The sequence below is a fragment of the Yersinia artesiana genome (genome assembly GCF_902726545.1).
In the GTDB taxonomy this organism is placed as follows: domain Bacteria; phylum Pseudomonadota; class Gammaproteobacteria; order Enterobacterales; family Enterobacteriaceae; genus Yersinia; species Yersinia artesiana.
Map to the genome: position 1 here is coordinate 1 of NZ_CACVAD010000006.1, position 110767 is coordinate 110767.

A 110767-nucleotide genomic window follows, 5' to 3' on the forward strand; every position below is an offset into this window, starting at 1 on the left:
GATTTACTCCTCCCAAAATTACTTATATTCGGGAATATGAATGAAGACCCTGAGTATGCAGATTATCTAAAAGAGCAGGTGAATATATTACATCTTAATGATGATATCATTTTTTTGGATGAGGTTCCTCTTCAAACTTATAGAAATAAAAATAATAAATGGTGTTTAAATGAAGTTGATTTGCTCATTATTTGTCATGCTTTGTCTGGTGCTGTTTTATTTACACCAAATGTAAAAAATGTTGAAAGCGTTGGTTTAGGCCCCGCACTAGCAGCTATTTATACTATTCCCTGCGCCGTAACCGAATACTCTGCTTTTACTGAATTCTATGGCTCCGAATACCACCATATAAAAGTTGATCCCGATTTCCCCAGAGATGCGGCACAACAACTATTTGAATGGATGTGTATGCATGCTGCCGGCGAGATAGGAATAAAAATGCAGTTAGTCAGTAATAAGCTTCTTATTCAATCAAAGTTTCCTATAAATCCATGGCAAGATTTTATATATCAATTAAGGAGTGAATCACACGAATTTGACGTCAACCCATTGCTTTATAAATAAACATCATACCTAAGAGGATACATTATGAATATTACGAAGACGGCAATATCTGAAAATTCTTCAGAAATTCCTGATAAAATTGATATTCTAATATTAGGCGGAGGGATGTCAGGTTTAGAATTAGCAAAACATTTAAATAATAGAGAGATAGAAAATATTGTCATTATAGAAGCAGGGCCAGCTGATGATTGCAACCATATAAATGCAGGGGAAGAGTTTCAGCGAGCTGATGAATTTTGGAAGAATGAGGAATCAGATAAATATGCTTACCGTTCGTGGCGATCTTTAAGTGAACCACATTATTCAAAAGGAACATGCTTGCGACGCAGAGTGGGTGGCAGGTCACTCTATTGGCATGGTGTTATTTTGCCAATTGAAGCCGAAACGCTCAAATACTGGCCAGCAAAGATTGTCAGTGATCTCACCGAGAACTGGTTAGAAGGCCCATCCCTTTATACACAGGTACAGTCTGAAATCTTAGCTTGGGCAGAAAAGAACTATGATGCAGACTATTGCTTTAAATTTGCTAATTTTGAATTCAAAGTCGCCCCGCAGGCCACCCGAACACTAGGAAAAGATGAGCGTTGGGAAGCCTATTCTCCCCTATCCTATTGGAAGCAAGATAATAAACTCAGCACAACCCCACTCATTATCGCCGGGCATGAAGCTGTCGCGCTTATTATTGCAAATGGGAAATGCATCGGTGCTAAATTAAGAAATATGGCATCTAATGAGATACGCCATGTATTGGCAGATAAATGCGTACTTGCCTTAGGGACAATTGAAAATTCACGTTTAGCCACTCAAGCACTTTATGATTCGGGGATTTTGATAGAGAAAAAAATAACCGGCCTTGTTGATCATATTGTTCAAGGATTTAATGTCACTATTGAGCACGATAAAGCCTCAGATAAACTCAAAAAGTTAATTGAGAGTCATCCCGACACTATATTTTTTAGCCCTAGCTTAAGTGGTGAGCGTTTTAATTTGTTTTTTACTATCAACAAGTCAGATATTGGTATTGAATTAGAAGCATGGACAATGGGTGAACAAATCCCTTCTGCTCATACAAATATCAGCATAGCAACGAATGGGGAAACCTTGCCATTATCCATTTCGTGTGATTTGGGCTATGCAGATGATGCGCTGATTAAAAAAGAGAAGCATGAATTAGATATATTCTGGCGTGAAGTATGCCGCAATACAAAAATCCCATTTGAATGTTTAGATTTTCAAACAGAATTTATTATCCATGCCCGCACAATGGGAGATGTCCACAAGCAAATGAGATCGCCATTAAGGATCGTCAATTACAATGTCCCAATAACATGGATTAGTCCTCTGGGTACAGAAAACCATGAAGGTAGCACATTACCCTTAGGTGAAATATTAAATGATAATCATGAATTTAATCAAATTAATAATCTATTTGCTATCGGCCCTAGTACATTTCCGCGACCCGGTGCAGCCAACCCGTCATTAACGACACTCGCACTATCTCGGCGTCTCGCTTATATACTTAACTGACTTTATTGTAAATTAATAAGGATATTAATTATGCATAAACCCATTTATATTCTTGGCACTGCCCTATCCCATGATGGTTCAACCTGTCTAATGAAAGACGGAGAAATTATATTTGCAATAGAAAAAGAAAGAATATCAAGAATCAAACATGATGGTTTCAATGATAATGCCACCATTCAATACTGTTTAGACGCGGCGGGTATTGAATATAATGATCTGGCATTAATCGTAGAGCAAAATTCTCATAATCCAATCTTTAGTGAGCAATTAGAATACCGTAAAAACAGGATCTTACCTGCTATGGTACCTGTGGTGACACTTTCACATCACTTAGCCCATGCTTATAGTGCAATAGGTACATCTCCTTTTGAAGATATGGGGGTTGTGGTTATTGATGGACATGGTGGCAGCGTAGATAACTGTAATGATATTAATGGTAATGTCTACAACACGGATAATATACATTATAATAATCGTTACCGTTATTGGGAAACATGCAGTTACTACGTGTATCAAAATGGCAAAATGCTACCCATCTTTAAAGACTTCTCCCGCTGGGTTAATCGGAAGGATAGAAAAACTTATCCCGTTTCAACATGGGAAATAGAAAATTCTATTGGTGAATTTTACGAGGGCATTGCCTTATATATTTTTGGTGAACTTGACTGTGCAGGGAAGTTAATGGGTCTGGCTCCCTACGGCAGAGCAAATGCGATTGATTGGCAACCGTTCTTTTTCAATTCAGGAAAAATAATATTACTTAATGACTGGTGGACAAATATAGACCCATTGTTAAATACTGATCCAGCACATTTTCAAAATAACTTCCAATATTATGCAGACTTGGCCTATTGGGCACAAACCAAACTTGAAGAGGCTTTATTCTACCTGTTTAACTATTACTACCAACTTCATCCGATGAAGAACTTCGCTTATGCCGGAGGGGTTGCGTTAAATGCTACCGCAAATGAAAAACTCATTAATGGGTGTGATTTTGATAACTTGTATATTCAACCTGCGGCAGGTGACAATGGGCTTTCCATCGGGTGTTGTTATTATGGTTGGCTGGAAGTCCTTAAAAAAGAACGAGTCAAACATACTGGTTCACCATTTTTTGGTAAGAACTATAATGATATTAGTGTAATAACTGAGCTTGAAAAATACAGCGATAAAATTGAATACACTTACTGCGAAAATATTGAAGCCATGGCAGCCGACTCAATTGCATCTGGTCAGGTCATTGCATGGTTTCAAGGGGAGTCTGAATTCGGGCCGCGTGCGCTGGGCAACAGAAGCATTCTTGCCGATCCCCGCAGCGCACAGATGAAAGATCACATTAATACCAATGTGAAATTTCGCGAAGATTTCCGACCTTTTGCACCCGCTATTTTACATGAAAAAGTGCAGGAATATTTCCACTTAAATCATGACAGTGACTACATGTTATTTATTGCCTATGTAAAAGAACAATACAGAACTGATCTTCCTTCAATCGTCCATATTGATGGAAGTGCTCGCGTTCAAACTGTTAAAAAAGATATCAATAGAAAATTCCATAAATTGATAACTTCTTTTTTTGAACAGACTAAAATACCCCTATTACTAAATACCTCACTCAATATTAGAGGTATGCCAATAGTAGAAACACCCAAAGATGTCATTGAACTATTTTTGCATTGCGGTTTAGATGTTTTGTTTATCAATAATTATAAGGTTTCGAAGAAGTAAAATAATCAATGGTGTTTCTCGTTAAAATCGCGAGGTTTTATATGCAAGAAAATGTATTCCTCATTCACAAAAAAAATACACTAAAAATAGGTATTATCCATTTATCCACAGAAGGTATCCAAATCTTCGTTGGGGGTGTCGGCTCTTATATCAGAGGACAAATTCAGGCACTACCTGAGGTGATAGATTTTTTATCCACCCATAATATCTGCCTGGAACCACATTTTATTGAGATTGCATACAATAAATATAATGCATTTTTTGATATTGATTGCCACGCCCATTATATAGAAGAAATTCATGAGATAGGAGGAACATTCTCAACGGTACCCAACATGACGTTGGGTAACGAAACGGGGTGTTTATGGCCTTACGGTGATGCTTTTCTCGGTAACTTACAAAACTGGAAAATATCCTCTGCCGCCGCAGCAGCAAAGATTATTGATATTAGTGAGAATTACGATATTACCTTGGCATTTTGCCATGAGTTACCATTTTCGTTTACCCCTTTAATTGTCAGCTTACATACTGCTGTTGAAGGAGAAAATTTAAAGGTCATCTATGTTTCTCATGGCACAGCATTCAATCATGAAATGCCATTACCTAATCCTGACAGGCTTATGGCCGAATCATTGCCTGTTCAATGGGCGAAGATTGATCCTAATATCAAGCTAGGTACTATCAGTAATTTTCTGGCCGATCATTTAGTTTCACAATATGGTGCTGATCCTCGAACAATGATACCGGTTCCCGCTGGGGTAAATATTAACGATCCATGGTTTCGGATACGTAGTGAACAAGAGATTTGCGATACACTATCTGCTCACGGAATACCACTCGATAATCCGTTGGCTATTACGCTTGGGAGAGGTGTGCATTATAAGCGCTATGATTTGTTACTGACGGCAGCCAGTTATCTGGGTGATGATATTCATACCGTTATCGTCTGTGATCCTGTGTTGCCAGAGTTATCAGTATTAGCCAGCCAGCTTGATATACACGCTTCAGTTATAAATTCTTTTGATCGCGAACTGATGGCCTGCCTGATTCAGTGGCGTAATACGCGGGTGTGTGTTCTTTCTGCCGAAAATGAACCGAATGGATTAATTCCTATGGAGTCGCGCTGGTTAGCCAGAAAGCAGGGTGCAATATTAGTTGTCGCCGACTCAGGTGGTCTGCGAGAACAAGTTGAGCACGGTATTAATGGGTTCCTACATATTCCAGGTGACGCTATAGATTTAGCAAAAGTGATATACCATGTATGCCAATTAACAGAACGTGAAATAGCGGATATCAGGCTGGCAAGCGCCACATTAATAAAAACGCGCTATCACTGGAAAAAACAAATTCTAACGCCACTGAGTCACTTAATTCCTCAAATAGCAGCCCTGGGTTGAGACTGCTATTTCAAAGAGATTATGTGTGTTGAAGACTTATGCCGCTTACTGGAGTTTGAATACTCCAGTTGCGGTATCCAATAAGGCGCTTTGACCATTACGGCTGGCGTCAAGGCAACCCACAGCCCCGACTAACATCGGGATATCCAATTCTGTTGCCAAAATCGCGCTGTGAGAGAGGATGTGTCCTTTAGTTAAACAGATACCTTTTACTTGCTGCCGATTTAACCCAATCATTTGCGAAGGGAATAGCTCCTCTGCCAACAGTAAAATTTCACGGTCGACTGAAAGGGGAATGGGCGGCAACCCGGTCAAATGGCCCAAAGCACGATTAAGAATATCACGAATATCCAGTTCGCGGACACGCAAATAGTCATCAGCCAGTGCCTGATAGTCTGCCACCATGCTCATCAACTCATCCCGCAATGCCGATTCTGCACATACCAACTGCTGTTCTATCCGCTTATCCATCGATACATATAACTCTTCATCATCAATCAGAATGGCATGGGCATTGAAGATAGCTGCTGCCTGAGCACTAATTTGCTGCTCTGCCTGCTGTGCCAATTGCTGCAAATCAGCCACGGTGTGAGCTAAGGCCTGATGCAAACGCAATTGTTCATTAGCAATGCTCCCGGCATTAATGGTTTGCGGTACGAACACTGGAATAGCAGGTAACCACTGGAATACTGGTGCAGTGATAGCCCCACGAGGAACCATTACGCCAGTAAATCCACTATCACTGATGGTGCTTACGGACTCGCCAAAATGCTGGTGAGCCAGTTGCATAAAAGCATCCAACGCCTCACCGGCCTGTTCACCACTGGCTAACAGACGAATGGTATCGCCCTTACGTACTTGCAAAATGGCGAGCTGATTCAGGCTACGCGGATTAACGCATTGACCATTTTTTTCCAGCAACAAATCTGCGGTAAATGGCGCTAGCACTTCGACCAATTTGGCCGCTGGCCGAACATGTAACCCGTTAGGATTGCGGACGATCCAACAGACACTTTGTGCATCGGGGGCCGCCTTGATCGCCACCGCACTGTTAGCATCGGGCGCAATGTCCTCACCTAATTGCGCAGCTTTTGCCACCAATGCCCCCATAGCTTCAGCACGTACCTCCGCCAGTGAAGCACCGGATGAAGCTGCCACCACCGCGGCCAGAGTCCCTTCGACCAGTGGGGCTGCGCAGAGTTGCACATTTTGTGCCATCTCTGGGTCTAATAACTCGAGTGCTGTTTCCGCACTGAGTAATGCGCTGCCTAAATCCATCAACACCAATACGCCTGTGGGGGAGTAAACGGATTCAATGGCTTCCATCACTTTGATGGCATCCGTGCCAATAGGATGATCCACGTCGTCTACACCGGCGGCCACCGCTAACTGGCAACCCCCTTGTGTCATTTGCTGTGCCAGTTCTGCCACCCCCTGAGCCAGCAGCGCGCTATGAGAAACTACAACGAGATTGACCATCTTTTCTCCTGATAATCTTGTCGGTTAAACCACATTAGCGGCTGGCAACCTGCCATAGAGCCTGCATCATCAACATCGCTGACGTCGCCCCTGGGTCTTGATGACCAATGCTGCGCTCGCCAAGGTAACTGGCGCGGCCTTTGCGGGCCTGCATGGTGATAGTTCCCGCCAATGCCTGCTGTGCGCGTTCGACACTTTGCTGCAAAGCATCCACCAGTGGCACGCCCTGCTGGTTTGCCTGTTCAAGTTGCGCCACCACAGCCCACCAAACATCACACATGGTTTTATCGCCCGGTTCAGCTTTACCGCGCATCACCACCCCTTCAACACCATCTTTAAACATCTGGCAAACGGCTGGCAGATCAAGGCTCTGTTTGGCATTGGTACTTTGTGCGGCACGGATAAAGAAGGTGCCGAATAAGGGGCCACTGGCACCACCAACACTTGAAAGCAGAGTCATACCGGTATTTTTCAGAATAAAACCAATGTCTTTATCCGCAAAAGAGGGCAGTTTTTCGACCACTTTATTAAAACCACGATTCATATTCAGGCCGTGGTCGCCGTCCCCGATTTCGGTATCCAGCTGTGTCAGGAAATCCCGCTGTTCACTGAACACCTCAGCACAGAGCTGTAACCAACTGACAATTTGTTGTTTGGTAAGTCCCATGGTTTTCTCCTGATGCATTATTTTTTAACCAACGCAGGGGTATTGACCGGCGCATCCCACAATGACAACAGTTCATCATCAACTTTTACTAGTGTGATAGACACGCCCTGCATATCCAGTGAAGTGCAATAAGAGCCGATCAGTTTGCGCTCGACGATCAAACCGAATTCAGCGCAGCAAGCGGCCAGACGGTGCCAGACACCATACAATTCTGATAATGGTGTCGCCCCCAAATTATTGACCATAGCAATGACTCGATCACCTTTCGCCAATGGCAACTTACTTTGTTCTGTTTCGCACCAGTCGCCAGCTTGTCTGTCCCAATGACGCAGTTTGCGCTTATAGTGACCGTGTTCAATCAAGGTCTCGAACATTGCATCCACGGTGTCATTCAAAGAGGTAAATGGTCGCCGTTCAATACCCGGTTCTCCATGAATACCCACGCCGAATTCCATCTCGTTTTCGGCCAAGGTAAAGGATGGTTTGCCCGCGGCTGGCACAGTGCAAGCTCCCAGCGCGATACCAATAGAATGCCCTTGATTGTTGATTTTCTGACCGAGTGCTACGCATTCATCCAATGAATCACCACGAACCGCTGCCGCGCCGAGTAACTTTTCAACAATAACGGTATTGGCCACCCCCCGCCGCCCGGCGGTATACAAGCTGTCTTTAACAGCTACATCGTCGTCAATCACCAGTGTTGCCACTGCGGTACCCTCGGCATGCAGCAGTTCTGCCGCCGTTTCAAAATTCAGAATGTCGCCAGTGTAGTTTTTAATCAGCATCAGCACGCCCTGCCCGCCATCAATGGCTTTAGCGCATTCAAACATTTGGTCTGGCGTGGGTGAGGTGAAAATCTCACCGGGGCAAGCCCCATCCAACATGCCTTCACCGATAAACCCACAATGCATAGGCTCATGGCCACTGCCACCACCAGACATCAGCGCAACTTTTCCCTTCACCGGCGCATCTCTGCGGGTGACAAAAACGGGCTCCTGATGCAATACCAGCTCAGGATGGGCCTCTACCAGCCCCTTAATTTGTTCCTGCAATACACTCTCAACGCTGTTAATTAATTTTTTCATTTTATGCTCCGCGAACGGGAATGCCTGGGAAAGAGAGCAGCCGATGATGAGGGACATCGGCATACTCAGTCAGTTAACTTGTCTGTCGAATCACTTAATTGAGGAAAGCCTGGCCTAAACGGTCAGCCACAATAATAGCGGCATAAACACTGTCTGCTGTGACGGCAAACGGCATATTGTGAATAGTTTCACCCTCAGCACAGCTGGCCTCGGCGACCGCGCGAATTTTGCGTTCGATATCCTGTGAAACACCCATTTCGGCCAATGTGATTGGTAAACCGAGTTGTTGGCAGAATGAGAGCACGGTTTCGATCTCTTCCATGCTGCTGTTCTGTAATACCAACTGGGTCAGGGTGCCAAAAGCGACTTTTTCACCGTGGTACAGGTGATGACACTCTTCCAATACAGTGAAACCGTTATGAATGGCGTGAGCTGCTGCCAGGCCACTACTTTCAAAACCAATACCACTCAGATAAGTATTGGCTTCAATGATGCGCTCCACGGCTTCGGTAACCACCCCAGCTTCAACAGCCAGTTTGGCTTTGTAGCCCTCTGCCAACAAGGTTTCGTAACACAAACGGGCCAGAGTGACGGCGGCTAATGTCGATGCGCCGCCCGCCATGCTGATGGCCTTGGCATCAAAACAGGCCTGAGCTTCAAAGTAAGTAGAAAGCGCATCGCCCATGCCGGAGATCAGCAAACGTACCGGCGCTTTGGCAATAATCGCGGTGTCCATCAGCACGATGTCTGGGTTTTTTGGATAAATCAGATATTCGGCGAACTCACCCTGTTCGGTATAAATCACTGACAGCGCACTGGTTGGCGCATCGGTAGAAGCGATAGTCGGTACCACAATCACTGGGATATGCTGATAGTGAGCAATCGCTTTTGCTGTATCGAGGGTTTTACCGCCACCGATACCAATCACCCCATTACATTTATGTTTTTTCAGTTCAACCGTTAAGCGCTCAATTTCGTGGCGGGAACATTCACCGTTAAAACGGCTGAAATGATTTTCCAGCTCACTGTCTTGCAAGCTGGTGCCAACAGCATCCGCCGTTAGCTTCATTACAAAATCATCAGCAATAATAAAGTAGTTATTAGCCAGTAACTTAGCAAATTCGCCAATGGACTGTAGTGCATTGGCACCTTGAATATATTTAGACGGAGATTGAATGACTTTCAGCATACCTTGCTCCTATAGCGTAAGAGAGAACGTAAGAATGAATCTTTTTTTAGGGTCAATTTGATGAAACTGGAACCACTATAAGCGCAAAAAACAGGCTGAAAATCGATAATTAAAACGTTCCAAAATGAAACGGTGATCGCTTAATGGGGTTTCATAGTGAAACGAACGTGTGAAAGGTCAGGGGCAGGAAGAGAGCTAGTGCACAGAATGCTTTATTAGCAGCAAGATGAATCAGCATCATTTGTTATAAGGCAAAAAAAAAGCAGCCCCAAGAATGGAGCTGCTGAAGTTATTTCAGACACGAGACGCTCAGTTATTCACTAACTGGCTCATCATGCGCCTTTTCTTTTGGTTCCGGGTTCATACAGCTATATATCACTGGCAACACCAGTAGGGTCAGTACAGTTGCAAAGCCCAGACCAAACATAATCACCACCGCCATACTCTGGAAGAAAGCATCGCTGAGCAGCGGGGCCAGCCCCAAGACCGTGGTAAATGCGGTTAACATGATAGGGCGCAAACGCGCAGTGGAAGCATCAATAATGGCATCACGCAGTGGTTTTTCCTGCCGCTGGAGGCCAATTTCTTCCACCAGCACAATGCCGTTACGTATCAACATCCCACTCAGGCTCAATAGCCCCAGTAAGGCCATAAAACCAAATGGAATACCGGTGAGCAAGAAGCCCACGGTCACACCAATCAGTGCTAATGGCACCGTCAGCCAGATAGCCAGCGCATTACGCACAGAGCTAAACATCAAGACGGTCACCACAAACATAATCAGGAATGCTATCGGTAAGCTGATGAAAATACCTCGTTGTGCTTCTTTGGTACTTTCGTAGTCACCGCCCCATTCAAGTTCATAGCCGCGCGGCAATTGAATAGACTCAACCCCTGGTCTGATGCGCTGTAATAACTCAGCCGAGGTTTCGCCCCCTTGCTGAGTTGGATCAGTTTGCACCGTCAATGTCCGTTTGCGATCCAGCCGCATGATAAGTGGATCTTCCCACTCGGTCTCAAAACTGGTCACGACGTTATCGATCGGGATAAAGGCCTGGCGTGCCTGACTCCAGACCATCACATCATTGAGCCGTTCAGCATTGAGTCGCTCGGAATCCGGTGTGCGCAACACAATCGGCATCAGGCGCGTCCCATCGCGGTATAAGCCAACCGGCAAGCCACCAAAACTCATGCGCAAGGTGCCATCAACCTCGCGTTTATCTACACCCAGCTCGCGGCCCAGATAATCAGAGAATTGAGGTCGGATCATTTTGCTACGATCTTGCCAGTCATGCCTTGCGCCATCGGCCATCGGATCGGCAATGATCGCTTTTTCCGCCTGGGCGGCCAAAGAACGCAGCACCTCAGGATCAGGGCCAATAAAGCGGGCTTCAATCGAGCTGTTGTTTGACGGCCCGAACATGATGCGTTTTACCTGTGCATCAACTTGCGGGTATTCGTCATGCATGTAGGCTTCAATTTCATCAATCAAACCCGGTATTTGGTCTAGCTGCTCAGTTCGAACCATCACCTGCGCATAGTTAGGATAATGCCGTTGGGCGTTATAAGTCAGCATAAAGCGCATCGCGCCCTGACCGATTGTCGCCATGGTGTCAGCCACCCCTTTTTGCTGCTTGATGTACTGCTCGACCTTATCTGCCACTCCTTCGGTATAACCGATATCTGTGCCATACGGCAGCCAAATATCAACAAAGAAGATTGGTGTGTTAGACGGCGGGAAGAAGCTCTGGCGAACGTTACCAAAGCCCACGACCGATGCCACTAACATCGCCGCCAACAGAACCAAAGTGACCGCTCGGTATTGCAGTAATTTATTCAATACCACCCGATAATAGCGGAACAACCAGCCATCATAAGGTTGCTTAGCCGGTTTATCCTCATCCACCTTCGCAGGCTTTTGGTTCTGGAATGCCCACTTAGAAAATACCGGCGTCAGCGTCAGTGCGGTAATCCAGCTCAACATCAGCGAGATCAACAGCACCTGGAATAGCGATTTACAATATTCACCGGTCGCATCGTTGGACAAACCAATCGGGGCAAAGGCCAGGATGGCAATAATGGTTGCGCCTAACAACGGCATCATGGAGCGCTTCACGACATTGCCGATCGCCGTCGAGAGACTTTCGCCGCGCTGGCGGCCCACCACAACCCCTTCCACCACCACAATGGCGTTATCCACCAACATACTTAGCGCGATAATTAGCGCCCCTAGCGACACTCGCTGTAGCTCGATATTAAACAGCCACATAATGAGCAAGGTGCCAAGTACGTTCAGTGCCAGCGAGATGGCAATCACCACACCGCTGCGCACCCCCATAAAGATAAGCAGGGTGACAACAACAATCAGCAGTGCCAGTAGGAAGTTAAGGATAAAGCCGTTGACCGCCCCCTCTACTTCATGGGACTGGTCATAAAACACATTGATATGCATACCTGACGGGCGTTCACCTTCCAACTGCGCCAGTCGAGCTTTAATGGCATTGCCCACATTCACCACGTTGACGTTCGGGGCGAATGAGATCCCCAGCGCCAATGCAGGCTTACCGTTAGCACGGTAAATATTGGTCGGTGAATGACCAAAACCTTGCGTCACTGTCGCGATGTCACGTAAATACACACTTTTTGGGCTACCGGGCTGACTGACCAGTAAGTTCCCCAGCTCTTGCACACTCTGGAATTCACCGGTTGGGTGCAGGCGAATCGACTCGCTGCCAACCTGTAACTGACCAGCATCAGACACCACATTCTGACGAGCCAGCAAGTCGGATAACTGTTGTGGGGTAATACCTGCGGCGGTCATCTGGGCGCGAGAAATCTCCACCTGAACTTCTTCAGGCAAGATACCGACAATCCCTACTTTACCGACCCCCGGCACCAGTACCAGCTCACGCCGTAACTGCTCGGCAAAGTTGCGTAAATCCTGATTACTGTAGCCATCGCCGGTGAGAGAGAAGAAGAAGCCGTACACATCACCGAAGTCGTCGTTGACCATCGGCGCACTGGCCCCCGGTGGCAACCGCACACTGTTATCATTTATCTTACGCCGCAATTCATCCCAGATTTGCGGTAACTCATTCGCCCCATATTGCGCGCGAATATTGATAGTAATTTGCGATAAGCCCGCACTGGAAATGGAGGTGACGTCATCGACATAAGAGAGTTCCTGAATGGCATTCTCCAGCGGTAACGTCACTTCCTCTTCAACCTGTTGTGCCGACGCACCATCATAGCGGGTGACAACCACTGCCGTTTTGATGGTAAAGGCCGGATCTTCCAGCCTGCCTATATTGAGATAGGCAATAATACCCCCAATACCCAGCAACAGAATCGTTAACCAGATACGGGTACTATTATTGATATAGTTATCAAGCAGCTTCATTAGAGACCCCGCTCACGTACCCAAGCCCGAACAACTTGATTAGGGCGAAGCTCACCAGTGCCGGCAGCGACAATTTGCTCACCGTCGGCCAACCCAGAAGTGATTTGAATGCCGTTCGCTGTCAACTGACCCACTTGCACATTGCGTTCTTCAACGTGCATCTGACCATCATCATTCTTGATGACCCAAACACGCGCATCATTCAACTGGGCACTGTCAGGGTTAAATACCGCTTCGACGGGCACCACAATCGTCGGGTGGTCAGTACCAGACAGATTGCCGGAGTTGATTCTGACCCGACCACTGATGCCAGAAAGCAATGGCATATCTGGCGGGCGTTTCATGGTTAGAGTGACCTGGAAGGTCTGGGAAGCTGAGGTGGTTGAGGTGGTATGTTCTTTATATTCCGCAACAAATTCGCGCCCCGGCAGATGATTAAGTAATACCGTTGGCTTGTAGTTGCGGTTGCTTATGTCGAGAGTGGTAAACAGGCGTTCTGGCACACTGAAAACCACATCCAGCGTATCCAATGCGCTTAAGGTCGCCACCGCCTGACCTGGGGCCATGACCTGATGGTTTCGCGCATTAACATTGGCGATAATGCCATCGAACGGGGCGGTAATCGTGGCATCACTGAGTTCTTTTTGTGCAATTTCCAATGCTGCACGGGCAGATTCCATCTCAGCGCGGCGAACATCTAACTCAGCGCGTGAGACAGCCCTTTGACCTTGCAAGGTATTGAAACGATTAAACTGATCTCGTGCCAGGTTAAAGGTGGACTGACGATCCCTGACACGCAGAGTCAGATCAGTATCATTCAGCTTGGCAATGACCTGACCTTTTTTCACCTGCTCGCCTTCACGAACCAGTAATTGTTGCAGTTGCCCGCTACGTTTAAAGGAGAGTTGCGTTTCATCACCCGCTTGTAGCCGCGCAGGGAAATAACGCGTTCCATTTTGTCCACTGTCTTCCACGGTAAATATTTTTACCGGACGCACACTTTCCACGACTTCTGGGGGAGTTCTGTCGCAAGCAGCGAGAAGAAACGTTAATAGCAAGGTGACGACTGTTTTTATCTTCACTATAAGATCTCGTTGAGTCAGATTTTCAAAATTATTGCAGATTAGTTATTCACACTGTTGTATCTGTTTTCTGCGCCATTTTGCTGTGGCATACGACGCACCAGCTTTTTTAAAAGTGTGATTAATAATCCCCCTGTAAATATCCCTAAAAGTAGATCAGCACAATTAGCACTAAAATGGGTAGTGTTATTTGCGTGAAAAATAAAGATAACTTAACGGACAAATAGCCAATAGCGAAATAGCGCTATTCTGCTATTCACTATCAGCTATTTTTTAAGAGCAACCGCGCTATACCCTAAATAATTCGAGCCACAGGTAGGCGGCAGCTAACAATCCTGTGGCTTCAAGGCCGAAGGGGGTTCCCAAAGTCATTGGAGCCACAGGTAGGCAGCCAGCAAACGCATCCTGATGAGCTTACCCAAGTAAGTGATTCGGGTAAGTGCGCGCAGCTAACAACCCTGTGGCTTCAAGGGCGAAGGGAATTAGTAATCAACGGCATCCCGGATGATTGGACAAGTCATACAATGACCGCCGCCACGTCCGCGACCTAACTCACTGCCGACAATCTCAATCACTTCCACCCCTTCTTTACGCAGTTGGGTGTTGGTTTTGGTATTACGGTCATAAGCCAGCACCACTCCTGGTGAAAGCGCAACCATGTTATTACCGCTGTCCCACTGCTGGCGCTCGGTGTCGTAATCATTACCTTCAGTTTCAACCACCCGCAGTTTTTTCAGGTTCAATGCTCCGGCTACCGCTTCCACAAATGTGCCTTTGTCGCGGCTTAATTTAATGCCGGTTGGGCCATTATCTGGGCGCAATGAGAAGGTTTGAATCTGATTAACAATCGCCGGATAAAGGGTAACCACATCGCGGTCGCAGAAAGTGAACACAGTATCCAGATGCATGGCAGCACGCAATTTTGGCATAGCGGCAATCATCACGCGTTCAACTTGCCCTTCACTGTTTTTAAACAGTGATTGAGCCAACTGAGTAATAGCCTGATGAGAGGTGCGCTCACTCATACCGATGAGCACAGTTTTGTTACCAATTGGCATCACATCGCCACCTTCCAATGTCGCGGTTCCGTGGTGCTGTGTTGGGTCGCCCCACCACACCTTCACATTGGCGTCGCCAAAGTCTGGATGGAATTTATAGATAGCCGTGGTCAGAATGGTTTCTTCATGACGTGCTGGCCAATACAGCGGATTCAGCGTTACGCCGCCATAAATCCAGCAAGTGGTGTCGCGGGTGTAAAGTGTATTAGGTAGTGGCGGCAGCAGATATTCCGTGATGCCAACCGCCTCGCGAATCAGCTTCAACTCTTCTTTGTCACATTTGCCATCTTTATGGAGTTCAGTGGTAGATAAACCGCCAATCAGCACTTCAGCTAACAAGCGCGGCTCCAGGCTTTCCAGATAGCTGCGGGTTTCTTGCAGAATACCCAGTGACACTTCATTCGGTACAATTTGTTGATCCAGAATCCACTTTTTGGCCGCAGGAATAGCCACGGTTTCGGCCAGCAGATTATGCATTTCCACCACATCAACACCGCGTTCACGCATTTTGGTCATAAAATCAAAATGGTCGCGTTTGGCTCTTTCAACCCACAGAACATCATCAAATAATAATTCATCACAATTACTGGGGGTCAGGCGGTTATGGGCACGCCCTGGTGCGCAGACCATAACTTTGTGCAACTGGCCAACTTCAGAGTGAACACCAAATTTGGGTTTGGTGTGAGTTTTCTTAGCTTTATCTGACATAAGAACTCCAATAAATTATATGGTGATGATTCCGGTGGCAATGCTATAAATCGCAGCAACCGCAGCCACAATAAGAACGATAAACAGTATTCTTTCGTAGGTATTAAACGCTTTCTGATGCTGTTCACGTTTGGCAATCAGATACAAAATCGTACCTGGGCCGTAAATGATGGCCGACAGCAGCAAGTATTTCAGACCACCGGCATAAATCATCAGTGCGGAATAGAAAGTGGCAATAAGGGCAAAGATGAGATCTTTTCTGTGGCCGCGTGCATTGGTTTCGTAAGTTTCACCGGTCCAGGCCAGTTTTAGCCCGTAAGCCCCCACCAACAGATAAGGGATCAGGGTTAATGAGCTGGTTAACTCCAAGGCCAGTTGGAAAGCATAATCAGTAAACAGTGTCAGAATTAAGAACACTTGAATAAAGATATTGGTCAGCCATACCGCCGCTGAAGGCACCGCATTGCTGTTTTCGGTACCAAATATTTTGGGCATACTTTTACTTTTCGCCGCCGAGAACAGCACTTCTGCTGCCAACAGCGACCAGGATAAATACGCACCCAATACTGAGATAATCAGACCCACGCTGATAAAGATGGCTCCCCAGCGCCCGACTATGGCTTCCAAAACCCCGGCCATGGATGGCTGACGTAATGCCGCCAAATCAGGACGCAACAGCACACCGTAAGACAACATGGTGATTAATACCAACAAGCACAGCACACCAATAAAGCCCAGAACCGTGGCAATACCGACATGGCTACGTTCTTTGGCGTAACGCGAATACACACTCGCGCCTTCAATACCCAGGAACACAAAGACCGTCACCAACATGGTGCTACGAACTTGGGAGAAGAGAGATTCAGGTTCAACAACCGCTGGCATGACCGCCGCTGCATGACCAACATAGCCGTAGTCATTCAGATGAGATAAATCAACACCCTTAACTACATCTGGCGTGCCCCAGAAGTTCAGTGCGAACACATCACCTTTAAAGGCAAAAATCAGTACGATGACGAAGATAAAAATGGGGATTATTTTTGCGAAGGTGGCAATGGTATTAATCGCCGCCGCCTCTTTGACACCTCGCAATATCAGGATATGGAATCCCCATAGAATAACCGAGGCCACTAATACCGCTGGAATGGTATTACCGTCACCAAAGATTGGGAAGAACGCCCCTAATGTTGATTTGATCAGGACAAAGTAAGAAACGTTACCAATACAGGTACCGGCCCAAAAGCCTAATGCAGATGCAAAACCAAGATAATCACCAAATCCCTCTTTTGCGTATATGAATACACCGGAATCCAGATTAGGTTTACGCTGAGCTAATGTTTGAAAAACAAAAGCCAGCATTAACATCCCACCACCAGCGATACACCAGGCAATGAGTGCACCAAAACCACCTGTTGCCCTGCCGAACGTTGCGGGTAATGAGAATATACCGGCACCGATCATTGAGCCGACCACTAAAGAAGTTAGGGCCGGTAAAGATAATTTATTCGTAGATGAATTGGCCATGATGTTCTCAATGACGTTGGATAAATTAAGTTAAATGTAAATTCTGCCTATACCCTAAATAATTCGAGTTGCAGGAAGGCGGCAAGGGAGAGAGTCCCGATGAGCTTACATGAGTAAGTGATTCGGGTGACAAATCGGTCAGGAACCGATTTGAACGCTGTTTGCAGCGGCCTCGCAGAGGCGAGGCCCATGGACGGGCCGAGTAATAAGCGCAGCCAACGCACATGCAGCTTGAAGTATGACGAGTTTATCCCACAAACAGATTCACCTGGACCCACTTAGCGATATAAATACATAGTTATCATAGCTTCCTTTAAAACTATTGCATAATGTCCGGAAAGTAGACCAAATCTTACAATATGTAAATTGTTGCAAAAATTATCACACACATCAGAATTTTCTAATAGTGATCTAAATCATCATTTTTAATATTCAGAGGAAAACTCTCCAGTTTAATTCACTAAATAAAAGCTATTCCATTAGCATAGAAATCTGTTTTCTTTATATGTGTCATTTAGGGTAACCCCAATAGATACACGCTTTCAATTGTGTGAGAAAGAATAGAATTCACGCCATATTGCACTTGATAATCTCATGGTCTAAGCTTAATGATCACTCATTGAAAACAAAATTAAAAACACAAATAAATTCAACAGGTTAATCCGTGCAAAGTCATATGGAAAAATAGGCCATTTCTTAGAAAAATTGTCTCTTTCTTTGCATTACAGACTTTATCACAGCCTTTAAAATTACAGATAAAAACCCCAAAAATCGCCAATTTCATAGCAGATTTTTTAGTTTTTATAAAATAAAGTCATATGCCTTTCTTATAGCCACAGCCATAGTCATTCCTATCAAAAAAATCAATAAAACTGGCAATAGGATAATCATTATTTAGATTCTATTTAGGATTCATTTAAATTTCTCTTACAATTGTTACAAGGTCGTTAATTTTGAATCTTTACATTCCTACTAACTGAAATCAATGGGATCTAACGCCATGTTACATTTAATATCTGGTGATTTATTTCTAATGCATCAATCAATACAAGATAAAACGCTGCAATAACTAATTAATTTAAATAAAGAAAACACTGAGTTTTCTTAATGCTGACATTAGAAAGATTGATGTTTCATGTTGAAATATCTGACAAAGAGAAAGACTATCGCGATGAAAATAAGGTAGGAATTCACCCACACAAAAACGCATTATTCCCCTCTCTACCACAGATGACGTAAATAAAACTGGTTAATTACGTTTGTAAAACTCACATTTCATTAAACACCCCCCTATTTGAATAAACATCTTCGCGGTTTTATTAAAGAATATCTTTAATTCCAAAGTCTCTATTATCATGACCTAATTCAGGATAACAACGGTAGCACCATGAAAAACGGCCCCCATTGGGAGCCGTTGACTTCATCAGTTATCGCTGATGTTCACTCAAAATGGCCGCTACGTTGTCGTCCTATGATCCAAACGCGGCTGGGTACCTGTCACAGAATACCCCGCCAAAATAGCGACAAAAATCATAAATAGATGGCCTTCAGAAGAGTCCAGCAAGAATGAATTAAAGAAGTTACACGCCATATAGCTGGTTAATACCGCCAGCAAGACATTACGTAGCGCGGGTGTTTGCTGCCAAATAACACGGTAACAGCAGACAATCCATACCAGAAAGATAATCAAACCAACAACACCGGATTGGATAGTTTCCAACAGATATTGGTTATGTGGGTTGTTTATCTTGTAGTTGATTTCCGGGTTCTCATAATAAAAGCCGCCAGCACCGTGGCCCAGAATAGGCGCTTCCTTAATTAATCGAACCGCCTCAATGGCAAAGGCAGAACGCTGCCCCATTGACGTAGCGCATGCATCATTGACGTTATCCGCAGAGGCCGCCATGCAGACTTTAATTTCATCCACACCTTGAGTGATCCGCTGAGTCGCTTTATTGGGAATTAGCAGCAGTGCCGTAAATGCAATGGCTCCCAGCAGCACCAGGAGCCAGCGTTGGCGACTGCCTAGCGAGAAAAATAGCCATACCCCTAAGCCAACAACCAGAGCAACATACCCGGTGCGGCCCAATACCAAAAATAGGATGCTGTAACAGGCTGCTACCACCAGCAAGCCATAGCACCAGCGTTTCCAGCCCTGACTTTTGACCGCGAGCATCAGCCATAGCATAGCCGACAGAGCGAGAAAGAAGTTCTGGGTAATTTGCAATTTAAAGATAGTAGGATTGGCAGGATCAATATGACCAATAGGAATGTGCAATAATCCAACTGCCAGCGACCCTACTAATATCAGGGCGTTCGCCGCCAGAAACCCCATGCAAAACAGTTTTACCCGCTGCGGTTGGTTAATAAAGAACAGAGCCAGCGGCAGAACATAAAGAAATTTTTTATCTTTACTCACCATCTCTGGGCCATAACTGTTGTGATGAAACAATAATGACAGCGCTAACAGTGCAAACATGGCGGCGGGCAAATAGACTAATGGGTTGGTCAGCAAGGGTTTTAATGGCAGAGATTTACGGTTAATGATCAAGCTGATAAGAATTAAAACCAGCGATATATTGATAAGTGGGTTGGAGGTGGGTAAAGCGATACCTAACAGTAATGCCGCAATACTGTTGAGCATTTCACCACGCGGGTTAGCCGGGGATATGCCCGGCGTGGAAGTCGATGGAGTTATCATAATTCTCTCAGCTTAAGCTGGTTGGAAGACTCAAAATTGGCTGACACAAGCCCATTATTAGCATACTACTGGCTTTGAGTGCGCCAGGCGTCAACGGCATCTATGACATCATCTACTGGGATAGCGTTCAAATAGCGATCCGTCGTGTCGGTATCTATCTCGTTAGGGTGTGGCAATGTGCGGTAATGACCCGCCCATAACAAAGTGTGCGGAGCCTGCCATGGGTGCCATTGATTAAGGTTACTGGGGCCAAAGAGCACCACTGCGGGGGTTTGTAATGCAGCCGCCATATGCATTGCCACGGAATCCACACCAATAAATAACTTAGCGTTATCTATCAAAACCGCCAGTTCCGGCAGTGCCAAAAGGCCGGATAAATTAATAACTTTTTCGGGCTGCGCGCAACCAGCAATAATGTCAGCGATATAGTCCAGTTCAGCGTTGTCTTTACCGCCGGTTAACAGCACAGTCTCGCCCTGCTCAGTGAGGTGGTTTATCAGTTGACTGAATGATTCACTGGCCCAGGTTTTAAACTTCCAGCGCGCAGAAGGTTGAATCAGGATGTAATCCGCAATATTACGTTGCTGACACAGTTGTTTTACTCGCTCAATATCGTGCGGGCCATAAGCCATGGTGACGTCAGTGCTGATATTGGTCAGTTGTAACGGCGCGAGGATATCCAAATTATTGAGAACTGTGTGGCGTTCGGCGGCATTGGGAATATCGACCAAGGTGGAGTGGCAGTAGCGCCATAACCAGGTATCGCGTTTTGGGTAATGAAAACCGATGCTAAAACCCGGTTTTAATAAACGGCAGTAAGCGGCGGCTCGCCATTGATCAGATAAATTGAGGATCAGATCATAATGGTGCTCTTTCAATGCATTAAACAGCGCCTTTTCGCCGCTGATTTGAGCCGTTAAGCCCGCATGTTTTAGGCCACGGTCGACAATAAATGCATGATTAACCGTTTTGTTCTCCCGCAGCATATCTTGCGTTCCACCATACAACAGCACATCGATTTTGGCCTGAGGGTAGTTGGCTTTTAGTGTGTTGAGTAAAGGCGTGGTGAGGAGAACATCGCCGAAATGGCGTAATTTGATGACCAAAATGCGTTTAACATTCTCTTTCTCTCGCAGTATGTCCGGTAAATTAACGGCACTAACGCGAGCAGGAGCAGAAAGTTGCCCGGCAGGTGATTCTGTCTTATTTGATGTATTCATCATAGGATGCGCCATCATCGGCAACGAAAGAGGGGCTGTAATGCTATCCAAGTGTTTACTGCATGGCAATTCTTTATTTGATCGTGTGCGACGGGTTGACCGCACCTAGGGGCGCTCCGGCGACTTACGTCGCTACGACCCCAACGGCACGTTTCCCCGCCGTTTCACATTTGGGTTGTCTGCCCTTATCAAACAATATAACCAATTGACGTCATCGGCGCAGGCAGATTGAGTGCGGACAGCGCGCAAGAACCGGAGCATACATCAGTATGTGACGGTGATGAGCACTGCCCCGAAGCTCAAGCTGGCAAGTAAGATAGTCAATTTTAAAGACCGGGGGCTTTCCATAGAGAAGTCGTCAACCCACTGTCTACTAACGTCAACTGATCGGTATACACTGCTTGCCAGTTGGTTTTGGCCGCTTGATATAGCGCTTTATGTTCAATATTGGGCTGGTATTCTCGCTCCCAGCGCACCAGCCGCTCTCCGGTTGTATCGAGCGCTTCATATAGCCCAACGCCGACACCTGCTGCAATCGCACAACCTAAAGCGGTGGCCTCTTTCACCACCGGTACACGAACTGGAATGCCGGTTACATCCGCCAGAATCTGACTCCATAGTTTGCCTTTTGAACCGCCGCCGGCAAATACCACTGACGAGGCTTTGACACCGGAGAATTCCGCAATTTGTGCCAAATTACAGGCCGAAACAATTGCTGCGTTCTCTTCCAAAGCACGGAATAAAGTGGCTTTGTTGCATTTTTCAGGGTCGAGCGACAGGTTAATAAAGGAAGGTGCGGCGTGATACCAGGATTTAAAGCGCATAACATCAGAGAAAATAGGCATCACCCCGTAAGCACCAGCGGGCACCCGCGCCGCCATATCTTCCAGCAAACTATAAGTATCAATCCCTAACCGCTGGGCGAGTAATTTCTCTTCGGCACAGAATGCATCACGGAACCAGCGCATGGTCAGGCCGGTAAAGAAGCTGATGGATTCTGCTTGCACCATGCCGGGAATGACATGAGGGTTAATGCGTGTATTCATATTGGGATCAGTAATCGGTTTGGGTAGGTTAACCACCTGCTGCCAGAAAGTGCCCCCCAACACCGCTGTCTGCCCCGGTTGTACCACCCCTAACCCTAAGCAACCGAGTTGTACGTCACCGCCGCCCATCACTACTGGCGTTCCTGCCAACAAACCACACTCTTGTGCGGCCTCTGCCGTGACATGCCCGAGCAAAGTACCGGTTTCTTTGACTGGCGATAAGATATCAGCGCGCAGTCCGGCCATTTCCAGTAAGTTCGGCTGCCAGTTGCGCGTGGCTAAATCCAGCATTCCGGTCGTGCCCGCATTGGAGGGATCAACTGCCAGTTCGCCACTGAGCATATTCGCCAGCCAGTCGCTTATCATGGTGAGTGTCCCGGCCTGACGATAAATATCAGGGCGGTAATGCGCCAGCCACAATAATCGAGGCATCGCACTTAAAGCCAGTGTCTGACCGGAGCACTGATAGACTTCAAGCTCAAAGCCATTATTGTGCAACTCTTTCAATTCACTGACTTCACGGCTGGCGCGGGCATCCACATTAGCACAAGCCCAAATAGGTTTGCCGCTGCGGTCATAGAGCACAATCCCTTCGCGCATTGAGCAGGCCGCAACCGCGCGGATAGCACTAGCGGGCAAGTTGGCCTGATGCAATGCCTGACGGATGCATTGACAGGTCAACTTCCAGTTGGTGGTTAAATCAAACTCCATCGACCCAGGGACATCAGGTACTGGCAGATGTAGCCATTCAGCCTGTCCGGCTGCTATCTGATTGCCATTAAGATCAAATATTACCGCCCGGACACTGCCGGTGCCTGCATCCAAAGCCATCAGATATTCAGCCGATGAGAGTTGATTCATTGTTCGATCCTCAGCTTCAATGTGTTTTTATATAAATTCGTGTATAAACCTGTCCTCTACTGCCTTTTCTCGAAAAAACAAAAACTATTGGAGGTTAATGGCAAACCCAGTATCAAGCCTGGTGCGTGAAGGAGCGACTGTCCCTAGGGGCACTTCGGTCGCTTACGCGACTACGACCCCAACGGAACATTTCCCCTTCAATCGACTTTGTCAGCAATCTGACTATTGGCGTAATTGTCGCAGTCAGATTAGGTGCGCCCAGCGCGGAAAAACCGGAGCGTACACGTAGTACGTGAGGATTTTACTCGCTTCGCTCACCCTCTGGGCCGCTCTAAAGAGCGTTCAAAATGCCAGCATTTTGTGAGCACTGCGAAAGCCTAAGCTGGCAAGTAAAATAGCCAATTAAATCAGTTTGATGATTGATCTTGCCGTCAACTCATCAGTTACCAAAGCATTCACATACTGGCCTTTTAGCGCAGCTACAATGGCTTCAGATTTCTCCACCCCGCCCGCCACGCCAATCACCGTAGGAATGTTTTTCAAATCTGCCAGTGAAATACCGATTAATTCCTGGTGAATCTGCATATCTGCGGCCAGCGCGCCATCGGCCTGCATAAAGTAACCGAGGATATCGCCGACCGCGCCTTTGCGGCTGAACATCAGCTGTTCACCTTCGCTGATATAGCCGGAACGCAAAATAGTGGCTTCTTTTTGTTGATTGACTGAGCCAATCCCCACTACCGCAACATCAGCCGCACACGCCGCCAGCATCACATCGCGCACACTGTTTTCCTGGCGGAATGTTTCAGCAACTTTGGCACTGGAAGCACGCAACGGCGCAGGAATAATGCTGACCTGACAGGCCGCATCAAGCTGCCCAATCCCAGTCATATAAGAACCTACACCACCGGAGAGGGTGACCAAACGCACCTGCTGCGAGGCAATAAAGCCACTTAAATGCTGCAAAGCGCACATAGTGGTTTCACCAAAACCAACCGCCAATAGCTGCTGCGGTTGTATCAATGCCATCAATAGATGTGCTGCACCAATACCCAACCGGCTGCTGATACTAAGGTCAGCTAAAGAAGGTAAAATGCGGATATGCTTCAGGCCGAAATGCTGTTGCAGCGCATTTTCCAGCTCCAGACAACCCTCATAGCGCGAATTAATCTGTACCCGGATCACTCCAGACTGACGGCCTTTCTCCAGCAATCTGGAAACCTTCAATCTGGTCAGCCCCAGCAGTTCGCCAATATCCCCTTGTGTTAAGCCATCGTGATAATAAAACCACGCAATGCGAGCGAGCAGTTCCTCTTCACTCATGCTATTACCCGGATATTTGTATTCATCGTTGGACGACATAGGTTTTTCTTTTGTTACTGATTTTTCTTTCATCATTACCGGCTGTTCTCTTCTCACTGCTTAGCGATGCAAACCACTTATCGACTCAAATGTGTACGTCATGAATGTTAAATCTTGATTGATAACTACGCTAACAGCTTAAACCACATATTTGAACACATTTTAATTTAAATTTTTTTATTCACAGAATTGTGATCTTGATTACGCCATTAGTGGGATTATGCAGCTATCTTTTTTGAACACTTTTAATTTTAAATTATTTTTGTTCATTACGGGGATGATAATGCCGCACACTAAAGCTTCACCGCCACCGCTGCTTCAAGTGCGCGGCATCAGCAAACAGTTTTCCGGCGTAGTGGTATTGAAAAGTATCGACTTTACTCTGCAGCCGGGTCAGGTCCACGCGCTATTGGGGGGCAACGGGGCAGGCAAATCAACGCTGATGAAGATCATTGCCGGAGTGCTTCCCCCCGACAACGGCAGCATTGAGATAGATGGACAACCTTGTCTCAATCTCACCCCGGCCAAAGCCCATCAGCTAGGAATTTATCTGGTGCCGCAGGAGCCAATGCTATTTGCTAATTTGTCGGTTCAGGAAAATATTCTGTTCCGCTTGCCAAAACATCAGGCAGACAAAAAGAAGATGGCGCAGTTGCTGCAAAGTTTAGGCTGCCACTTGGATTTGGCGGTCAATGCCGGCTCGCTGGATGTCGCTGATCAACAATTAGTCGAGATCATGCGCGGCCTGATGCGTGACTCGCGAATTTTGATTCTTGATGAACCCACCGCCTCGCTAACACCAGCGGAAACCAATCGCTTATTCAGCCAAATAAAAATGTTATTACAACAAGGGGTTGGAGTGGTGTTTATCTCCCACAAACTCCCTGAAATTCGCCAACTGGCTGATTGGGTCAGTGTGATGCGCGATGGCGGAATTGCGCTGAGTGGTGCCACTCAAGAGTTCTCAACTGACACCATTATTCAGGCAATTACCCCACAAGCCAAAAACAGTGAGTTAACGGATACCCAGAAGTTATGGCTAGAGCTGCCGGGCAATCGCCGTTCTCAGGCTCGGGCGCAGTCCAATCAACCGGTGATACAAGTGTGCGACCTGAGTGGCGAGGGTTTTGCTCATATCTCTTTTGAGGTACGCGCCGGTGAAATTCTTGGGCTGGCGGGGGTGGTTGGCGCTGGCAGAACAGAATTAGCCGAAACGCTCTATGGTTTACGCCCCGCCAGCGGGGGCAAAGTCATGTTGGAAGAGAGCGACATCACCACGATGAAAACCGTCAATCGACTGGCTACCGGCCTGGTTTATCTGCCCGAAGACCGGCAGGCCTCCGGCCTCTATCTCGACGCCCCATTGAGCTGGAATGTCTGTTCACTCACTCAAGGTAACCAGGGGATATGGACTCATCCGGCACAGGAAGCCGCCATTTTAGAGCGCTATCGCCGCGCGTTAAATATCAAATTTAGTCACCTCGAACAGCCGGTTCGCACCTTATCCGGCGGTAATCAACAAAAGCTGCTGATTGCCAAGTGTCTCGAAGCCAATCCGCTATTACTGATTATTGATGAACCAACTCGTGGCGTGGATGTGTCTGCCCGCAGCGATATTTATCAATTGATCCGCAGCATCGCGGCTCAGCATGTGGCGATCATTTTTATCTCATCTGATCTGGAAGAAGTGGTGCAAATGGCGGATCGCGTGTTGGTGATGCACCAGGGGGAAATGAGTGGTGCGCTGGAAGGCAGTGCCATGAATGTCGACACCATTATGCATCTGGCCTTCGGTGAACATCATACCGACGCCCATCAGTCGGCTGAAAATGAGGGCGCATCATGTTGAAATTTATTCAGAACAATCGCGAAGGTACCGCGCTGCTGGCGATTCTCGCCTTATTTGCCCTGCTCGGCGTGATCGACCGTAACTACTTCAATTTGCAAACCTTCACCATGATCTTTAGCAGCGCGCAGATCCTGATCCTACTGGCGATCGGTGCCACCATGGTGATGCTAACCCGCAATATCGACGTCTCTGTTGGTTCGATCACCGGCTTATGTGCGGTGACGGTCGGCATGGCGCTCAATGCCGGTTTCGGGCTGGCACTGTCTTGCCTGTTTGCGTTATTGGTTGGCATGGGGGCGGGCTTCTTTAATGGCATTCTGGTGACCTGGCTGCGCATTCCGGCAATTGTCGCCACACTCGGTACGCTGGGGTTGTATCGCGGCCTGATGCTGCTACTGACCGGCGGCAAATGGATCGAAGGGTTGCCAGCGGATCTGAAAAGTTTATCAACGCCAATTCTGTTTTCTATCTCGCCCATTGGCTGGCTGATTATGTTGCTGATTGTCGCCATGGCCTTGCTGCTGGGTAAAACCGCCTTTGGCCGCAGCTTCTATGCCACCGGTGATAACTTGCAGGGCGCACGCCAACTGGGAATTCGCACTGATAGCATTCGTATTTTTGCTTTCTCCATGAATGGTGTGATGGCGGCGCTGGCCGGGATAGTCTTTGCCTCACAAATTGGTTTTATCCCCAATCAGACTGGCAGCGGCCTGGAAATGAAAGCCATTGCCGCTTGTGTGCTCGGCGGGATCAGCTTGCTTGGCGGCACCGGCACCATTATCGGCGCGATCCTCGGGGCTTATTTACTGACACAAATCGACAGTGTGCTGGTACTGCTGCGCCTACCGGCATGGTGGAATGATTTTATCGCCGGTTTGGTGTTATTGGGTGTACTGGTGTTCGATGGCCGCCTGCGTTGCGCTGTTGAGCGCAATATCCGCCAGCAAAAATATGCTCGCTTTACAGCTCGCCCGGTAGCGAGTGATAAAAAATCTGCCGCCGCCCCGTCAAAAACACCTGATAGCAAAGCGCCTAATGGCAAATCATTCACTAAGAAAGAGGTGGCGCGATGAGTATTTATAAGCGTTATGGATGGGAACTGGCTCTGGCTGCACTGTTGGTGCTGGAGATCGGGCTGTTTGGTTTATCCAACTCGCGCATGTTGGATATCAATGTGTTGCTGTTCAGCACCAGTGATTTTATCTGCATCGGCATCGTCGCCCTGCCGCTGACAATGGTGATTGTCAGTGGTGGCATCGATATCTCATTTGGTTCCACCATTGGGTTGTGTTCAATATTCCTTGGCGTGATGTTTCAGGCGGGCGTGCCGATGAGCATCGCCATCCCGCTGACCCTGCTGGTTGGCGCGCTGTGCGGGCTGATTAATGCCGGGCTAATTCTGTATACCGGCGTCAACCCACTGGTCATCACCCTCGGCACCATGTACTTGTTTGGCGGTAGTGCGCTGTTGTTATCCGGCATTTCCGGCGCAACCGGTTATGAGGGGATTGGTGGCTTCCCAACCGCTTTTACCGATTTTGCCAACCAAACCCTCTTCGGCCTGCCGGTGCCGCTGGTGATCTTTATGGTCTGCGTGTTGCTGTTCTGGTTGCTGATGCACCGCACCCACAGTGGCCGTAACGTCTTTCTTATCGGGCAAAACAGCCGGGTGGCACGATACAGCGCCCTGCCCGTCGCCCGCACCTTATGCCTTTTGTATGCCTTGACCGGCATGGCCTCCGCCATTGCCGCCGTCCTGCTGGTTTCTTACTTTGGCTCGGCACGATCTGATTTAGGGGCATCATTCCTGATGCCCGCTATCACCGCCGTGGTATTGGGAGGGGCCAATATTTATGGTGGCTCCGGCTCCATCCTCGGTACGGCTCTGGCAGTTCTACTGGTGGGTTACTTGCAACAAGGCCTGCAAATGATTGGCACACCAAATCAGATATCCAGCGCGCTGTCTGGTGCCTTACTGATTCTGGTGGTGGTCGGGCGTTCCATCAGCCTGCATCGACATTTGATTTATGAATGGCTGCAACGTCGCAGAAATACCGTGGTTTAACCTGCTCTTTTTTATAAAAAATTGCCAACACCTCTCTACCCATATCGGAGATAGCCATGAAAACACCAAGATTAAAAAAACTGGCGCTGGTTTGTGCCCTCGGATTTGCCTGTATCACTTTTAGTTCTATCAATGCCGTGCAAGCGGCGGAACGCATCGCATTTATCCCCAAATTGGTCGGGGTTGGCTTCTTCACCAGCGGCGGCAAAGGTGCCGTCGATGCCGGTAAAGAGCTGGGTGTGGATGTCACCTATGATGGCCCAACCGAGCCAAGTGTTTCCGGCCAGGTGCAGTTAATCAATAACTTCGTCAATCAGGGCTATAACGCCATTGTGGTCTCTGCGGTTTCGCCTGATGGCCTGTGCCCGGCACTGAAACGTGCCATGCAGCGGGGCGTCAAAATTCTGACCTGGGACTCTGACACCAAACCCGAATGCCGCTCGGTGTATATCAACCAGGGAACCCCGAATCAACTGGGATCAATGCTGGTCGATATGGCAGCAAATCAGGTGAAAAAAGACAAAGCCAAAGTGGCGTTCTTCTATTCCAGCCCGACGGTGACCGACCAGAACCAATGGGTGAATGAAGCGAAGAAAAAAATCCAGCAAGAGCACCCCGGCTGGGAAATTGTCACCACCCAATTTGGCTATAACGACGCCACCAAATCACTGCAAACCGCTGAAGGTATCCTGAAAGCCTATAGCGATCTTGATGCGATTATTGCCCCGGATGCCAACGCCTTGCCCGCTGCGGCACAGGCAGCGGAAAACCTCAAACGCGACAATGTGGCTATCGTCGGTTTCAGCACCCCGAATGTGATGCGCCCCTATGTTGAGCGCGGCACGGTCAAAGAGTTCGGCCTGTGGGATGTGGTTAACCAAGGCAAGATCTCGGTCTATGTCGCCAATGAAATGCTGAAAAAAGGCGACCTGAATGTCGGCGATAAAATTGATATCCCGAACATAGGTGTGGTCGAAGTCGCACCAAACAGTGTTCAGGGCTATGACCATGAAGCTAAAGGCAGCGGCATTGTGTTACTGCCACAACGGGTCATCTTCACTAAAGAAAACATCGATAAATACGATTTCTAATCTCGGCGGCCCGCCTCACTGGCGGGCTTGAACAGACCTAAGGGAGTTATGACAGATGGCTGATTTAGACGATATCAAAGACGGTAAAGATTTCGGTATTGGCGTACCCCAGCAGAATCCTGCATTTACACTTAAAGGCTGCGGTTCGCTGGATTGGGGGATGCAATCGCGGCTGGCGCGGATTTTTAACCCAAAAACCAACCGCACGGTGATGCTGGCATTTGACCACGGCTATTTTCAGGGGCCGACCACCGGTTTGGAGCGAATTGATATCAACATCGCCCCGCTGTTTGAATATGCCGATGTCTTAATGTGTACCCGTGGTATTTTGCGTAGCATCGTGCCTGCCGCCGCCAATCGCCCGGTGGTACTGCGCGCCTCTGGGGCGAACTCAATTCTGACTGATTTATCCAACGAGGCGGTGGCGGTCGCGATGGAAGATGCCCTGCGGCTCAACTCCTGCGCCGTCGCGGCCCAGGTCTATATCGGTACCGAGCACGAGCATCAATCCATTAAGAATATCATCCAGTTGGTCGATCAGGGCATTCGCTACGGCATGCCAACCATGGCGGTGACCGGTGTCGGTAAAGATATGGCGCGCGACCAGCGCTACTTCTCACTGGCGACCCGTATCGCAGCGGAAATGGGCGCTCAGGTGATCAAAACCTATTATGTCGACAGTGGCTTTGAACGTATTGCTGCCGGTTGCCCGGTACCTATCGTGATTGCTGGCGGTAAAAAGCTCCCTGAAAGGGATGCGCTGGAAATGTGCTATCAAGCCATTGATCAAGGCGCATCCGGGGTGGATATGGGCCGCAATATCTTCCAATCAGAAGCCCCGATTGCCATGCTGAAGGCGGTTCACGCCGTGGTGCATAAAAATGAGAATGCAGAAACGGCGTATAAGCTGTTTTTACATGAAAAAGGTTGAGTCAACTGGCCGTTGACTGAACGGCGATGACAAGGAGAAAGGTATGCATGTCACCCTCGTCGAAATTAATGTAAAAGAAGACAAAGTTGAGCAATTTATTGAGGTTTTCCGCGCTAATCATCAGGGTTCTATCCTGGAGCCGGGGAATTTACGCTTTGATGTCTTGCAAGATGAACTCATCCCAACACGCTTTTATATCTATGAAGCCTATGTTGATGAGGTCGCCGTCGCGGCGCATAAGAAAACGCCTCATTACCTCAAGTGCGTTGAAGCACTTGAGGGTTTAATGACCGGCCCGCGCAAGAAAACGACCTTTATTGGCCTGATGCCTTAACCAAAATGGGCAGTTGTTCCCCCACGCTGCCCTTTATTTTTCCCCGCTGAAATCCCCCCCAATAACCCTAACTTTACAGTTCAGGATGACCGAAGGTGTTGATATCAGATAACGCCTATCATAAAAATGAATATATTGAGTTATTCTTAGTGCCGAAGATAATGATTCTGGTATGACGCTCCAGTGCCGTGATACCCACCGTAAAACAGGAGTTTCTATGAATACAACTCAGCGCCTGATGCTGGCTTTCGCTTTCTCCAGTACACTGCTGGTTGGTACTGCTAGCGCAAATAGCTTATTAGACTCAGTAAAAAGCGCAGCAGATCAATACAGTAAATCAGGCGACAGCTCATCTTCACTGTCATCATTGACCGGTTTACTCAATGGCGGCGATAAAGCTCTGAGTGCCAGCACCATGACCAATGCCGCCGGTATTTTGCAGTATTGCGTGCAAAATAATGTGCTATCCGCCAACGGAACTACGGCGATTAAAGATCAATTGATGAGCAAACTGGGGATCACCAGCACTGAAAATGCCAAGAGCCAAGACTACCAGGAAGGCCTCGGTGGGTTGCTGAAAACCGGTGAAGGGAAAAGCCTGAATCTAAACGATCTGGGTAATGAACAAATTACAGAAAAGATTAAAACCAAAGCCTGCGATTTAGTGCTGAAACAGGGCCAGTCATTCTTGTTGAAATAATGGGATAAGAAATAGCAAAATTTGGCTTAAGTAATAGGCTGTATTCCATATATGGCCTATTTACTGCTTAAGAAAATATTCTGACGGTGATAGGCCATCTGCCCTTCATCAGGGAAAAATTGAACCGGTAACCGCAGTTTTCGCCCCTCATACTTAACGAAATTCTCTTCACTGATACTGCTTTTAAGTTTTTTGATCTGGGGAGATAACACCATTTCCAGATGTTCATTAAAGGTTATTAATCCCTGATCAAAAGCTCGATCATGTAAACTCGACAAACATAGGCCATTACTCGGATTAAGCCGATGCTCTGCACCGTGGCTCCAGGGGCGAATATGGCTGGCAACTAATAATATGGGTTCTTCTAAGTCGGTAATACAGCAGCGATTCTCATAAACATGCAATACGTTTTTACGAAATAGCTGCTGACCCACCCGCGCCTTAATAATAGTCGTCCTTTCTTTACCACTGAAATCTTTAATACCACTATCAAATAGCTTGGTCACGGGCATTTCTAACTGGCTCATCACCTGCTGGCATTGTCGCTCAAAATCTTCAGTATTTTCATTCATTTCTAACCACAAGGCGCGATCTGCATTAGACGCACCACTGAGCCCTTTTCGGCCCGAATCGATAATAAATGGATCCAGACTGGCGAAATTAACTAATTTCATCGCAAGTGCTGAAGGCGTTCTACCAATTAATGCGGCGTAATGAATAATATCAGGATTCCTGGAATGCAATTTGCCAAAGGGAATTTGGCTATACAGTGTAAATGCAACTAACAGTTGGTCTCGCGTCCAGTGATTTGCTGCTGCCATGCATCGCCATCCAGAATGAGTGAGTCACCTTATTGAATAGGTTAACTATGCCAGGTATAGGGGAAAAAGGGTATGGATGATGCATAAAGGATTAAGATTGATAACACTCCCCACACTTCTGGGGAGGATTTATAATATTCACAAAATTATTAATTCGCTTTTTCCGATCCTACTCGTTTTTGATTACGATTGACGGTCACTTTGAACAGCCAATATATCAAACTGGCGGCAAGCAATGAATTGATGGTAGGAATGCCCCACTCAATCACCACTCCGACAATACTGCCAGCAATGCTGGAAATAATAGCAATCCAACCAATAACTGGGGTTTGAGTTTCATCAGGCAGCTTCCCTTCTAACCGGCTCATATCAAGAATTTTGCGATGGGAGCGCAATACATAATAGTCGGTCAGCATGATACCGATAATCGGTGGCAGCACCACTCCCAGCACAGTCAGGAAATCAACAAATCTATCCAGAATACCCAGCACAGAAAGCGTGGTTCCCAGCCCACCAATAACCAACGTAGTTGAGAGATATTTCAGTTTCTTACCGGTGAGCCCTTCGACTACATTAACAATACCCAGTGATGAACAGTACAGATTGAGGTCATTGACCTTCAATGTAGAGAACACGACCACCAGCAGGCCGGTGATCCCCACAGCTTGAGACATAATACTAACAACATCTGCCGTGCCCAGTATCTTAGCAATCAGAATAGCCAAGCCGTTGACCGTACACTTCCCAACGATGATGCCAATAAATATCACACCCAGCACATGTTTATTATTTTTGGAATAACGCGTCAGGTCAGGGGTAACTAAGCTCGCCATGATGGCTCCTCCCATCACGATAGTGATACCCTCAGCGGTAGACAGAGTCTCACCAGCTTCTGGCAACTGACTGATATCAGAAAGATTATGTCCAGTTAGAATTTTAAAGGAAATATAAACCACCAGTAAGATAAATATCGGTACAGCAACTCTCGCGGCTATGCGCAGTGCCTTGAAACCAAAGGCGACCAATATTGTCAGCAGGCCACCTGATAAAATTGCAGCCAGGTTAAAGCCCAGTTTATGGCCTAAAGCAAAATCCAGGGATTTAGCGAAAATAGCATTCTGTATACCAAACCAGCCGAGCAAACTGACTGCGACGACCATCCCGACCAGCGCCGCTCCCAAGCGTCCAAAACCACACCAACGCGCCAACAAGCTGCCGGAAACCCCCTCACGCATGCCCGCGACCCCGAGGCCGTAGGTCACCACACAAAATATTATGCTGGCGACGAAAAGCGCGGTGAAAGCATCGGTTAACGTCATGGAATTACCCAGTACAGCACCGAGCATAAATTGATCCAGCGAAGTCAGCGCGCCCATATAAACGATAGCAACACTGAAAAATGACACTTTTTTATCCTGCGGTACTCGACTTAACGGATAGTCTTCTGTTTTGATCATGATCAAATGTCCCTTTGTTATTCAAATAAATTAAATCCCTTTTGTCACTAATCAAAAAACCATATAAAGATTAATTATCACAACGTAAATAGTTGCCAAACCACTCAAGCTATTAATGATTGAGTATTATACTTTCTATAAATAGGTGAAGTTATATTTAATAACGCATTAACGCTGATGTGACATAACTATACTATTAGAATATGGTTTTTATTTATATATTTAAGGTATGACACCCCTGCGGAATTAATGATTAAAATTACAGTCAGATTAACACCATTCAACTCCCCCTATTCTAATATCACCTTTACTAATCAGTTACAAGGATGGCTTTCACCCATCTCTGCCATTATATTAAGCATTTATATTTATTATTTCTTAATAAGAAAACACAAATTAAAATCATGAATATGGCATTATTATCTGGTTATATTTCATCCTGTAGATACAGTTTTCATCTCATCAATGCCAGACAGGTGTAATGCTCACTAACCCATATTAAAAAACTATTATATGCATAATGATACTTAATACGTGGCGAAACGAGAATTATTGTTCGACTCAAAGCTCACCCCTCTCAAATAGAGGAGTGAGCTGCTTGGGATAAAATTAAACCGTTTCTTCCGATTCAATTGACTGTTGATTACGACTAACAGCCACTTTGAACGCCCAGTAGATAAAGCTCGCAATAACCAGTGAGTTAATAGTCGGGATGCCCCACTCAGTAACTAGCCCAACAATACTGCCGATAATACTGGCTATAATCGCCACCCAACCAATAACAGGCGTTTGTTTTTCATCAGGTAACGTCCCTTCCTGCCGGGTTTTATCCAAAATTTTACGATGGGAGCGCAGCACATAATAATCCACCAGCATGATGCCAATAATCGGTGGGAATACCACGCCAAGTACCGTCAGGAAATCAACAAACCGGTCGAGAATTCCCAAAACAGACAGTGTGGTACCCAACACACCTATGACCAGCGTGGTTGATATATATTTGAGTTTTTTACCCGTTAACCCCTCGACCGCGTTAACAATACCGAGTGAAGAAGAGTACAAGTTAAGGTCATTGACTCTTAAGGTGGAGAACACCACCACCAGCAAACCCGCGCCCCCCGCGGCTTGAGACATTATCGTCACGACATCCGCCGTCCCAAGGGTTTTAGCAATCAATATAGCCAACCCATTGACCACAAACTCGCCTGCAACGATGGTGAAAATCGTCACACCCAGGACATGTTTGCCATTTTTGGAATAGCGCGTCAGATCAGGTGTCATCAGGCTGGCCACAATAGCGCCGCCGACCACGATAGTAATACCCGCGCTGATAGACAAGGATTCACCCGGTGGAATCAACTGGATAATTTCATTCAGATTATGGCCAGATAATGTACTAATAGAGATATAAGCTACCAGTAATATAAACATCGGTACCGCAATTCGAGCCGCAATACGCAATGCTTTAAAACCAAAAGCAACCAAGATAGTTAGCAAGCTGCCCGATAAAGCCGCTGCTAATCCGAATCCCAATTTATGGCCGAGAGCAAAATCAAGTGATTTGGCAAAAATAGCATTTTGGATACCAAACCAACCCAACAAACTGACCGCAACCACAATCCCAATCAGTACTGACCCCAAGCGGCCAAAACCACACCAGCGCGCTAGCAAGCTGCCAGAAATCCCTTCGCGCATCCCCGCTAGCCCAAGGCCGTAAGTTACCACACCAAATATAATGCTACCGATGAGAATCGCGGTAAACGCATCAGCCAGCGTCATGGAATTACCGAGTACGGCACCGAGCATAAATTGATCCAGCGCGGTCAACATACCCATATGAACAATTGCAACGCTTAAAAAAGAAACTCTCTTATCCTGTGGCACCCGACTTAATGGATAATCTTCAATTTTGATCACGATGAGCTGTACCTTGTTGTTCAGATAGCTTGTTGTTCAGATAAATTGGATCCCTTTTGCCACCAGGCGATCCGGAATGTAATTATCCAAATGCGCAAATTTGCAAAACTCCTCAAACTGTTGCAGCGTGTGGACATCAGATTTTTGATAAATTGTATATATTCTATTTTCTATCGTTTTAGTGCTGATATTATATATCTTCGCAATTTCTTTAACGGAAAGCCTTTGCAGCATTAAAAATATAACGTCAAGCTCAGCACGAGTGAACATACTGTTATTAATCTCAGTTGTCAGAATGCTGGGTTTTTGTTGGTTGATATATTTTAATGGGGATAATGTATTAAATGGTTTAGCATTCCACATCACACCAATAACTTCTTTTCTGTCGTTATAAACGGGTAGTTTCTCGCTAATATACGGAGTCAGGGTATTTTTCCCATACCAATAATGGGTTTCTATTACCGTCACCCGATCCTGCGTTTCTTCTGTCCGCTTGTCATGCTCTATCAGGTCGGGCGCAAATTCAGTCCAATTCCCGGGAAATTCATGGTCCATCTTCCCCTCAACCTCAAAATCCAAGGGTGTATTGGTGTAGAGAAAGGCAGCCTTATTCATATAGATATGGCGGGAATTCAGATCTTTAATGCCCCATGGCTCACTTAAGTGCTCCATCATGGCAATAAGGCCCTTGAAATAAGTTTCATTATTTTTATCGGGCAAATCCATGGCGACCTCGCCGACGAAGAATGGGTTAAATTTCTTTTGCCAGATAGTGTCGCGTATGCTTTTTAGCATACCCGCCTAAATTGCCATATACACGATAGCCTAATTTTTCATAAAAGCCTTTGGCCTGAAAATCGAAAGTATCAACATAAGCCATATGACATCCACGTTTCAAAGCCTCTTCTTCCGCTTTTTCCATTAACTGGCGGCCATAACCACTTTTACGATAGTCGTCACTCACCCAAAGATATTGAATTTCAAGCCCGCCCCACCAGGTTCTGGCAACCAATCCCGCAACAATTTTTCCATCGTCATCGGTCACAGTTAAGAACAGCGGATGAATATCTACCTTTTGGGTTTTATCATTGTGGGCCCACAGGCCATCAATAACATACTCTTCGTCCTGTGGGTTTGGTTGGTCTGTAACGTTTATCTTCATTTTTGGAACATGCCTTCCTATTTTAATAATTTAAATTACAATTAAATTAATTGATCACAACTGCTTGTAATATCATTTTCCTTAAAGTGTTACAAGAGTGGTTTTCACCCGTTCCAGCCATCCGGTTAAGTGTTTATAGTTATTGTGACGGAGCTAAAAAATACCAATACGATTTGTAATGTTATTAGTGTTTTTCCAGCTCTGCCTGCAAATGCTGATATCGCCTCACCAGGGCCTCATCGGGGAAATCTATCCATAATTTACGGCTCCACCCGCAGAGCAAGAGTCACTTGCCATAGGGGGAGCCGCTCATCTCTCTTCCAATCCATTAAGTTTACTACTTAATATTGAGTCGTTAGGTTGGCCTGCTTTCCGTTGATTGATATTCAGAGCTGTTAGCAATGACTCTCTCGCAACCAGATTTAAAATCATGACTTCTCGTCTTACAACTGGCGCTGCTCCAGGCTGGTATAAATCGTTTTAATTTCACCTTTTAAGCTATCGCCACGGTATACCATCGACGTATCGTACCGTTGATACTGCTCTTCTCGCGCAGCGCTGAACCAGTTAAACGATCCGACGCACAGAAGCTCCTCATCCCCAATCACAATTTTACTGTGAACGCGATTGACCAACTTCGTGGTGATGCCCATCTCATTCAACTTTTCCACAGCAGCGTTAAGATGCTGCTGTTTCTCTTTGTACTTTTCATAATCGACATGTCCGGTATTGTAGCTTCTGTCTGTCACCACCGTGATATCAATGCCGCGCGAGCGTGCCTGAAGCATCGACGTCAGAAAGCCGGTTTGTTCCAGCTTTTGCCAGGTTAACCAAGGGGAAACAATCGTAATACTCTTCCCGAGAGTACCTAAAGTTTGGTTTAGAAACGCATCATGCTGTTCCACCCCGTGTAAGGTAGATATCTGTGTTTGCGCTGCGCTTAAATCCTCGCGCTCCTGAAACTCAAACTGCAATGCATTGCTGTCTGAGGCAAACAGGTATTTTGCCAGCAATCCTCGCGGCGAAGAGCCAGGCTGGATCTCAAACAGATCCATATCACCGAAGACCAGAAAACTATCTTTGGCGCGAGAGACGGCGACGTTCAGCATGCTACTGTCGCTGTCAATAAACCCGCCATCTTCATGTTTGGAGTAGACCGGGGAAAAAAGCACGATCGCTCTTTCGGCCCCTTGCAGAGAATGTACCGTGCCGACCGTCAGCGAATCTTCATCACCACTAGAGTTAATACCAATCTTACGCAATGCCGCCTTAATGGTGCTGACCTGTGCTGAAAATGGCGTAACGACCCCCAGCACCTTATGCAATGGCTTATCGTAATGGAGTTCTATTTTCTCTTTGTGCGCTGCTAGCCAGGCGGCTATCATCTCAGCCTCAAAGGTGTTGTAACGGCTCCCGCCATTTGCCTGCATACCTTTACCATCGATATGCAGATAACCCATCGCCGGAAGAAGCGCCTCTTTTTCGATCCCACGTTTCGGTTGTAACTTGCCGTGGTAGCAAAGCGCGTTACAGTAGCCGATGATGTTATCGAAGCAGCGACGGTGCTCGTACAGGTACATTCCACGCGCTAAATCTAAGTCGTATTGATAGCGCGAATTAAACTGAGCAACCTTCATAACACTGCCCGATGCAGCACTTTTACCTGAATCACTTATCAGCGCATAGGCATCCATCAACTCTTCTTGAGTGCCGCCGGGGAGGATTTTCTCCTCCACCATATTGCCGATATCAATGCCGGGTAAACTATTCCAGATGGGTGCGATCTGCTCCGTATCGCCAATCACTAACGCTTTTTTCGCCAACGCGAAGGAGGCCGCGGCCACTTCTGGAAGCACCTGTCCCGCTTCATCGACGATCAGCAGATCGGCAAAATTATAAAAATAGCTTTTATCATATGGCTTGCCCTTGCCCGCAAATTCACTGGTTTTCATATGGTAAGGCAGCATGTAGCAGGTCATCACCACACAAGGGGTGAGCTTCATCCTGCGCTGCCAGCGGGCCTTAACGGTTTTCGCTCCGTTGCGACCTTTTTCGCCCTGAAGATCTTTGATGGCTGCCATATCCATCAGCCAGCGTCCCTCCCAGTAATGAGTTGCCAGCAGGAACGCCGGAAAGCGGATGTGCATATCAGCAAGTTCGTCGGCCCCAGCCAGGCTCAGTTCATTTTCGCCCGTATGCCCCAGTGATTGAGTCAGGTCGTGCCAACATCGGATAGCCGTACTTTCGCGCAGGGAAATATCCTGAGCAAGAGCGATTAGCTGCTGGTACCCACCTTGCTCTTTTTGCGCTTGCGCTATCAAACCGTCGATATACGCGTCAATACCTTCCGGCGCTGTCCCTTGGAACGCGGCCATTCTTGTGCCAAACGTCTCGTCCAGGAAGAGACTAATCTGATAGTGGCGCTTAGTACGAACTGCGGGGATCCAGAAAAAGAACGCATACACCATCGACTCACCCGCACGATATTGCTGCCACTGCTTTTTGCCCTGAGTTAACAGCGCAATTTCATTCGTACTGTCGAGTAATAACCTACTTTTGTCCTGAATGTATTGGTCGAGATCTTCGCTGATAGCATTACGTTCCTGCCGGATGCGATTCAGACTATGCCATGCTGTCTCGACGTGCTTAAGCTGTACGGACTGCTCGGTTATACGCTCATGCAGCAACTCCACGACGTGTTCGGACGAGCTGCAATCCGCCGATGGGAACGCCGCTCTGGCCTTTTCAAGATAAAAGACCTGCGCATCTTCAACATATTCCAGAGATTCAACACGATTGAAAAAGTCATCCGTCTGGTACTTTTTCGCCGCATCGGCCTTGCGACTCGAAGACGGGAAGTAAGCGCCATAGCTTTTCAGCTCAGGCAACCAACGCCCGGCCATTGCTCCAGTGCCAGTGGAAAAATCTTTGCCGAAGGCTTCAATGATGTTGGTCACGGCCTGATTATTGGTTGATGTGGCAATCACCACCGGTGGCTCGGTTTTATTGAGGGCAGCTCTTACCCATTCGGTAGCAATGATAGAGAGAACCAGAGTGGTTTTCCCTGTTCCCGGTGGGCCATTAACGGCAAGGATATCGCCCGGCTGCTGGGTGAGATAATGGCTCAGGGCATCGCGCTGCGCCATTGCCAGCGGGAAGTCATCTCCGGAATGCCCCAGACGCTCGCTGAGCTTTGCATTAGCGGCAAGGAGAGGTTCTACAGGAGGCATTTCCGTTGAAGCAAAGCGCGCCAGTAACGGAACCTCTTTTTTACACATCAGCAGATGCTCATACAGGGGGAGGATATGGATGCTGGCCCCGCCGGGCTGGTTCGCTTTGATAACATAGCCATACCCAGCCGGTTCGTATTGTTCGTGGGTAGCAATCCATTTTTCGGCCACGTTTTTTAAAAGATCATCTGACTCTTGAAGATATTTTTGCCACTGCTTCTGATATCTGGCATACCGCTCTGCCCGCTGCTCGTCATTTTCCTCGCGGCGTGGCTGTTCGTCATCTTCACTAAAGGTGGCTGAATTATGGGTGGTTTTGTATTTGTCATATTGCGCCATCTCGCCAATTGAGAAGGTGCCTTTGGGGAGCGGTTCGAGTAAGTCACGGGGAATGGTGGCAGGTGAAGTGGGGAATAAAAAACCTTCGCGGTTCAGGAGAGCGGAAGTCACTAACGGCGTGACAATACCTGGCGCGCCAGCCATTCGCTCTTTGCCATGCTTTAGCTGGCAGATCCAGACCTTTGGACGTAATAGCACTTCGACGATTTTAACTGCGTCGTCTTCACCTTCAAAGAAGGCGCGAACAATCTCCTCATCCAGACACCCTGTGGTTATATCTACCCACCGAGTGAATTTATCCGCATCTTTACGCTCAAATGCCCCTTTGCCTGACTCAGCATCTGCTAACGAGTTACGCCAGTATGATGCAAATCCCTGAGTATTATTGTCCATTACTCATCCCGTGATTTAAATAAAATTATTGATTTCGCTGATATAAACGCAGTATGTGGTTAAGAATCAACCACGCCCAGCCTGCTGAAAATTCAAGCTCCTTTCAACATATCAAAGACTACCCGCGCAAATCCTTTTGTTCGTGTTAGTCATGAGAATGACCAAAGAATGTGACGAATAACAGTGATTATACATAAGCCATTTTGCATCGCACGGCATTGATGTTCATTGTTTTGCAACTGAGTTTTGGCAAAAAAATTTCTTCATATGGATGCTACGTAGAGGAGTAATTTTATCTATAAAATAGGAAGCTATTTATATCTATGGTTTCAAAAAAGGCGAAGTCTCAATTACTGCTAGCTTACCCTGCCAACATCTTCACAAAGGCTGATACCACCTATATCTGGCGCATATTTTGGGGACACAAATTTTCCGAACCGAGCTGCCCCCCATTTTGCCCCCAGTGATGATGGCTGCTAATGGACGTAGAAATACCAGAATGGAGAAGTGGCAAAAATCACCAGAATGTTAGATGCTGTTTTATATAGACTTTTACGGAAGATAATGGACTTTGCTGAACGACAGGCAAAAAAAGCCACCCTGCGGTGACTTGATTTTCATATTAATGGTGCGAAGGCCGGACTCGAATTTTTCACTCAATAGACTGATATAAATGTAGTTTATAAAAAGGCATAAATAGTTATACCCGCACTTGTACCCACAAGTTAAAATCCGTACAAAAAACAGACATCAATAGTGGGTATAAAGCCATACTAGTGGAACACCAATATGGCTATCGAAGCAAGATTCAGGCAGGAAGGAAAGTTTTCTTCAGAGGCACCAAAAGTTTGGTCTCGATATCGACTTGCTCGTAGTTCTCAATAAGCGCACGGACGAGATCATCAAGCGTCCAGAGCGTCAGAGGTATCGTCGAACGGTCAGCTTCATAGCGAGCATCTTTCGTAAAGCCCCCCGTACTGACATAAAGCCCGCGATCGTCTTTATGGCGACCGCCGATAAAGCTGCGAATCTGCTGACTCCCCATTTGCTCCCTACGATGTTTTACCTCAACGATAATTCGTGGATTTTCAAAACCGAATCCATCAGGTGAAGCTATGATGTCTTTACCCCGATCGGCACCCGCAGGTGAAACCTGCGTTTTATAGCCCATACTGCGTAAAACTCCAGCAACCAGATTTTGCATCTCATCCCAATCAAGAGAGTTGATGCGATCTTTGATACCCTCAAATGCCAGCATTTCCATATCGCGAAGCGGATCAGAAACGACCTCATCTTCATCTATCACAATTGGATTCTGAGTAATAACATCTGCAGTGGGTTTCTTATCCTGCAAAAGCTCCTCTAACGCATATTCTGGAAGCTGGAAAACCGTCAACGTGGAACCCAATGTGTTTTTGGTAGCAACAGACAATCGATCGCGATCGATTTCTTGAGTATTCCATTTAACCTGCCGAGCGATCCCCATCCCCTCTTCCACCCATTCAGGATGATATTGGAAGTCTGATGTAACTTTGCCTAGCAGATAAGTACGGTTGGCTGGAGAATAGGTAATAACCCAATCACTCTTTTGGATTTCGTTCACAAAACGCCAGACCTGCGATGCTCCAGAACGGGCTGTTCCTAGCTTAGTTAAGGGGTCTGCTTCCTGGTATAAAGCGAGCAACTGGGATCGGGACAGACCTGGTTTGACCAAAGGAGCCAGCTGAGGCCAACCGATTCCCACAATTTGTTTATCGCGGAAATCGTCATAGAGTTTGCCGCCGTCACCGCGAATCATCCACATTCTGTTGCCCATACCCGTCCCTTCATGAGGAAAAGAAATTAAGCTGGATCATAAGCTTGTTCTCCGCATGCGTCAAAACCATCAACAACGACGGACCAGCATTCCCGGATTGTGTTTGCGATGATGTGCCCAGTTAAAATTACAGCTTCAATTTGCATGATATTTCGTCCATATAAGCAAAAGCACCGGCCCGCTTCAGCTGATGCTTTTGTAATAAGTAAATATATCTGGAATATGAATCAGGGAGGCTATTGCCAATATTCAACGTGTTGCGTTAATACGATTTCTTTTCAATAAACCAGTTGCCTGTCGCGCCCGCAGAATATCGACAGCCCGCAGGTATGGGGACTGTTCTTGCCAGTTGAATCCCCTGCGATCAATACGAACCAGTTCGTGCTTATCCACCAGAAAATTAACGGCATCAGCCAGCGTAATACCAGCAGTGATATGTTCCTGAATAACAGTCTCATCACTGAATGGTGTGTCGTTCAGTGTCAGGCCATAGTGCTGTTCCAGCAGGCGTGTCAGTAACATTTGCCAGACAGACACGGGCGACAGACATAGCTTCGCCGCCTGCGGAGTCGTTGCAGGTAAAGTTTTCATGTTTGCTCTTGTGAAATTAGTTAGCGTTGAGTGAGATAAACGGCGATGTATATGTAGCCGCAACTGCCAAGGGTATCGGCTTCGCAGGTAAAACCATTGTGATACAGGGTAATACAGTGGGTGTAACGGGGATTCAGTTCTCCCGTGGTCAGCATGGATTCCATCTGGCTGATAAAGTGCGGGAATATTTCATCCAGCTTCCGGCATTCGGCGTCACTGAACTTACCGATGATGCTGGCCCGGTCAGCCAAATAATGCAGCCGGTTCCCCTCCTGCACCAGACGGGCTCCCAGGTGTGGCGTGATATCCCGCTGCAGGCCCCATGTGATGTTGCTCATTGATAACCTCCTTTATTGTCAGTTCAGGGTAATACTCATCAGGCAGGCATACGGTCCGCTGCGGTCCTGGCGGCGTTCGGCATATACCGCCAGGACTCCTGTGATATCCGGAACTTCCCTGCCGGTGTAATGGCAGACGCTACCGTGCCACTGATATTTTCCGGTGCAGTAGCGAAATATTCGGGACTCAGGATGCTGGCGGTATATCGTCATTGCCCGGCGTTTACTGATAATTTTCATGTAATACCTCACAGCAGACCGTGTTCTGCGAACGAATAGATTTGCCTGCCGCCGATAATCAGATGGTCAAGGACACGGATATCTACCATCTGAAGTATCTGTACCAGCCGCTGCGTGAGGGCTTTGTCAGCATGGCTGGGCGTCGTCTCGCCGGAAGGATGGTTATGCGCCAGAATCACCGCCGCCGCATTGAAATACAGGGCTCGCTTAACCACCTCCCGGGGATGGACTTCAGTGCGGTTAATCGTGCCGGTGAAGAGCGTCTCATGGGCAATCAACTGATTCTGGTTGTCCAGATACAACACCCGGAACTCTTCCCGCTCAAGCGCGGCCATATGCAGTCGCAGCCACTCCCGGACGGCGTGGGTGGAGGTGAAGGCCACCCCGGGCTCATGCAAGTGCCGGTCCAGAACTCTGAGAGCACGCTGGATGAGACGCCGGTCCTGTGGCGTTATCTCGCCGGGTAAAAAGGAAAGCTGTTTCATTCGTTATACCTCTGGTCAGTCGATGATACGCAGAATGGCGTGGGCTTCTGGATGCTGCAGGGCATAGTCCCGCAGGCGATAATAGTGTGCGGTCATTGCGTCACATTCTGTACGACAGGCGTGATGGCTGTATTCAATCAGGCAGACCGCGATACCTGCGGCTTCCGCGCTCATTTCCGCACCATTGCCGTTCATGCTGTTGAACAGATGCCATTTATCATCACCGTCTGCATCAGGAGCCATAAACGCGCCGCCATTGCTGAGTGTGTAAAAGGACCAGATACCACCGCTGTACTCATCGCAGAAGCGCTCCATCCAGGCGAAAATACGCGGTTCCAGCGTTAGCCATTGCGGGATAGCGCCAAAGTACAGCGGCCAGAAATCGAGGCGCTGTTCGTCAGGTACTGGTGTTGCAGTGAGGTCAAATTGAGGTTCATTAGCGGACATCAATTCGCATTGAGTTTGTGTCGTCATGGATATTCTCCGTCAATAAAAACGCCAGCGACGATGGCTGGCGTATGGGAAATAAAGGACATGCAGGGATGATGGATGGGTGTAATCAGGAGAAGAATGCTCTGAGGATGCCTGACTTGCGGATATAACGGTTAAGCCCTTCACCGGCATCCGGTTCAAAGCACCACGCCCGCCAGATCATTCGACCTTCAGAGTCGCGAACTACCAGGCGGAAGTGACTGCGCTGGTCATCTTCAATAGCGATGTTTTGATACCGACGGGTAACCGCTTCGGCCTGCTGTCGGGTAAAAGGTCCCGGTGGCAGCATGTGAGATTCAGGCATTCGGTGTACCTTAAAAGCAAAAGCCCCTGACGCAGACGCGTCAGGGGCTATGGGAGTATTCAGGTATGGGGTGATTATCAGTAACCGGTTTGTACTTTATACAACCGCAGGGTTTTACTGCCCCGGACAATTTTCACATACAGGGCATTATCTTTCGTGCCTCGCACAAAACCGGCCTGCACATCACCCTTACAGTCACCACCGTCGTAAGGAATGTTGACGCCGGTCTGACGCACCAGATCAATAACCCCGAAGCTTAAGTCTTCACAGGCCGGGCCCGGCAGGTCCTGAATCAGGGCAAATTTATGGTCGTCGCTGACACTGGTCAGTGAGCACATGGAGGTGTTGATGTCGTTTCCCTGGCACCAGTACTCCTGGCCGGGATTGTCTTTATCCATCAGGCTTGCCGGAAGCTGAGCGGCACCGGCACTGAATGCGGCAAGTGACAGAATGAGGGCGGGTACAGCAGAGGTCAGTATTTTCAGCATGGTCTTCGTCCTGAATTAATCCAGCCCGCAGTTGGGCAAAATAAGAGTGGTTGATATCGGGTGTTATCAGAAGCGCCGGTAGCGAAACAGCTCTTTGCCCTGGTAAAGTGCCACCAGGTCGTCATATTCCGGCTTCTTCTGGTTGGGCTTAAAGGTCACTACCGTGCCCGGACGGCACAGGTCTTTTACGGTGAGACCGAATTTCTTGTCCGGAGTAATGGTGAATCCCTTCGACACATCGTTGCGCATGATAGTTATCCAGCCCCACAGGCCGCCTTCGCAGTCCTTAAAGGGTGCTGAACGAACTGTGACCATTCCACCCAGGCGGTCAACAGACATGGCTTCACATTTGCCGGTAACCTGACGATGCGCATCACACCAGAAAATATTCCCGTTATTGTCATTAACTACCGCAGGTAGCGTCCGGTTATAAGGCTGAGCCTGAGCCCCTGTACAAAGCAGAAGGCTGCCGGTAATACCCAGTATTTTAATCAGTATTTTCATTACGTTGGTCCTTAACAGAGAAAGTATCAGGTAGCGGTGATTCAGGCCCAGACGGTCAGGGCCAGCATCACAAGCCATACCCAGAAGTAAGCCGGTTTCTGACCGAGGGTTTTCGCCCTACGCCACAAATAGAACGGCACCAGCCAGGCCAGTTTGCCGAACATGGCGGTATCCACTCCGGCCTTACGCAGACGTCGTTCATCGAGATACCCCAGAGCGATATTGAGCAGCAGCGTGATAAACCAGTACTGCCCGCCCGAGACGGCTTCATATGCCTCGTCAAAAGACATTCCGTTCAACCCTGCCGTCCACAGCTCGAGCGCATAACCAATGAAGGGAGCAAATGCCAGCGTCCATACCACTCCGCCCGGAATGCGGCTCCCCGGCAGCGCGGGTGGTGTGGTGCTGTGGAGCAGCACCGAAGCCAGCGGGGTGGCGGAGACCGGTTGCCACTCCGTCATGCCCTGTCGCCACACCAGCGTGGCAGCGGTGAGTTCACCGCGCGCAATCAGGCCAGTGATGTCGTCTTCGGTCACATTGTCGTGACGTATGCCATTTTTTTCGTAATGCCAGGTCATAGCTTTTCCTTCTTAACAGAGGTTATTAAATCAGTGTGTTGCCCTGCTCCTCCTCAGAGGGGCCAGGAGACAGGACTTCGCGAATACAGCTGAAGTGCGGAAGAGCCCGGATAAAGCCCGCCTGTGTGGTTAACTGGCTGAGACGTTTTCGCGGGGTAAAAGTGGTGTTCAGAACTGTCACCGCATGGATAGTCGCCAGAGGATGCACGGTGATATGCCCGTTAAGTTCACCGGTGAGATACCAGCAGCCTTCGAGTGATATCAGGCGGTATGGGGCCAACCCGTCACAGCGCTCTCCCTCGGCCAACAGCAGCACCCGCTGACAGGCGGTTATGGCACTGACGAGGCGGTAGAACACCAGTGAGCTGGCCGGGGACACAGACTGTGGCGGCTGCCATACCAGACACGGCATCCCTCCTGCAGTGAGCAGCATGCCCGCCAGACGCCGGTCCAGCCCCGGAAAAATATCGGCCAGTCCTGCCCGGTGAGCAAAGGTCAGCGCATCCAGTTCGCCCTGTACTCCTCCACCGGTACTGCGCAGGCGGCATTGCCCCCGTCGATACTCAAGGTCGAGGTACATCAGCCGTTCGCGAAAATCCCGTCGCAGGGTACGGACTGACACACCAAACTCTGCAGCCAGCCGCGCCATGTTCAGCGTTTCACCGGCAACCAGGCGGCTGATTATCAGTGACAGCCTGACAGCCAGCCGGTCATGACGGCGCTCTGCCTGTGCCATCTTAAATCTCCGTAATAGTTAACTGACTGAATATGAAATGATTCTAAAGAGGGGGGCGGACAGGGTATGGACATGGAATGAACTATTTTTTATCTGCCTCCGGAAGCAGGCCCGACGCGGCACACCGTGAAATGCGGTGATAAAACACTCAATCCAATGAGGGGGAAACGGACAGGGAGTGTCCTTTGTTAACATGGAGATAACACTCTCAGGACTGAAACCCACTCAGCATCGCTTCCGCCATCACCCAGAGAGCCCGGTTGAGCTTCACATCTCCGTCGATACCACGCACGGCGCGGGTATGTGTTCGCCCGCCTTTTGCACTCCGGCCACTGAGCCCGCCCTTAATCAGGTTCTCCTGAATACGCTGGTATGTGGTCCACAGATCATTGCTCTCATCCTGCCAACGGCGTGGGGAGAGTATCTGAGGTGCTGTCACCGGCTGGTGGTCCTCACCAAAACGGTACGTCAGTGCAGCCTGTGCCAGCGCCTGTTGTGCAGGTGGCGGTAGCATCAGAGACTGCATGGCATCACGCTTCTCTTCCACGCGGTCAAAAATCCCCAGCACTTCATACGCCCCCTCAATCACCTGACTCACCACATCCCCTTTGTGCGGCACCCGCACCTCACCAAACGACTCACCGCAGACAAGTCCGTTCTGGCATACCGCACGGAATAATCCCGGCAACATCTGATACGAGCTGGTGCCATCATGGGAATTAAGCAGAATGATTTCCGGGACTTGCTTGCCGGTAATTTGCCCCTCCCGACGCAGGCGCAGCATGTGCTTTGTATGCTCACGGCGACCAGGGTCTCTCACTCGAGTCTGGCAGGCAAAGAAAGGCTGAAAGCCTTCACGCTGCAGATTTTCAAGAACGGTAATGGTTGGTATCCAGGTATACCGTGCGCTGCGTGACGCATGCTTCTCCTCGCTGAAGACACTGGGCACCACACGAAACAGCTCTTCGTGGGTTAACGGACGGTCACGACGGATAAGATTTGCTGCGCCAAAGCGCGAAGCCAGACGGGTCATAAGCAGACTCCTCATGATGGAAAATAAATACAAAAAGCCCCGCCGCAAAATCGCGGCAGGGCTCAGGAAACTACGAGTTAGAAGGGTTAATGTTCAGAAGAAGAAGTTCCAGACTGCACGAGCGACCGATACCACGATATCGCGCACAGACTGGATGACTGCCCGAACCGGGGCCGGTATCAGGGGCATGGAACTTACTGTATCCAGTACCGAGCCGACCGTTTCACCAAAATCGTCACGGGCTTTTTTATTAACGGCATCGGTACGAAGTGGAGCACTAAGCTGTACCGCTACCGGACTACTGGCCTCCCGCGGCAGGCAACGAATCATCCGTTCAACCATCATCCGCAGCCCCCACTGCAAACGTACCGACACTGCGCAGACAGGGTTTACCGGCTGGAACAACTCATGTAGCAGGCAGATTTTGCGGCTGATATTTTGTTTCTGCTCTGTAGACAGCTTTTCACCACCGCAGGTGGGTTCAACCTTGTCGGACTGACTGATAACAAACAAAACCTTATGCCGGTATGCCTCACCAATCACCTCCCGGTAAAAATGTTCATCCACCGCCAGCGCCCGGTCATCGGCCTTGATCAACCACAGCACCAGGTCGAGCCGAGGAAGTTGTTCACGGTAGAGTGCGGCATATTCAGCATCCCGTAGTTCGGACTCTCCAACGCCGGGTAGGTCCCTAATTGTCATAAAGCGTTTGCCGAGCTGCAGGCGAAACTGCAGTGGTTTTCGAGTACATGCCGCCACATCACTGATCGGTGATATATCCCCAGCAAACAGGGTATTGCACAGGCTGCTCTTTCCCGTCCCGGTTTTGCCCATAATGCCTATCACCGGCTCATAGTGAGTAAGCTGATTTATCTGCTGCAGAATGCGTTCAGAGACCCATTGGGGCAGGCCGGAAAGCGGTTGCTGCAGTGACTGCAGACCGTCAAATTGTTTCATTACTGCTCCTCTGAAAAAGAATACAAAAACGGCAGAACCTCGTGGTTCTGCCGTTAATGGGGTGTGTTCAGAGTGATGATATATATCTGTGATCTTTTTTAATTCTCCCAACTTTTCAGTTTAGCTTTTGCGTATGCATCATTGATCAGCATCTCAATCAATTCATTGATTTTCATTTCATTTTTACTGACCAGATAATCAAGTTGTCTCTTACTGCCTTTGCTAATATAGGTATTGAGAACCTTTTTGTTTGCAACACTATCTCTGAATTTTTTCTGACCCCATGCTTTTTTTGTTTTTATAATAAACAATTCACCTTCAGCATCAGATTTATTCTCAACCCATTGATCAAAGATTGAATGAACTTTCAGATTCATATTTTTTTTAAACCAATAATCCACATTACCATTAATCATTTTGTTCTTATCGAAGTAAGACATCACCCACTGATAATCTGCCTGGTATTTAGCATCATGTCTGGTTAATGAGAACCAGAACGGATTGCCAAATTTTTTCTTGATACGGAGCCAAGAATTTTTCAAACGCTCTAAGTTTGAACGGATATGGTTAAAGCTTGATACACGACATTGATAGTCGATCAAAAGAATTAACCCGTCATAATTTACGCCACCCTTATCAGAATCAAGGCTCCATTCAGGTAAAGTGATATCAAGAAGAGAGGGGGTATTATTATTTGTATATAGCTTATATTCGGCATGAATATAATTAGCAACAAATGACAACGAACGCTCACAATCAATCCACTCAAGTTCACTAAAAGGTATTAACTTACCCTCAACCTCTCGCTTACTCTTTTCAAAGAAATCCTCCGCACTCCAATATTTAACCATTTCTTTTTTATTCATATGCTTAATGCAAGACTCTTTGAAAAGAGTGGCATCATCTATTCTTTCCACTAATTCACGAGACTCATCAACATGCATTAATGCTGAGCGAAAGATATCCCAGTAAAGCCATAAATTTACTCTTTTCATCCAGAGACTGGTCACTTTTTTTCCTGCACTCATCATAACCTCAAACGTAACAACAATCGTAGAAAAAGACGTAGCACTCTACGTAGTATACTACGTTCTTTTTTGATTGTAATAAGCTTCTGTAACAGCTCTTCAAGCCTTGAATCTATTGATACTTAAGAGGTATGATATGCATCATATAAATGAGTATCCCGAAAACACTAGAAATTGACTATGTGCCTCAGATGACTGCCACGGGCAGCTTGTAGAAAACAGTAGGGAAACCGAGGAATGTTATCAGGTTAAAGAATAATTAAGGTTAATTGGTATTATAGAGAGTAGATCCCAATTGATAGACATCTAACATCCCCGCCATGGGATGATATATAGCCGTCAAAAGTGATTAAAACCTGCCTTGCAGGCATCCTTTAAGTGACAGAAAAAAAAGATGTACCAATTCCTTTGGATTAACTCAAAGGAACAGAGCAATGCAAAAACATTACCCACATTTAAAGAAAATCATCCCTAATGACTTCCTGCTGAACCTGATCAACCATCATCTTAATCAGATCCTGGCATGTCACGCCAAGATACTGGCGTTTCGAATGGATTTTGATTACCAGCGGGGTACTAATCGATTCATTCGTAACTCCTCGGTCGAAATACAGGATGACCTCAGAGAGCTTACTCAGACAATGATCAGCCTTCCTGGCGTTGTCGGTAGTTTCTGGGTACTGGAATGGACATCAGAAGGGGCAGTTAATGCCCATGCTATTTTTTATCTTAATGGCCGGGAACATCAGAAATCATTCCCATTCATTTTACAGGCAGGGGAACAGTGGCATCAAATTACCTATGGCGAGGGAAAATACCAGCGATGCAAACCAAAGGAATATCATCAGGACAACATTAACAATGTTGTTGAGTATCACAATAACGAAGCCATAAACAGTCTCAGACGTATAGCCAGTTATCTAACAAAAGAAGACCAAAAATATGGTTATTTAATTTGGGGTTGTATATGAGGTTCCTTCGCCTGCAAGGCAGGGTAGACCAAGAAAGTTTAGTTAGTTTTTTACAGCAGCACCGGTTGCTATGCCGGAGAGGGCTGCAGTAATTCTTAACCCATCTCCGGTTCCCACTTAGCTACCGGAGAATCAAATCATGACCGTTAAACCTTCCCTGCTCGAAGATCAGTTTATCGATATGGTGTTTATCACCAGCCTACTTGGGGTTAGTGATAAATGGATATACCGACTCATCAAGGAGGGGCTTTTCCCTAAACAGATAAAGCTGGGACGCAGTTCTCGCTGGCGGAAAAGTGAAGTGGAAGCCTGGCTACAGGCGAGAATCGACGAATCACACAGCTAGATACCTCTCCTTACATATCACTTTCCTGACTGGCAGACTCTTTATCCGCTCATTGCGGAGGTTTGCGGCTGCCTGTCATTCAGTATTCAGGGATAATTCACCATGAAAGAGACAAAGACGCGATATGACAGTTTGCTGGACAGCTATCAACGCTGGCTAAACGGGTTCACAAAACTAGCCATCATAAATGGCATGTGTCATCCCAATATTCAGGCCAGCCATCATCTGATGGTGGGCAGCCTGTACTTTCCCGGCGCAGGGCAGATGACTGCAGTGGTACCACAATGCCTTTACCGACTGATTTACGGAAGTCTGCAGCCAGAGCCAGTATCGGTTGTGACTGATATGCAAATCAGCCTTGAGACAAAGCAAAAAACTTTACTGCACCACCCAATGCTGGAAGGTATATTGCTTAGTGAATGTATCCGCCTGAAGCAGCGTCCACTGGCAAATAGGCTGATTAGCCTATTACAACAATTCAGTTCACCGGAGCATCGCCACAAACTGGTCTGGCTATGTTGGTACGATTTGATGATAGGTGCGACGCTGGAAGACTGGCTGGATAACCTGAAACGTAAGGCACCTGAAGATCTAGGCTTGTGGCTGGTTGGACGGCAGGAGGAAAACATATCCCTCACGCAAATGATGGATGAATATCTGCTATTTACCGGCCACTAATATCAGTTCCGATCTGTGCCGAACTGCTTTACTCCCAGGAAAAAAAGCAGAGTTTTTTCTCCGTAACTGAATCGCCACGGATTATCTAGACACTTCTGAGCCGTTGATAATATTGATTTTTATATTCCGTCGGTGGCATCCGATCACTCGAACCATACCGACGCTTACTGTTATAAAACATTTCGATGTAATCAAAAATATCGCTGCGTGCTTCTTCCCGTGTTCCGTAGATCTTTTCTTTATCCGTTCACGCTTCAGTAGCTGGAAAAAGCTTTCTGCAACTGCGCTGTCGTGACAGTTATCAAGACGGCTCATACTGCCCTCCAGACCGTACGATTTCAGGAACGACTGCCACTCATGGCTTGTGTACTGACTACCTTGATCAGAATGAACCAGCACCTGTTTTTGGGGATTACGTCGCCACACGGCCATCAAAAGTGCATTCAGAACAATACCTTTTGTCATCCGCGGTTGCATTGACCAGCCGATAACTTTGCGCGAGAACAGGCCAACAACTACGGCCAGATACAGCCAGCCTTCGTGGGTTTCGATAATGATGGGCTTTACCGTTATTATCTTCATGAAACGCTCGATAGCCTGACCTGTCGTTATGACCGAAAATACTGGCCGGGGCTCCCTGGCATCCTGCAAGTTATAGCCAGGCAGCACCCGGAAATTTGATGTCTGTCAGAAAGTGATCGGGCCATCATTAACGGGCGCGGCAAAATGCCCCCCGATTATCTCCGCGAATTATTCAGTAGCATCGAGAACGTCAGACCGGCCCATGGGGTCTGCCGAAAGAGTTTACGTTGACGGACAGTAGTTTGGCTACGCTGGCCACTGTAACGCTGGATCATAGTGAAGTGATCTCCGCAGATACGGTAAAAGTACGCCGGAGTGAATTCAGCAAAAGGGGAGAACGGGGAGCATGGTCATTTAAGTCACTGAAGGCAGTCGATATGTAGGCCACTGATATGGAAGAAGATCTTATCTGCCCTCTGACTGTTCTGCCAGGCCAACTGAAGTTAATGGCAACAGCAACCATAACGGTTACTGAATTACTAGGTGAATGCTTCTATAGTAGAATGACCTTAGGAATCACATGGAAAAGAAACGATGACGGTAGGATCGTGCTGGTTTAAATTTGATTTTCATAACCATACCCCAGCCTCAGATGACTACAGAGTACCGGATCTCCAGCCCCGGGAATGGCTGCTGGCTTACATGCGACAGCAGGTCGACTGTGTTGTCATCAGTGACCATAACAGTGGGGCCTGGATTGACGTGTTGAAAGCGGAACTGGCGAACATGTCCCGGGATGCCAGTTCCGGTGAACTGGCAGACTTCCGGCCGCTGACTCTGTTTCCGGGGGTGGAGCTCACGGCCACCGGCAACGTTCATATCCTCGCCGTGTTGCACACACAGAGCACCAGCGCCGAGGTGGAACGGCTACTGGCACAGTGCAACAACAACTGCCCTATTTCGCGTGAAACACCCAATCATGAGCTTGTTCTTCAGCTGGGACCCGCGGGCATCATCAGCAATATCCGCCGTAACCCCGAAGCGGTTTGTATCCTCGCACACATTGATGCAGCGAAAGGCGTTCTGACAAGCCTTACTAATCAGGGGGAACTGACGGCCGCTTTTCAGTCAAAGCCTCATGCAGTGGAGATCAGGCACCGGGAGGAGGAGATAACCAACGGGACTCACCGACGTCTAATTGCGGATTTGCCATGGCTCCGGGGATCAGATGCACACCACCCTGAACAAGCGGGAGTGCGCACCTGCTGGCTGAAGATGTCCGCCCCTGATTTTGACGGTCTCAGACATGCATTACTCGATCCGGAAAACTGCGTGCTGTTCGATGATAATCCACCGGAGGCACCAGCTTCACATTTGCGCAGCCTGACATTCAGGACCCGTCTTTGCCAGCCGGCGGATCAGAATGGAGCTTTCATTGAGTTTAGCCCGTTTTACAACGCGGTGATTGGTTCCCGGGGTAGTGGTAAGTCCACGCTTATCGAAAGTATCCGCCTGGCCATGCGAAAAATCGAAGGGCTGACCGTGTCTCAAAGCAACAAGCTTAACCAGTTTAGTCAGACGGGGGCGGGCATGGATGCGGATTCTTTCATCGAGTGTGTGTTCCGCAAAGAAGGCACCGATTTTAGGCTCAGTTGGCGGCCCGGCGGTCGTCATGAATTGCATATACGGAGTGATGGTGAATGGGTTCCTGACACCCACTGGTCGGCCGATCGTTTTCCCCTCTCGATCTACAGCCAGAAAATGCTCTATGAGCTGGCCTCGGACACTGGCGCATTCCTGCGCGTCTGTGATGACAGTCCGCGGGTTAACAAACGAGCGTGGAAGGAGCGCTGGGATCAGCTGGAAAGGGACTATCTGAATGAACAGCTCACACTGCGGAGCCTCAGGGCAAAGCTGGTAAGTGCAGGCACACTGCAGGGGGAATTATCCGATGCTCAACGTGCTGTCAGCCAGCTGCAGTCAAGCGCCTATTACCCGGTCTGCAACCGACTGGCCCAGGCCAAGGCCGAACTGTCTGCGGCCACCTTGCCCTTGGAGCACTATGAACAGCGAATTGCCAACCTTCAGGCTCTTGCTGCAGAAACGCAGCCGTTAACTGCAACCCTGCAGGCCCCCTCCGGTCAGCTGGCAGAATTTATGGCGCGACTGTCGTCTGTGCAACAGCAGTATGATCAGCATCTCTGTTCTCTTCTGTCAGAATGTGCAGCAACGCTTGATAGTATCAGGAGAGAACAGGCTTTCACTGCGCTCGGAACAGCTGTGAGTGACCAGGAGACTGCAGTAGAAAGCGAAGCTATTGCCCTCCGGGAGCAGGGTTTGAATCCTGATGTCCTCAATGATCTGATGGCACGCATTGAATCGCTGCAACATGAGCTGAGAAATTACGACGGGCTGGACGGCGCGATTGCAGCCTCAGTGACACGGTCTGAGCTGCTGATGACCCAGATGCGTGAGCACCGGATGACACTGACTAATAACCGCAAAGCATTTATCTCTTCCCTGTCGCTTAGCGCACTTGAAATCAAAATCCTGCCCCTGTGCGCGCCGCATGATGACATTGTATCGGGTTACCAGGCGGTTACCGGGATCAATAACTTTGCCGAACGTATCTACGACAACGATGAGGGGAGTGGGCTGCTGCACGATTTTATCAGCCAGCGTCCGTTCAGTCCGCTGCCTGCTGCAACAGAGAATAAATACAGAGCTCTGGACGAGCTGAAAGCGCTGCATCATGACATACGCCTGGAGGCTTCAGGAGCAGGTGCAGCACTGCACGGGACGTTCCGAAATCGGCTCAGAAGTCTGACTGACCAGCAGATGGATGCGCTGCAATGCTGGTATCCGGATGATGGGATCCACATTCGGTACCAGACGCCCGGAGGAGGGATGGAAGACATTTCCTCTGCCTCACCGGGACAAAAAGGGGCGAGCATGTTGCAGTTCCTGCTGTCGTATGGCACCGATCCTCTCCTGCTGGATCAACCAGAAGATGACCTGGACTGCCTGATGCTGAGCATGAGCGTGATCCCTGCCATCATGGCTAACAAAAAACGCCGCCAGCTGATTATTGTGTCACACTCTGCCCCTATCGTGGTTAACGGCGATGCAGAATACGTTATCAGTATGCAGCACGATCGGACTGGCCTGTACCCGGGGCTCTGTGGAGCACTGCAGGAAGTGCCGCTGAAGGCACTGATATGCCGGCAAATGGAAGGAGGTGAGAAAGCGTTTCGTTCGCGGTATGAACGCATTCTGAGCTGAGGGATGGAACCATCCTTACAGCAGGCGCCTAGTATTAGACGCAGAGGTCAGACCGGAATCCTCTGCGTCTATTCCCTAATCACGGTGCGACCCTCCTGTTTCCCCCCAGGCCTCTGATTTCCTCATCACCCACTCCGCCAGGACGCCTGCATATCAGTGATGTGCATTCAGCCATGCAATCAAACAGGTGTCGCTACGGGATAGTGTCCTCTCATTCAGTTGTTTCTCAATGGCTGCGACCGCTTTCTTTTCTGTGATCTCATGTAATGGATTCAGTTCTCTGAAAACCGACTCCGCGGTGAACTGGCACCGGGTAAATGCTTCCTCAGCGCTACTGATGGTCGGGTGGATCACCACAACATTAAACAACGCGTTGATGGTTGCCCGCAGATAGTGTTCAAGATTTACCGTCAGCAGATCAATATGCGGGCTGGTACCTGCGTTGTGCACAATGGTGTTTCTCAGCAGGTACAGGCGGTGGAGATGCCGGGTGACTTTCTTGGCGTGCAGCTCCAGTTTATCCGCCATCTTTTCGGGTGAAGCGCAGATCCCCGCAAGCTTCCGCACCCTGTACATAACATAGGGGTAGCGCTGCAAATCGACCTGCAGCTCCCGGGCACGGTTCGTATCTTTCAGAAAGGCGTACAGCTGGCCTAGCGGTAGCGAGGCAACTTGCTCTGCGCGTAAGGAGTGACCCGGCTCCCGCAGAATAAAACGGAGCACCTGGCGCAACGAAAACAGCTGTTTGACAATATAATCCAGTACCATACATGGAACCACAACGCTGATGACATGCTGTTCGTGTGACGGTGTGCCGGGTGCCACGCCTAAGGTTAATGATTCAAGGGCAGACCAGTAAGCGGTGAAACGGCTCTCCTGAACCTGACTTTCAATACCGTTACGGAAAAAACGAAACGCGGAACTGATTTTTTTGCGGGACACATCCGAGGTATCGGTAAACAGTCGATTCATCGCCACCATAAAGCGTGCAAATTCTTCGTCAGTTAACCGATCCGCATTCGCCTCGATTTCATTATCGAAACGTGCCACTTCGGTTTCACCCTCCTCCCGGATGATGATGAACTGCTTCTGGACGGAGATTTCCCCCTTACCCGCCATGTAGGCAATCACATCCAGGGATTCGCGAAGCATCTGCCCGGCCATATTACGCGCTGATGCGTCAGACATTGAGCAGACCGGGATGTCGACAGAGAGGGAAAAGCGGGAACGGGCATCATCAAGTGGGCGGAATACACAGCCGTTAAACTCCAGTGTCGGTCCCTGCGTGCTCAGCAGGGTATGCAGTTTCTCACTGGTAATAAACATGCGGACCGTGATATTTCTTGTCGGGGTCACAAGTTTCTGCCGGAACGAATGAAATACGGCCTGGAAACTGTCTGGTTCAGCACTCACGTTTCGGAAAATATTGATGTACAGCAGATAACACTCCGTGAGCGTCATTCCCCGTGTGAGTAGGACACTCATGATCCCGTTCGTCAGGGCGTAAATCTCCTGCGCATCGCTATTTTCAAGGGGGTGTGCCGAATACAGCTCCTGTTCAAGCATCTCAAGAGCCTCAGTGATATAACTGGCCTCGGTGATATCCGCCAGTTGTACGCAGAGGCTACAGATAAGACGAGGACGTTTTTCCACCGGGCTGCGAGTGGGGTCAACCAGCAAATCTCTGTCCAGAAGACTCACCAGTTGAGCGGGGATACCCTTAAATGCCTCTCTCTTGAAAATTTGATCGGTCTCGAGTAACTCGAGCAGTTCAGTGGCCACCCGGAGTCTTTTTTTATCGGCACTGAAACGATCTTCCATTTCATAAAGAAACAGCAGTTCGCGGATGGTGCTGAGTGGATTGCTGTATCCGACCCGGTCGGTATCCGGGCTGTTTTTATGGCAGAAGTTGGACCAGCATTCAATAAAATAGAGCTGACGCTCGGTGAGTACATCCCTGCTCAGACGTCGGTCGATACGCATAGGTCTGGAAATCTCTTGTGCAGTGAGTTATTATTCATTCATACCATATTTAAATCATCTGCCGCCATGCGGGGGATGTCACCGAAAAAAACGGCTCTCCCTTCCGTCAGTGGCTCAGTCCCGGGAAGGTTCAGGGCCTCATATTCAGAAAGCCATCCTTCGGGGTGGCTTTTTTCGTTTCAGAGATCGGTGACTGGCAACAAGGATTTAGCGGCTCTGATTTCATTAATCTCCCTGTAATATTACTCTCGTTCGACAACAAACCACAGCGAAGTGTAGAACTGCTCGATGGTCAGTCCGTCCCGTCCAGCCACTTCACAGAACAGGGCCATTGTCAGTGAAATTCCCTTCGGCAAAAATGGAACCATACCGAATCGGAATTGTCGTCCCACAGTGTCTGTTACAGGTCACTCAAACATCCCAGGAGGAAGAGTGTGCTGTTATCCCCCGACTGAACAAACGTACTGACTATTCTCTGTTACCTGGAGTTTTGCTCAGTGAATGTTACCGCCTTGGGAAAAGCAGACTGGCGGAACAATTACAGATGTTATTCCGGCTGCATACGCAACCGGGCTTTCGACAAACGCTGACACTACTCTGCTGGTGTGAACTGGTTGCAGGCCGGGATTTGGATGAATGGTATTCGCTGCACTTACCGCTCCCTGACACGCTGAAGCAATGGATGTCAGAAAAACAAAAATCATACTGGGGACTGAAAACACTAACTGAAAATTATATTCGTGCCACCAGGCCAATGTGAGGTCTGGAAAATGCGAGTACAAAAATGTTATATCGCACAGCGTAGAACCGGCGAAATTGTGCCTGCCCGCCAGGTGAATATGGCAGAAAGTGAAGAGTGGCGCTGCCACCATTGTCAGTGCCCATTGATATTCCACCACCCCACCAGAACTTCACCGTCATGGTTTGAACACGATATTCCACGGGGACAACCGGAAGCCCTTTTGCAGTGCCCCTGGTTGGCACCAGCAAGTGGGAAATCTTCCACCATAGAGAAACTTCAGCAACTCGTGGCCCAACTGCCCCCAGTCATTACAACAACCCAATGGCAATGTACGATGTGTGGCCTGTCGTATGGTGGTGAGAAACGCTGCCCTCAATGTAGAAAAGGGATATACAGTCGGGAGATACGAATTTAGTGGTACGTACCAGGCAATCATGGGATTGATTGGTACACCAGAAAGTTATTATATGGAGGCATATAACTTCGGAGTAAAAATCAATCACTTTCTATCATCTAGCCCCTGGCGCTGGTGGATTCGTAATTCATAACCCATGACGGGTTGGTAATATTAATTAACCAACTGATATATAAACAATATTATCTCAATATTACCCCCATATACGATCACTCATACACGATAGCCTTAATGGCTGGTCTTACCACCCTTTAAATCCTTAATCCCTTTAACTGCCTATTACGGGTAAGGCTTTGCCCTGCCCGTATTTCATTACCCAAGGAAAATTATATGTTTGGCAATATCTGTCTCGATAGACGGCATGCACCATTCAACACCACTTACCTGCAACGTATTCTACGCGTTATCGATAACGCGACTGCAGAACACGCACGCACAATGGCGGTGCGGGTAGACCTGCGTCTTCCTGACAATATGCTCATTAACCGACAGGGCCTGATATCTCGCTTCATTGAATCCCTCGATGCGAAGATTGCAGCGCGCTACAGAAGTAAGCTGAAGCAGGGTAAACGAACATATCCATGCCACCTTCGCGATGCCTGGGTTCGGGAGGTGGGTGAGATTAATCAGAAGTCGCATTACCACATGGTGTTGTTCGTGAATAACGATACGTTCAATGGACTGGGGAGTTACAAAGAAGACGGGACAGGCCTGGCGTCTCTGATACGGGAAGCCTGGCTGAGTGCTTTACAGCTTAGTCACCGCCTGGAGCACTGGACGCTAGCCCGCTTTCCCGATAATCCACTTTATTACCTGGATATTAACTCACCCAGTTACAGTGAGGTTTATGGTCAACTGACGTTTCGGTTAAGTTATTTTGCGAAAGAACGTACTAAAGATTACAACAGGGAGGAACGGTCTTTTGGATGCAGCCAGAGCTAATAGGCTCAATATTACAACACGATAAACATTGGTTAGGACCAAGCTCAAGCTATAGTGCACTGGCTACATCGTACTTCACCCTCACCGGCATAGTCTCATCGCTTCCAACTTGGTAAACTCTTACCCAATTTCTCACGCGACAGGCAGCGTTTCAGCACTGGTGCTTGTTACCCCCCGTCGCGTTCTCAGTATTGTTTTCACCGGACACCATATGGCTATCAAGAAGAACGAACTTTACTCATCCCTTTGGGCGAGCTGCGACGAGTTGCGTGGCGGAATGGATGCTTCACAGTACAAAGACTATGTGTTGACCCTACTGTTTATGAAGTACGTCTCTGACAAAGCTAAGGGCAACCCTTACGCGATGATTGAAGTGCCGGAAGGTGCAAGTTTTGACGATATGGTTGCTCTCAAGGGCAACAAAGAAATTGGCGAAAAAATTAATAAAACCATCAGATTACTGGCTGAAGCTAACGACCTTAAAGGTGTTATAGACATCGCTGACTTCAATGATGAAGACAAGCTGGGTAAAGGCAAGGAAATGATCGACCGTCTTTCCAAGCTGGTAGCAATCTTCGAAGGGTTGGATCTCTCTGCCAACCGTGTCGAGGGAGACGATCTGCTGGGTGATGCGTATGAATACCTGATGCGCCACTTTGCTACAGAGTCAGGTAAATCCAAGGGGCAGTTTTATACTCCTGCAGAGGTTTCACGCATTCTGGCGAAGGTGATTGGCATCAGCAAACAGACACCACAAGATGCTACCGTTTATGACCCTACCTGTGGTTCAGGATCACTATTGTTGAAAGCCAGTGATGAAGCAGGCCCCAAGGGACTGACCATTTATGGCCAAGAGATGGATTATGCGACCAGCGCACTGGCACGCATGAACATGATCCTGCATGACAACGCCACCGCTAAAATCTGGAAAGGTAACACCTTAGCCGATCCACATTGGAAGGATGGCAACGATAACCTTAAAACCTTCGACTTTGCTGTAGCTAACCCCCCTTTCTCCAACAAAAACTGGACCAGCGGGCTAGATGCTGCGAATGATACTTTTGACCGTTTTGTCTGGGGGACTCCACCCGAAAAGAACGGCGACTACGCTTTCTTGCTGCACATCATCAAGAGTCTCAAGAGCACAGGTAAAGGCGCAGTGATCCTGCCTCACGGCGTACTGTTCCGGGGCAATGCCGAAGCACGTATTCGTGAAAATCTACTCAAGCAGGGTTACATCAAAGGCCTCATTGGCCTGCCCGCTAACTTGTTCTACGGCACGGGTATCCCGGCATGCATTATTGTCATCGATAAAGAAGATGCCCAGCTCCGAGCTTTCAATACTAATGGCGAGAGTCAGCAAGGCATCTTTATGATCGATGCCAGTAAGGGCTTTATTAAAGACGGCAATAAAAATCGCCTACGCGCCCAAGACATCCATAAAATAGTCGATGCATTTAATCGTGAACAGGAAATCTCTCGCTTCAGTCGCATGGTACCGCTGTCAGAAATTGCAGCCAACGACTTCAACCTCAATATCCCTCGCTATATCGACAGCAGTGATCCTGAAGATCTACACGACCTTTCAGGCCATTTGGCTGGTGGCATTCCTGATCGCGATATTGATGCTCTCAGTGCTTACTGGAAAATTTTCCCGACTTTACGTCAGGATCTGTTCGAACCTGCCCGCCCAGGCTACAGCAATGCTCGAGTAGAAGCAGTTAAAGTGAAAAGTACTATTCTGGCGCACCCGGAATTTACCGCATTCAAAGCAGGAGCACTAATCCCTTTTGAAAAGTGGTTTGCAGGTTGTCAGCTTGAAGAAATTGCTCGCGGTGACTCGCCTAAACAGCTAATTGAAGAAATTGGCGAGCGACTTCTCTCCGCATATGCGTCTGAAGCCACTGCTGACACTCCGTTGCTCGAGAACTACGCTATATATCAGTTATTAATGGACTACTGGATGGATGTGATGCAGGACGATGTTTATGTCCTGAGCCAAGATGGCTGGCAAGCCGGCAAAGTACTACGTGAGCTGGTTGTGGAAAAAGGCGAAAAACTCAAAGAGACGCCGGATCTTGTAATTGGTAAGAAGAAGTATAAGGCTGAACTGTTGCCGCCAGCACTTTTAGTAGTTCGCTATTTTGCTTCTGAGCAGAAACAGATCGATCAACTTCAAATCGCATATGATGAAGCCGCCCAAGCACTTGAACGCTTCCTTGAAGAAAACAGCGGTGAAGATGGACTACTTGCCGATGCGATGAACGATAAAGAAAAGTTAACTGCTGCCAGCATTAAGGCTCGACTTAAAGTCGCCACTGATAGAGAAGAAAAGGTTGCACTGAAAGCAGCTCAGGCATTGTTCGAGGCCGAAACCCAAGCTAAAAAAGTGTATAAAGAAGCACAGGAAAAACTAGATCTTGCGGTCTTTGCTCATTATCCAAAACTAACAGAAAGCGACATAAAAACTCTTCTGATACAAAATAAATGGCGGGTCAGATTAGTTGGTAACTTAGAAACAGAAATTGATCGTGTCACACAGCGATTGGCGAACAGAGTTATTGAACTGGAAGAACGTTATAAGGCTACTTTGCCTGATATCACACAGCGCGCACTTGAACTGGAGGCCAAAGTTGCGTCTCATCTTAAGTCAATGGGGCTAGAATGGGCATGATCGTGAAAAAAAATGAAATGAACAATATAAAAGCGATCCCAACAGGTTATAAGCAAACTGAGGCTGGGATAATCCCAGAGGATTGGGATGTATTTCTTTTAGGGGATGTATTTGATTTCAAAAATGGACTTAATAAAGGGAAAGAATACTTTGGAGTTGGAACTCCCATAATAAACTATATGGATGTTTACATTTCTGGAGGCATCTACTCCAGTTTTGTTCAAGGAAAAGTATTAGTTACTCAGGAAGAGAAAAAAAATTACAGCGCTCGCAAAGGAGATGTGTTTTTTACTCGGACATCAGAAACTGTCGAAGAGATTGGATTATCTTCTGTTCTATTAGATGAAATTAAAGATGCTGTCTTTAGTGGATTCATTCTGCGTGGCCGACAGAAAACAGATGTTTTCGTTCATAGCTTTATGAAGTATTGTTTTCGAGCTGAGAGTTTACGGAGACAAATTAAAAACACTGCCTCCTACACAACTAGAGCACTGACTAATGGCTCAATGCTGTCTAAGGTTATTGCGCCTGCCCCTAATAAAAAAGAGCAAAGTGCGATCGGCAAGGTACTTTCTGATACCGATACACTGATTACTGCCCTCGAGCAGTTAATCACAAAAAAAAAGGCCATCAAAACCGCCACCATGCAACAACTGCTGAATGGTAGTACTCGCCTATCGCAATTTTCTAAATACTCAAATGGGAAGCTCAAGGGTTATAAAGTTAGTGAGCTAGGGAATATCCCTGAGGATTGGGCATTAGAGAGAATTGGGAGTTTACTATCCATTACAACAGGAGGTAAGAACACTCAAGACAAGATTGTAGATGGAAGCTATCCTTTTTTTGTCCGCTCTCAAACGGTGGAAAAAATTAACTCATACTCATTTGATTGTGAGGGTGTGCTAACTGCTGGAGATGGTGTTGGCACAGGAAAAATATTTCATTATATAAACGGCAAGTTTGACTTCCACCAAAGAGTTTATTTGATGTTCAACTTTTCCGATAAATTGGACGGCTACTTTTTTTATATCTTTTTCAGCAATAATTTCTATGATCGTATAATGTCGATGACAGCAAAATCTTCTGTGGATTCTGTGCGTCGAGAAATGATTGCTGACATGACTATGCTATTACCACCAAAAGCTGAACAAATCGCAATCGCCAACATCCTCTCAGATATGGATGCTGAACTCACAGCGCTAGAGCAAAAACTCGCCAAGTTCCGCGATATAAAACAAGGAATGATGCAACAGCTGCTGACCGGACGTATTCGTTTACCATTGGATCACCAGCCATGAAACATACCCTTGATAAGACAGTTCTGTCGGTCAAGGGTCTACTGAGCCTGACTGACGTATCAATTCCTACCTATCAACGTCCTTATAAATGGACGGTGAAAAATATCAGCGAACTGTTTGCGGACATAAACAGTCATCTCGATAAATCGGCCTACCGCTTGGGCTCAGTAGTGTTTCATCAAGCTGAGGGCGATGAAGAAAACAGACTTGATATCGTCGATGGCCAGCAACGAACACTGACATTAATACTGGCCGTATGGGCCCTTATCGAAACCCGGCTTGCTGGGCTGGAACGTCAGGATTTGCAAGAAATTCTAACCCAGCTAAGGCCCTCCGTTGAAGGTTTTATGGTACGGCAACGCTTTGCTAGCCAAGTGTCGGAATACAATCTGTACCAAAATTATCAGGAGCTAAAACGCAGGGTTAACCACCGAGAATTCAGCGAGCAGCATATTGATTTTCTTCTCAATCGCTGCCAGATGGTGGTCTTTGTGCTGACGGATCTGTCTGAAGCCTTTCAGTTCTTCGACTCACAAAATGCCCGTGGACGGGATCTGGATCCTCACGATCTGCTTAAAGCCTTCCATCTACGTGAATTCGCTAGCCATGAGGTAGAATTAAAAGCTGCATCCGTTGCCCATTGGGAAGGATTGCCCAGTGATGACCTAGCTAATCTTTTCGCATCCTATCTCTACAGGGTACGTCAGTGGTCGCAGGGGAATTCCGCTCGTTTCTTTGGTAAGGATGAAGTCGGCCTATTTAAAGGGATCAATATTGACCAGATTGGCCAGTTCCCTTATGTGGAATCTTTGCGCATGGCTCACCATTTTGTGGATGACTATAACAATCAGTACCAGCGCAAGATTGATGGCCAGAAAATGCGTTTCCCTTTCCATCTCGATCAGATGATTATCAATGGAAGACGCTTTTTCGAAATGGCAGAACACTACCAGCAACAGGTATCGGCAATTATCTCATGTGAGCATGCTACCAGCCACACCCAACAACCTTTAGCAATTCAGGGCATAGTCCTGAGTGAAATGGCAACACAGATACTAAGAACGTTAAATAGCTATCGAAATCGCTATCGAACAGGGGATCAATATATACGCACCATGTTTGACTGTGCTCTGATCTTTTATATCGACAAATTTGGCGGGCAGTCCTTATCTGTAGCGATTGAAAAAAGCTTTATCTGGGCCTACAGATGCCGAATTCGGCAGCAAGTGGTACAACTTGCAACCATGGACAAGTATGTGCTGGATAACAATCTGTTCCGGGTGATCAAAGAAGCCAGAGTACCTGGCGATGTGCTATCTATGCCATTACTCACAATTCGGGCTTCAGAAAATAATAATAACCGCCGTACCGGTAACCATGAGCAAGATGAGCTGGTGAGGCTGTTCAAGGAGATGAACTACTATGAGTGATGCAAAGGTAACATCCTTTACGGTCAGATCATTACTGGGCGATGCATCTCGTTATCTTATCCCCATGTACCAGCGTAACTATGCCTGGGGAGAGGGTGAAATCACTCAACTTGTGCAGGACATACTCGACTACCAGCAAAAAAGCCTGCTTAGCCCATTCCCTCAAACTTACTACATCGGTACGTTGGTCGTGTTCACTCGTCCTGATGGGCAGTCAGAGATAATCGACGGACAGCAGCGTTTCACTACCCTATCCCTTCTGGCGAACTGGTTAAAAAAACATGTTGGCTCCACGCTAGATATGAACTGGTACCAGGGCATTAACTTAGGGTTTGAGAGCAGACCCAAGTCTGGCGAAACTTTTGCTCGTCTCTGGCAAGGTGTGGAACTGCATAAACTACGAAGCAAGGAATTTAATGAAGGGCTGATCAATGGCTATGAACTTATTGGCAAGGTACTACGCGACTTGAAATTAGTTGATGAGTCATTAATTCATTTTTGTACCTATCTGTTCGACCATGTACAAATTGCCCGAATAGAAGTGCCTGCCGATACCGACCTCAATCATTTTTTTGAGGTGATGAACAACCGAGGCGAGCAACTTGAAAAACATGAGGTGGTGAAAGCGCGACTGATGGCTGTGCTCAACGAGATAACGGACCAGCAAGATCGGCAGAACAGCCTGAACACCCTCTCACGAGTTTGGGATGCTTGCTCCAACATGGGACGTTATGTCCAGTACGGTTTTACACCAGCCGAACGTCATCAATTATTTGGGCAGGAAAATTGGGGGCAATTTGTGCCTGCTGATTTTAATTCTCTAGCTGACATGCTTATCCCATCGGCTTCGGAGCTTGGCACAAGAGAGAACCAAACAAACCGCACACTGGCTGACATTATCAAGTCATCTTCAACCATAAGTGGTGATAGAGGTGAAGAAGATGAAGGTAGCTCAGAGCGTTTTAATAGTGTTATCAATTTCTCCAACTTCCTGCTCCATGTGTTGCGTGTCTGTAGCCAAACTGGAAAGGACAGAGTGGATGTTCCGCTTGATGACAAACAATTAATCGACCAGTTCGAACTTCGGTTATTAAAGCAGAATGACCCAGTTAAAGCGGTACAGAATTTCACCTTTGCACTTCTCAAATGCAAATATCTTTTTGATCAGTTCGTGATAAAACGAGAATTCGCTAAAGGTAGCGATGGGTGGAGCCTTAAGCGCCTGCGTTGGTATTCGGAAAAGAGCACCAGCTATACCAATACGTTTAATGAAGATGATGGTAGCTATGTAGAGATCAACCGACAGATCTTGATGCTGCTTTCCGCATTCCACGTTTCAACCCCTACTCTGGTTTACAAACACTGGTTGAATGGGGCTTTGTTCTATCTGTTTAATGCCCATTCCGCTGTAAGCCAGATCGAAGCAAGGGAGTATCTCGAATATCTGGAGCATCTTGCCTCCGCATTTGTCTTTCAGAACTTCCTGGCAGAAGAAACGCCAAAATCATATTTTGAGATTATCTACGGCAATGAGTCACATATCCAACCTGTTGTACTGCCAGATCAGATTCAGAAGAAGATGCGCTTTGGTACGATAGCAAACAACTTGGTATTCAATTACCTGGACTACTTACTCTGGTGTCGTGACAGAAATAAAGCTGAGATAGTCAAACGTTTTGAATTTACCTTCCGAAGTTCGGTAGAGCATTTCTATCCTCAGCACCCCATGGATGGCTACAGGACATTACCAGATACATCGTTGCATACCTTCGGCAACCTCAGTCTGATTAGCCACAGCAAAAATTCACGACTTAGCAACTTCCAGCCAAAACAAAAGCAAGAGCATTTCGAAGCGAGCCTTGAACGTAATGAAATCGATAGCCTGAAATTGCTCGCAATGATCGAGCTGATGAAGAAGAACAATCAGTGGGGCGAGGAGGAAATCGTCACTCACGAAGCGGAAATGCTGGCAGTGTTAACCGGTGCCGGTGGTATGGATAGCGTATTTAAGGAGGTGTTATGAATAATGTCGGCCAGCGTGAACGCATAACACAAAAACGTGTTATCCAACTATTCACCAAGCACTTAGGTTATCGCTATCTGGGAAACTGGCATAAACGCGAAGATAACCGCAACATCGAACCTGGCTTAGTCTCTGCCTGGCTAACAAAATGTGGCGTATCAGAAATGCTTATCGACCGTGTATTGCGACAACTTGATCGAGCCGCAAGTCTCGGTGAAGGCCGTATCCTCTATGATGCCAACAAGGAGGTCTATCGCCTGTTGCGCTACGGTGTGAAGGATAAGGAAGTTGCAGGCGAGCAGAACCAGACCATCTGGCTGGTGGACTGGAAAAATCCAGAAGTGAATGATTTTGCTATTGCTGAAGAAGTAACACACAAAGGCGAAAATAAGAAACGCCCGGATCTGGTTCTGTATGTTAACGGTATTGCACTTGGTGTGATTGAGCTGAAACGTTCTACAGTGTCAGTTTCAGAAGGTATACGCCAAAACCTCGATAACCAGCAAAAAGCATTTATCCGTAACTTCTTCACCACTATCCAATTGGTGATGGCCGGTAATGATTTAGAAGGGCTTCGCTATGGTGTAATCGAAACACCGGAGAAATATTATCTCCAATGGAAAGAAGCCGCTGAGTCCCCCCATTCCAACATGCTCGATCGTCATCTGGTCCAGATATGTAATAAACAGCGCCTGCTGGAATTGATCCATGACTTTATCGTCTTTGATGCTGGGGTGAAAAAAACCTGCCGCCATAACCAGTATTTTGGCGTCGCTGCAACGAAACCTTTTATTCAGCGCAATGAAGGCGGCATCATCTGGCATACCCAGGGCAGCGGTAAAAGTCTGACTATGGTTTGGCTGGCAAAATGGATCAGAGAAAATATCACCGATAGTAGAGTGCTGATCATAACCGACCGCACAGAGCTAGATGAACAAATCGAAAAAGTCTTCAACGGCGTGGAAGAGGAAATCCTTCGCACCCGAAGCGGAGCAGATTTGGTAACTCGCCTTAATCAAACCAAACCCTGGCTTATATGTTCGCTAGTACATAAATTCGGCCGTCACGAAGAGGATGACATAGAGGCCGACACTGACGATTTCATCGAACAAATGAAACGAAGTATTCCTGCCGATTTTAGCCCGAAGGGAAAATTGTTCGTATTTGTGGATGAGTGCCACCGAACCCAGTCCGGCAAATTGCATTCGGCAATGAAAAGCATACTTCCAGATGCGCAGTTTATCGGCTTCACTGGCACCCCACTGATGAAGAAAGACAAGAAGAAGTCAGTCGAAATCTTCGGGCCCTATATTCACACTTATAAATTCGACGAAGCAGTGAATGATGGGGTTGTGCTGGATTTACGCTACGAGGCTCGTGACATCGATCAACGAGTGAAATCTCAGAAAAAAGTCGACCAGTGGTTTGATGCCAAAACCTCTAAACTATCTCGCCTTGGTCAGCAGCAACTCAAACAGAAATGGGCTTCAATGCAGAAGCTGTTGTCGAGTCGCTCGCGACTGGAACAGATTGTGGCTGATATCCTTCTCGATTTTGAACAAAAACCACGACTCGCCAACGGTTGCGGTAATGCCATGTTGGTCTGTTCTAGTGTTTATCAGGCCTGCAAGTGCTATGAGATGTTCAGTGAGGCAGGTTTCGCCGGTAGATGTGCCATCGTCACTAGCTATCAACCGAATGTCAGTGAGATTAAAGGCGAGGAAAGTGGTGAAGGGCTGACTGAGAAACTAGCCAAGTACAACATCTATCGCAAAATGCTTGCGGAGTATTTTGAGCAGCCGGAGGCTGAGGCAGCCAAACGCGTGAGTGATTTTGAAAAAGAGGTCAAACAACGCTTTATCAAAGAACCTGGCCAGATGCGCCTATTGATAGTCGTTGATAAGTTATTGACTGGGTTTGATGCCCCCTCTGCTACTTACCTTTATATCGACAAAAAAATGGCTGACCATAACCTCTTCCAGGCGATCTGCCGGGTTAATCGACTGGATGGGGAGGACAAAGAATACGGTTATATTGTCGACTATAAAGATCTTTTCCGCTCACTGGAAAAAACAGTTCAGGACTACACCGCAGAAGCTTTTGATGGCTACGACAAAGAAGATGTAGCCGGATTACTGAAAGATCGTTTGCAACAGGCCAAAATTGATTTGGATGGCGCGCTTGACGCAGTTCGCACTCTTTGCGAACCAGTTCGGATGCCACGACATCAGCTAGATTATCAGCACTATTTCTGTGGTGAACCCGGTGCAGTAGCCGAAGAATTATCCGAGAAAGAAGCGTTACGACTAACACTTTATCAATCTGTGGCGAGGCTTATCCGCACTTTCACTGGTCTGGCAGGTGAACTGACAGATGCTGGCTATAGTGAGCAGCAGGCAGAGAAAATCCGCCTCGAAGTTGAGTTTTACTCGAAAGTTCGCGATGAAATCAAAATAGCAAGTGGCGATCTCGTGGATATGAAGCAGTTCGAGCCAGGTATGCGGCAGATGCTAGATCTTTGGGTGGATGCCGATCCTAGTGAAACGCTGATGGACTTTGAGCAGCTAGGGCTACTTGAGCTGATTATTGAACGCGGAGAAGATGCACTGGATGGACTTCCAGCCGACATGCGTGGCAATCAGGAGGCCATGGCTGAAGCGATTGAAAATAACGTTCGCAGAACCATTGTTGATGAAAATCCGGTCAACCCGAAATACTACGAAAAAATGTCGGTGTTGCTTGATGAACTGATCGCACTTCGTCGTCAACAGGCTATCTCCTATCAAGAGTATCTGGAGCACGTACGTGAACTAGCGAAGCAGGTTAAACATCCACAGTCAGATAGTAAAAGTACTTATCCAGCAAGCATTGATACTCTCGCCAAGAAAGCGTTGTATGACAACCTCGGGCAGGATGAAGTGTTAGTTATAAAGATAGATACTGCAGTACGCCACACTAAAAAGGCCGACTGGTATGGAGATCGTTTTAAAGAGCGTGAGATCAGCTTCGCTATCGCGGAAGAAATTAAAGGTTATGCAGTGACGGTCGCAGATGTGATGAAACTGGTGAAGACGCAGAAGGAGTATCGCTAATGCCTTTGGTTACCATTGGTGAGCTAACTCTGGATTTACAGCGTAAAAAAATTAAAAACCTGCATATCAGCGTACTGCCTCCGGATGGCCGAGTAAGGGTATCGGCCCCCGTCTCACTGTCAGACACCGCTATTAGGATGGCTGTAGTAAGAAGGCTGGTATGGATCCGACAGCAGCAAGCACAATTTCAGGCTCAGCCCCGCCAAAGTGAACGAGAGATGTGCAGTGGCGAGACCCACTACCTCTGGGGAAAGGGATATCGGCTGGATGTAGTTTTGGTAGATAAGTCCGCTGAGGTGAAACTTCAGGGCGGTTGGATACGCATGAAGGTACCTCCACATTACGACACAGCCCAACGGGAAGCCGTTCTCAACCAATGGTATCGTAGCATTTTGAAACAAAGACTGCCTAAGTTAATGGCAAAATGGCAGCCCGAGATGAAGGTTGAAGCGAGCTTTGTTGGTATCAAGCGAATGAAGACTAAGTGGGGTAGCTGCAACCCTCAGTCTGCGCGTGTCTGGATCAATCTCGAACTGGTTAAAAAGCCTCCTGAATGCCTTGAATTCATTGTGGTCCACGAACTCGTTCATCTTCATGAACGTAAGCACAATGAGCGTTTTATCGGCCTGATGAACATGTACCTACCGAACTGGCGAGAACACAGAGCAAAGTTGAATAAGATGCCCTTGGCTTATAATCATTGGGGGTATTGAAGTTTAATCAGAAAGTGGTTGATACTATTGCATCAACCATTTCCATCAATTATCAATAAAATATTTCATTTCATTTTCTAATTCATGCAATGTTGATAGTAGTTCTTCACGTTGTTGACGTAAGCTCTTAAGATCGACAGGAGCAAACTCTTCATGCTTCTTAACATATCGAGATATGTTTAAGTTATAATCGTTTTGACGAATTTCATCTAGATAAGCCACATGCGAAAAGCTATCAACACTCATCCTTTCAAAGTAGCATTTTGATATTTTCCCAATAATTTCGCTTGTAATTAAATTACGCCCTTTTACAGGTTTAGCCAAATCAGATGCGTCAATAAATATGACATTGGAGTTCTTTCTATCTTTCCTAAAGATCAAAATGACAGTTGGTATCCCTGTCCCAGGAAGAAGTCTATCTGGTAGACCGATTACCGCATCCAATAACCCTTCATCAACTAAATTTTTCCTTATGATCTCTTCTTGACCTCCACGGAATAATACTCCGTGAGAAACTAGTATGGCCATTCTCCCAGTTGCACTCTTAAGTGTTGAAACCATGTGCAAAATAAATGCATAATCACCCTTATTCTGAGGTGGGAAACCTAAATTAAAACGACCATAACTATCACGTACTAAATCATCATAATTCCAACCGCTAATATTTAACGGAGGGTTAGAAGCAACCACATCAAACTTCATCAACCTATTATCGGAATCTAGAAAATGTGGATTAGATATAATATCACCCCATTCTACTCTGCTATTCATCTCGTTATGCAGAAGCATATTAATTTTAGCCAAGATCCAACTAGATCTATTAAACTCCTGGCCGAACAATATATAATCATTGCTTCCATAGGAGTTTTCTATTTTTTCTCCTAAGGTAATTAAAAGAGAACCTGAACCGCAAATGGGGTCACAAATTTTATCTCCTAGTTTAGGCTGTAGTAATTCTGCAATTAACCATGAAACACCTTCTGGAGTATAAAACTCTGAATTTCGGCCATTAGAATCAGATGAAAATTTTTCAAAAAGATAACTACAAGCAACTTTTATCTTGTTAAAACCATCTTACCTATAACTAAAATCCATTTCAGGACGCGCAAAAATAGTGAGTAAATCATTAAGCATCCTATCTCTTTCTGATCTTTCACCAAAATTAACTGACGCGAACTGCATAGACTCGAATAAATAACTACCTCTACTTTTACAGACCGAGTCAATAGCCTGATCAATTAGTCTCAACGAGTCATCAATTCTCTCACCGATATATCCACCATGTTTATTAGCCTCATGATATATATGATAAAAATCAGAACCTTCTGGAACTCGAGAGACAATTCCCAGCAACTCAGAATAGCTTCCAGGAATAGAATTTTCCGCGAAGCTATTCTTCATATCAGAAATATATTTAAGCAATAAAATTGAAAATATATAATCTTGATAAGCAGATAAGTCAACTTTCTTTCTTAACAAATCACAAGCCTGCCAAAGTGATTTACGGAGTGCCATCATTTCACTCATTTTCTAACCCCTCGTTATTAATGATACTTTCACATATACCATCAAAGAGCACATCGCCATTCTGTATTAGTAAATTATAAATGATTTTTTGTTTAATCCAATTTCTATTAATAAAACCAATCTTATCTTGCTCTTTCAAAGCTGGGAGTTTAACAGTCATTTTAGAAATTGTTTTTGAACTAATTTTACTAATACTAGTACCTTCACTCAAACTACGAATATATTTACTTCCAGAAGTAGAGTTTATATACCAATGTAAATAATGTGGTAGTATTATATTTTCATTACATCTAATCACTGCTAACTGATTGGACGTAATAATTGGCTTATCTGGATTCCCTTCGATAATTCCAGCTGAAAACACAGGCCCCCGCAGACGTAATAAAATATCATTAGGGAAAAGATAATGTTTCTCGGGATTACCTTCTGGGATAACAGAGGTTAAACCACCAAGATCTAGAATGCCATCAAGTCCAATATCTTTCGTCTGAATAAGATAACAAGAGCCTTGCTCACCAGCATCTTGTATCGCCGATTTAAAGGGCATCCCTAAGCGGATCTCTGCAACACTCTCTAATGTAACAATTTTATGCATAATTAAGTTAGGGAGATTACTCTCCCTTTTCTCCAGTAGTTTTAAGCACAATTGAGTGTTTCCAATTCACATCCCCCATACGTACGTCGAAATCCATCCGCAATGAAGAAATGGATAACGCGTGTATCAGCATGACGATACACACCACGCCTCCCCTCTTACTCATTGACTTTTTACGCAGGGGTTGATATTTTTTCTCATTCATTTTCTTAGAGCCTCTCATAGCGGTTTTGAGCAGAATGTTAAGAGTAAATAGCAGCGGGAACTGTTATTTACTCACTCTCTCACTTTGTAGTAGCCATCTACTACAAAGTGAAAAGACTACAGCAGCCTATACGCTTACAAAGCAATAGTAGGGCCGTACTATTTTTATGTAATGATTGAACATAGTGCTCCACCGAACTGCTAACCTTATGAGAGGTATCACTTTTTAACGAAAAACAAAGCTACCTTGATTATTTATTTTTTCTTTCCAAAATCAAACGAGCTAACCCCTTTCACCCGATTAGCATCCAGATAATCCGCCCACCACTGCAGCATTAGCCTGCGCTCCCCTAGGTGCTCGGCCTTATGAATGTAAGCCGCCCGCACAGAGTTACGTTCCTGGTGACTCATCTGCCGCTCTACCGCATCTCTTGACCACAACCCCGACTCAATTAATGAACTACATGCCATTGTTCTGAAACCATGACCACACACTTCAACCTTCGTATCGTAGCCCATGACTCGTAGTGATTTATTAACTGTGTTTTCACTCATCGGCTTACGCGGATCGTGATCACCAACGAAGATCAACTCACGGTTTCCACTCATGCTTTTGATCTTTTCCAAAATGGTGAGAGCTTGACGCGACAAGGGAACAAGATGAGGCGTACGCATCTTTGAACCACGCTGAGAATGTTTAACGCCTTCCAGTGGTTCACGCTCTCCCGGAATCGTCCACATAGCGGTTTCAAAATCCACTTCTGACCAGCGCGCAAAACGCAGTTCGCTTGAACGAATGAAAACTAACAGCGTGAGTTCCACAGCCAGCCGAGTTAATGGTCTTCCAGTATATGTATCAATACGATGAAGCAATTCAGGAATACGACTGAGATCTAGCGCAGCGCGATGCTGCCGTTTAGCAGTAGCTATCGCTCCAGCAATATCTTGTGCGGGGTTGTAATCGATTAAACCGTTCTGTACCGCAAAGCGCATTATTGCCGTTGTTCGCTGTTGAAGACGCGCAGCTACTTCAAGACGTCCTGACTTCTCCACAGCTTTAATTGGAACCAGTAAATCGCGAGTACCAATATCTACTATATTTCGCTTCCCTACTGCGGCAAATAAATTGTCTTCCAGACTTTTCAACACTCTAGCACTGTGCGATGGAGACCACTTCTGATTGCTGGCGTGCCAGTCTCTAGCTACCACTTCAAAAGTTATCGCTTCTTGTTCCTGCTCTACCTGAACGGCTTTCTTGTTCTCACTAGGATCTACACCGTTAGCTAGATGCTTACGGGCTTCGTCGCGCCGTGCCCGGGCATCCGCCAACGACACTTCAGGGTATTTCCCCAGCGCCAGCATCTTCTCTTTACCACCGAAGCGATAACGTAGCCGCCAGTATTTGGATCCGTTAGGGTGAACCAGCAAAACCATGCCGTCACCATCGGTAAGCTTATAGGCTTTTTCTTCAGGCTTGGCCGTACGAACCTTCACATCACTCAGAGCCATGTTGAGTATCCTTTCAAGGGTTCTGCGTGGGTACAAACATTATCGAACCGGGATATACCCGCAATTGTACCCACATCAGTAAGTTGATGTAGATTGAATCAGGTTGACTTATGTTGAGTGAAAAAGCGAGAAGAGCCTTGCGGGGACTGGATTTTAGGCATAAAAAAAGACCTCAGTTGAGGTCTATTTACATACTGTTGGTGCCGAAGGCCGGAATCGAACCGGCATGCCTCGCGGCGGTTGATTTTGAATCAACTGCGTCTACCGATTTCGCCACTTCGGCACTGAAGTAGTATGCGGAGAACGAGGTGAATTATACCTACCCGAACTCCGCATGCAACTGTTATCCCACCAAGTTTAGTCTAAGTGTTGAAAAAACCGCCATCAACGCCGTTTTAGCAGCAAATAAACACTGATTAGGAGGAAAAGTATACTTGGTAACAGCGCGCCGATGACCGGTGGGATGTTGTAAACCAAGCTAAGCGGGCCAAAAATCTGATCCAACACGTAGAAAACAAAACCAAAGAAGATACCGGTAACTACCCGAACCCCCATTGGTACACTGCGTAATGGGCCAAAAATGAATGACAACGCCATTAACATCATTACGGCAACTGAGAATGGTGCAAATATCTTACCCCACATATTCAGTTCATACCGGCTCGACTCCTGCCCACTCTGCCGCAGGTATTTGCTGTAGTCGTGCAACCCGCTAATAGAGAGCGAATCTGGGTTCATGGCAACCACCCCCAACTTCTCTGGTGTTAAGTTGGTCTTCCATTCACCGGTTAGTGTCTGCGAGCCAGTCACCTTATTTGGATTGCTTAAATCAGACTCATCAACCTGCGATAAACGCCACAGGTTGTCTTCAAAAGTTGCGGTGGCAGCATAACGAACCGAGAGTAAGCGATCTTGTTGATCAAAATGATAAATATTCACCCCGGTCAGTTCTTTATCACCCGAAACACGCTGGATATAAATAAAGTCAGAGCCGTCTTTTGCCCATAACCCAGATTGCGTTGATAACAATGAACCGCCATACATTTGCTGCGCACGGAAGTTACGCGCCATCTGCTCGCCTTGCGGCGCAACCCACTCACCGATGGCCATGGTCAGCAACACCAGCGGAATAGCTGTCTTCATCACCGAGGCGGCAATTTGCATGCGGGTAAAGCCCGAAGCCTGCATCACCACCAGCTCACTACGGGTAGCCAATGTACCCAACCCCAGCAATGCACCTAACAGTGCTGCCATCGGGAAGAAGATCTCGATATCTTTCGGGATACTGAGCAAGGTGTACATGCCAGCGGATACCGCAGAGTAATCGCCCTGCCCGACTTTACGTAACTGATCGACAAACTTGATAATGCCGGACAACGATACCAGCATGAATAACGTCATCAGGATAGTATTGAGGATAGTCCGTCCGATATAACGGTCTAATACACCAAACATCAGGCTGCACCTCTCAATCGAGCACGTAACTTACGAGCCGGCAGGCCATCCCACAGGTTCAATATCACCGCAAGAGCCAGATAAGCGCCATTTACTGTCCACATCCAGATCAAGGGGTCTAACTTGCCGCTACTGGCGTTAGAACGCAGAGAGCTTTGTAACAGGAAGAAGATTAAATACAGTAACATAGCAGGCAACATACTCAATACGCGGCCCTGACGTGGGTTGATCACACTGAGTGGCACCACCAGCAACGCCATGATGATAACCGACACAATCAGCGTTAGACGCCAATGAAACTCGGCGCGGGCATCAGGCTCGTTTGAGTGCCACAATTGTTTCATGGTCATCTGCTCTGCCACATTATTGTTTTGCTGTACTTCCTGATGACCAATAATGGCCTGATAATCGACAAAATCAGTAATACGGAAATCGCGCAATAAGGCCGTGCCTTCGTAGCGGGTACCTTTATTTAAGATAACCACTTGTGAACCATCAGGCCGTTCGGTCATGTGACCGCTGTCAGCAACAACAACAGAAGGACGCTGATTACCGTTTGGCCGCAATTGTGCCAGAAATACACGGTTAAACTCTTTGCCCGTCACATTACCGATAAATAAGGCTGAATTACCATCGGTTGAAGATTTAAACTGCCCGCCGGCCAAGGCAGCCAGACTCGGGTTGGCTCTGGCGTCATTCAGCACTTCATCTTGATGTTTAGAAGACCAGGGGCCAAGCCAAATAGTGTTGACTGCCGCCAGCGCAGAAGTGACCAACGCCAGGATCAATGCAGCCATAATCAAGGATTTCTTGCCCATGCCGCAGGCATGCATCACGGTGATTTCACTCTCCGTGTACAATTTACCTAGCGTCATCAATAAGCCAAGGAATAAGCTTAACGGCAAGATAAGTTGTGCCATTTCCGGCACACCGAGCCCTAAAAGGGATAAAACCAGGTTTGTCGGGATTTCACCATCGACCGCAGCGCCTAATATCCGTACTAACTTCTGACTAAAGAAGATTAATAGCAGGATGAACAGAATCGCAATTTGGCTCTTAAGTGTTTCCCGTACCAGATATCTAATGATGATCACGCTAATACGCCTGTGAAAACTTGTCTTTTTGCAGGAAAATCGATAGTTTCATCGTTAATCCGCCATTTATTCTCATCATATGGCAACCTTCACAGCTAAAATAGTATTACAGCATCTAGCGTTTAGGTGTCCTATAGGAACATGCTTATAGTCGCCAAAACAAAACAACTTATGCCGTTAAGGTTAACACACGTCGTTAACACAACGGAGAGAGATCGTTGCGGAGCGCTACATTCTAGCGGTAGCTCCCGCCTTTGTCTTTAAGATTCAGGAGAGTGCATGGAGTTCAGTGTAAAGAGCGGCAGCCCGGAAAAACAGCGCAGTGCCTGTATTGTAGTCGGCGTTTTCGAACCTCGTCGTCTATCTCCCATTGCCGAACAACTCGACAAAATTAGTGATGGCTACATCAGCGCTTTATTGCGCCGTGGTGAACTTGAAGGCAAAGTCGGGCAGACGCTGTTACTGCACCATGTGCCGAATATTCTCTCCGAGCGCATCTTGTTAATTGGCTGTGGCAAAGAGCGTGAGCTTGATGAGCGCCAGTACAAGCAAGTGATCCAGAAGACCATCAATACCCTTAATGACACCGGATCAATGGAAGCCGTTTGTTTCCTGACCGAGCTACATGTTAAAGGCCGCAATACTTACTGGAAAGTGCGCCAGGCAGTAGAAACAGCGAAAGAGACGCTTTATACCTTCGATCAGCTTAAAAGTAATAAAACCGAGCCGCGTCGCCCATTACGCAAGATGGTATTCAATGTACCAACTCGCCGCGAACTGACCAGCGGTGAGCGCGCCATTCAGCACGGTCTGGCGGTAGCATCCGGCATTAAAGCGGCGAAAGACTTGGGCAATATGCCGCCAAATATTTGTAATGCCGCCTATCTGGCTTCGCAAGCACGCCAGTTAGCCGATGCATTCAGCACCAATATCATCACTCGCGTGATTGGTGAGCAGCAAATGAAAGAGTTGGGCATGCACTCCTATCTTGCTGTAGGCCATGGTTCGCAGAATGAATCATTGATGTCGGTGATAGAATATAAGGGTAATCCAAACCCGGACGCTAAGCCAATTGTGCTGGTGGGCAAAGGCTTGACCTTCGATTCTGGCGGTATTTCCATCAAACCTGCCGAAGGCATGGATGAGATGAAATACGACATGTGTGGCGCTGCAACTGTCTATGGCGTCATGCGTGTAGTGGCCGAACTGCAATTGCCATTGAATGTGATTGGTGTATTGGCGGGCTGTGAAAATATGCCAGGTGGTCGTGCTTATCGCCCAGGCGATATCCTCACCACCATGTCTGGTCAGACAGTTGAAGTGCTCAATACCGATGCCGAAGGCCGTCTGGTGCTGTGCGATGCATTGACCTATGTTGAGCGTTTCGAGCCAGAAGTGGTGATTGATATCGCGACCCTGACAGGGGCCTGTGTTGTGGCATTAGGCCATCACATCACCGGTTTGATGTCGAATCACAATCCATTGGCTCACGAGCTTATCGGGGCATCCGAACAAGCGGGTGACCGTGCATGGCGCTTGCCACTGGGTGATGAGTTCTATGAGCAACTGGATTCCAATTTTGCCGACATGGCAAATATTGGTGGTCGTGCGGGCGGTGCGATTACCGCCGGTTGCTTCCTGTCACGTTTTACTCGCAAATACAGCTGGGCGCATTTGGATATCGCGGGTACGGCATGGCGTTCAGGTAAGAACAAAGGCGCCACTGGCCGTCCAGTCGCGTTGTTATCCCAGTTCCTGCTTAACCGCGCAGGGTTAAACGGCGACGATTAATCGTTTTGATGTATTCCATTTGATATACACCCAAAGTAATTGAAGTTGCAGGTAGGCAGCCAGCGAACTCATCCCGATGAGCTTACGCCAGTAAGTGATTCGGGTGAGTGAACGCAGTGAACACCCCTGCAGCTTCAAGTACGAAGGGTGAGAGAATTTATGAAAAACGCCACTTTTTATCTGCTCGAACACGACACGCCCGCTGGTGAGCTGCGTGCTCATGAGGCGTTGGCCTGCGAAATTGCGGCTGAGCGTTGGCGGGCAGGCAAACGGGTACTGATCGCCTGTGAAAGTCAGGAGCAGGCCCAGCGGCTGGATGAAGCGCTATGGCAACGGGCACCTGAGCAATTTGTTCCCCATAATTTGGCGGGTGAAGGGCCAAAGTATGGCGCACCAGTCGAACTGGCATGGCCGGAACGACGTGGAAATTCCCCCCGCGACCTGCTTATCAGCCTGCTACCAGAGTTCGCAGGTTTTGCCACCGCTTTCCATGAAGTGGTAGACTTCGTTCCTTACGAAGAAAATTTGAAACAGTTGGCGCGCGACCGATATAAGTCTTATCGCAGCGTCGGCTTCCACTTGACCACGGCAACGCCGCCAACTAATTGAACTAAAAAAGAAAATGGAAAACACACCTTCTAATATCGACAAAACTGAGCCGTCCCTCGATAAAACATACAGCCCGCAGGAAATCGAACAGCCGCTGTATGAACACTGGGAAAAACAGGGTTATTTCAAGCCGAACGGCGATACCAGTAAAGAAAGCTACTGCATCATGATCCCGCCGCCGAACGTCACCGGCAGCCTGCACATGGGCCATGCGTTCCAACAAACCATCATGGATACCTTGATTCGTTATCAACGTATGCAGGGCAAAAATACCTTGTGGCAAGCCGGGACTGACCATGCCGGTATCGCGACCCAAATGGTGGTCGAGCGCAAGATCGCCGCAGAAGAAGGCAAAACTCGCCACGATTACGGCCGTGACGCATTTATCGATAAAATCTGGCAATGGAAAGGCGAATCTGGCGGCACCATTACTCGCCAAATGCGCCGTCTGGGTAACTCCGTGGATTGGGAACGTGAGCGTTTCACCATGGACGATGGCCTGTCCAATGCGGTTAAAGAAGTGTTTGTACGTCTGCACAAAGAAGACTTAATTTACCGTGGCAAGCGCCTGGTGAACTGGGATCCAAAACTGCGCACTGCTATCTCTGATCTGGAAGTCGAAAACCGCGAATCGAAAGGCTCCATGTGGCATCTGCGTTATCCGCTGGCCGATGGTGCTAAAACTGCGGATGGCAAAGACTATCTGGTAGTCGCCACCACGCGTCCGGAAACTGTATTGGGTGATACCGGCGTGGCAGTCAACCCGGAAGATCCGCGTTATAAAGATCTGATCGGCAAAGAAGTGATCCTGCCGCTGGTTGGTCGCCGTATTCCGATCCTCGGTGACGAGCATGCCGACATGGAAAAAGGCACCGGTTGTGTGAAAATCACGCCAGCGCACGATTTTAATGACTATGAAGTTGGTAAACGCCACGCCCTGCCGATGATCAACATTCTGACTTTCGACGGTGATATCCGTGCCGAAGCGGAAGTATTTGATACCAATGGCGAAGCGACTGATGCGTGCAGCGGTGCCATTCCAGAACAGTTCCAAGGTTTGGAGCGTTTTGCTGCCCGTAAAGCTGTAGTGGCTGAATTCGATAAACTTGGCCTGCTGGAAGAAGTCAAAGCCCACGACCTGACTGTGCCTTATGGCGACCGTGGCGGCGTGGTTATTGAGCCGATGTTAACCGACCAATGGTATGTTCGCACCGCTCCGCTGGCTAAAGTGGCAATCGAAGCTGTCGAAAACGGCGAGATCCAATTCGTACCGAAGCAGTACGAAAATATGTATTACTCGTGGATGCGCGATATCCAAGACTGGTGTATCTCCCGTCAGTTGTGGTGGGGCCACCGCATTCCAGCCTGGTATGACGAGCAAGGTAAAGTGTATGTGGGCCGTGATGAGGCTGAAGTACGCCGTGAAAACAACCTGGGCGCTGATGTTGTATTGCGCCAGGATGAAGACGTGCTGGATACCTGGTTCTCCTCTGGCCTGTGGACTTTCTCCACTCTGGGCTGGCCTGAGCAAACCGAAGCACTGAAAACCTTCCACCCGACCAGTGTTGTGGTCAGTGGCTTTGATATTATTTTCTTCTGGATTGCCCGCATGATCATGCTGACCATGCACTTTATGAAAGATGAAAATGGTAAGCCGCAAGTGCCATTTAAAACCGTCTACATGACCGGTCTTATCCGTGATGACGAAGGGCAGAAAATGTCCAAGTCGAAAGGTAACGTCATTGACCCACTGGATATGGTTGATGGTATCTCGCTGGAAGAATTGCTGGAAAAACGTACTGGCAACATGATGCAGCCGCAGCTGGCGGAGAAAATCCGCAAGCGTACCGAGAAGCAGTTCCCGAACGGTATTGAGCCGCACGGCACAGATGCTCTGCGCTTTACGTTGGCAGCTCTGGCCTCTACCGGCCGTGATATCAACTGGGACATGAAGCGCCTGGAAGGATATCGCAACTTCTGTAATAAGCTGTGGAACGCCAGCCGTTTCGTGCTGATGAACACCGAAGGGCAAGATTGCGGGCAGAATGGCGGCGAAATGGTGCTGTCACTGGCTGACCGCTGGATTCTGGCTGAATTCAATCAGACTATCAAAGCCTACCGCGAAGCGATGGACACTTACCGCTTCGATTTGGCCGCTAATATTCTGTATGAGTTTACCTGGAACCAGTTCTGTGACTGGTATCTGGAACTGGCCAAGCCGGTGATGAACAGCGGTTCTGAAGCGGAACTGCGTGGGACGCGTCATACGCTGATTGAAGTTCTGGAAGCCCTGCTGCGTCTGGCACACCCTATCATTCCTTACATCACAGAAACCATCTGGCAGCGAGTCAAAACCCTGAAAGGTATTACTGCGGACACCATTATGTTGCAGCCTTTCCCGGAATATGATGCCAGTCAGGTTGATGAGAAAGCACTGAGTGATCTGGAATGGATCAAGCAAACCATTATTGCGGTGCGTAATATCCGTGCAGAAATGAACATCGCACCGGGTAAACCACTGGAAGTGATGCTGCGTGGAGCCAATGCTGAAGCTCAGCGCCGCGTACTGGAAAACCAGAGTTTCATCCAGTCACTGGCGCGGTTGTCCTCTCTCACCCTGTTACCTGAAGGTGATAAAGGCCCGGTATCTGTGACTAAATTGGTCGAAGGTGCGGAAGTGCTGATCCCGATGGCTGGCCTGATTGATAAAGCCACCGAACTGGAAAGGCTGGCAAAAGAAGTGGCCAAGCTGGAAGCTGAAATTGAGCGTATCGAAGGCAAGTTGAGTAATGAAGGTTTTGTGGCGCGCGCGCCAGAAGCCGTGGTTGCCAAAGAGCGCGAAAGAATGGCAACCTGTGCTGAAGCCAAGCAGAAGTTAATTGAGCAACAGGCGACTATCGCCGCACTGTAATTAACCTGAGATTCAGCAGCAAAATAGAAACAGCGGGCTATTTAGGTAGCCGCTGTTTTTTTATCATTGCAGCCTGACATCATTCAGTGGTATTACAGATTATTACTAAGTTATTACCTTTAGGTTTAAAGAGTATGACCACAGCCACACCTATCCGCCTGCTGGTACGCCCCATCACCGTAGCAGACAACCTCGCTATCGCTAATGTCATTCGGGAAGTTTCGGCTGAGTTCGGCCTGACTGCCGATAAAGGCTATACCGTGTCTGATCCCAATTTGGATCACTTATATGAGCTGTACAGCCAGCCACGTAGCGCTTACTGGGTGATTGAAGTCGACGGAAATATTGCAGGCGGCGGCGGCGTGGCACCTTTGTCGGGTGGTGAAGCCTCTCTGTGTGAATTGCAGAAAATGTATTTCCTGCCGATATTGCGCGGTAAAGGGTTGGCTAAGCAGTTGGCGTTACAAGCGCTGGAGTTTGCCCGTCAACAGGGCTTCAACCGCTGTTATCTGGAAACCACGGCCAGTTTGACCAGTGCCGTAGGTTTATATGAAAGATTAGGTTTTGAGCATATCAATGGCCCGATGGGAAATACCGGTCATGTGGATTGCGAAGTGACTATGCTGAAAACATTATGATTATTCAGAGTGCATTGCATCCTGAGGTTATTGACAGCACTTTTATAGTACTGTGAGTGAAGGGTTGACCGCACCTCGGGGCACTCTGGTCGCTGACGCGACTACGACCCCAACGGCACGTTTCCCTTCATCTGACTTTGTCTGCAGTCTGAGGGCGCATCAAGCGCCCTGATAGTATTAGCGAACAATCTACAGCTTCAAGTATGAAGGGGATATTAGTGGCGCTTACCGTCGTCGTCTTCATCGATCAACTCTTCGTCGTCGAACTCGCCGTCTTCATCATCTTCTGCGTTAGGATCTTCATAGTAAGTGCCCCAACCGTCATAATTCACGCCACATTTTTCAGCCAGTGCAATCAGCTGTTCAACCTGCGCATCAATAATTTCAGCATTCAGCGCAACTTCGCTGATCACATCGCAGCACATCACCACTGAGCCATCTTCGACTTCCAGCTCTTCAGCATCTGTCACTTCATAACCCAGCTTGAATGCTTCAACGGCAGCCTTTTCCAGCACTTCGAATTTCTCGGCGGAAAGGTGGTGTTCAATGGTGTAGAGCGCATCCGGATCGCTGCCATCATCCAGAAGTTCTTCGATGATCAGGCGGGTCTCGTCACGTTGTTCGTCCAGCATTTCGCGGTTTGCCATGCCTTTATCCTCAGTCAATGGGCTTAGTATGACGCTATTTTCCCACACCCACGCTGTTGCCTCCACTACAAACGAGAAAGATTTATTGATTGGGGTTGTAATTGAATATTTATACGTATAAATTGAATTTAAATTCAATTGGACTATTCGGGATGCAAAAGATGAACACCATGAGTCAGTTCTATAAACGTCACTTTCTAAGGTTACTGGATTTTACCCCCGCCGAGATTACAGCCCTGCTAGAGTTGGCGGCTGATTTGAAACAAGCCAAGAAATCCGGCTGTGAGCAACAAAAATTGGCAGGTAAGAATATCGCGCTCATCTTCGAAAAAGACTCGACCCGTACTCGATGCTCTTTCGAAGTTGCCGCATATGATCAAGGTGCGCGGGTGACCTATCTCGGCCCAGGCGGGAGCCAAATAGGGCATAAAGAATCAATTAAAGATACCGCCAGAGTATTAGGTCGGATGTATGACGGTATTCAATATCGTGGTCACGGCCAAAAGGTGGTTGAAGCATTGGCTGAATTTGCCGGCGTGCCGGTATGGAATGGCCTGACCAATGAATTCCATCCAACCCAGTTACTGGCCGATTTACTGACTATGCAGGAACACTTGCCGGGCAAACCATTGAGTGAAATGAAATTTGCCTATCTTGGTGATGCACGTAACAACATGGGGAATACCCTGTTAGAAGCGGCCGCTTTGGTAGGGATGGATTTACGCCTGGTTGCGCCAAAAGCCTGCTGGCCGGAGGCCGAATTAGTCGCCACTTGTCAGACCCAGGCCAAAAAGACCGGCGGTAAAATCACCTTGACCGAAGATATTGCCGAAGGGGTAAAAGGGGCTGATTTCTTGTATACCGATGTGTGGGTTTCAATGGGTGAACCGAAAGAGGTCTGGCAAGAGCGGGTTGCATTGCTCAAGCCCTATCAGGTCAATATGGATGTGGTGAAATTGACCGGCAACCCACAGGTTAAATTCCTGCATTGCTTGCCCGCGTTCCACGACGACCAAACTACCGTCGGCAAACAAATGGCGGAACTTTATGACTTACCGGGGGGCATGGAAGTGACCGACGAAGTATTTGAATCGGCTCACAGCATTGTGTTTGATCAGGCCGAAAACCGCCTGCACACCATCAAAGCCGTGATGGTTGCCACTCTGGGAATAGCATAGCAACAAAGGCCGACCATCTGATGTGTCGGCTTTTAATTATTTTTACACCTAATCAATAAGCGTTATTGGCGCAGGCAGATTGAGTGCGGACAGCGCGCAGCCAACGGAGCATACACGGAGTATGTGACGGCGGCGAGCACTGCCCGAAGCTCAAGCTGGCAAGTGAAATAGCTTATTTTACCGCCAACTTCACAACGGCTTTTCGTACATTAGCCGGTTCGCCCACCGCACATAATGGTTTATGCACTTCTCCTGGGTAGAACACCACGAAATCACCGGTTTGCATGACAAACTGCTTCTCATCAACTCCTGCCGGTAAGAACGCAATATCTTTGTCTGCCAACCAGTCGGTATCAGGTTTGCCAGCAGGTAAGTTACTGAAAGTCATCCCCTCAACACCCGCCAGGACTATCTGAATATCCAGATACTTAGCGTGATATTCCGCGCGGCGGTTTTCCAGATAGTCAGTGCTGTCATTGGAAATCAATACGAACAAGTTATTGCCATCAATATCATGCTTACCCAATGGCGTTTCTGCTGTGATGTGACTTTTCACATATTCAATAGCTTCTTTTAATTGCGCCGGCAGATAAGGCAATAATTCCAAATGATGGATGTTTCCGGTGATCATGGTTTTCCCTTCATATAAGTAAAATGAAATGACGTTCCATTATAACCATTTCATTCTATCTTTAGTGGGAAGTCTCTAACATTTATTTATGCCGAAACAGCCTGTGGTGTTGCTTACATGGGTTTCTACCACCAGAATTAAATCGCCGCAGAATCATTACATTTTTACAATATTTCTTTATCACTAATTGTTATAACAAATAACTGTTGAGACTTTGACCACAGACGGCAAAGCTATTATCGTGAGAAACTGCGATGAAATAGTCGAAAAAACAATAATTTCCTATTGGTGTTACCGCACCCGCTATATTTTAAAAACACGATGGTTTAATCCATTTCAGGGAGTCTCAATGAAAGCTAAAATTCTGTCACTGTTGGTTTTTACAGCACTATCTGGCAGTGCACTGGCAGCAACGCCGCCAGATACTCTGGTTGTGGTGCAATCCCTGGATGATATCGTTAGCCTTGATCCGGCTGAAAGTAATGAGCTATCCAGTATTCAGACCGTCCCAAGTCTTTATCAGCGACTGGTGCAAGCCGATCGTGATAACCCGGCAAAAATAGAACCCGTTCTTGCACAAAGCTGGCAAGGCGATGCCGCGGCAAAAACCCTGACAGTAAAATTACGTCCGCAGGCAGTATTTGCCTCCGGTAATCCGGTGCAAGCTGATGACGTGATTTATTCCTTTAATCGCGCAGTCAAAATGAACCGTTCACCGGCCTTTATACTGAATGTCTTGGGCTGGGATGCGAGTAATATCGATCAGCATTTGAAGAAGATTGATAACAATACTGTGCAACTGAGCTGGAGTGCAGATGTCAGCCCCGCGGTTGCACTGAATATTTTATCAACCCCCATTGCCTCAATTGTTGATAAAAAAGCGGTGACCGCTAATGTGAAAGATGACGACTATGGTAATGCCTGGTTGAAAATGCATTCAGCCGGTAGTGGCCCATTCAAAATGCGTGTTTATCAGCCGCATCAGGCCATTGTACTGGATGCCAATCCGACATCACCTGGCGATAAGCCTCTGATTAAAAATATCATTATTAAAAACGTTCCCGATCCAAGTGCTCGCCGTCTGTTGATCCAGCAAGGTGATGCTGATATCGCGCGTGAGTTAGGGCCAGACCAAACTGCGGCGCTGAAAACCCAGGCGGGTATTCAGGTTGTCGAAATCCCGTCTGCCGAACAAAACTATCTGGTCTTTAATACGGCCAATCAGGCCAATCCGCTGTTGAGCAAACCTGAATTCTGGCAAGCCGCCCGCTATTTGGTTGATTATCAGGGAATTACCAAAGATTTGCTGAAAGGCCAGTATTTTGTACACCAAAGTTTCTTGCCAGTGGGTTTACCGGGTGCGCTGGAAAGCAATCCGTTTACCTTTGATCCTGCTAAAGCCAAAGAAATTCTGACCAAAGCCGGTATTAAAGACGCCACGCTGACTCTGGATGTGGAGAACAAACCGCCATTTATTACGATTGCCCAGTCGTTGCAAGCCAGCTTTGCCCAGGGTGGCGTGAAATTGGTGTTATTGCCAGCCGCTGGTAGCCAGGTGTATGGCCGCGTGCGCGCCAAACAGCATCAGTCAGCTATCCGTCTGTGGATCCCGGACTACTTCGATGCACACTCAAATGCCAGCGCCTTTGCCTATAATGACGGTAAGAGCAGCACTGTTGCCGGGTTAAACGGCTGGGTTATTCCTGAGCTGAATAAACAAACATTGGCAGCAGTCGCCGAGGCTGATCCAGCCAAGCGCACCGCGCTCTACACTCAGTTACAAGAAGAGCTGCAAAAGAACTCGCCTTATATCTTTATTGATCAAGCCAAAGCACAAGTTGTGCTACGAGATAATGTAAAAGGCTATCAACAAGGTCTGAATGCAGATATGGTCTATTATGACCGCGTCAGCAAGTAGTGCTGGCTTATCAATAAAGTCTTATGAAATATAAGTAGGTTGCTAGTCGATGTCTGTCGCACTAAATCAAACGCCGGGAACCCTATCCCGGCGTCGTCTTTGGGGGTTTTTACAGGGATTATTCACCCTGGCCCTGACCTTATTCGGTCTACTGGTTATCACCTTTTTCCTGTCGGCGCTGTCGCCGGTGGACAGGGTGCTGCAAATCGTGGGCGACCACGCCAGTGAGGCCACTTATCAGCAAGTTAAACAACAACTTGGGTTGGATAAACCTTTACCAGTTCAGTTCTGGCATTATCTGGAGCGGCTGGCGCATGGGGATCTGGGTGTCGCCAGCGCCAGCGGTCAGCCGGTATTACAAGATCTACTGACCGTTTTCCCTGCCTCATTGGAACTGGCAACATTATCGCTCGTGATTGGTGCAGCACTGGGGGTTATCCTCGGCTTACTGTGCGCGCGCTGGGCGGGTAGCAAACTGGATGCCACCATCCGCTTTATCACCTTGCTGGGGAATTCGGTCCCTATCTTCTGGCTTGGCTTGCTGATGCTATTGCTATTTTATGCCCGCCTGCAATGGAGCCCCGGCCCTGGCCGTCTCGATGATATTTATCAATATACCGTGGAAGCGACAACCGGTTTTGCCCTGATCGATACCTGGCGCTCAGATGATGCTGGTGCCTTTGGCAATGCCATCGCTCATTTGATCTTACCGGTCTCCCTGCTCTCTTATTACGCGCTTGCCAGCATTACTCGCCTGACACGTTCAGCTTGCCTGAGTGAACTGAATAAAGAGTACATCACGCTGGCAAGAGCCAAAGGCGCGGGTGAGATGCGGATTTTATTGACGCATGTGCTGCCGAATATCCGTGGCACCTTGCTGACAGTGATTGCTCTGGCCTATACCAGCATGTTGGAAGGCGCGGTGCTCACCGAGACCGTTTTTGCCTGGCCGGGCATTGGCCGTTATCTGACCAGCGCGCTGTTTGCCGGCGACACCACGGCCATTATGGGCGGAACACTGTTGCTCGGTATGTGCTTTATTTTGATTAACAATGTGACGGATCTGCTGGTCCGCTTGCTGGATCCGAGAACGCGCTGATATGTCGATACCGATAACAAAAATCTGCCACACGCTAAAGCGTTCGCCATCCACCAGCATTGGGCTATTGATTCTCTCCTCACTGGTGTTTATCGCGATTTTCGCCCCATGGCTGGCACCATTTGATCCCAACTGGCAAAACGCGGCCGACCGGTTGCTACCTCCGGGCGCAGTTCACTGGCTGGGAACTGACAGTTATGGCCGCGATATGCTGTCGCGCCTGATTTACGGCACGCGCCCTACCTTGGGGCTGGTGCTGCTGGTTACCGTCATAACCTTGCCGCTCGGCTTGCTGGTCGGGGTACTTTCCGGTTATTACGGCGGCTGGCTCGAACGTATTCTGATGCGCGTTACCGATGTGGTGATGTCGATGCCACGGCTGATTCTGGCTTTTGCTTTTGTTGCCATGCTTGGCCCCGGATTAATTAACGGCGCGCTGGCATTGGCCCTGACCACTTGGCCGGCCTATGCCCGTCAGGCCAGAGCTGAGATTCAGTTATTGCGTAAAAGTGATTATCTGGCCGCCGCTGAAATGATGGGAATCAAAGGGTTGCGGTTACTGTGGGGGCATATTCTCCCGATGTGCCTCCCTTCTGCGGTGGTGCGTCTGGCATTGGATTTAGCCGGTATTATTCTGGCTGCGGCAGGTCTTGGCTTCCTCGGGTTAGGGGCGCGCCCACCCATGTCAGAATGGGGTTCCATGGTCGCGGATGGCATGCAGGTTATCTTTGACCAATGGTGGATTGCCGCTATTCCGGGCTGCGCTATCTTACTGAGCAGTATGGCATTTAATCTGTTAGGCGATGGCCTGCGCGATATTTTGGACCCTCACCATGACTGATAAAATTTTTGCCGTCGACAATCTCTGTGTCGATTTCCAGCAGCTGCGAGTGGTGGATAATATTTCATTCCATCTCGGCCGTGAACGGGTTGCACTGGTGGGTGAGTCCGGTTCGGGCAAATCCATTACCGCCAGAGCATTGATGGGATTAGTTCGTGCGCCGGGCAAAGTCAGTGCTAAAAAGCTCAGTTATTATGCTGATAACATCGATCAACAGGGCAATTCAGGTCAGGTTATCGAACACGACCTATTGCAGTTGAAACCGAAACAATGGGGCGCATTACGTGGCAGCGAAATTGCTATGGTGCTGCAAGATCCGCGCTATGCACTGAATCCGGTACGAACCGTGGGGAAACAAATTGAAGAATCCCTGCTGCTACATAATACGCTTTCCCGCGCGGATACCCGCGAGCGGGTATTGAATGCGTTAGCCTCGGTCGGGCTCAATGAAAGTGCCTGGCACAGTTACCCCGGCCAACTTTCTGGCGGTATGGGCCAACGAGCCATGTTAGCTATCGCTTTAGTGAATAACCCACGGGTATTAATTGCCGATGAGCCAACCTCCGCATTGGACGCCAAATTGCGTAATCAAATACTGGAGTTGATTGTCGAACAGACTGAGCAGCGCAATATGAGTTTGTTGTTGATCAGCCACGATCTGCCGTTAGTCGCCGAGCATTGCCATCGCGTGTTGGTGATGTATCAGGGGAAACTAGTGGATCAAGGCGCGGCGGCTGACCTGCCCCATTCGACTCATCCTTATACCCATACTTTATGGGCTTGCCGCCCGAATGCCAGTACCTATGGCACTGATCTGCCGGTATTAGATCGCAGCGCTGATTTCTCAGGAGGTTCCCGTGGCACTGATTGAAGTCAAAAATCTACGCGTCAGCTTTGCCCAAAAGAATCAGCTAAAAACAGCGGTTGAGTCGGTCAGTTTTGCGGTTGAAGCAGGTGAAACATTCAGCCTGATTGGGGCATCTGGCTGCGGTAAATCTACCGTATTGCGTACCTTGGCCGGTTTACAGCGGGAGTGGCAAGGCGAGATAACCTTGCTGGGCCAACCATTGCAACCGGGGCAACGTTTCATCGGCCAATTGCGTAAAGATGTGCAGATGGTATTCCAGGATCCTTATGCGTCACTGCATCCACAGCATAATATTCAGCGCACACTGGGTGAGCCGCTAAAGATTCACGGTGAGCAAAACATCCAACAACGTATTGACCAGGCTTTAGAACAAGTGGGCTTGCCGGCATCGGCGGCACAGCGCTATCCGCATCAATTTTCCGGTGGTCAGCGCCAGCGCATTGCCATTGCTCGCGCCCTGCTATTGCGACCAAAACTGCTGCTGTTGGATGAACCGACCTCAGCATTAGATATGTCAGTGCAAGCGGAAATCCTCAATCTACTCAATCATTTGAAACGCGAACACGGTATGACCTATTTGTTGGTCAGCCATGACAGTGATGTGGTGGCACATATGTCCGAGCGCGCAGCCATGATGGAGAGTGGGAAAATTGTGAGAGAGTTTACGCGGCGGGATCTTGAGTTAGCGGAACATTTTATGGGGTAGCACTTTATAGGACAACAAAAGCCGTTCAGTACCCGGCAAAATCGAGTACTGAATGCTATCGAAACATGAGGTAGCGGTAGAGAAGCCGTTCCAAATCTTGTTTCATACTGACAAAAGCCAGTATTTCCACAGTTTGGCCATCATAGTCATAGATGACGCGGTACTCACTGTCGGGATCCAGCCGCTCACACAATTGCACACCGCTATCTGATAACATTGAGTTAAAACGATAGCGGACCGGATCTTCACTGATCGCTGTTATTGATGATATCAATAAATTATCAACGAACTCCCAGCCTTAACCGGCCCCATAGTAGCGCTTTTAAAGGATTCGATATCCTGAAGAACCCATTCTGCTGCTGGTGATATAATTATTTGGGATATTCCTAACCTCAATATTATTACTTGCGTGCAGCGCGCAGCTTCCTTAACGTGTCTTCCGCCGACATGCCTTGCTGGTTTTTAATATCCTGCTTAGCCAGCATAACCAGCTTCAGCAGAGCATTTGATTGGCGCTCAAGATTACGTTCTTTAATCTCCGCCTCCCTTTCTGCTGCGGGTTGGACAAACAGCTCAGCGACACCATTTTTTGTGACGAAAACGCCGCCGTCAAAAAGTTCGGGAGAACCTAGCCCTTCTCGCGCCGCTTTTTGGGATATAGTCGTTGCCATATAAGTTGCTCCTTCAATGATCTTTCATACTCTAAGCAAACTATTACCCGCGCAGTTAAATATCAAATTTATACTAAATTTGTACACGCATAATCATATCAACGAAAAACCTTTAATCATCTATACCTCTGCCAATTTACCTCCGATGGTGAGCGTTTGGGTCGATTTTTTACAGGAACATTTCCGCCCAATGAGGCGCTAACTAATCCTATTTAGTGCAAAAAAAAGTGGCATAAAAATGTCCATTTTGTGATGCACTGAACAAGGAATAAACCTAAAGCTGATTTCCTTGTTCTAGGTCAATTATGTTGACTGTCACTTCTGTCATTACCCATATATAGTGTCTATAGGAATTAACACACCTATATGTAGTAGTTATCCACAAAACCATCCACATCCCCTCGCAGCCCTTATGTGCTGCGGTTTGTCTTGTGGATAAGATTGTTTTGGGGCTAATCCTACGCGGCAGGATACAGGAGCGACATTGTGAAAACAGTAGTGATTAAACGGGACGGTTGTCAGGTACCTTTTGATGAGGTGCGAATCAAGGAAGCTGTCGAGCGCGCAGCGCTGGCGGTTGGCGTGGTAGACGCAGATTATTGTGCAACTGTTGCCCGTGTGGTCGCTCAGACGATGGAGAACCAGCCGAAAGTTGATATCCGCGATATCCAAACTGCGGTAGAAAACCAACTGATGGCCGGTCAATACAAGCAGCTCGCCCGAGCCTATATCGAGTATCGCCATGACCGGGATATCTCGCGTGAACTGCGTGGTCGCCTGAATCAGGAAATCCGGGGTTTGGTCGAGCAAAGTAACAAAGCGCTGCTGAACGAAAATGCGAATAAAGACAGCAAAGTCATCCCGACTCAGCGTGATTTGCTAGCCGGTATTGTCGCGAAACACTATGCCAAACAACATATTTTGCCGCGAGACGTGGTTTTGGCTCATGAACGTGGTGAAATTCACTATCACGACCTGGATTACGCGCCATTTTTCCCGATGTTCAACTGTATGTTGATTGATCTCAAGGGGATGCTGACCCAAGGTTTTAAAATGGGTAACGCAGAAATAGAGCCGCCAAAATCCATTTCTACCGCTACCGCAGTGACTGCGCAGATTATCGCGCAGGTAGCCAGCCATATCTATGGTGGCACAACCATTAACCGCATCGATGAAATTCTGGCACCGTTTGTCACCGAAAGTTTTAATAAACACAAGCGAGTCGCAGAAGAGTGGCAGATTCCAGATGCTGACGGTTATGCCCGGTCACGCACCGAAAAAGAGTGTTATGACGCTTTCCAATCGCTGGAATATGAAGTGAATACCCTGCATACCGCCAATGGTCAAACACCGTTTGTTACCTTCGGCTTCGGGTTGGGTGCCAGTTGGGAGTCGCGCATGATTCAGCAGGCGATTCTGCGTAATCGCATCGCCGGTTTGGGCAAAAATCGTAAAACCGCCGTGTTCCCAAAACTGGTGTTTGCTATCCGCGATGGCCTGAACCATAAATTTGGCGACCCCAACTACGATATCAAACAGTTGGCGCTGGAGTGTGCTACCAAGCGCATGTACCCAGATATTCTCAATTATGATCAAGTGGTTAAAGTAACTGGCTCCTTCAAAACACCAATGGGCTGCCGCAGCTTCCTTGGCGTTTATGAAGAAAATGGCGAACAGATCCACGATGGCCGTAACAATTTGGGGGTTATCAGCCTCAACCTGCCGCGTATTGCATTGGAAGCTCAAGGCGATGAAGAGAAATTCTGGCGATTACTGGATGAGCGCCTGCTGCTAGCCAAGAAAGCCTTGATGACTCGCATTGCCCGACTCGAAGGGATCAAAGCCCGCGTGGCACCAATCCTATATATGGAAGGGGCCTGCGGTGTGCGCTTGCAAGCGGATGACAATATCGCCGAAATCTTCAAAAATGGCCGCGCATCAATCTCACTGGGCTTTATTGGTATTCATGAAACGCTTAATGCTCTGTTTGGCAATCAATCCCATGTATTTGATGACGAAAAGTTACGTGCAAAAGGCGTGGCTATCGTCGAGCGCATGAGACAAGCCACGGATAGCTGGAAAGAAGAAACGGGTTACGCTTTTAGCTTATACAGTACGCCGAGCGAAAACCTGTGTGACCGCTTCTGCCGCCTGGATACCGCCGAATTTGGTGTAGTAGAAGGTGTCACCGACAAAGGTTATTACACCAACAGCTTCCATCTGGATGTTGAAAAGAAAGTTAATCCGTACGACAAACTGGACTTCGAAGCGCCTTACCCACCATTGGCTAACGGCGGTTTTATCTGTTACGGCGAATACCCTAACTTGCAGCACAACCTCAGAGCGCTGGAAGATGTCTGGGATTACAGCTACAGCCGGGTGCCATATTACGGTACCAACACGCCAATTGATGAATGCTACGAGTGCGGTTTTACCGGCGAATTCTCCTGTACCAGCAAGGGCTTCACCTGCCCGAAATGTGGTAATCATGAGCCATCAAAAGTGTCAGTCACCCGTCGGGTATGTGGCTATTTGGGTAGCCCGGATGCACGGCCATTTAACGCCGGCAAACAAGAAGAAGTGAAGCGCCGCGTTAAGCATTTGGCAAACGGACAACTGGGCTAACCCACTAAAGACAAAGGCCCAAAGTAATTGGAGTTGCAGGTAGGCAGCAAGCGAACTTATCCCGATGAGCTTACTGATGTAAGTGATTCGGGTAAGTGAACGTAGCGAACACCCCTGCGACTTCAAGTACGAGGGAGGCACTGATTATGAATTATCATCAATATTATAGCGTCGATGTTATAAATGGCCCCGGCACTCGCTGTACGCTGTTCGTCTCTGGCTGCGTACACGAATGTGTGGGTTGTTATAACAAAAGCACCTGGCGACTGAATTCGGGTAAGCCATTTACCCAAGAAATAGAAGATAAAATCATCGCGGATCTGAACGATTCCCGTATCCGCCGGCAAGGGTTATCCCTCTCTGGCGGTGATCCGCTGCATCCACAAAATCTGTCCGCCATTCTGCAACTGGTCAAACGCGTACGCCAGGAGTGCGACGGTAAAGATATTTGGCTCTGGACTGGCTATACAATGGCTGAACTGACCGCCGACCAACATCAAGTGGTTGATTTAATCAATGTGCTGGTCGATGGCAAATTCGTCCAAGATCTAAAAGATCCGTCACTTCTTTGGCGCGGCAGCGGTAATCAGGTTATCCATTTTCTGCGCTAATTTATTTTAGCCATTCTGCGCACTCTTCAGAGCCAGAATGGCAGTTACTCCCCTTAAATTCCCTCACTTCTGAAAAACGGTTTATCACGCCGCAAGATTTCATCGTTCCGCCATCTCAGCTTAACCCTACTGTCATTAAAAACCGCCAACATAGTGGGTGAGAAAACTTACTGGTTATCACCATGACAATCCACCACCTGCTTATCCGTATTGCTCCTGATATTTCATTGTGGATGGCCGTCAGACGTGATGATGCACTCAGAGGGTATATCTGCCATGCACTTATCTAGACCACCGACCAGTTATCCCACCCGCTATCAACAAATTGCGGCCCAGTTAGAACAGGAACTACGCGGTGCGTATCGCTGCGGGGATTATCTGCCGTCCGAGCAGCAGTTAGCCGAACGTTATCAGGTCAATCGCCATACCCTGCGTCGGGCCGTCGATGAGTTGGTCGAGCGCGGCTGGCTGCAACGTCGGCAAGGTATCGGCATTCTGGTGTTAATGCGCCCTTATGACTATCCGCTGCATGCCAATGCGCGCTTTAGCCAAAACTTATTAGATCAGGGTAGTGACCCCACCAGTGAGCGCTTACTCGCCGTCTTACGCCCGAGCATTGAGCATGTCGCTAAAGCGCTGTCATTGGATGAAGGGACGACAGTGATCCATTTACGCACCCTGCGGCGAGTCAATGGTGTACCGGTCTGCGTTATCGATCACTACCTGCCGGATTTGAGTTGGTGGCCCGCGTTGCAGCAGTTTAACTCCGGCTCACTGCATCAATTCATCAGCCAACATCTGCAACAGCCTTTAAGCCGTAGCCAAACCCGCATTAGCGCACGCCGTGCTCAGGCCAAAGAGAGCCGTTTGCTTGAGATTGCCACCCATGCGCCGCTGCTCTGTGTGCGCACCTTGAATATCCGTGTTGATAACCAGCAGGTGGCGGAGTACTCCGTCAGCCTGACGCGCGCCGACATGATTGAACTGACCATGGAGCACTAAATGGAAAGTATCTCGAACACCCGGCAGGGCTGGATGTCAGTGTTGGCCCACAGTCAACCGGCGCAATTGCTGGCACATTGGCAACCCTTGAATTTGGCACCGCAGTATCAGGTGATCCGTGCACCAGAGATTGGTTTGAGCCAATTACAGGCGCGAATGGGCAGCACTGGCCAGCGGTTTATTTTGGGTGATATGACCCTCACCCGCGCGGTAATCAGGCTCAACGATAGCGCCGATATCTATGGTTACAGCTACATTGCCGGGCGCAATAAACCTCATGCAGAACTCTGCGCGCTATTAGATGCGTTATTACAACTTTCCAGCATAAATGGAAAACCAGCCGGTCTGAGTGAGTTGCTGCTGAAAACCGTCATACATCCGCTGGCGGCCATACAGCAGGAGCGGCGGGAATTGCGCGCCCGCGCGATCGCCACCAGTAAAGTGGATTTCTTCACCCTGGTGCGAGGAGAAGACTAATGAGCCTGTTAAACCATTTTGACCAGCCGGTTGATGATGCTCAGCACGCTTTTCGCCGTATTCTCAAGGCATTAAGCGAACCGGGAGTTGTCGTTTCACTGCCCCATGGCAGCGGCTGGCAGCCATTAAATCCCGCCACTACCAGCATCCTGCTGACCCTGGTTGATCAGGAAACGCCGCTCTACCTGGATGAACCGCTCAACCATGATGCCGTACAACAGAATATACGTTTTCATTGTGGAGCGCCGCTGACAACCAGTATCAAAAATTCACTTTTTTCTTTATTCGACAATGAGATAAAAGAAGAACTTTTGATTAACTGCCCGACGGGTAATGAACTGTCGCCAGAGCACTCCACCACCGTTATTCTTCAGGCCACAAGTCTGCACCATGGTGTGCCTCTGCGCTTGCGCGGGCCGGGCATTGAGCACCACCGCACCGTGGCTCCGCAATTGCCCTCTACGGTGTTGAATTACCTGCTTAACCGCCCTGCCGCATTCCCTGCCGGCCTCGATTTTCTGTTGACCTGCGGTGAGAACCTAATGGCTATCCCACGAACCACCCATGTGGAGGTGTGCTGATGTACGTTGCAGTCAAAGGGGGCGAAAAAGCCATTGCGGCAGCCCATCAATTACTCGAACACCAGCGCCGTGGTGATACACAGATCCCGGCTATCGATTGCGAACAGATTGAGCAACAGCTAGGTCTGGCGGTAGATCGAGTGATGACTGAAGGCGGTATCTATGATCGCGAACTGGCTGCATTGGCAATCAAGCAAGCCAGCGGTGATCTGGTCGAAGCGATTTTCCTGCTACGCGCCTACCGCACCACATTACCGCGTCTGGCGGTCAGCCAACCGTTAGCAACTGGCAATATGCGGCTGGAGCGGCGCATCTCCGCCATTTACAAAGATTTGCCCGGCGGGCAAGTGCTTGGCCCTACCTACGATTACACCCACCGGCTACTGGATTTCACCCTGCTGGCCTCGGGTGAAGCGCCACCCGCGCTTAATCGCCGGGAAATATCGCCAGAAGCTGAAAACAATTGCGCTCATGTGTTTGATTTATTAGCACAACAGCAATTAGCGAAAGTTGAGCAGGATGACGGCACCCCGCCGGAAGATATCACCCGCAACCCGCCGGTTTACCCCTGTAATCGCTCAGCCCGGCTGCAACAACTGGTGCGCGGTGATGAAGGCTTTCTGCTGGCGCTGGGCTATTCCACCCAGCGCGGCTATGGTCGAACTCATCCATTCGCCGCCGAGATCCGCACCGGCGAGCTGACCATTTCAATTGAGCCGGAAGAACTGGGATTTGCGATTGATATCGGTGAGATCTTACTCACCGAATGCGAAATGGTGAATGGTTTTGTCAGCCCGGCAGCAGAACCCCCACATTTCACCCGCGGTTATGGTTTGGTGTTTGGTCGTGGTGAGCGCAAAGCCATGTCGATGGCCTTGATGGATCGCGCCTTACAAAGCCGGGAATACGATGAAAATGTCGCCAGTCCGGCGCAAGATGAAGAGTTTGTGTTATCCCACTCCGATAATGTCGAAGCCGCCGGTTTTGTCTCTCATCTCAAATTGCCTCATTACGTTGATTTTCAAGCGGAACTGGAGTTACTCAAGCGCCTGCGCCGTGAGCATTCAGCCACAGAACAGCAGGAGCCGCGCCATGACTGAAGTTCTCACCGGTTACAACCTGGGTTATCTGGACGAGCAAACCAAAAGAACCTTGCGCCGCGCATTACTGAAAGCCGTGGCTATCCCCGGTTATCAGGTGCCATTCGGCGGCCGTGAGATGCCGATGCCTTATGGCTGGGGCACCGGTGGCATTCAGTTAACCGCCTGTCTGATTGGCCGTTACGATGTGCTGAAAGTGATCGACCAGGGAGCCGATGACACCACTAATGCGGTGTCGATCCGCCGCTTCTTCCAACGAGTCAGCGGAGTGGCGACTACCGAAAAAACCACTGACGCTACCTTAATCCAGACCCGGCACCGCATCCCAGAAACACCGCTGACGGAGGATCAGATCCTTATCTATCAGGTACCGATCCCGGAGCCGCTGCGCTTTATTGAACCGCGTGAAACCGAGACGCGCAAAATGCATGCGCTGGAGGAATACGGCGTAATGCAAGTCAAGCTATATGAAGATATCGCCCGCTACGGCCATATCGCGACCACCTATGCCTATCCGGTAAAAGTGAATGATCGCTATGTGATGGATCCGTCGCCAATTCCGAAATTTGATAATCCCAAAATGCACATGATGCCCGCGCTGCAACTGTTTGGGGCCGGCCGTGAAAAACGCCTGTATGCCCTGCCACCTTTTACCAAAGTGGAAAGTCTGGACTTCGACGATCACCCCTTTAGCGTGCAGCAATGGGATGAACCTTGTGCTTTGTGCGGCTCGCGCCACAGTTATCTCGATGAGGTGGTAATGGACGATAAGGGCAGCCGGATGTTTGTTTGTTCGGATACTGATTTTTGCCAGCAGCAACTGGCTCAGGCCGCCCCACAAGAGGTGAATATTCAATGATCGTTGAACAGGTTATTTCAAAAACCGCTGCTGTTCACCCGCTGTTGTCGGTGGAGAATCTTACCCATTTGTATGCGCCGGGTAAGGGGTTCAGTGATGTCTCTTTCCAACTGTATCCCGGTGAAGTGTTAGGGATTGTCGGTGAATCGGGTTCGGGTAAAACCACCTTGCTGAAATCCATTTCAGCCCGTCTGGCACCGCAACATGGGCAAATTTTTTATCGGCCTGATGCCCAATCAGCGGTTGATTTGTATCAGATGGCCGAAAGCCAACGCCGCCGTTTACTGCGCACCGAATGGGGCGTGGTGCATCAGCACCCACTCGATGGGCTGCGGTCACAAGTCTCGGCGGGCGGCAATATCGGCGAGCGGCTGATGGCTATCGGTCAACGCCATTATGGCGAGATCCGCCAACAAGCAGGCCGCTGGCTGGAAGATGTCGAGATCCCCTTATCCCGTCTTGATGACCTGCCCACCACCTTCTCCGGCGGCATGCAGCAGCGACTGCAAATTGCCCGCAATCTGGTGACACATCCGAAGCTGGTGTTTATGGACGAACCGACTGGTGGCCTCGACGTGTCAGTGCAAGCACGGTTGCTGGATTTACTGCGCAATCTGGTGGTGGAAATGCAATTGGCGGTGGTGATTGTCACCCATGACTTGGGGGTTGCCCGCTTATTGGCTAACCGTCTGCTGGTGATGAAAGAGGGGCACGTTATCGAAAGTGGCCTGACTGACCGGGTGCTGGATGACCCGCACCATCCGTATACCCAGCTACTGGTTTCATCGGTATTACAAAACTGAGTGAGAACTGACTATGAACGCCCTACAGTTGCCTATGCTACAACTGCCTATACTACAAATGAAAGTTGAAAATCTCAGTAAAACCTTTGTGTTACACCACCAGCATGGTATTCGCCTGCCGGTGCTGCATCAAACTTCATTAGAAGTTGGCAGTGGCGAATGTGTGGTGCTGCACGGCCATTCCGGCAGCGGAAAATCCACCCTGCTGCGCTCTTTATATGCCAATTACTTACCCGACAGCGGCCATATCTGGGTGAAACATCAGGGAGAATGGCTGGATATGGTGAGCGCGCAAGCCCGGCAAATTATGGCGGTGCGCCGCCATACGGTGGGCTGGGTCAGTCAATTCTTGCGGGTGATCCCGCGAATCAGTGCATTGAATGTGGTGATGCAGCCGTTGCTGGAATTGGGGGTTGATCGGCAAATCTGCCAACAGCGGGCGCAGGATCTGTTGACGCGACTCAATGTGCCACCGCGGTTGTGGGATCTGGCTCCTTCTACCTTCTCCGGCGGCGAGCAACAGCGGGTTAATATCGCGCGAGGGTTTATTGTCGATTATCCCATTTTGCTGCTGGATGAGCCGACGGCTTCACTCGATAGCACCAACAGCGCCGCAGTGGTCAGCCTGATTGATGAAGCTAAACAGCGCGGAGCCGCAATTGTCGGTATTTTCCACGATGAAAAAGTACGCAATCATGTCAGTGACCGCTTACTGACCATGACACCGCCCCCCGCTCACGTCAGCACAGAGATCCCATCATGATCTTCAACAACGTCAATCTTATTCTTGAGGATCAGGTGGTCAGCGGATCACTGGAAATCCACCAAGGGGTGATCCGTAGTTATAGTGATCGTCCGACACAACTTGCAGCGGCAATTGATGGACAAAATAGCTGGTTGTTGCCGGGGTTGATCGAGCTGCATACCGATAATCTCGACAAGTTTTTTACTCCCCGCCCCAATGTGGATTGGCCAGCACATTCAGCCATGAGTAGCCACGATGCGCTAATGGTTGCCAGCGGGATAACTACCGTGTTGGATGCCGTGGCGGTTGGCGATGTGCGGGATGGCGGTCATCGGCTGGATAATCTGCAAAAAATGATTAATGCCGTGGTGGAGAGCCAGCGGTCAGGATTGAATCGAGCCGAGCATCGAATTCATTTGCGCTGTGAATTACCCCATGACAGCACCTTACCGCTTTTTGAAGAACTGATGATGCAGCCAGAGCTTTCATTGGTATCTCTGATGGATCACTCACCGGGCCAGCGCCAGTTCGCTTCACGCGCTAAGTACCGTGAATATTATCAGGGTAAATATCACCTTAACGATCAGCAAATGGCAGAGTTTGAAGAAGAGCAAATCAGCCTATCCGCCCGCTGGTCGGGGCCGAATCGACAGGCCATTGCCGCTCATTGTCGTCAGCGGGGAATAGCTTTGGCCAGCCATGACGATGCCACTGCTGAACATGTGGCGGAATCACAGGCATTGGGTAGTGTCATTGCTGAATTCCCCACCACCGAAGTGGCGGCCAGAGCCTCACATCAACATGGGTTACAGGTATTGATGGGCGCACCCAATATTGTGCGCGGCGGTTCCCATTCAGGCAATGTCGCCGCGCACCAACTGGCATCACTGGGCGTGTTGGATATCTTATCTTCCGATTATTACCCCGCCAGCCTGCTGGATGCCGCATTCCGTATCGCGCATGACGAGAGCAACAGCTTCACCGTAGCGCAAGCGGTCAATCTGGTGACACGTAACCCGGCCAGAGCTTTAGGGTTAGCGGATCGCGGCGTGATTGCCGAAGGTAAGCGGGCTGATTTGATATTGGCGCGCACCCATGAGGGTTCACACCATCAGCATGTGTATGTACAAAACGTCTGGCGGCAGGGAATACAGGTGTTCTGATGGCGCGCTTAATCTATCTGATGGGCGCTTCCGGTGCAGGCAAGGATTGCCTGCTGTCCGCGCTACGGGCGGCCATGCCCACCAACGTTATGGTCGCGCATCGTTATATTACCCGCGCAGCCAATGCGGGCGCTGAAAATCATATCGCATTGAGTGAACAGGAGTTTTTATTGCGCGCCAAACAAGGGCTATTTGCGCTGTTTTGGCAGGCGCATCAGCACCATTATGGGGTAGGAATTGAGATTGATATTTGGCTACAACACGGGTTGGATGTCATCGTGAATGGCTCCAGAGCCTATTTACCCGAAGCCCAGCGGCGCTATCACCACCAATTACTGCCACTGTGTCTGACCGTTTCGCCGGCAATTTTGGCCCAGCGCTTACTGCAACGCGGGCGTGAGAACAGTGAGCAAATCAAGGCGCGTTTACAGCGGGCGCAACATTATCAACAGCAACTGCCGGTTAACTGCCAGCGACTTTGTAATGATGGCGAATTGCACCACACGCTGGGGCAATTACAGCAATTGCTGGCAACTCCCCCCACCACACAGCAGGAGGGGAAGCAAAAATGGAACTAACATTGTTAGGAACCGGATGCGCCCAACAGGTGCCGGTGTTTGGTTGTCAGTGTGTGATTTGTACCAAAGCCAGATTACAACCCGCGCTGCGCCGTCAACCTTGCAGTGCAATGTTGCGTTATCAGGGGGAAACGACCTTGATTGATGCCGGGTTGCCGACACTGGATCAACTGTTTGCTGGAGGGGAAATTCAGCGTTTTTTGCTTACACATTACCACATGGATCACGTTCAGGGGTTATTTCCGTTACGTTGGGGGTGTGGAAATGCGATCCCAGTGTACGGGCCGCCAGATCCTGATGGCTGCGACGATCTGTATAAGCATCCGGGAATATTGGCTTTTCAGCCGCCACTCAGCGCATTTCACCCAATTCAATTTGGCGATTTACGGGTGACACCAGTGCCCCTCAATCACTCAAAAATCACCTTCGGCTACCTGCTGCAAAGCCCTAACCGAACTATCGCCTATCTCACCGACACCATTGGGTTGCCCGCCGATAGCGCGCTATTTTTAGCCAGTAAGAATATTGATTTATTGATACAAGATTGCAGCCATCCGCCACATCATCTTTCCCCACACCGTCCGCCGCCACGTAATCATAATGATGTGACAATGGCCCTCGCTATCAGTGAGTTACTAAAACCGGCAGCCACCTTGCTGACCCATATCAGCCACCAATTGGATGCCTGGGCGCTCGACAACACACTGCCCGACGGCATCGCTATTGGGCAGGACAATCAGATAATTAGCTTATAATGATTAATGTTGCTGCATCTGTGCGGATGACAGAATTGTCACCCCCTCTTTCGGCGGAGCGAAAGCCTGATCAAGCAGCGCTTGTGCCACATCTTTGGCTTTAATTAAGCGCCATTTATCAGGTAATAAGGCAAACAACGGCGCGCTGAGATTTTCCATTAAGCGCGGTTTAGTGCGTTGACCGGCCAGCATTGAGGGGCGGGCGAAAGTGAGTTGTGGCCAGCCCTGAGTTTGTAAATCCCGCTCTGCCTCGCCTTTGGTGCGGTTATAAAACAGCCACGAGTTAGGATTAGCCCCCATCGCGCTCACTAGCAGGAAATGCCGCGCGCCAAGTCGCAAACCGGTTTCACCCGCAGCCAACACCAGCCGATAATCCACCTGACGAAATGCCGCCTGACTGCCCGCTTGCTGGCGGGTGGTACCCAGACAGCAAAACACCAAATCCACCGGCTCATCCAGAGTTTTTAGTAACTCGCCGATATTCTCGCCTTGCGGATTAATCAGTTTATTCATGGCCGGCAACTGCTTGCGGGTTGGCGCAATAATAGAAGTTACGCGGGCATCCAAACGCAGCAAGCGCAGTAACTCGCCCCCCACCAGGCCACTTGCCCCCAGTAATAATACCTTCGCCATCTGACCTCCTGATAAAAACGCTAGTGCCACCCCGACATGGAGATAATCATCAAATCAATTGATATGAATAATAAATACCAGAAACACCAGAACATAGCGAAGAAACTATGCTCAAAGTCATTGGCGTTTTGCAGGTCGGCGGCAAGTGAACTCATCCCGATGAGCTTACTGACTTTAAGATCAACAACCAGTAAGTGATTCGGGTAAGTGAGAGTAGCTAACACCCTGTAATTTCAAGGAAGAAGGGCATGCCAATGCAATTTCTTGCCAAAACCAAGAGTATTATTGGTCATCTTGATTTCCAGCAAATTAAGCTGCCAGAGGGGGGCGGATGCGACTTTTGCTACCGGAAAACGGCGACAATAGCGCTGGCGGGCGATCTGTTCGGCGTCATCCTTTAATTCGGTTATTGCACCGCGATATTGGATGCCTTTGATCAACGCTACCGTGCGTGGCTGGGTGGCAATTGTGCCGACCACCTGCGGGTTTATCTGCATCAACTCGCCGTGACGGGTGTGTTTTTCTGTCATCAGATAAAGCGCCATTTTCGCTTCATCAAAGACATAAAAACAGTTGGCACACCACATATCCATACCGCTGCCAGCGCACAGCGTCAGAACATGTTGCTGGCGCAGGAAGCGGGTAATGGAGATCAGGTCATCAGGGTTATTCACATCACTCATTGTTCACATCACTTTCCAGCAGAAAAACAGCCTTGAGTGTATATCAACTTTAGCTTGATTAACCTTGACCCGACTAACTTTGCCACATCAGACGGTCACGTGATGTCAGGGTGTCAGCCGGCAGAGTCGCGAGTACCGCCTGATAGCGTTGCGCCTCTTTTGGATAACCGCGCGCCGCCTGTAATAACAGCCGCAATGCACTGTCATAGTCGATTCCCCGCAAATCGCGGTAAGGCCACAATTCAGGTTCAGCAATAAATGGCAGTAAATAATCAATCCCTTGCTGCACATTACGCCCATCCTGTACCCACTCCCAGCGGTCAATTTCAACATGTTCGCCATAACGGCACAGCAGCAAATGCGCCTCCATATTGAATAAGGAATAGTGGAAAGGCACAGTGCGCTCCAGTTCCATCCACTGCTTACCGTCTTGCGCTATTTGTGCCGCCAGCCGCTGGGTAATCCCTTGACGGATAATGGTGGAAACCAATCCACGATCACCATAGAACATCGCATTGGCCGCGCGCTGGACGTCATACCAGGTGCCGTGGTTGTTGTGCCAGACATACTCTGAATGACCCACTTCGCTGTGGAACATCCAGTGGTTAAAATCGCGGAACCACTGCTGTAACACCGCAGTATCCTCGGTATCCAGCAACTTGGCGGGCAATATCAACCCGATGGTATCAATCACCATCCACATCAATCGGGTATCAATTAACCCCGTCCCGCGGCCAGAGACAATGCCGGGGATAGCCTGACCATAATTCAGGTGTGGGTTCATGCGGGTTTTGGCATCCAAAAACCAGCAACGGATCTGTTCTGCCGCCACCTGAGCATAGCGGCTATTACCGGTAAAATAGTATGCCAGCCCGAGGGTTAGGCAGCGGTCACACATCCGCTCAATGCGCTGAGTATCGGTATCGTCATTCTGGCTCTGTGGATTGGTATGCCCATCGCGGCGCACATAGGGCAATCCATTGGGCTTACGCGGGTTCGGCCACCAGTAAGTGCCAAAACTGTAATAATCGTGAATGTCGCCACTGACGGGAAGTAGCGTTTTGTGGGTCACACTTTCCGGCGGTTGATCGCGCAATGCATCGGCTTCACTTAATAACCGGCGCAAGGCCGGTTGTAGTGGTGAAAATGGCTGCTGCAATACCGCTTTTGCCTTGATCAGGCAGTCCACATCTAGCGTGTACAATTTCATCGGCGTCATCGCGTTGCTTCCTTTATGCGGCCTGACAAGCAACCCGCACGCCAGTGGCGGCATCAAAAATGTGGATACCGGCGAGCTTGGGTTGTAAATACACCGTCTCCCCTGCATTCACCGCCAGACGCTGTTTGAAGACCGAGGTAAAGCGCCCCCCGCCGGTGCTGCAAAATAGCTGCATATCCGAGCCGGTATTCTCAATCGCGGTAATAGTCGCTTTCAGCGCACTGGCGCTGTGGCTTTCATCCACCACATTGACCTGTTCCGGGCGAATGGCATACACCACACTTTGCCCATCCGTCACTTGCAAACCGGCAGGCAATGTCAGTAAAGAGCCATCTTCCAGCCGCAGCAGGAATTCACCATCTTGCTGCACTACAGTGCCTTTCAGTTGATTGATCTCCGGCGATCCGATAAAACCGGCCACAAACAGATTGGCTGGGCGATCATATAGATCCAATGGCGAACCCACTTGCTCAATACGGCCGTCGCGCAATACCACGATCATCTGCCCCATGGTCATCGCTTCAATCTGATCATGTGTGACATACACCGACGTGGTTTTTAGCCGCTGATGTAATTCACGGATCTCACCACGCACCTGAGTACGCAATTTGGCATCCAGGTTCGACAAAGGCTCGTCGAACAAGAACACTTGTGGGTTACGCACGATGGCGCGCCCCATAGCCACCCGCTGGCGCTGGCCGCCGGACAAATCTTTCGGTAGCCGCTCCAACAGTGCCTGTAAGCCCAGTAACTCGGCGGTGGATTCCACTTTTTGATTGATATCGGCTTTGGACATTTTAGCCATTTTCAATGCAAAACCCATGTTCTCGCGCACCGTCATCTGCGGATAAAGGGCATAACTTTGGAACACCATAGCAATGTCGCGCATCTTGGGTTCAACATCAGTGACATCTCGATCATTGATGCCCACCGTGCCGCCAGAGATCTCCTCCAACCCGGCAATCATACGCAGTAAGGTAGACTTTCCGCAGCCACTTGGGCCAACCAACACGCAAAACTCACCATCAGGGATCTCCAGCGATACATCGCGGATCACATGGGTGTCACCGTAAGATTTACAGACATTTTTAAGTACAACCGATCCCATTTTGTTTCTCCCTAGCCTTTAACCGCGCCAGACATGATCCCGCGATTGAAATGTTTTTGCAGACCCAGATACACGATGATGCTTGGCAACATCGCCAACAGAGTGATGGCAATAAAGATGTTTGGTGTGATGGTTTCGTCAGTACGTAATGTGCCGAGGATCACCGGAATAGTGTTCAAACTGTCCTGATTCACCACAATCAGTGGTAACAGGTATTGGTCCCAAATCATGATGAAGCCGAAGGTCACCACCGTGCCCAATGCCGGTTTGACCAGCGGCAGGATGACGTGGAAGAAGATTTGCCATTCGCTGGCACCATCAATACGCGCCGCCTCTTCCAGCTCTTTCGGGATAGCCGCCATAAACTCGGTCAACACGAAGATAGAGAAAGCCCAGCCCACCACCGGCAAGATCATGCCCAGATAGCTGTTGTATAGCGAAGCATCGATAAGCGGCAGTCGCCAGTTGATTATCATATACAGCGGAATGGCGATCACTTCTTCCGGCAGCATCATGGTCGACAGAATAACCAGGCTGGTCAGCGAGACGCCGACAAACTTTTTACGCGCCAGCGCATAGGCTGCCAGTGCACTGACCGACACCTGTAACACCGTGCCGAAGAACACCACGACGATCGAGTTCAGCAGGTATTGCCAGACGCCGATATCCATCCAGGCGAAGATAAAGTTATCCCACGAGAATTGATTGGGCCAGGCTAATAACTCACCAGGTTTGACCGGCGCGCCGCTGAATGCGGTGGCGATAATGCCCCAGTACGGGCCGACAAAGACCACCAGCAACAGGCCATAAATTACCCAGCGGCCGATACTGTTCCAACTTTTACTTTTCATTACCAGTCTCCGGCTCGGTTAGTAACGGGCGATGCGCTTTTTCAAGGTGAGATGACAGATGGTCAGCACCACAGTGAAGGCGAATAACAGGAAGGACACCGCTGATGCATACCCATAATCAAACTGCTCAAAGCCCAGCTTGTAGATATGAGTCATGATCATTTCTGTCGCATTAGACGGGCCGCCGCCAGTGGTGGCATAGACTTCAGCAAACACCCGGAAACCACGGATGAATGACAGCATCAGCACCACAGAGAGTGCAGGGATCATGCCGGGCAACGTGACGTAACGCAGGCGGTTCCACCAGTTAGCACCGTCCACATTCGAGGCGTCATACAAATCACGGCTAATTCCCACCAGACCGGCAATAAAGATAACCATATTGTAAGGCACGGCTTTCCAGATATGCAGCAACATCACGGTCCACAGCGCCTGGTCGGTATCTGCCAGAAAACCCTGCGCTTCAATGCTGAACCACGACAAAATGTGGTTCACCACCCCATTGCTGGTCGGGTTAAACAGAATTCGCCACATTTCGGCGACGATCGCCGCACTGGTCACCGCAGGCAAGAAGATAGCGGTACGGATAAAACGCAAATGCCGCGCCGGACCTTCCAATAGCATGGCTAAGAAGAAGGCGATAAAAGCGGCCACCACCATGGTGACCACCACATATAACAGGGTGTTGAAAACCGCAGAATGCAGTGCTTCATCACCCATCGCGCGGGAAAAGTTGTCAAACCCGACCCACTCATTTGGCTGGTTAAAGTTAACCTTGTAAAAACTCATCACCAGCCCTTGTAGCATCGGGATGAATTTAAACCAGGTGAAGATGACCAGTGCCGGGGCCAGGAACAGCCACGGAACCAGATTACGTTTTAGTCGGGGGGTTAGCGTTATCATGATTTACTCACTGCCCTAAGACATTCTGTTTAGCCAACTCATCATTCACTTTCTGATTCACTACTTTTAATTCAGCAGGGATATCACCTTCACAGTTGGCTAAGATGCGGTTGAAACCTTCAGCAGTCACCTGGCGAATCGGCGTCCAGTTAGGAACTTGCGGAATATAGCGGCCATGTTCGGCGTACAAATCTGCAAACATTGCCCAACGCGGATCGTTATAAACCGCTTTAGTATCAACCTGTTTATTAATAGATAAGCGCACTACTGGCATATTATTGCTGCCCATTCCCATGCCGATTTGTTGCCCTTCCGGTGAAATCATGAATTCTATGAATTTCTGAGCGGCTGCTTTTTTCTGGCTGCTTTTCATCATAAATACCGTGGTGCCTTCAGCCAGTGTTGCCTGCCCTTTTGGCCCTTTTGGTGGCGGGATCACTTCAAAAACATCTTTACCAGGGTCTTTATCAAATAGAGCAATATGGTATGGGCCAGTGACGAACATGCCGCTTTGACCGGAGCGGAAAGAAGGAATGGCATCTGCGGTGGTGGCGTTAATCGCCCCCGGTTGTACCGTTTTATCGCACACCATGCCGCGTATGAAACTCAGAGTTTCAACCGCTGCGGGTTCTTCCAGTGAGCCTTTAAATTTGCCCTCACCGGCCGGACGAATGAAATCCCCACCGGCTTGCCAGAGGTAGGAGCTAATAAACCAACTGGTGTAGCCACGGGTGGTAGAGGCGGGCAAAATAAAGCCGTAAGTGTCATTTTTGCCATTACCATCGGGGTCATTAAAGGTAAATGCTTTCGCCAGAGTGCTGATATCTTCCCAGCTTTTGGGTAGCTCTAACCCCAGTTTTTCTCGCCAATCTTTACGGATAAACAGCGCAAAAGTTTGTGCTGAAGTGGGGACGCCGTAATATTTGCCATCAATATATTGAGCGCTCTCCCAAGCGGTATCTAAGATGTCTGCCCCGCCAATGATATTTTTCGGTTCAATTGGCTCCACAATCCCCAGTTGGACAAACTGCCCGATAGCCGCCGCATCATTGAAAATCAAGTCTGGCAGCGCGTTGCCAGCTGCGGCTCGTGCCAGGCGCTGTTCAAAATCGGTCGTGGCATTAAAATATTCAATTTTGATGCCGCTTTTCTTCTCAAAAGTTTCAGCTTCTGTTTTATAAATATTTTTGGAATCATTACTGGCACGTATCCACACCTGTAATGTTTCTGCTGCGTGAAGAGAAGGAACCCCCATGGCTAAATAAGTTAACAACAGCAAAGATTTTATTTTTACTTTTGACATTATCATTTTTGTCTTCATCTCAGCGTCCTCGTTGAAATCTAATTTTTATGAATTTACCCAGAAGTTTAAATAACAGAATAAAATCACGAAACACTCGACAACATTAGAACCCAGAGGAAAACAAAAAACTACACCACAAAAAACAAAACTTAATTCCATTTTGAATTTTCTGCTTAAGATCACACTTGAAAAATGATGAAAAATAGAGATTTAATTAAATTAATTCTTAAAAACAACAAGTTAAAATCTTCATTTTAAAAACTAAAAAAATCACGAGGTTATTTAAAC

At 48.2% G+C, this 110767-nt stretch carries 95 protein-coding genes, 1 tRNA gene and 4 pseudogenes; 46 read left to right on the forward strand and 54 right to left on the reverse strand.

Annotation, left to right across the window (positions count from 1 at the left end):
- From HU019_RS02900 to HU019_RS02915, 4 genes and pseudogenes are all read left to right on the forward strand, one after another.
- Positions 1–564, forward strand: a pseudogene (locus HU019_RS02900) (hypothetical protein); the annotation flags it as partial.
- A 24-nt stretch (positions 565–588) separates the two neighbouring features.
- Positions 589–2091: a GMC family oxidoreductase gene (locus tag HU019_RS02905; RefSeq protein WP_174849894.1), complete on the forward strand. Its 1503-nt coding sequence runs from the start codon at positions 589–591 to the stop codon at positions 2089–2091.
- Between the two features lie 30 nt (positions 2092–2121).
- Entirely contained in the window at positions 2122–3819 is a 1698-nt protein-coding gene (locus HU019_RS02910) for a carbamoyltransferase family protein (RefSeq protein WP_174849895.1), read from the forward strand.
- Between the two features lie 41 nt (positions 3820–3860).
- On the forward strand, positions 3861–5216 hold the full coding sequence (locus HU019_RS02915; protein ID WP_174849896.1) for a glycosyltransferase family 4 protein: 1356 nt from the start codon (positions 3861–3863) through the stop codon (positions 5214–5216).
- Between the two features lie 45 nt (positions 5217–5261).
- Here HU019_RS02915 and dhaM read toward each other — a convergent pair whose 3' ends face one another.
- The 13 genes and pseudogenes from dhaM to lsrR form a co-directional block, all read right to left on the reverse strand.
- Positions 5262–6695: a dihydroxyacetone kinase phosphoryl donor subunit DhaM gene (gene dhaM / locus HU019_RS02920; RefSeq protein ID WP_174849897.1), complete on the reverse strand. Its 1434-nt coding sequence runs from the start codon at positions 6693–6695 to the stop codon at positions 5262–5264.
- Positions 6696–6729: 34 nt separating this feature from the next.
- Positions 6730–7362 (reverse strand): dihydroxyacetone kinase subunit DhaL, encoded by a 633-nt coding sequence (dhaL, locus tag HU019_RS02925; protein WP_174849898.1) that lies wholly within the window; start codon positions 7360–7362, stop codon positions 6730–6732.
- Between the two features lie 17 nt (positions 7363–7379).
- Positions 7380–8447, reverse strand: coding sequence for a dihydroxyacetone kinase subunit DhaK (gene dhaK / locus HU019_RS02930; RefSeq protein ID WP_174849899.1), 1068 nt, complete (start codon positions 8445–8447; stop codon positions 7380–7382).
- A gap of 94 nt (positions 8448–8541) precedes the next feature.
- Positions 8542–9636 carry a glycerol dehydrogenase gene (locus tag HU019_RS02935; protein WP_174849900.1) on the reverse strand — a complete coding sequence of 365 codons (1095 nt, stop codon included), beginning with the start codon at positions 9634–9636 and terminating at the stop codon, positions 8542–8544.
- A 313-nt stretch (positions 9637–9949) separates the two neighbouring features.
- Positions 9950–13036: an efflux RND transporter permease subunit gene (locus HU019_RS02940; RefSeq protein WP_174849901.1), complete on the reverse strand. Its 3087-nt coding sequence runs from the start codon at positions 13034–13036 to the stop codon at positions 9950–9952.
- A complete protein-coding gene (locus HU019_RS02945; protein WP_174849902.1) occupies positions 13036–14118 on the reverse strand; it encodes an efflux RND transporter periplasmic adaptor subunit in 1083 nt (360 codons plus the stop codon). Before HU019_RS02945 ends, HU019_RS02940 begins: the two co-directional genes overlap by 1 nt.
- A 41-nt stretch (positions 14119–14159) precedes the next feature.
- Positions 14160–14350 (reverse strand): annotated as a pseudogene (locus tag HU019_RS20225) (LapA family protein).
- A 250-nt stretch (positions 14351–14600) separates the two neighbouring features.
- Positions 14601–15884, reverse strand: a complete 1284-nt coding sequence (gene arcA / locus HU019_RS02950; protein WP_174849903.1) for an arginine deiminase — start codon at positions 15882–15884, stop codon at positions 14601–14603.
- 15 nt (positions 15885–15899) lie between these two features.
- Positions 15900–17408 (reverse strand): amino acid permease, encoded by a 1509-nt coding sequence (locus HU019_RS02955; RefSeq protein ID WP_174849904.1) that lies wholly within the window; start codon positions 17406–17408, stop codon positions 15900–15902.
- A 1456-nt stretch (positions 17409–18864) separates the two neighbouring features.
- Positions 18865–20109: an O-antigen polysaccharide ligase WaaL-ps gene (gene waaL-ps / locus HU019_RS02960; protein ID WP_174849905.1), complete on the reverse strand. Its 1245-nt coding sequence runs from the start codon at positions 20107–20109 to the stop codon at positions 18865–18867.
- A 65-nt stretch (positions 20110–20174) separates the two neighbouring features.
- Positions 20175–21332 (reverse strand): putative lipopolysaccharide heptosyltransferase III, encoded by a 1158-nt coding sequence (rfaQ, locus tag HU019_RS02965; RefSeq protein ID WP_174849906.1) that lies wholly within the window; start codon positions 21330–21332, stop codon positions 20175–20177.
- Positions 21333–21655: 323 nt separating this feature from the next.
- Positions 21656–23236, reverse strand: a complete 1581-nt coding sequence (gene lsrK, locus HU019_RS02970; protein WP_174849907.1) for an autoinducer-2 kinase — start codon at positions 23234–23236, stop codon at positions 21656–21658.
- 402 nt (positions 23237–23638) lie between these two features.
- Complete coding sequence (gene lsrR, locus HU019_RS02975; protein ID WP_407083969.1) at positions 23639–24631, reverse strand: transcriptional regulator LsrR; 993 nt, start codon at positions 24629–24631, stop codon at positions 23639–23641.
- A gap of 250 nt (positions 24632–24881) precedes the next feature.
- Here lsrR and lsrA point away from each other — a divergent pair, with 250 nt between their 5' ends.
- From lsrA to HU019_RS03010, 7 genes are all read left to right on the forward strand, one after another.
- The gene (gene lsrA, locus HU019_RS02980) at positions 24882–26447 is read left to right on the forward strand and encodes an autoinducer 2 ABC transporter ATP-binding protein LsrA (protein ID WP_174849909.1); all 1566 of its coding nucleotides are present in this window, start codon (positions 24882–24884) and stop codon (positions 26445–26447) included.
- Positions 26441–27520 carry an autoinducer 2 ABC transporter permease LsrC gene (gene lsrC / locus HU019_RS02985; protein WP_174849910.1) on the forward strand — a complete coding sequence of 360 codons (1080 nt, stop codon included), beginning with the start codon at positions 26441–26443 and terminating at the stop codon, positions 27518–27520. Before lsrA ends, lsrC begins: the two co-directional genes overlap by 7 nt.
- Positions 27517–28512, forward strand: a complete 996-nt coding sequence (gene lsrD / locus HU019_RS02990) for an autoinducer 2 ABC transporter permease LsrD (protein ID WP_174849911.1) — start codon at positions 27517–27519, stop codon at positions 28510–28512. The genes lsrC and lsrD overlap by 4 nt, the downstream gene beginning before the upstream one ends.
- A 56-nt stretch (positions 28513–28568) precedes the next feature.
- Positions 28569–29603, forward strand: coding sequence for an autoinducer 2 ABC transporter substrate-binding protein LsrB (lsrB, locus tag HU019_RS02995; RefSeq protein ID WP_046051646.1), 1035 nt, complete (start codon positions 28569–28571; stop codon positions 29601–29603).
- A 55-nt stretch (positions 29604–29658) separates the two neighbouring features.
- Positions 29659–30534 (forward strand): 3-hydroxy-5-phosphonooxypentane-2,4-dione thiolase, encoded by an 876-nt coding sequence (lsrF, locus tag HU019_RS03000; RefSeq protein ID WP_005175220.1) that lies wholly within the window; start codon positions 29659–29661, stop codon positions 30532–30534.
- A 43-nt stretch (positions 30535–30577) separates the two neighbouring features.
- A complete protein-coding gene (gene lsrG, locus HU019_RS03005) occupies positions 30578–30868 on the forward strand; it encodes a (4S)-4-hydroxy-5-phosphonooxypentane-2,3-dione isomerase (RefSeq protein ID WP_174849912.1) in 291 nt (96 codons plus the stop codon).
- Between the two features lie 217 nt (positions 30869–31085).
- Positions 31086–31568, forward strand: coding sequence for a YjjA family protein (locus HU019_RS03010; protein ID WP_174849913.1), 483 nt, complete (start codon positions 31086–31088; stop codon positions 31566–31568).
- Positions 31569–31624: 56 nt separating this feature from the next.
- Here the strand turns inward: HU019_RS03010 and HU019_RS03015 are convergent, their stop codons facing one another.
- The 20 genes from HU019_RS03015 to HU019_RS03110 all read right to left on the reverse strand — a co-directional run bounded on the left by HU019_RS03015 (position 31625) and on the right by HU019_RS03110 (position 50459).
- Entirely contained in the window at positions 31625–32389 is a 765-nt protein-coding gene (locus HU019_RS03015) for an HNH endonuclease (protein WP_174849914.1), read from the reverse strand.
- Positions 32390–32538: 149 nt separating this feature from the next.
- Positions 32539–33846, reverse strand: coding sequence for a cytosine permease (locus tag HU019_RS03020; RefSeq protein ID WP_174849915.1), 1308 nt, complete (start codon positions 33844–33846; stop codon positions 32539–32541).
- A 609-nt stretch (positions 33847–34455) separates the two neighbouring features.
- The gene (locus HU019_RS03025; RefSeq protein ID WP_174849294.1) at positions 34456–35763 is read right to left on the reverse strand and encodes a cytosine permease; all 1308 of its coding nucleotides are present in this window, start codon (positions 35761–35763) and stop codon (positions 34456–34458) included.
- A gap of 36 nt (positions 35764–35799) precedes the next feature.
- Positions 35800–36489 carry a helix-turn-helix transcriptional regulator gene (locus tag HU019_RS03030; RefSeq protein WP_005159172.1) on the reverse strand — a complete coding sequence of 230 codons (690 nt, stop codon included), beginning with the start codon at positions 36487–36489 and terminating at the stop codon, positions 35800–35802.
- 25 nt (positions 36490–36514) lie between these two features.
- Complete coding sequence (locus tag HU019_RS03035; protein WP_174849295.1) at positions 36515–36925, reverse strand: GNAT family N-acetyltransferase; 411 nt, start codon at positions 36923–36925, stop codon at positions 36515–36517.
- A gap of 443 nt (positions 36926–37368) precedes the next feature.
- Positions 37369–40887: an AAA domain-containing protein gene (locus HU019_RS03040; protein WP_174849296.1), complete on the reverse strand. Its 3519-nt coding sequence runs from the start codon at positions 40885–40887 to the stop codon at positions 37369–37371.
- Positions 40888–41695: 808 nt separating this feature from the next.
- On the reverse strand, positions 41696–42703 hold the full coding sequence (locus tag HU019_RS03045) for a restriction endonuclease (protein WP_057059518.1): 1008 nt from the start codon (positions 42701–42703) through the stop codon (positions 41696–41698).
- A 249-nt stretch (positions 42704–42952) separates the two neighbouring features.
- Positions 42953–43294 (reverse strand): TA system toxin CbtA family protein, encoded by a 342-nt coding sequence (locus HU019_RS03050; protein WP_174849297.1) that lies wholly within the window; start codon positions 43292–43294, stop codon positions 42953–42955.
- 20 nt (positions 43295–43314) lie between these two features.
- Complete coding sequence (locus tag HU019_RS03055; RefSeq protein ID WP_174849298.1) at positions 43315–43632, reverse strand: type IV toxin-antitoxin system YeeU family antitoxin; 318 nt, start codon at positions 43630–43632, stop codon at positions 43315–43317.
- A gap of 18 nt (positions 43633–43650) precedes the next feature.
- The gene (locus HU019_RS03060) at positions 43651–43872 is read right to left on the reverse strand and encodes a DUF987 domain-containing protein (protein ID WP_016239684.1); all 222 of its coding nucleotides are present in this window, start codon (positions 43870–43872) and stop codon (positions 43651–43653) included.
- Between the two features lie 8 nt (positions 43873–43880).
- Positions 43881–44357 carry a JAB domain-containing protein gene (locus HU019_RS03065; RefSeq protein ID WP_174849299.1) on the reverse strand — a complete coding sequence of 159 codons (477 nt, stop codon included), beginning with the start codon at positions 44355–44357 and terminating at the stop codon, positions 43881–43883.
- A gap of 15 nt (positions 44358–44372) precedes the next feature.
- Positions 44373–44831 (reverse strand): antirestriction protein, encoded by a 459-nt coding sequence (locus tag HU019_RS03070; protein WP_174849300.1) that lies wholly within the window; start codon positions 44829–44831, stop codon positions 44373–44375.
- An 85-nt stretch (positions 44832–44916) separates the two neighbouring features.
- Positions 44917–45153: a DUF905 domain-containing protein gene (locus tag HU019_RS03075; RefSeq protein WP_174849301.1), complete on the reverse strand. Its 237-nt coding sequence runs from the start codon at positions 45151–45153 to the stop codon at positions 44917–44919.
- Positions 45154–45230: 77 nt separating this feature from the next.
- Positions 45231–45641, reverse strand: a complete 411-nt coding sequence (locus tag HU019_RS03080; protein ID WP_023302274.1) for a hypothetical protein — start codon at positions 45639–45641, stop codon at positions 45231–45233.
- Between the two features lie 66 nt (positions 45642–45707).
- Complete coding sequence (locus HU019_RS03085) at positions 45708–46145, reverse strand: hypothetical protein (protein WP_174849302.1); 438 nt, start codon at positions 46143–46145, stop codon at positions 45708–45710.
- A 41-nt stretch (positions 46146–46186) separates the two neighbouring features.
- Positions 46187–46723, reverse strand: coding sequence for a DUF4339 domain-containing protein (locus HU019_RS03090; protein ID WP_174849303.1), 537 nt, complete (start codon positions 46721–46723; stop codon positions 46187–46189).
- 25 nt (positions 46724–46748) lie between these two features.
- Entirely contained in the window at positions 46749–47459 is a 711-nt protein-coding gene (locus HU019_RS03095; RefSeq protein ID WP_174849304.1) for a DeoR family transcriptional regulator, read from the reverse strand.
- 208 nt (positions 47460–47667) lie between these two features.
- On the reverse strand, positions 47668–48492 hold the full coding sequence (locus tag HU019_RS03100) for a DUF932 domain-containing protein (protein ID WP_008783817.1): 825 nt from the start codon (positions 48490–48492) through the stop codon (positions 47668–47670).
- Between the two features lie 93 nt (positions 48493–48585).
- Positions 48586–49449, reverse strand: coding sequence for a GTPase family protein (locus HU019_RS03105; RefSeq protein ID WP_174849305.1), 864 nt, complete (start codon positions 49447–49449; stop codon positions 48586–48588).
- A 98-nt stretch (positions 49450–49547) separates the two neighbouring features.
- Complete coding sequence (locus HU019_RS03110; protein ID WP_227739335.1) at positions 49548–50459, reverse strand: hypothetical protein; 912 nt, start codon at positions 50457–50459, stop codon at positions 49548–49550.
- A gap of 452 nt (positions 50460–50911) precedes the next feature.
- Between HU019_RS03110 and HU019_RS03115 the strand changes: the two genes are divergently transcribed.
- The 3 genes from HU019_RS03115 (at position 50912) to HU019_RS03125 (ending at position 52472) form a co-directional block, all read left to right on the forward strand.
- Positions 50912–51448, forward strand: a complete 537-nt coding sequence (locus tag HU019_RS03115; RefSeq protein ID WP_227739333.1) for a hypothetical protein — start codon at positions 50912–50914, stop codon at positions 51446–51448.
- A gap of 139 nt (positions 51449–51587) precedes the next feature.
- Positions 51588–51794, forward strand: a complete 207-nt coding sequence (locus HU019_RS03120) for a helix-turn-helix transcriptional regulator (protein WP_008324847.1) — start codon at positions 51588–51590, stop codon at positions 51792–51794.
- Positions 51795–51896: 102 nt separating this feature from the next.
- Complete coding sequence (locus HU019_RS03125; RefSeq protein ID WP_174849307.1) at positions 51897–52472, forward strand: hypothetical protein; 576 nt, start codon at positions 51897–51899, stop codon at positions 52470–52472.
- Positions 52473–52557: 85 nt separating this feature from the next.
- On the opposite strand, the pseudogene HU019_RS03130 reads toward HU019_RS03125, so the two are convergent.
- A pseudogene (locus HU019_RS03130) lies at positions 52558–53024 on the reverse strand (IS3 family transposase); the annotation flags it as partial.
- A gap of 564 nt (positions 53025–53588) precedes the next feature.
- Here HU019_RS03130 and ppl point away from each other — a divergent pair.
- Positions 53589–56276, forward strand: coding sequence for an anti-phage protein Ppl (ppl, locus tag HU019_RS03135; protein WP_174849308.1), 2688 nt, complete (start codon positions 53589–53591; stop codon positions 56274–56276).
- A gap of 153 nt (positions 56277–56429) precedes the next feature.
- On the opposite strand, the gene HU019_RS03140 is transcribed toward ppl, so the two are convergent.
- Positions 56430–58259 (reverse strand): hypothetical protein, encoded by a 1830-nt coding sequence (locus tag HU019_RS03140; RefSeq protein ID WP_174849309.1) that lies wholly within the window; start codon positions 58257–58259, stop codon positions 56430–56432.
- A gap of 358 nt (positions 58260–58617) precedes the next feature.
- Here HU019_RS03140 and HU019_RS03145 point away from each other — a divergent pair, with 358 nt between their 5' ends.
- From HU019_RS03145 to HU019_RS03185, 9 genes are all read left to right on the forward strand, one after another.
- Positions 58618–59019: a secretoglobin family protein gene (locus tag HU019_RS03145; RefSeq protein ID WP_174849310.1), complete on the forward strand. Its 402-nt coding sequence runs from the start codon at positions 58618–58620 to the stop codon at positions 59017–59019.
- A gap of 10 nt (positions 59020–59029) precedes the next feature.
- Entirely contained in the window at positions 59030–59416 is a 387-nt protein-coding gene (locus HU019_RS03150) for a putative zinc ribbon protein (protein WP_174849311.1), read from the forward strand.
- A gap of 330 nt (positions 59417–59746) precedes the next feature.
- On the forward strand, positions 59747–60358 hold the full coding sequence (locus HU019_RS03155; protein WP_174849312.1) for an inovirus Gp2 family protein: 612 nt from the start codon (positions 59747–59749) through the stop codon (positions 60356–60358).
- A gap of 211 nt (positions 60359–60569) precedes the next feature.
- Positions 60570–63032 carry a type I restriction-modification system subunit M gene (locus HU019_RS03160; RefSeq protein ID WP_174849313.1) on the forward strand — a complete coding sequence of 821 codons (2463 nt, stop codon included), beginning with the start codon at positions 60570–60572 and terminating at the stop codon, positions 63030–63032.
- The gene (locus HU019_RS03165; RefSeq protein WP_174849314.1) at positions 63023–64330 is read left to right on the forward strand and encodes a restriction endonuclease subunit S; all 1308 of its coding nucleotides are present in this window, start codon (positions 63023–63025) and stop codon (positions 64328–64330) included. Before HU019_RS03160 ends, HU019_RS03165 begins: the two co-directional genes overlap by 10 nt.
- Positions 64327–65760: a DUF262 domain-containing protein gene (locus HU019_RS03170; RefSeq protein ID WP_174849315.1), complete on the forward strand. Its 1434-nt coding sequence runs from the start codon at positions 64327–64329 to the stop codon at positions 65758–65760. Before HU019_RS03165 ends, HU019_RS03170 begins: the two co-directional genes overlap by 4 nt.
- Positions 65753–67783, forward strand: a complete 2031-nt coding sequence (locus HU019_RS03175) for a DUF262 domain-containing protein (RefSeq protein WP_174849316.1) — start codon at positions 65753–65755, stop codon at positions 67781–67783. The genes HU019_RS03170 and HU019_RS03175 overlap by 8 nt, the downstream gene beginning before the upstream one ends.
- A complete protein-coding gene (locus HU019_RS03180; RefSeq protein WP_174849317.1) occupies positions 67780–70875 on the forward strand; it encodes a type I restriction endonuclease subunit R in 3096 nt (1031 codons plus the stop codon). Before HU019_RS03175 ends, HU019_RS03180 begins: the two co-directional genes overlap by 4 nt.
- Positions 70875–71588: a M48 family metallopeptidase gene (locus tag HU019_RS03185; protein WP_174849318.1), complete on the forward strand. Its 714-nt coding sequence runs from the start codon at positions 70875–70877 to the stop codon at positions 71586–71588. Before HU019_RS03180 ends, HU019_RS03185 begins: the two co-directional genes overlap by 1 nt.
- A 45-nt stretch (positions 71589–71633) precedes the next feature.
- Here HU019_RS03185 and HU019_RS03190 read toward each other — a convergent pair whose 3' ends face one another.
- The 8 genes from HU019_RS03190 to lptF form a co-directional block, all read right to left on the reverse strand.
- The gene (locus HU019_RS03190) at positions 71634–72647 is read right to left on the reverse strand and encodes an N-6 DNA methylase (RefSeq protein WP_227739337.1); all 1014 of its coding nucleotides are present in this window, start codon (positions 72645–72647) and stop codon (positions 71634–71636) included.
- A gap of 15 nt (positions 72648–72662) precedes the next feature.
- Positions 72663–73115 carry a type I restriction-modification system subunit M N-terminal domain-containing protein gene (locus HU019_RS20230; RefSeq protein ID WP_227739331.1) on the reverse strand — a complete coding sequence of 151 codons (453 nt, stop codon included), beginning with the start codon at positions 73113–73115 and terminating at the stop codon, positions 72663–72665.
- A complete protein-coding gene (locus HU019_RS03195) occupies positions 73108–73710 on the reverse strand; it encodes a restriction endonuclease subunit S (RefSeq protein ID WP_174849319.1) in 603 nt (200 codons plus the stop codon). Before HU019_RS03195 ends, HU019_RS20230 begins: the two co-directional genes overlap by 8 nt.
- 16 nt (positions 73711–73726) lie before the next feature.
- The gene (locus HU019_RS03200; RefSeq protein ID WP_174849320.1) at positions 73727–73915 is read right to left on the reverse strand and encodes a hypothetical protein; all 189 of its coding nucleotides are present in this window, start codon (positions 73913–73915) and stop codon (positions 73727–73729) included.
- A 254-nt stretch (positions 73916–74169) separates the two neighbouring features.
- The gene (locus HU019_RS03205; protein WP_174849321.1) at positions 74170–75423 is read right to left on the reverse strand and encodes a tyrosine-type recombinase/integrase; all 1254 of its coding nucleotides are present in this window, start codon (positions 75421–75423) and stop codon (positions 74170–74172) included.
- Positions 75424–75621: 198 nt separating this feature from the next.
- Positions 75622–75706 (reverse strand) — tRNA-Leu (locus tag HU019_RS03210).
- Positions 75707–75807: 101 nt separating this feature from the next.
- Complete coding sequence (gene lptG, locus HU019_RS03215) at positions 75808–76878, reverse strand: LPS export ABC transporter permease LptG (protein WP_174849322.1); 1071 nt, start codon at positions 76876–76878, stop codon at positions 75808–75810.
- On the reverse strand, positions 76878–77972 hold the full coding sequence (gene lptF / locus HU019_RS03220; RefSeq protein ID WP_174849323.1) for an LPS export ABC transporter permease LptF: 1095 nt from the start codon (positions 77970–77972) through the stop codon (positions 76878–76880). The genes lptG and lptF overlap by 1 nt, the downstream gene beginning before the upstream one ends.
- A gap of 279 nt (positions 77973–78251) precedes the next feature.
- Here lptF and pepA point away from each other — a divergent pair, with 279 nt between their 5' ends.
- The 4 genes from pepA (at position 78252) to HU019_RS03240 (ending at position 83921) form a co-directional block, all read left to right on the forward strand.
- Entirely contained in the window at positions 78252–79763 is a 1512-nt protein-coding gene (gene pepA, locus HU019_RS03225; RefSeq protein WP_005175279.1) for a leucyl aminopeptidase, read from the forward strand.
- 159 nt (positions 79764–79922) lie between these two features.
- The gene (locus HU019_RS03230; protein WP_002209309.1) at positions 79923–80372 is read left to right on the forward strand and encodes a DNA polymerase III subunit chi; all 450 of its coding nucleotides are present in this window, start codon (positions 79923–79925) and stop codon (positions 80370–80372) included.
- A gap of 13 nt (positions 80373–80385) precedes the next feature.
- Positions 80386–83283, forward strand: coding sequence for a valine--tRNA ligase (locus HU019_RS03235; protein ID WP_174849324.1), 2898 nt, complete (start codon positions 80386–80388; stop codon positions 83281–83283).
- A 134-nt stretch (positions 83284–83417) separates the two neighbouring features.
- The gene (locus tag HU019_RS03240; protein WP_019080645.1) at positions 83418–83921 is read left to right on the forward strand and encodes a GNAT family N-acetyltransferase; all 504 of its coding nucleotides are present in this window, start codon (positions 83418–83420) and stop codon (positions 83919–83921) included.
- 215 nt (positions 83922–84136) lie between these two features.
- Here HU019_RS03240 and rraB read toward each other — a convergent pair whose 3' ends face one another.
- Complete coding sequence (rraB, locus tag HU019_RS03245; RefSeq protein ID WP_075338623.1) at positions 84137–84568, reverse strand: ribonuclease E inhibitor RraB; 432 nt, start codon at positions 84566–84568, stop codon at positions 84137–84139.
- 170 nt (positions 84569–84738) lie between these two features.
- Here rraB and argF point away from each other — a divergent pair, with 170 nt between their 5' ends.
- Entirely contained in the window at positions 84739–85746 is a 1008-nt protein-coding gene (gene argF, locus HU019_RS03250) for an ornithine carbamoyltransferase (RefSeq protein WP_174849345.1), read from the forward strand.
- A gap of 172 nt (positions 85747–85918) precedes the next feature.
- On the opposite strand, the gene HU019_RS03255 is transcribed toward argF, so the two are convergent.
- Entirely contained in the window at positions 85919–86377 is a 459-nt protein-coding gene (locus HU019_RS03255; RefSeq protein ID WP_050875469.1) for a NanQ anomerase/TabA/YiaL family protein, read from the reverse strand.
- 349 nt (positions 86378–86726) lie between these two features.
- Here HU019_RS03255 and HU019_RS03260 point away from each other — a divergent pair, with 349 nt between their 5' ends.
- Genes HU019_RS03260 through HU019_RS03280 form a run of 5 tightly spaced genes read left to right on the forward strand, consistent with a single transcriptional unit; the run spans position 86727 to position 91809 of the window.
- A complete protein-coding gene (locus tag HU019_RS03260; RefSeq protein ID WP_174849325.1) occupies positions 86727–88295 on the forward strand; it encodes an ABC transporter substrate-binding protein in 1569 nt (522 codons plus the stop codon).
- 49 nt (positions 88296–88344) lie between these two features.
- Entirely contained in the window at positions 88345–89394 is a 1050-nt protein-coding gene (locus HU019_RS03265) for an ABC transporter permease (protein WP_174849326.1), read from the forward strand.
- 7 nt (positions 89395–89401) lie between these two features.
- A complete protein-coding gene (locus HU019_RS03270) occupies positions 89402–90235 on the forward strand; it encodes an ABC transporter permease (RefSeq protein WP_174849346.1) in 834 nt (277 codons plus the stop codon).
- Positions 90228–91106 carry an ABC transporter ATP-binding protein gene (locus HU019_RS03275; protein WP_174849327.1) on the forward strand — a complete coding sequence of 293 codons (879 nt, stop codon included), beginning with the start codon at positions 90228–90230 and terminating at the stop codon, positions 91104–91106. The genes HU019_RS03270 and HU019_RS03275 overlap by 8 nt, the downstream gene beginning before the upstream one ends.
- Positions 91093–91809 carry an ABC transporter ATP-binding protein gene (locus tag HU019_RS03280; protein WP_174849328.1) on the forward strand — a complete coding sequence of 239 codons (717 nt, stop codon included), beginning with the start codon at positions 91093–91095 and terminating at the stop codon, positions 91807–91809. The genes HU019_RS03275 and HU019_RS03280 overlap by 14 nt, the downstream gene beginning before the upstream one ends.
- A 55-nt stretch (positions 91810–91864) precedes the next feature.
- Here the strand turns inward: HU019_RS03280 and HU019_RS20235 are convergent.
- Both HU019_RS20235 and HU019_RS03285 read right to left on the reverse strand, forming a co-directional pair.
- Positions 91865–92193 (reverse strand): annotated as a pseudogene (locus HU019_RS20235) (type II toxin-antitoxin system RelE/ParE family toxin).
- A gap of 17 nt (positions 92194–92210) precedes the next feature.
- The gene (locus HU019_RS03285; protein ID WP_174849329.1) at positions 92211–92480 is read right to left on the reverse strand and encodes a hypothetical protein; all 270 of its coding nucleotides are present in this window, start codon (positions 92478–92480) and stop codon (positions 92211–92213) included.
- A gap of 486 nt (positions 92481–92966) precedes the next feature.
- Between HU019_RS03285 and nrdD the strand changes: the two genes are divergently transcribed.
- From nrdD to phnP, 12 genes are all read left to right on the forward strand, one after another.
- Positions 92967–95105, forward strand: coding sequence for an anaerobic ribonucleoside-triphosphate reductase (gene nrdD / locus HU019_RS03290; RefSeq protein WP_174849330.1), 2139 nt, complete (start codon positions 92967–92969; stop codon positions 95103–95105).
- A 146-nt stretch (positions 95106–95251) separates the two neighbouring features.
- Positions 95252–95716 (forward strand): anaerobic ribonucleoside-triphosphate reductase-activating protein, encoded by a 465-nt coding sequence (nrdG, locus tag HU019_RS03295; protein WP_174849331.1) that lies wholly within the window; start codon positions 95252–95254, stop codon positions 95714–95716.
- A gap of 276 nt (positions 95717–95992) precedes the next feature.
- Complete coding sequence (gene phnF, locus HU019_RS03300) at positions 95993–96718, forward strand: phosphonate metabolism transcriptional regulator PhnF (protein ID WP_174849332.1); 726 nt, start codon at positions 95993–95995, stop codon at positions 96716–96718.
- Positions 96719–97195 carry a phosphonate C-P lyase system protein PhnG gene (gene phnG / locus HU019_RS03305; protein ID WP_174849333.1) on the forward strand — a complete coding sequence of 159 codons (477 nt, stop codon included), beginning with the start codon at positions 96719–96721 and terminating at the stop codon, positions 97193–97195.
- A complete protein-coding gene (gene phnH / locus HU019_RS03310; RefSeq protein WP_174849334.1) occupies positions 97195–97776 on the forward strand; it encodes a phosphonate C-P lyase system protein PhnH in 582 nt (193 codons plus the stop codon). The genes phnG and phnH overlap by 1 nt, the downstream gene beginning before the upstream one ends.
- On the forward strand, positions 97776–98876 hold the full coding sequence (locus HU019_RS03315; protein WP_174849335.1) for a carbon-phosphorus lyase complex subunit: 1101 nt from the start codon (positions 97776–97778) through the stop codon (positions 98874–98876). The genes phnH and HU019_RS03315 overlap by 1 nt, the downstream gene beginning before the upstream one ends.
- Entirely contained in the window at positions 98869–99735 is an 867-nt protein-coding gene (locus HU019_RS03320) for an alpha-D-ribose 1-methylphosphonate 5-phosphate C-P-lyase PhnJ (RefSeq protein WP_050075710.1), read from the forward strand. Before HU019_RS03315 ends, HU019_RS03320 begins: the two co-directional genes overlap by 8 nt.
- Positions 99732–100538 carry a phosphonate C-P lyase system protein PhnK gene (phnK, locus tag HU019_RS03325; protein WP_174849336.1) on the forward strand — a complete coding sequence of 269 codons (807 nt, stop codon included), beginning with the start codon at positions 99732–99734 and terminating at the stop codon, positions 100536–100538. Before HU019_RS03320 ends, phnK begins: the two co-directional genes overlap by 4 nt.
- A gap of 13 nt (positions 100539–100551) precedes the next feature.
- Positions 100552–101301, forward strand: coding sequence for a phosphonate C-P lyase system protein PhnL (phnL, locus tag HU019_RS03330; protein ID WP_174849337.1), 750 nt, complete (start codon positions 100552–100554; stop codon positions 101299–101301).
- Positions 101298–102446, forward strand: a complete 1149-nt coding sequence (gene phnM, locus HU019_RS03335; protein ID WP_174849338.1) for an alpha-D-ribose 1-methylphosphonate 5-triphosphate diphosphatase — start codon at positions 101298–101300, stop codon at positions 102444–102446. Before phnL ends, phnM begins: the two co-directional genes overlap by 4 nt.
- The gene (gene phnN / locus HU019_RS03340; protein WP_174849339.1) at positions 102446–103024 is read left to right on the forward strand and encodes a ribose 1,5-bisphosphokinase; all 579 of its coding nucleotides are present in this window, start codon (positions 102446–102448) and stop codon (positions 103022–103024) included. The genes phnM and phnN overlap by 1 nt, the downstream gene beginning before the upstream one ends.
- Complete coding sequence (gene phnP / locus HU019_RS03345; RefSeq protein ID WP_174849340.1) at positions 103015–103779, forward strand: phosphonate metabolism protein PhnP; 765 nt, start codon at positions 103015–103017, stop codon at positions 103777–103779. Before phnN ends, phnP begins: the two co-directional genes overlap by 10 nt.
- A 3-nt stretch (positions 103780–103782) precedes the next feature.
- Here the strand turns inward: phnP and HU019_RS03350 are convergent, their stop codons facing one another.
- From HU019_RS03350 to HU019_RS03380, 7 genes are all read right to left on the reverse strand, one after another.
- On the reverse strand, positions 103783–104412 hold the full coding sequence (locus HU019_RS03350; protein WP_174849341.1) for a Rossmann-fold NAD(P)-binding domain-containing protein: 630 nt from the start codon (positions 104410–104412) through the stop codon (positions 103783–103785).
- Positions 104413–104645: 233 nt separating this feature from the next.
- Positions 104646–105095 (reverse strand): YhbP family protein, encoded by a 450-nt coding sequence (locus HU019_RS03355; RefSeq protein ID WP_174849342.1) that lies wholly within the window; start codon positions 105093–105095, stop codon positions 104646–104648.
- Positions 105096–105168: 73 nt separating this feature from the next.
- Positions 105169–106305 (reverse strand): alginate lyase family protein, encoded by a 1137-nt coding sequence (locus HU019_RS03360; RefSeq protein WP_050076111.1) that lies wholly within the window; start codon positions 106303–106305, stop codon positions 105169–105171.
- Positions 106306–106327: 22 nt separating this feature from the next.
- Complete coding sequence (locus HU019_RS03365) at positions 106328–107422, reverse strand: ABC transporter ATP-binding protein (RefSeq protein WP_174849343.1); 1095 nt, start codon at positions 107420–107422, stop codon at positions 106328–106330.
- An 11-nt stretch (positions 107423–107433) separates the two neighbouring features.
- Positions 107434–108273, reverse strand: a complete 840-nt coding sequence (locus HU019_RS03370; protein WP_077174300.1) for a carbohydrate ABC transporter permease — start codon at positions 108271–108273, stop codon at positions 107434–107436.
- Between the two features lie 18 nt (positions 108274–108291).
- A complete protein-coding gene (locus HU019_RS03375) occupies positions 108292–109176 on the reverse strand; it encodes a carbohydrate ABC transporter permease (protein WP_005156239.1) in 885 nt (294 codons plus the stop codon).
- Between the two features lie 7 nt (positions 109177–109183).
- Entirely contained in the window at positions 109184–110497 is a 1314-nt protein-coding gene (locus HU019_RS03380) for an ABC transporter substrate-binding protein (RefSeq protein WP_174849344.1), read from the reverse strand.
- Positions 110498–110767: the final 270 nt, after the last annotated feature.

Coding starts and splice junctions, on each gene's coding strand:
- HU019_RS03365 (WP_174849343.1), bottom strand. CDS start 107,422: ATGGGATCGGTTGTACTTAAAAATGTCTGTAAATCTTACGGTGACACC.
- HU019_RS03370 (WP_077174300.1), bottom strand. CDS start 108,273: ATGAAAAGTAAAAGTTGGAACAGTATCGGCCGCTGGGTAATTTATGGC.
- phnL (WP_174849337.1), top strand. CDS start 100,552: ATGAACGCCCTACAGTTGCCTATGCTACAACTGCCTATACTACAAATG.
- HU019_RS03285 (WP_174849329.1), bottom strand. CDS start 92,480: ATGGCAACGACTATATCCCAAAAAGCGGCGCGAGAAGGGCTAGGTTCT.
- ppl (WP_174849308.1), top strand. CDS start 53,589: ATGACGGTAGGATCGTGCTGGTTTAAATTTGATTTTCATAACCATACC.
- HU019_RS03350 (WP_174849341.1), bottom strand. CDS start 104,412: ATGGCGAAGGTATTATTACTGGGGGCAAGTGGCCTGGTGGGGGGCGAG.
- HU019_RS03195 (WP_174849319.1), bottom strand. CDS start 73,710: ATGCATAAAATTGTTACATTAGAGAGTGTTGCAGAGATCCGCTTAGGG.
- HU019_RS03070 (WP_174849300.1), bottom strand. CDS start 44,831: ATGACGACACAAACTCAATGCGAATTGATGTCCGCTAATGAACCTCAA.
- HU019_RS03080 (WP_023302274.1), bottom strand. CDS start 45,641: ATGCTGAAAATACTGACCTCTGCTGTACCCGCCCTCATTCTGTCACTT.
- lsrC (WP_174849910.1), top strand. CDS start 26,441: ATGTTGAAATTTATTCAGAACAATCGCGAAGGTACCGCGCTGCTGGCG.
- lsrR (WP_407083969.1), bottom strand. CDS start 24,631: ATGAAAGAAAAATCAGTAACAAAAGAAAAACCTATGTCGTCCAACGAT.
- HU019_RS03355 (WP_174849342.1), bottom strand. CDS start 105,095: ATGAGTGATGTGAATAACCCTGATGACCTGATCTCCATTACCCGCTTC.
- HU019_RS03180 (WP_174849317.1), top strand. CDS start 67,780: ATGAATAATGTCGGCCAGCGTGAACGCATAACACAAAAACGTGTTATC.
- HU019_RS03175 (WP_174849316.1), top strand. CDS start 65,753: ATGAGTGATGCAAAGGTAACATCCTTTACGGTCAGATCATTACTGGGC.
- HU019_RS02905 (WP_174849894.1), top strand. CDS start 589: ATGAATATTACGAAGACGGCAATATCTGAAAATTCTTCAGAAATTCCT.
- HU019_RS03165 (WP_174849314.1), top strand. CDS start 63,023: ATGGGCATGATCGTGAAAAAAAATGAAATGAACAATATAAAAGCGATC.
- HU019_RS03260 (WP_174849325.1), top strand. CDS start 86,727: ATGAAAGCTAAAATTCTGTCACTGTTGGTTTTTACAGCACTATCTGGC.
- dhaL (WP_174849898.1), bottom strand. CDS start 7,362: ATGGGACTTACCAAACAACAAATTGTCAGTTGGTTACAGCTCTGTGCT.
- HU019_RS03140 (WP_174849309.1), bottom strand. CDS start 58,259: ATGCGTATCGACCGACGTCTGAGCAGGGATGTACTCACCGAGCGTCAG.
- HU019_RS03030 (WP_005159172.1), bottom strand. CDS start 36,489: ATGGATTTGCCCGATAAAAATAATGAAACTTATTTCAAGGGCCTTATT.
- HU019_RS03075 (WP_174849301.1), bottom strand. CDS start 45,153: ATGCCTGAATCTCACATGCTGCCACCGGGACCTTTTACCCGACAGCAG.
- HU019_RS03275 (WP_174849327.1), top strand. CDS start 90,228: ATGACTGATAAAATTTTTGCCGTCGACAATCTCTGTGTCGATTTCCAG.
- lsrA (WP_174849909.1), top strand. CDS start 24,882: ATGCCGCACACTAAAGCTTCACCGCCACCGCTGCTTCAAGTGCGCGGC.
- arcA (WP_174849903.1), bottom strand. CDS start 15,884: ATGTCAGATAAAGCTAAGAAAACTCACACCAAACCCAAATTTGGTGTT.
- HU019_RS03200 (WP_174849320.1), bottom strand. CDS start 73,915: ATGAATGAGAAAAAATATCAACCCCTGCGTAAAAAGTCAATGAGTAAG.
- HU019_RS03170 (WP_174849315.1), top strand. CDS start 64,327: ATGAAACATACCCTTGATAAGACAGTTCTGTCGGTCAAGGGTCTACTG.
- nrdG (WP_174849331.1), top strand. CDS start 95,252: ATGAATTATCATCAATATTATAGCGTCGATGTTATAAATGGCCCCGGC.
- HU019_RS02910 (WP_174849895.1), top strand. CDS start 2,122: ATGCATAAACCCATTTATATTCTTGGCACTGCCCTATCCCATGATGGT.
- HU019_RS03235 (WP_174849324.1), top strand. CDS start 80,386: ATGGAAAACACACCTTCTAATATCGACAAAACTGAGCCGTCCCTCGAT.
- HU019_RS02940 (WP_174849901.1), bottom strand. CDS start 13,036: ATGAAGCTGCTTGATAACTATATCAATAATAGTACCCGTATCTGGTTA.
- HU019_RS03020 (WP_174849915.1), bottom strand. CDS start 33,846: ATGATCAAAACAGAAGACTATCCGTTAAGTCGAGTACCGCAGGATAAA.
- HU019_RS03100 (WP_008783817.1), bottom strand. CDS start 48,492: ATGACCCGTCTGGCTTCGCGCTTTGGCGCAGCAAATCTTATCCGTCGT.
- HU019_RS03320 (WP_050075710.1), top strand. CDS start 98,869: ATGACTGAAGTTCTCACCGGTTACAACCTGGGTTATCTGGACGAGCAA.
- HU019_RS03230 (WP_002209309.1), top strand. CDS start 79,923: ATGAAAAACGCCACTTTTTATCTGCTCGAACACGACACGCCCGCTGGT.
- HU019_RS03205 (WP_174849321.1), bottom strand. CDS start 75,423: ATGGCTCTGAGTGATGTGAAGGTTCGTACGGCCAAGCCTGAAGAAAAA.
- HU019_RS03015 (WP_174849914.1), bottom strand. CDS start 32,389: ATGGCAGCAGCAAATCACTGGACGCGAGACCAACTGTTAGTTGCATTT.
- HU019_RS03105 (WP_174849305.1), bottom strand. CDS start 49,449: ATGAAACAATTTGACGGTCTGCAGTCACTGCAGCAACCGCTTTCCGGC.
- HU019_RS03045 (WP_057059518.1), bottom strand. CDS start 42,703: ATGGGCAACAGAATGTGGATGATTCGCGGTGACGGCGGCAAACTCTAT.
- HU019_RS03185 (WP_174849318.1), top strand. CDS start 70,875: ATGCCTTTGGTTACCATTGGTGAGCTAACTCTGGATTTACAGCGTAAA.
- HU019_RS03315 (WP_174849335.1), top strand. CDS start 97,776: ATGTACGTTGCAGTCAAAGGGGGCGAAAAAGCCATTGCGGCAGCCCAT.
- HU019_RS03010 (WP_174849913.1), top strand. CDS start 31,086: ATGAATACAACTCAGCGCCTGATGCTGGCTTTCGCTTTCTCCAGTACA.
- pepA (WP_005175279.1), top strand. CDS start 78,252: ATGGAGTTCAGTGTAAAGAGCGGCAGCCCGGAAAAACAGCGCAGTGCC.
- HU019_RS03150 (WP_174849311.1), top strand. CDS start 59,030: ATGCGAGTACAAAAATGTTATATCGCACAGCGTAGAACCGGCGAAATT.
- HU019_RS03120 (WP_008324847.1), top strand. CDS start 51,588: ATGACCGTTAAACCTTCCCTGCTCGAAGATCAGTTTATCGATATGGTG.
- phnH (WP_174849334.1), top strand. CDS start 97,195: ATGAGCCTGTTAAACCATTTTGACCAGCCGGTTGATGATGCTCAGCAC.
- lsrG (WP_174849912.1), top strand. CDS start 30,578: ATGCATGTCACCCTCGTCGAAATTAATGTAAAAGAAGACAAAGTTGAG.
- HU019_RS03065 (WP_174849299.1), bottom strand. CDS start 44,357: ATGAAACAGCTTTCCTTTTTACCCGGCGAGATAACGCCACAGGACCGG.
- HU019_RS03040 (WP_174849296.1), bottom strand. CDS start 40,887: ATGGACAATAATACTCAGGGATTTGCATCATACTGGCGTAACTCGTTA.
- HU019_RS03380 (WP_174849344.1), bottom strand. CDS start 110,497: ATGAAGACAAAAATGATAATGTCAAAAGTAAAAATAAAATCTTTGCTG.
- HU019_RS02935 (WP_174849900.1), bottom strand. CDS start 9,636: ATGCTGAAAGTCATTCAATCTCCGTCTAAATATATTCAAGGTGCCAAT.
- HU019_RS03115 (WP_227739333.1), top strand. CDS start 50,912: ATGCAAAAACATTACCCACATTTAAAGAAAATCATCCCTAATGACTTC.
- lsrB (WP_046051646.1), top strand. CDS start 28,569: ATGAAAACACCAAGATTAAAAAAACTGGCGCTGGTTTGTGCCCTCGGA.
- HU019_RS03155 (WP_174849312.1), top strand. CDS start 59,747: ATGTTTGGCAATATCTGTCTCGATAGACGGCATGCACCATTCAACACC.
- HU019_RS03095 (WP_174849304.1), bottom strand. CDS start 47,459: ATGGCACAGGCAGAGCGCCGTCATGACCGGCTGGCTGTCAGGCTGTCA.
- HU019_RS20230 (WP_227739331.1), bottom strand. CDS start 73,115: ATGAGTGAAATGATGGCACTCCGTAAATCACTTTGGCAGGCTTGTGAT.
- HU019_RS03375 (WP_005156239.1), bottom strand. CDS start 109,176: ATGATAACGCTAACCCCCCGACTAAAACGTAATCTGGTTCCGTGGCTG.
- phnP (WP_174849340.1), top strand. CDS start 103,015: ATGGAACTAACATTGTTAGGAACCGGATGCGCCCAACAGGTGCCGGTG.
- lsrD (WP_174849911.1), top strand. CDS start 27,517: ATGAGTATTTATAAGCGTTATGGATGGGAACTGGCTCTGGCTGCACTG.
- HU019_RS02915 (WP_174849896.1), top strand. CDS start 3,861: ATGCAAGAAAATGTATTCCTCATTCACAAAAAAAATACACTAAAAATA.
- phnF (WP_174849332.1), top strand. CDS start 95,993: ATGCACTTATCTAGACCACCGACCAGTTATCCCACCCGCTATCAACAA.
- HU019_RS03145 (WP_174849310.1), top strand. CDS start 58,618: ATGGAACCATACCGAATCGGAATTGTCGTCCCACAGTGTCTGTTACAG.
- HU019_RS03360 (WP_050076111.1), bottom strand. CDS start 106,305: ATGAAATTGTACACGCTAGATGTGGACTGCCTGATCAAGGCAAAAGCG.
- HU019_RS03265 (WP_174849326.1), top strand. CDS start 88,345: ATGTCTGTCGCACTAAATCAAACGCCGGGAACCCTATCCCGGCGTCGT.
- dhaM (WP_174849897.1), bottom strand. CDS start 6,695: ATGGTCAATCTCGTTGTAGTTTCTCATAGCGCGCTGCTGGCTCAGGGG.
- HU019_RS03035 (WP_174849295.1), bottom strand. CDS start 36,925: ATGAAGATAAACGTTACAGACCAACCAAACCCACAGGACGAAGAGTAT.
- HU019_RS03050 (WP_174849297.1), bottom strand. CDS start 43,294: ATGAAAACTTTACCTGCAACGACTCCGCAGGCGGCGAAGCTATGTCTG.
- lptG (WP_174849322.1), bottom strand. CDS start 76,878: ATGTTTGGTGTATTAGACCGTTATATCGGACGGACTATCCTCAATACT.
- phnM (WP_174849338.1), top strand. CDS start 101,298: ATGATCTTCAACAACGTCAATCTTATTCTTGAGGATCAGGTGGTCAGC.
- lsrK (WP_174849907.1), bottom strand. CDS start 23,236: ATGAATCAACTCTCATCGGCTGAATATCTGATGGCTTTGGATGCAGGC.
- HU019_RS03240 (WP_019080645.1), top strand. CDS start 83,418: ATGACCACAGCCACACCTATCCGCCTGCTGGTACGCCCCATCACCGTA.
- lsrF (WP_005175220.1), top strand. CDS start 29,659: ATGGCTGATTTAGACGATATCAAAGACGGTAAAGATTTCGGTATTGGC.
- HU019_RS03085 (WP_174849302.1), bottom strand. CDS start 46,145: ATGAAAATACTGATTAAAATACTGGGTATTACCGGCAGCCTTCTGCTT.
- phnK (WP_174849336.1), top strand. CDS start 99,732: ATGATCGTTGAACAGGTTATTTCAAAAACCGCTGCTGTTCACCCGCTG.
- phnG (WP_174849333.1), top strand. CDS start 96,719: ATGGAAAGTATCTCGAACACCCGGCAGGGCTGGATGTCAGTGTTGGCC.
- argF (WP_174849345.1), top strand. CDS start 84,739: ATGAGTCAGTTCTATAAACGTCACTTTCTAAGGTTACTGGATTTTACC.
- HU019_RS02955 (WP_174849904.1), bottom strand. CDS start 17,408: ATGGCCAATTCATCTACGAATAAATTATCTTTACCGGCCCTAACTTCT.
- rraB (WP_075338623.1), bottom strand. CDS start 84,568: ATGGCAAACCGCGAAATGCTGGACGAACAACGTGACGAGACCCGCCTG.
- HU019_RS03255 (WP_050875469.1), bottom strand. CDS start 86,377: ATGATCACCGGAAACATCCATCATTTGGAATTATTGCCTTATCTGCCG.
- HU019_RS03060 (WP_016239684.1), bottom strand. CDS start 43,872: ATGAAAATTATCAGTAAACGCCGGGCAATGACGATATACCGCCAGCAT.
- HU019_RS03090 (WP_174849303.1), bottom strand. CDS start 46,723: ATGACCTGGCATTACGAAAAAAATGGCATACGTCACGACAATGTGACC.
- HU019_RS03160 (WP_174849313.1), top strand. CDS start 60,570: ATGGCTATCAAGAAGAACGAACTTTACTCATCCCTTTGGGCGAGCTGC.
- dhaK (WP_174849899.1), bottom strand. CDS start 8,447: ATGAAAAAATTAATTAACAGCGTTGAGAGTGTATTGCAGGAACAAATT.
- rfaQ (WP_174849906.1), bottom strand. CDS start 21,332: ATGATGAATACATCAAATAAGACAGAATCACCTGCCGGGCAACTTTCT.
- phnN (WP_174849339.1), top strand. CDS start 102,446: ATGGCGCGCTTAATCTATCTGATGGGCGCTTCCGGTGCAGGCAAGGAT.
- HU019_RS03055 (WP_174849298.1), bottom strand. CDS start 43,632: ATGAGCAACATCACATGGGGCCTGCAGCGGGATATCACGCCACACCTG.
- waaL-ps (WP_174849905.1), bottom strand. CDS start 20,109: ATGATAACTCCATCGACTTCCACGCCGGGCATATCCCCGGCTAACCCG.
- HU019_RS03125 (WP_174849307.1), top strand. CDS start 51,897: ATGAAAGAGACAAAGACGCGATATGACAGTTTGCTGGACAGCTATCAA.